This is a genomic window from Candidatus Kinetoplastibacterium blastocrithidii (ex Strigomonas culicis) (assembly GCF_000319245.1).
In the GTDB taxonomy this organism is placed as follows: domain Bacteria; phylum Pseudomonadota; class Gammaproteobacteria; order Burkholderiales; family Burkholderiaceae_B; genus Kinetoplastidibacterium; species Kinetoplastidibacterium blastocrithidiae.
In genome coordinates, this window is the sequence record NC_019814.1 from 288358 (window position 1) to 403700 (window position 115343).

Annotated in this window: 96 protein-coding genes, 14 tRNA genes, 3 rRNA genes and 1 other RNA gene (2 of these 114 only partly in view); 72 read left to right on the top strand and 42 right to left on the bottom strand. The window is 33.7% G+C overall.

Going from position 1 to position 115343, the window contains the following annotated elements; genetic code table 11:
- Together CKBE_RS01435 and rsmA are read left to right on the top strand one after the other, a co-directional pair.
- Positions 1-223 carry the 3' portion of a peptidylprolyl isomerase gene (locus CKBE_RS01435; protein WP_338026481.1) on the top strand. The gene continues 1124 nt to the left of window position 1, outside the view, so 223 of the gene's 1347 nt are visible here — the last part of the coding sequence; the start codon falls outside the window, past its left edge; it ends in the stop codon at positions 221-223.
- 17 nt (positions 224-240) lie between these two features.
- Positions 241-1023, top strand: a complete 783-nt coding sequence (rsmA, locus tag CKBE_RS01440; RefSeq protein WP_015237830.1) for a 16S rRNA (adenine(1518)-N(6)/adenine(1519)-N(6))-dimethyltransferase RsmA — start codon at positions 241-243, stop codon at positions 1021-1023.
- 1 nt (position 1024) lies between these two features.
- On the opposite strand, the gene mgtE is transcribed toward rsmA, so the two are convergent.
- The 3 genes from mgtE to CKBE_RS01455 form a co-directional block, all read right to left on the bottom strand.
- A complete protein-coding gene (gene mgtE, locus CKBE_RS01445) occupies positions 1025-2473 on the bottom strand; it encodes a magnesium transporter (RefSeq protein WP_015237831.1) in 1449 nt (482 codons plus the stop codon).
- A 7-nt stretch (positions 2474-2480) separates the two neighbouring features.
- Entirely contained in the window at positions 2481-2885 is a 405-nt protein-coding gene (locus tag CKBE_RS01450; protein ID WP_015237832.1) for an acyl-CoA thioesterase, read from the bottom strand.
- Between the two features lie 70 nt (positions 2886-2955).
- Positions 2956-3792, bottom strand: coding sequence for an inositol monophosphatase family protein (locus CKBE_RS01455; RefSeq protein WP_015389964.1), 837 nt, complete (start codon positions 3790-3792; stop codon positions 2956-2958).
- Positions 3793-4013: 221 nt separating this feature from the next.
- Between CKBE_RS01455 and CKBE_RS01460 the strand changes: the two genes are divergently transcribed.
- A tRNA-Lys gene (locus tag CKBE_RS01460) sits at positions 4014-4089 on the top strand.
- An 8-nt stretch (positions 4090-4097) separates the two neighbouring features.
- Here the strand turns inward: CKBE_RS01460 and CKBE_RS01465 are convergent.
- The 15 genes from CKBE_RS01465 to CKBE_RS01535 all read right to left on the bottom strand — a co-directional run bounded on the left by CKBE_RS01465 (position 4098) and on the right by CKBE_RS01535 (position 17138).
- The gene (locus tag CKBE_RS01465; RefSeq protein ID WP_015237834.1) at positions 4098-4982 is read right to left on the bottom strand and encodes a DMT family transporter; all 885 of its coding nucleotides are present in this window, start codon (positions 4980-4982) and stop codon (positions 4098-4100) included.
- 40 nt (positions 4983-5022) lie between these two features.
- Positions 5023-5099, bottom strand: a tRNA-Asp gene (locus CKBE_RS01470).
- Between the two features lie 23 nt (positions 5100-5122).
- Positions 5123-5198, bottom strand: a tRNA-Glu gene (locus CKBE_RS01475).
- 13 nt (positions 5199-5211) lie between these two features.
- A tRNA-Ala gene (locus CKBE_RS01480) sits at positions 5212-5287 on the bottom strand.
- Positions 5288-5461: 174 nt separating this feature from the next.
- Positions 5462-6316 carry a CorC family transporter gene (locus CKBE_RS01485; protein ID WP_015389965.1) on the bottom strand — a complete coding sequence of 285 codons (855 nt, stop codon included), beginning with the start codon at positions 6314-6316 and terminating at the stop codon, positions 5462-5464.
- A gap of 91 nt (positions 6317-6407) precedes the next feature.
- Positions 6408-6896, bottom strand: coding sequence for an rRNA maturation RNase YbeY (ybeY, locus tag CKBE_RS01490; protein ID WP_015389966.1), 489 nt, complete (start codon positions 6894-6896; stop codon positions 6408-6410).
- On the bottom strand, positions 6874-7848 hold the full coding sequence (locus CKBE_RS01495) for a PhoH family protein (protein ID WP_015237837.1): 975 nt from the start codon (positions 7846-7848) through the stop codon (positions 6874-6876). Before CKBE_RS01495 ends, ybeY begins: the two co-directional genes overlap by 23 nt.
- 24 nt (positions 7849-7872) lie before the next feature.
- Positions 7873-9240 carry a tRNA (N6-isopentenyl adenosine(37)-C2)-methylthiotransferase MiaB gene (miaB, locus tag CKBE_RS01500; protein ID WP_015237838.1) on the bottom strand — a complete coding sequence of 456 codons (1368 nt, stop codon included), beginning with the start codon at positions 9238-9240 and terminating at the stop codon, positions 7873-7875.
- Between the two features lie 68 nt (positions 9241-9308).
- Positions 9309-10238: a protein translocase subunit SecF gene (gene secF, locus CKBE_RS01505; protein ID WP_015237839.1), complete on the bottom strand. Its 930-nt coding sequence runs from the start codon at positions 10236-10238 to the stop codon at positions 9309-9311.
- Positions 10239-10253: 15 nt separating this feature from the next.
- The gene (gene secD, locus CKBE_RS01510) at positions 10254-12125 is read right to left on the bottom strand and encodes a protein translocase subunit SecD (protein ID WP_015389967.1); all 1872 of its coding nucleotides are present in this window, start codon (positions 12123-12125) and stop codon (positions 10254-10256) included.
- 45 nt (positions 12126-12170) lie between these two features.
- Positions 12171-12524 (bottom strand): preprotein translocase subunit YajC, encoded by a 354-nt coding sequence (gene yajC, locus CKBE_RS01515; RefSeq protein ID WP_015389968.1) that lies wholly within the window; start codon positions 12522-12524, stop codon positions 12171-12173.
- 75 nt (positions 12525-12599) lie between these two features.
- Positions 12600-13739 carry a tRNA guanosine(34) transglycosylase Tgt gene (gene tgt / locus CKBE_RS01520; RefSeq protein ID WP_015237842.1) on the bottom strand — a complete coding sequence of 380 codons (1140 nt, stop codon included), beginning with the start codon at positions 13737-13739 and terminating at the stop codon, positions 12600-12602.
- On the bottom strand, positions 13729-14793 hold the full coding sequence (gene queA, locus CKBE_RS01525) for a tRNA preQ1(34) S-adenosylmethionine ribosyltransferase-isomerase QueA (protein ID WP_015237843.1): 1065 nt from the start codon (positions 14791-14793) through the stop codon (positions 13729-13731). Before queA ends, tgt begins: the two co-directional genes overlap by 11 nt.
- A 107-nt stretch (positions 14794-14900) precedes the next feature.
- Entirely contained in the window at positions 14901-16391 is a 1491-nt protein-coding gene (locus CKBE_RS01530) for a UbiD family decarboxylase (protein ID WP_015389969.1), read from the bottom strand.
- Between the two features lie 21 nt (positions 16392-16412).
- Positions 16413-17138, bottom strand: a complete 726-nt coding sequence (locus tag CKBE_RS01535) for a 16S rRNA (uracil(1498)-N(3))-methyltransferase (RefSeq protein WP_015237845.1) — start codon at positions 17136-17138, stop codon at positions 16413-16415.
- Positions 17139-17317: 179 nt separating this feature from the next.
- Here CKBE_RS01535 and tkt point away from each other — a divergent pair, with 179 nt between their 5' ends.
- The 3 genes from tkt to CKBE_RS01550 all read left to right on the top strand — a co-directional run bounded on the left by tkt (position 17318) and on the right by CKBE_RS01550 (position 21659).
- Positions 17318-19372, top strand: a complete 2055-nt coding sequence (gene tkt, locus CKBE_RS01540) for a transketolase (RefSeq protein WP_015237846.1) — start codon at positions 17318-17320, stop codon at positions 19370-19372.
- Between the two features lie 2 nt (positions 19373-19374).
- Positions 19375-20385, top strand: coding sequence for a type I glyceraldehyde-3-phosphate dehydrogenase (gene gap / locus CKBE_RS01545; RefSeq protein WP_015237847.1), 1011 nt, complete (start codon positions 19375-19377; stop codon positions 20383-20385).
- 80 nt (positions 20386-20465) lie between these two features.
- Positions 20466-21659, top strand: coding sequence for a phosphoglycerate kinase (locus CKBE_RS01550; protein WP_015237848.1), 1194 nt, complete (start codon positions 20466-20468; stop codon positions 21657-21659).
- Position 21660: 1 nt separating this feature from the next.
- Here the strand turns inward: CKBE_RS01550 and CKBE_RS01555 are convergent, their stop codons facing one another.
- Positions 21661-23136: an inorganic phosphate transporter gene (locus CKBE_RS01555; RefSeq protein ID WP_015237849.1), complete on the bottom strand. Its 1476-nt coding sequence runs from the start codon at positions 23134-23136 to the stop codon at positions 21661-21663.
- A 338-nt stretch (positions 23137-23474) separates the two neighbouring features.
- Between CKBE_RS01555 and fba the strand changes: the two genes are divergently transcribed.
- From fba to xerD, 6 genes are read left to right on the top strand one after another with little or no spacing between them, the layout of a single operon-like run.
- A complete protein-coding gene (gene fba, locus CKBE_RS01560) occupies positions 23475-24539 on the top strand; it encodes a class II fructose-bisphosphate aldolase (RefSeq protein WP_015237850.1) in 1065 nt (354 codons plus the stop codon).
- A gap of 22 nt (positions 24540-24561) precedes the next feature.
- Positions 24562-25437 (top strand): phosphoribosylaminoimidazolesuccinocarboxamide synthase, encoded by an 876-nt coding sequence (locus CKBE_RS01565; protein WP_015237851.1) that lies wholly within the window; start codon positions 24562-24564, stop codon positions 25435-25437.
- A 26-nt stretch (positions 25438-25463) separates the two neighbouring features.
- Complete coding sequence (gene purE, locus CKBE_RS01570) at positions 25464-25955, top strand: 5-(carboxyamino)imidazole ribonucleotide mutase (protein ID WP_015389970.1); 492 nt, start codon at positions 25464-25466, stop codon at positions 25953-25955.
- 31 nt (positions 25956-25986) lie between these two features.
- A complete protein-coding gene (locus CKBE_RS01575) occupies positions 25987-27171 on the top strand; it encodes a 5-(carboxyamino)imidazole ribonucleotide synthase (protein ID WP_015237853.1) in 1185 nt (394 codons plus the stop codon).
- Between the two features lie 28 nt (positions 27172-27199).
- Positions 27200-28201, top strand: a complete 1002-nt coding sequence (locus CKBE_RS01580; RefSeq protein ID WP_015237854.1) for an L-threonylcarbamoyladenylate synthase — start codon at positions 27200-27202, stop codon at positions 28199-28201.
- 12 nt (positions 28202-28213) lie between these two features.
- Complete coding sequence (xerD, locus tag CKBE_RS01585; protein WP_015237855.1) at positions 28214-29113, top strand: site-specific tyrosine recombinase XerD; 900 nt, start codon at positions 28214-28216, stop codon at positions 29111-29113.
- Positions 29114-29131: 18 nt separating this feature from the next.
- On the opposite strand, the gene CKBE_RS01590 is transcribed toward xerD, so the two are convergent.
- Positions 29132-29206: transfer RNA gene (locus CKBE_RS01590), tRNA-Arg, on the bottom strand.
- A 66-nt stretch (positions 29207-29272) separates the two neighbouring features.
- Here CKBE_RS01590 and CKBE_RS01595 point away from each other — a divergent pair.
- The 6 genes from CKBE_RS01595 to recR all read left to right on the top strand — a co-directional run bounded on the left by CKBE_RS01595 (position 29273) and on the right by recR (position 38192).
- Positions 29273-31900 carry a PD-(D/E)XK nuclease family protein gene (locus tag CKBE_RS01595; protein WP_015237856.1) on the top strand — a complete coding sequence of 876 codons (2628 nt, stop codon included), beginning with the start codon at positions 29273-29275 and terminating at the stop codon, positions 31898-31900.
- An 11-nt stretch (positions 31901-31911) separates the two neighbouring features.
- Positions 31912-35262 carry a UvrD-helicase domain-containing protein gene (locus CKBE_RS01600; protein WP_015389971.1) on the top strand — a complete coding sequence of 1117 codons (3351 nt, stop codon included), beginning with the start codon at positions 31912-31914 and terminating at the stop codon, positions 35260-35262.
- Between the two features lie 68 nt (positions 35263-35330).
- Positions 35331-35428: signal recognition particle sRNA small type (ffs, locus tag CKBE_RS03920), an RNA gene on the top strand.
- A gap of 78 nt (positions 35429-35506) precedes the next feature.
- Positions 35507-37210: a DNA polymerase III subunit gamma/tau gene (dnaX, locus tag CKBE_RS01605; protein WP_015237858.1), complete on the top strand. Its 1704-nt coding sequence runs from the start codon at positions 35507-35509 to the stop codon at positions 37208-37210.
- A gap of 31 nt (positions 37211-37241) precedes the next feature.
- Positions 37242-37565: a YbaB/EbfC family nucleoid-associated protein gene (locus CKBE_RS01610; RefSeq protein WP_015237859.1), complete on the top strand. Its 324-nt coding sequence runs from the start codon at positions 37242-37244 to the stop codon at positions 37563-37565.
- Positions 37566-37577: 12 nt separating this feature from the next.
- Complete coding sequence (recR, locus tag CKBE_RS01615; RefSeq protein WP_015389972.1) at positions 37578-38192, top strand: recombination mediator RecR; 615 nt, start codon at positions 37578-37580, stop codon at positions 38190-38192.
- Between the two features lie 73 nt (positions 38193-38265).
- On the opposite strand, the gene tal is transcribed toward recR, so the two are convergent.
- The gene (tal, locus tag CKBE_RS01620; RefSeq protein WP_015237861.1) at positions 38266-39219 is read right to left on the bottom strand and encodes a transaldolase; all 954 of its coding nucleotides are present in this window, start codon (positions 39217-39219) and stop codon (positions 38266-38268) included.
- A 141-nt stretch (positions 39220-39360) separates the two neighbouring features.
- On the opposite strand from tal, the gene carA reads away from it, so the two are divergent.
- The 3 genes from carA (at position 39361) to greA (ending at position 44423) form a co-directional block, all read left to right on the top strand.
- Positions 39361-40512: a glutamine-hydrolyzing carbamoyl-phosphate synthase small subunit gene (carA, locus tag CKBE_RS01625; protein ID WP_015237862.1), complete on the top strand. Its 1152-nt coding sequence runs from the start codon at positions 39361-39363 to the stop codon at positions 40510-40512.
- A gap of 10 nt (positions 40513-40522) precedes the next feature.
- Complete coding sequence (carB, locus tag CKBE_RS01630) at positions 40523-43762, top strand: carbamoyl-phosphate synthase large subunit (protein ID WP_015237863.1); 3240 nt, start codon at positions 40523-40525, stop codon at positions 43760-43762.
- A 184-nt stretch (positions 43763-43946) separates the two neighbouring features.
- The gene (gene greA / locus CKBE_RS01635; RefSeq protein WP_015237864.1) at positions 43947-44423 is read left to right on the top strand and encodes a transcription elongation factor GreA; all 477 of its coding nucleotides are present in this window, start codon (positions 43947-43949) and stop codon (positions 44421-44423) included.
- Between the two features lie 76 nt (positions 44424-44499).
- Here greA and CKBE_RS01640 read toward each other — a convergent pair whose 3' ends face one another.
- Positions 44500-44778 (bottom strand): YhbY family RNA-binding protein, encoded by a 279-nt coding sequence (locus CKBE_RS01640; protein ID WP_015389973.1) that lies wholly within the window; start codon positions 44776-44778, stop codon positions 44500-44502.
- Positions 44779-44798: 20 nt separating this feature from the next.
- Between CKBE_RS01640 and CKBE_RS01645 the strand changes: the two genes are divergently transcribed.
- The 9 genes from CKBE_RS01645 to dapA all read left to right on the top strand — a co-directional run bounded on the left by CKBE_RS01645 (position 44799) and on the right by dapA (position 53288).
- Entirely contained in the window at positions 44799-45434 is a 636-nt protein-coding gene (locus CKBE_RS01645) for an RlmE family RNA methyltransferase (RefSeq protein ID WP_015237865.1), read from the top strand.
- A 191-nt stretch (positions 45435-45625) separates the two neighbouring features.
- Complete coding sequence (ftsH, locus tag CKBE_RS01650) at positions 45626-47455, top strand: ATP-dependent zinc metalloprotease FtsH (protein ID WP_148283566.1); 1830 nt, start codon at positions 45626-45628, stop codon at positions 47453-47455.
- Between the two features lie 6 nt (positions 47456-47461).
- Entirely contained in the window at positions 47462-48304 is an 843-nt protein-coding gene (folP, locus tag CKBE_RS01655) for a dihydropteroate synthase (protein ID WP_015389974.1), read from the top strand.
- Positions 48301-49653, top strand: coding sequence for a phosphoglucosamine mutase (gene glmM, locus CKBE_RS01660; RefSeq protein WP_015237868.1), 1353 nt, complete (start codon positions 48301-48303; stop codon positions 49651-49653). The genes folP and glmM overlap by 4 nt, the downstream gene beginning before the upstream one ends.
- Before the next feature lie 94 nt (positions 49654-49747).
- Positions 49748-51793, top strand: a complete 2046-nt coding sequence (gene ppk1 / locus CKBE_RS01665; RefSeq protein ID WP_015389975.1) for a polyphosphate kinase 1 — start codon at positions 49748-49750, stop codon at positions 51791-51793.
- A 67-nt stretch (positions 51794-51860) separates the two neighbouring features.
- Positions 51861-51937: transfer RNA gene (locus CKBE_RS01670), tRNA-Pro, on the top strand.
- A 170-nt stretch (positions 51938-52107) separates the two neighbouring features.
- Positions 52108-52184 (top strand) — tRNA-Arg (locus CKBE_RS01675).
- A 70-nt stretch (positions 52185-52254) separates the two neighbouring features.
- Positions 52255-52330 (top strand) — tRNA-His (locus CKBE_RS01680).
- A 61-nt stretch (positions 52331-52391) separates the two neighbouring features.
- On the top strand, positions 52392-53288 hold the full coding sequence (gene dapA / locus CKBE_RS01685; protein ID WP_015389976.1) for a 4-hydroxy-tetrahydrodipicolinate synthase: 897 nt from the start codon (positions 52392-52394) through the stop codon (positions 53286-53288).
- 47 nt (positions 53289-53335) lie between these two features.
- On the opposite strand, the gene mutS is transcribed toward dapA, so the two are convergent.
- Positions 53336-55972, bottom strand: coding sequence for a DNA mismatch repair protein MutS (gene mutS / locus CKBE_RS01690; RefSeq protein ID WP_015237871.1), 2637 nt, complete (start codon positions 55970-55972; stop codon positions 53336-53338).
- Positions 55973-56218: 246 nt separating this feature from the next.
- Here mutS and CKBE_RS01695 point away from each other — a divergent pair, with 246 nt between their 5' ends.
- The 4 genes from CKBE_RS01695 (at position 56219) to CKBE_RS01710 (ending at position 60393) form a co-directional block, all read left to right on the top strand.
- Positions 56219-56998: a mechanosensitive ion channel family protein gene (locus CKBE_RS01695; RefSeq protein ID WP_015237872.1), complete on the top strand. Its 780-nt coding sequence runs from the start codon at positions 56219-56221 to the stop codon at positions 56996-56998.
- Positions 56999-57137: 139 nt separating this feature from the next.
- Positions 57138-57914 carry an inositol monophosphatase family protein gene (locus CKBE_RS01700; protein WP_041571764.1) on the top strand — a complete coding sequence of 259 codons (777 nt, stop codon included), beginning with the start codon at positions 57138-57140 and terminating at the stop codon, positions 57912-57914.
- Positions 57915-57968: 54 nt separating this feature from the next.
- Positions 57969-59549: a TerC family protein gene (locus tag CKBE_RS01705; RefSeq protein ID WP_148283567.1), complete on the top strand. Its 1581-nt coding sequence runs from the start codon at positions 57969-57971 to the stop codon at positions 59547-59549.
- Between the two features lies 1 nt (position 59550).
- On the top strand, positions 59551-60393 hold the full coding sequence (locus CKBE_RS01710) for an undecaprenyl-diphosphate phosphatase (RefSeq protein WP_015237875.1): 843 nt from the start codon (positions 59551-59553) through the stop codon (positions 60391-60393).
- Here the strand turns inward: CKBE_RS01710 and CKBE_RS01715 are convergent.
- The 3 genes from CKBE_RS01715 to CKBE_RS01725 form a co-directional block, all read right to left on the bottom strand.
- The gene (locus CKBE_RS01715; protein WP_015237876.1) at positions 60390-61163 is read right to left on the bottom strand and encodes a UDP-2,3-diacylglucosamine diphosphatase; all 774 of its coding nucleotides are present in this window, start codon (positions 61161-61163) and stop codon (positions 60390-60392) included. The two genes, CKBE_RS01710 and CKBE_RS01715, sit on opposite strands and share 4 nt — an antisense overlap.
- Positions 61153-61656: a peptidylprolyl isomerase gene (locus CKBE_RS01720; protein ID WP_015237877.1), complete on the bottom strand. Its 504-nt coding sequence runs from the start codon at positions 61654-61656 to the stop codon at positions 61153-61155. The genes CKBE_RS01715 and CKBE_RS01720 overlap by 11 nt, the downstream gene beginning before the upstream one ends.
- A 68-nt stretch (positions 61657-61724) precedes the next feature.
- Positions 61725-62330 (bottom strand): tetratricopeptide repeat protein, encoded by a 606-nt coding sequence (locus CKBE_RS01725; RefSeq protein ID WP_015389978.1) that lies wholly within the window; start codon positions 62328-62330, stop codon positions 61725-61727.
- Between the two features lie 205 nt (positions 62331-62535).
- Here CKBE_RS01725 and cysS point away from each other — a divergent pair, with 205 nt between their 5' ends.
- The 7 genes from cysS (at position 62536) to CKBE_RS01760 (ending at position 68288) form a co-directional block, all read left to right on the top strand.
- Positions 62536-63990 (top strand): cysteine--tRNA ligase, encoded by a 1455-nt coding sequence (gene cysS / locus CKBE_RS01730; protein ID WP_015389979.1) that lies wholly within the window; start codon positions 62536-62538, stop codon positions 63988-63990.
- Between the two features lie 22 nt (positions 63991-64012).
- Entirely contained in the window at positions 64013-64636 is a 624-nt protein-coding gene (locus CKBE_RS01735; RefSeq protein WP_015237880.1) for a DNA-3-methyladenine glycosylase family protein, read from the top strand.
- Between the two features lie 31 nt (positions 64637-64667).
- Positions 64668-65627, top strand: a complete 960-nt coding sequence (locus tag CKBE_RS01740) for an acetyl-CoA carboxylase carboxyltransferase subunit alpha (RefSeq protein ID WP_015237881.1) — start codon at positions 64668-64670, stop codon at positions 65625-65627.
- Between the two features lie 8 nt (positions 65628-65635).
- Positions 65636-66655 carry a tRNA lysidine(34) synthetase TilS gene (gene tilS, locus CKBE_RS01745; protein ID WP_015237882.1) on the top strand — a complete coding sequence of 340 codons (1020 nt, stop codon included), beginning with the start codon at positions 65636-65638 and terminating at the stop codon, positions 66653-66655.
- Positions 66656-66755: 100 nt separating this feature from the next.
- Positions 66756-68003, top strand: a complete 1248-nt coding sequence (locus CKBE_RS01750) for an aspartate kinase (RefSeq protein ID WP_015237883.1) — start codon at positions 66756-66758, stop codon at positions 68001-68003.
- 17 nt (positions 68004-68020) lie between these two features.
- Positions 68021-68112 (top strand) — tRNA-Ser (locus CKBE_RS01755).
- Between the two features lie 98 nt (positions 68113-68210).
- Positions 68211-68288 (top strand) — tRNA-Arg (locus tag CKBE_RS01760).
- Between the two features lie 117 nt (positions 68289-68405).
- On the opposite strand, the gene CKBE_RS01765 is transcribed toward CKBE_RS01760, so the two are convergent.
- The 3 genes from CKBE_RS01765 to earP all read right to left on the bottom strand — a co-directional run bounded on the left by CKBE_RS01765 (position 68406) and on the right by earP (position 70653).
- Positions 68406-68861 (bottom strand): DUF1178 family protein, encoded by a 456-nt coding sequence (locus CKBE_RS01765; RefSeq protein WP_015237884.1) that lies wholly within the window; start codon positions 68859-68861, stop codon positions 68406-68408.
- Positions 68862-68879: 18 nt separating this feature from the next.
- Complete coding sequence (gene efp / locus CKBE_RS01770) at positions 68880-69437, bottom strand: elongation factor P (protein ID WP_015237885.1); 558 nt, start codon at positions 69435-69437, stop codon at positions 68880-68882.
- Between the two features lie 121 nt (positions 69438-69558).
- Complete coding sequence (earP, locus tag CKBE_RS01775; protein ID WP_015237886.1) at positions 69559-70653, bottom strand: elongation factor P maturation arginine rhamnosyltransferase EarP; 1095 nt, start codon at positions 70651-70653, stop codon at positions 69559-69561.
- Positions 70654-71020: 367 nt separating this feature from the next.
- Here earP and CKBE_RS01780 point away from each other — a divergent pair.
- The 5 genes from CKBE_RS01780 (at position 71021) to rrf (ending at position 76238) form a co-directional block, all read left to right on the top strand.
- Positions 71021-72551: ribosomal RNA gene (locus CKBE_RS01780) — 16S ribosomal RNA — on the top strand.
- A 130-nt stretch (positions 72552-72681) separates the two neighbouring features.
- Positions 72682-72758, top strand: a tRNA-Ile gene (locus tag CKBE_RS01785).
- A gap of 31 nt (positions 72759-72789) precedes the next feature.
- Positions 72790-72865, top strand: a tRNA-Ala gene (locus CKBE_RS01790).
- 224 nt (positions 72866-73089) lie between these two features.
- Positions 73090-75973 (top strand): 23S ribosomal RNA (locus tag CKBE_RS01795).
- A 151-nt stretch (positions 75974-76124) separates the two neighbouring features.
- Positions 76125-76238: ribosomal RNA gene (gene rrf / locus CKBE_RS01800) — 5S ribosomal RNA — on the top strand.
- Together the 16S, 23S and 5S rRNA genes with 2 tRNA genes alongside form the textbook arrangement of a ribosomal RNA operon.
- Before the next feature lie 134 nt (positions 76239-76372).
- On the opposite strand, the gene rlmH is transcribed toward rrf, so the two are convergent.
- The 5 genes from rlmH to CKBE_RS01825 all read right to left on the bottom strand — a co-directional run bounded on the left by rlmH (position 76373) and on the right by CKBE_RS01825 (position 80085).
- Entirely contained in the window at positions 76373-76852 is a 480-nt protein-coding gene (rlmH, locus tag CKBE_RS01805; protein ID WP_015237887.1) for a 23S rRNA (pseudouridine(1915)-N(3))-methyltransferase RlmH, read from the bottom strand.
- Positions 76853-76864: 12 nt separating this feature from the next.
- Entirely contained in the window at positions 76865-77182 is a 318-nt protein-coding gene (gene rsfS, locus CKBE_RS01810; protein ID WP_015237888.1) for a ribosome silencing factor, read from the bottom strand.
- A 13-nt stretch (positions 77183-77195) separates the two neighbouring features.
- The gene (gene nadD, locus CKBE_RS01815) at positions 77196-77819 is read right to left on the bottom strand and encodes a nicotinate (nicotinamide) nucleotide adenylyltransferase (RefSeq protein WP_015237889.1); all 624 of its coding nucleotides are present in this window, start codon (positions 77817-77819) and stop codon (positions 77196-77198) included.
- A 203-nt stretch (positions 77820-78022) separates the two neighbouring features.
- Complete coding sequence (gene purD, locus CKBE_RS01820; RefSeq protein ID WP_015237890.1) at positions 78023-79291, bottom strand: phosphoribosylamine--glycine ligase; 1269 nt, start codon at positions 79289-79291, stop codon at positions 78023-78025.
- Between the two features lie 68 nt (positions 79292-79359).
- The gene (locus CKBE_RS01825) at positions 79360-80085 is read right to left on the bottom strand and encodes a YebC/PmpR family DNA-binding transcriptional regulator (protein WP_015237891.1); all 726 of its coding nucleotides are present in this window, start codon (positions 80083-80085) and stop codon (positions 79360-79362) included.
- A gap of 206 nt (positions 80086-80291) precedes the next feature.
- Here CKBE_RS01825 and CKBE_RS01830 point away from each other — a divergent pair.
- From CKBE_RS01830 to CKBE_RS01945, 24 genes are all read left to right on the top strand, one after another.
- Positions 80292-80368, top strand: a tRNA-Met gene (locus CKBE_RS01830).
- A gap of 232 nt (positions 80369-80600) precedes the next feature.
- Complete coding sequence (locus CKBE_RS01835) at positions 80601-81872, top strand: aspartate carbamoyltransferase (protein ID WP_015237892.1); 1272 nt, start codon at positions 80601-80603, stop codon at positions 81870-81872.
- A gap of 80 nt (positions 81873-81952) precedes the next feature.
- The gene (recA, locus tag CKBE_RS01840; protein WP_015237893.1) at positions 81953-83020 is read left to right on the top strand and encodes a recombinase RecA; all 1068 of its coding nucleotides are present in this window, start codon (positions 81953-81955) and stop codon (positions 83018-83020) included.
- A gap of 15 nt (positions 83021-83035) precedes the next feature.
- A complete protein-coding gene (locus tag CKBE_RS01845; RefSeq protein WP_015237894.1) occupies positions 83036-83485 on the top strand; it encodes a regulatory protein RecX in 450 nt (149 codons plus the stop codon).
- A gap of 286 nt (positions 83486-83771) precedes the next feature.
- Positions 83772-84932, top strand: coding sequence for an ADP-forming succinate--CoA ligase subunit beta (gene sucC / locus CKBE_RS01850; RefSeq protein ID WP_015237895.1), 1161 nt, complete (start codon positions 83772-83774; stop codon positions 84930-84932).
- Positions 84933-84952: 20 nt separating this feature from the next.
- On the top strand, positions 84953-85834 hold the full coding sequence (gene sucD, locus CKBE_RS01855; RefSeq protein WP_015237896.1) for a succinate--CoA ligase subunit alpha: 882 nt from the start codon (positions 84953-84955) through the stop codon (positions 85832-85834).
- A gap of 211 nt (positions 85835-86045) precedes the next feature.
- Complete coding sequence (gene hemC, locus CKBE_RS01860) at positions 86046-86960, top strand: hydroxymethylbilane synthase (RefSeq protein ID WP_015237897.1); 915 nt, start codon at positions 86046-86048, stop codon at positions 86958-86960.
- A gap of 42 nt (positions 86961-87002) precedes the next feature.
- Complete coding sequence (locus CKBE_RS01865) at positions 87003-87797, top strand: uroporphyrinogen-III synthase (protein WP_015237898.1); 795 nt, start codon at positions 87003-87005, stop codon at positions 87795-87797.
- A gap of 87 nt (positions 87798-87884) precedes the next feature.
- The gene (locus tag CKBE_RS01870) at positions 87885-88871 is read left to right on the top strand and encodes a uroporphyrinogen-III C-methyltransferase (protein ID WP_015237899.1); all 987 of its coding nucleotides are present in this window, start codon (positions 87885-87887) and stop codon (positions 88869-88871) included.
- Positions 88872-88888: 17 nt separating this feature from the next.
- The gene (locus CKBE_RS01875) at positions 88889-90289 is read left to right on the top strand and encodes a heme biosynthesis HemY N-terminal domain-containing protein (protein ID WP_015237900.1); all 1401 of its coding nucleotides are present in this window, start codon (positions 88889-88891) and stop codon (positions 90287-90289) included.
- Between the two features lie 51 nt (positions 90290-90340).
- Positions 90341-90880, top strand: a complete 540-nt coding sequence (ppa, locus tag CKBE_RS01880; RefSeq protein ID WP_015237901.1) for an inorganic diphosphatase — start codon at positions 90341-90343, stop codon at positions 90878-90880.
- A 68-nt stretch (positions 90881-90948) separates the two neighbouring features.
- The gene (dusA, locus tag CKBE_RS01885; RefSeq protein ID WP_015389985.1) at positions 90949-91944 is read left to right on the top strand and encodes a tRNA dihydrouridine(20/20a) synthase DusA; all 996 of its coding nucleotides are present in this window, start codon (positions 90949-90951) and stop codon (positions 91942-91944) included.
- A 212-nt stretch (positions 91945-92156) separates the two neighbouring features.
- Positions 92157-93215 carry a chorismate synthase gene (gene aroC, locus CKBE_RS01890; RefSeq protein WP_015237903.1) on the top strand — a complete coding sequence of 353 codons (1059 nt, stop codon included), beginning with the start codon at positions 92157-92159 and terminating at the stop codon, positions 93213-93215.
- A 54-nt stretch (positions 93216-93269) separates the two neighbouring features.
- The gene (gene leuC, locus CKBE_RS01895) at positions 93270-94676 is read left to right on the top strand and encodes a 3-isopropylmalate dehydratase large subunit (RefSeq protein ID WP_015237904.1); all 1407 of its coding nucleotides are present in this window, start codon (positions 93270-93272) and stop codon (positions 94674-94676) included.
- A 13-nt stretch (positions 94677-94689) separates the two neighbouring features.
- Complete coding sequence (leuD, locus tag CKBE_RS01900; protein WP_015237905.1) at positions 94690-95328, top strand: 3-isopropylmalate dehydratase small subunit; 639 nt, start codon at positions 94690-94692, stop codon at positions 95326-95328.
- A 37-nt stretch (positions 95329-95365) separates the two neighbouring features.
- On the top strand, positions 95366-96448 hold the full coding sequence (leuB, locus tag CKBE_RS01905) for a 3-isopropylmalate dehydrogenase (protein ID WP_041571832.1): 1083 nt from the start codon (positions 95366-95368) through the stop codon (positions 96446-96448).
- Between the two features lie 82 nt (positions 96449-96530).
- On the top strand, positions 96531-97652 hold the full coding sequence (asd, locus tag CKBE_RS01910; RefSeq protein ID WP_015237907.1) for an aspartate-semialdehyde dehydrogenase: 1122 nt from the start codon (positions 96531-96533) through the stop codon (positions 97650-97652).
- A gap of 104 nt (positions 97653-97756) precedes the next feature.
- Entirely contained in the window at positions 97757-98551 is a 795-nt protein-coding gene (truA, locus tag CKBE_RS01915; RefSeq protein ID WP_015237908.1) for a tRNA pseudouridine(38-40) synthase TruA, read from the top strand.
- Between the two features lie 17 nt (positions 98552-98568).
- Positions 98569-99231, top strand: a complete 663-nt coding sequence (locus tag CKBE_RS01920) for a phosphoribosylanthranilate isomerase (protein ID WP_015389986.1) — start codon at positions 98569-98571, stop codon at positions 99229-99231.
- A 90-nt stretch (positions 99232-99321) separates the two neighbouring features.
- Positions 99322-99398, top strand: a tRNA-Val gene (locus CKBE_RS01925).
- 245 nt (positions 99399-99643) lie between these two features.
- Positions 99644-101575 (top strand): threonine--tRNA ligase, encoded by a 1932-nt coding sequence (gene thrS, locus CKBE_RS01930; protein ID WP_015237910.1) that lies wholly within the window; start codon positions 99644-99646, stop codon positions 101573-101575.
- A 34-nt stretch (positions 101576-101609) separates the two neighbouring features.
- Positions 101610-102146, top strand: a complete 537-nt coding sequence (gene infC, locus CKBE_RS01935; protein WP_015389987.1) for a translation initiation factor IF-3 — start codon at positions 101610-101612, stop codon at positions 102144-102146.
- Positions 102147-102222: 76 nt separating this feature from the next.
- The gene (gene gshB / locus CKBE_RS01940) at positions 102223-103176 is read left to right on the top strand and encodes a glutathione synthase (RefSeq protein ID WP_015237912.1); all 954 of its coding nucleotides are present in this window, start codon (positions 102223-102225) and stop codon (positions 103174-103176) included.
- Between the two features lie 40 nt (positions 103177-103216).
- Positions 103217-103468, top strand: coding sequence for an HPr family phosphocarrier protein (locus tag CKBE_RS01945; protein ID WP_015237913.1), 252 nt, complete (start codon positions 103217-103219; stop codon positions 103466-103468).
- A 36-nt stretch (positions 103469-103504) separates the two neighbouring features.
- Here CKBE_RS01945 and dut read toward each other — a convergent pair whose 3' ends face one another.
- The 5 genes from dut to CKBE_RS01970 are packed head-to-tail and all read right to left on the bottom strand — an operon-like array spanning position 103505 to position 109608.
- Complete coding sequence (dut, locus tag CKBE_RS01950; protein WP_015389988.1) at positions 103505-103981, bottom strand: dUTP diphosphatase; 477 nt, start codon at positions 103979-103981, stop codon at positions 103505-103507.
- A 24-nt stretch (positions 103982-104005) separates the two neighbouring features.
- Positions 104006-105205, bottom strand: coding sequence for a bifunctional phosphopantothenoylcysteine decarboxylase/phosphopantothenate--cysteine ligase CoaBC (gene coaBC / locus CKBE_RS01955; RefSeq protein WP_015237915.1), 1200 nt, complete (start codon positions 105203-105205; stop codon positions 104006-104008).
- A 21-nt stretch (positions 105206-105226) separates the two neighbouring features.
- On the bottom strand, positions 105227-105829 hold the full coding sequence (gene lspA, locus CKBE_RS01960) for a signal peptidase II (protein WP_225968686.1): 603 nt from the start codon (positions 105827-105829) through the stop codon (positions 105227-105229).
- The gene (ileS, locus tag CKBE_RS01965) at positions 105777-108629 is read right to left on the bottom strand and encodes an isoleucine--tRNA ligase (protein ID WP_015237917.1); all 2853 of its coding nucleotides are present in this window, start codon (positions 108627-108629) and stop codon (positions 105777-105779) included. The genes lspA and ileS overlap by 53 nt, the downstream gene beginning before the upstream one ends.
- Positions 108607-109608, bottom strand: a complete 1002-nt coding sequence (locus CKBE_RS01970) for a bifunctional riboflavin kinase/FAD synthetase (RefSeq protein ID WP_015237918.1) — start codon at positions 109606-109608, stop codon at positions 108607-108609. Before CKBE_RS01970 ends, ileS begins: the two co-directional genes overlap by 23 nt.
- Before the next feature lie 27 nt (positions 109609-109635).
- Here CKBE_RS01970 and purN point away from each other — a divergent pair, with 27 nt between their 5' ends.
- Positions 109636-110289, top strand: a complete 654-nt coding sequence (purN, locus tag CKBE_RS01975; protein WP_015237919.1) for a phosphoribosylglycinamide formyltransferase — start codon at positions 109636-109638, stop codon at positions 110287-110289.
- 533 nt (positions 110290-110822) lie between these two features.
- On the top strand, positions 110823-113072 hold the full coding sequence (locus tag CKBE_RS01980; protein WP_015237920.1) for a UvrD-helicase domain-containing protein: 2250 nt from the start codon (positions 110823-110825) through the stop codon (positions 113070-113072).
- Between the two features lie 11 nt (positions 113073-113083).
- Here CKBE_RS01980 and prmB read toward each other — a convergent pair whose 3' ends face one another.
- The 3 genes in view from prmB to dapD are tightly spaced (at most 2 nt apart) and all read right to left on the bottom strand, a layout consistent with a single transcriptional unit that may run on beyond the window.
- A complete protein-coding gene (prmB, locus tag CKBE_RS01985) occupies positions 113084-113980 on the bottom strand; it encodes a 50S ribosomal protein L3 N(5)-glutamine methyltransferase (protein ID WP_015237921.1) in 897 nt (298 codons plus the stop codon).
- Between the two features lie 2 nt (positions 113981-113982).
- Positions 113983-115122, bottom strand: a complete 1140-nt coding sequence (gene dapE, locus CKBE_RS01990; protein ID WP_015237922.1) for a succinyl-diaminopimelate desuccinylase — start codon at positions 115120-115122, stop codon at positions 113983-113985.
- A protein-coding gene (gene dapD, locus CKBE_RS01995; protein WP_015389989.1) for a 2,3,4,5-tetrahydropyridine-2,6-dicarboxylate N-succinyltransferase crosses the window boundary here: on the bottom strand, positions 115122-115343 show its 3' end. It continues 603 nt past the right edge of the window; only the last 222 of its 825 coding nucleotides appear in the window; the start codon falls outside the window, past its right edge — the gene reads right to left on this strand; it ends in the stop codon at positions 115122-115124. The genes dapE and dapD overlap by 1 nt, the downstream gene beginning before the upstream one ends.

A 115343-nucleotide genomic window follows, 5' to 3' on the forward strand; every position in this document is an offset into this window, starting at 1 on the left:
TATTAATAAATTAGATCCAGGTCAGATTAGTGGGGTTATTAAGTCACAATACGGTTATCATTTGGTAAAAGTTAATGATATCAGGAGTAAAGATATATTTGATGAAAATAAGCGTATCAGGGCAAAAGAATATCTTATTGAATTGAATTCACAATATATTTTCGATAATTGGCTAAATAATTTAAAGAAGTGCTCTTTTATAGAGAATAGATTAATGGATTAAAGTAAAAAAGAGTAATAATGAGTTTTAAACCTCGTAAGCGTTTTGGACAGAATTTTCTTATTGATGATAGCATTATAGAAAAAATAATGACGGCCATAGATCCTAAAAGAACTGATTCTATTATAGAGATAGGCCCCGGCTTATCAGCTTTGACGGCTCCTCTTTTAGACAGGGTAGATTGTTTAATTGCTATTGAGATAGACAAGGATTTATCCAGAACTTTAAAGAATAGACATTCTTCTAAAAAATTAATGCTTATAGAGAAGGATGTAATGGATCAAGATTTTAGTATATTCGGCAACAATATTAGAATAGTTGGAAATTTACCTTATAACATATCTAGTCCTTTGCTTTTTCATTTAATGTCTGTTGCTGATATCGTAAGAGACCAGCATTTTATGCTTCAAAAAGAGGTTGTTGATAGGATGATATCTAAACCTTCCAGTAAGAATTACGGCCGTCTTTCAGTTATGCTACAAGAACGTTATAGAATAGAAAAATTATTTGATGTTCCATCAGAATCGTTTAACCCTAAACCTAAAGTTTCTTCTTCTATGGTTAGATTAATCCCATTATCAGATGCTCGTAATAAGCCAAATGATTATTTATTATTTAAGAAAGTAGTTTTAGAAGCTTTCTCTAAACGAAGAAAAACATTGAGAAATTCCTTAAAGGATTTATCAAAGGATATTCCTTGGTGCAAATTAAAAATATCTCCTGAATCTAGAGCCGAAGATATTTCAGTTGAGCAATTCATTAATCTGTCAGATCATTTTTTAAAAAATACGCCAATATTATAGATTACAATAAGAATATTGTAGACAATCCTAAAAAAACTATAAATCCTAGAGAATCAGTAGCAAATGTTAGAAGAACTGAAGACCCTATTGCTGGGTCTTTATTGAAGTGAGTTCTAAGCATTGGAACAATTACTCCAACTAAAGTTCCTATAAGTACATTACATATAATTGCTCCCATGATAACTAATGCTATTAAAACTGAATTTGACATGGACCAAGCAAATATAGCTGCAACTATTCCTCCACTAGTGCCAATAAAAGATGCAAGAATCATTTCTCTTTTAAGCAAAGGAAATAGATCCCTCTCTGTAATATGGTTCGTAGCAAGTGCTCTAATTACCATCGTCATAGTTTGATTTCCAGAGTTGCCTCCAATTCCAGCTACTATAGACATAAGGAAAGCTAGCACCACAAGCTCACTGACTGTATTTTCAAATCTGGATGCTATAAATGAAGAGATAGAAGCTGTAAATAAATTCACTAAAAGCCACGGAGACCTATTCAATATAGCAGTTGTTATTGGAGCAAATATATCTTCTTCTTGTAATCCAGCTCTTGATAAAGCCTGAGCATTTGAATCTTCTTGAATTACATCAACTACATCAGCTATTGTTACCCGTCCGATTAGTCGGCCATAATCATCTATTACTGGAGCAGAAACAAGATCATATCTTTCAAATGCTGCTGCCGCATCAGTATCTGAATCTAAAGGGCTTATAGTTAAGAAATCCCTAGTCATTACATTATAAACATCATCACTAGGATCATTGACTAATATTTTTACTAGAGGAAGAACCCCTTGTAGTTTGTCTTGTCTATCTACTACAAATATTTGATCGGTGTGATCAGGAAGTTCTTGCAATCGTCTAAGGTATCTAAGGACAACTTCAAGTGTTACATCTTCTCTTACCTTGACCATCTCGAAGTCCATTAGAGCCCCGACACTTTCTTCGGGATAGGCCATAGCCTCTAGAAGTCTAGCGCGTTCTTCATCATCTAGCCTTTTTTCTATTTCTGCTATAACTTCTGATGGTAGATCAGTAGATATATAAGCTAGCTCATCGGCATCCATTGTGCTTGTTACAGAAACTAAATCATGCCAGCTCATTGCTTCAATAAGAGATTCTCTAACCCAATTTTCTACTTCTATAAGAACATTAGGTTGTTTATTCTGATCAACTAGAGACCATATAATAAGTCTTCTATCTTTTTGTAAAGATTCTAAAATGAATGCAATATCAGCAGTATGGAGAGAGTTAATTAATGATCCTAGATCGTGAACTATGTTACTTTTGTTTAAATTGGTAGATATGTTTATTTCTAAATCATTTTCATGATGATGTTTTTTAAAATATTCTTGTATTTCTAATAATGAATTTTTAACATCGTCATGATCTAGTCGACGTATTACCAACGATTTTTTTTGAGAGTCATTAATAATTCTTTTCATTTTATTATTATAGAGATGTAAGAGGGCGACTATTTCCTTGTTTGTCTATTGCAACATAGGTCAATTTGGCTTCAACAGCTTTTACGGAGTCATTTTGGAAAGGTCTTTTTTGAGAATAAACATCTATAGATACTGTTATCGATGTATTTCCAGTTCTTACTATTGATGCATACAAGCTTATTAGATCACCTACCAATATAGGATCTTTGAATTGGATAGAGTTAACTGCAATAGTAGCCACTTTCCCAGCAGCTATTTTAGCTGCTAGTATCGAGCCAGCTATATCAATTTGTGACATTATCCATCCACCAAATATATGTCCGTTAATATTTGAGTCTGATGGCATCGGCATTATTCTTAGTACTAGTTCCTTTTCTTTAACTTCTTTATCATGTTTTGTAAGTATTGGCATGGTCTTATTAACTTTATAATGCAATTATTCTTAATACTAATAGTTTTTACGCTAAAAAAATTTAGAATGATTAGTTTAGATTACTTATTTTTGGCTGGATAATGTTGAACAAATCAATATAAATTGATTTGTTCCCGGCCAAAACCCAACCGTTATTAACAGGCCAAGGATTTTTTTCTATTATGTCCTCACATGTTCCACCAGCCTCTCTTAGTATTATTGTGCCAGCAGCAACATCCCATGCTGACAAACCAAATTCCCAATATCCATCATATCTGCCACAAGCAATCCATGCTAGGTCTAGAGCAGCTGATCCCATTCTTCTAATACTTCTAGTATTTTTTAATATGTCCTTCAATATGCCCATTTGTTTTTCATGATGTAAGCAATTATTGTATGGCAATCCAGTAGATATTATAGATTTATTAATATCTTTGGTATCTGAGCATTTTATTGTTCTTCCGTTTAATAATGATCCATGACCAAGTATAGCGCTAAAAGTTTCATTTCTGCATGGGTCATATATCACTCCTATTACTGGGGTATCTTTCTCTAATTTAGTATTGTTGATAAATGTTCCAGCATGAGCTACTAAAGAAATAGATATAGAATAATGGGGTATTCCCCGTATAAAGTTCGTTGATCCATCAAGAGGATCTATATACCATGTCGCTATCTTTCCTATTTTTCCACCGGATTCTTCCGTTATAATACCGTATTCATTGCCATCTATATTCAGTTTATCTATTATTGCAGATTCTGATTCTCGATCAGCTTGTGAGAATAAATCATTACTATTTTTATTATGTATTATCAGCTCCTGAAGGTTTTGAAAATAATATTGCAGGATTTTTGCTCCAGATTTTGCAGCATCCAACGCCATATTTAATATATTACATAAGTTCATATTACTCATGTATAAGGATTTCGAGATTATATCGTTCGACATTTATTAGGTACAGGTTTTGTAATTATGAATATTAAAATTGCTTTATTATATCAGTGTAGCAATAATTACTTAAGATAATATTATTTTTAATCAAGGTATCAATTAAACTATTGCATTATTTATAGCAACAATTTAATTGATAATTACAATAATACTGTAGTATAATTAGAAGTTATTAGGGGGTGTTAGCTCAGCCGGTAGAGCAGTTGACTTTTAATCAATTGGTCGTGGGTTCGATTCCCGCACACCCCACCAAATTCTGTTTATCTATTTAATCTTATAGACATAAGAATCGATGATATTGCCATGAGCATGCCAATGATGTTTTTTCTGCTCAATCGTTCTCTGAATAGAAAGGTTCCAGCAATTGTTCCCAATATAACTACCCCCAAATTCATAATAATAAATACTGTCGATGGCATGTTATATAAACACTTGTGTGCTTTTATATATGAAAATATATTAACCCAGTTAAGAGAACCAATTAGCAGTCCATTTATGATATTATTTTTGCTAAAAATAAATTTCTTATTTATAGATAAAATATAGATTATCATTGCTATACTAGCTATTAAGAATGATAGAAATAAGCAATTTGTTAGGGAATGATTACCACTTATTTTTTTAAACATAATATCAGCCATTCCATATGTAAAACATACTAATATGGGCCATTTAAAATTAGATAAGATTTTTACTCTTTCCTCTTCATATTCTTCTCGTTTATCTAATAAGCATAATATAGAAAATATAGTACTAGCTACATATATGATTTTTATGGCGCATGGCTTGTCATCAAATATAGTAAAAGCTGCTATTATTGGCATTACTACGGATATACGTTGAAATATTTCGCTTTTAGCCACCCCAAAATATTCTATCGATTTTGACATTGATATAAATCCTATTGGTAATAGGCATCCTAACAATAATATGTATATCATATTATTGTTTACAATGGCTAGAAGATTTTCATTGTATGTTTTAAAAAAAAATAAACTAAGAATTGTAGCTATTATGTAGTTTATTAAAACAATTTCACTAAGATCAGATTTTCTATATGTGTTTTTTTTTAGAAATTTTAAGGTTATCGATACTAGTATACTGCAAGTAATGCTTAGAAAAAGGTACAAAAAACCAACAATCATGGTTTTAGATCCCCTAGAAAATCATCTATGATGTGCAATGTGGCGGAGCGGACGGGACTCGAACCCGCGACCCCCGGCGTGACAGGCCGGTATTCTAACCAACTGAACTACCGCTCCAGCTTATTATATACAAATAAAATTGGCGTCCCCTAGGGGATTCGAACCCCTGTACTCACCGTGAAAGGGTGATGTCCTAGGCCTCTAGACGAAGGGGACAAAAATATAAATTTGGTGGAGATAAGCGGGATCGAACCGCTGACCTCTTGCATGCCATGCAAGCGCTCTCCCAGCTGAGCTATACCCCCTCCAGTTCTATTCGTTGTCTAGTTTGTCATTATGCAATAGTTTCATTTTATGTGCAAGCATATTTTTATTTGTGAGTATGTCTACTTTGTTTTTTTGCATTTTAAACACAGATTAATTAACAGCTATAACAATAGTTATATAGTTATATAGTTATACTATAAAAGTTATATAAACTAGAATCTTCTTACCCTTAACAATAGTGCTCTGCGACTATCAGATCTGATTACTTCTATCTGAATATCGTCATAAATAGCACTGTCCCCACACCTAGGTATTCTGTTTATCTGTCCTCCTAACCATCCTCCTACACTATCATACTCATGATCTGGTAATTTTATATTTAGATATTTATTAAGATGATCTATATCGGTTGCAGCCATTACTATCCATTGATTAGGGCCATCTTGGAATATAGAATTTTCTTCTGCATGATCAAATTCATCTTCTATATTACCAACTAATTGTTCTAGAACATCTTCCATCGTAACAAGTCCTGAGATTCCGCCGTGTTCATCTATTATAATAGCTTGATGATTGTGATTAATGCGAAATTCTCTTAATAATATATTAAGTTTTTTTGATTCTGGTATAAAAAAAGCTGGCCTTATTAGCGATCTGATTTCTATATTTTTATCAGATATGCATCTAAGCAGGTCCTTTGCTAGCAGGACCCCTATGACATTATCACGTTCGTTTTCAAAAACAGGAAATCTTGAATGTGTTGTTTCAAGGATTATATTAGTCATATCATTTATTGACATGGATATTTCAAGCATATTAATTTTAGAGCGTGGAATCATAATATCACTTACCGCTCTTTCTGAGATATTTATAGTGCCACGTATTACAGATAAAGCATCTAGGTCTATTAGACCTTTTGTATTTGCATCCTCAAGCAAATTTTTTATTTCCTGTATTTCTTTTGGAGAATTTTTCTGTTTTAAAAACTTAAAGAAATTCTTGGACAAAGACTTTATAGGATCAATGAATTTATATAGAACGCGAGTATAATATGAACTGTCAGACATGACTCTGTGAAACTGGATTGATCGTTGAATGATTATATCTTAAATATTAAGATACCTTTAGATGTATATTTATTATTGTGTCTTAATAGTATTATAAATATGGATTTTTTATATTAAATTTATTCAGTATTTCAATTTCTATTGCTTCCATTCTCATAGCATCTTCTTCATTTAAGTGATCAAACCCTAGTGCATGTAGTACTCCATGTATTGTTATGTGTGCTGCATGATCCTGAAAAGTTTTTTTTTGTTGTTCTGCTTCCATTTTTACTATAGGAGGGCAAATAACAATATCCCCAATTAGACAATCATGTTCTATACCATATTCAAACGTTATAACATTCGTTGCATTGTTCTTTTTTCTGAATGTTTTATTGATTTCTTGGATTTCCTTCTCATTTACCATTCTAATGTTCAATTTTAGTTTACTGCATGTATTATAATGGCAGTGCAAGAAAGATATGTTTATAGATTTTTCTATCCATTTTTTCAGTAATTTTTCATCAATATATATATTCGTAACTTCATATTGAAAATTTAACTTTATATAAGGTTTTTTATTTTTTTGAGCTAAGTTCATAAGCTGTTACAATTTTAGCTATCAGTGGGTGTCTTAATATATCTTTTTTAGTAAATGAATTTATAGATATTTCATTTATTTTATTTAGTATAGATATAGCATGATCTAATCCATTCTCATGTTTTAATGGCAAATCAATTTGCGATGGATCGCCTGTTATAACTGCTTTGCTGCCTAAACCGATCCTAGTTAAGAACATTTTCATCTGTTCAGGGGTCGTGTTTTGAGCTTCATCTAGTATAATGAAAGCATTGTTTAATGTTCTTCCTCTCATATATGCGAGAGGAGCTATTTCGATTATTTGTTTTTCAAATAATTTTTCTACTTGTTCGATTCCAATAAAATTATATAATGCATCGTATAGAGGTCTTAGATATGGATTAATTTTTTGTTCTAAATCTCCAGGCAGAAATCCAAGTTTTTCCCCTGCCTCTACTGCTGGGCGGGTTAATACTAAATGTTCGACAGCATGGCTCTCTAGTGCATTTACAGCACATGCTACAGCTAGAATAGTTTTACCAGTCCCAGCCGGACCTACTCCAAATGTAATGTCCTTTTTTAATATATTGCATAAATATGTGTATTGATTTTTTGTTCTTGGCCTTATTTTTAGTTTATCCAAGTTACAAGTTTCTAAACTATGATCTAAATCATGTTTTTGTAATTCAATATTATTGTTTAATTCTGACATTCCCAAAATAATATCTTGTTTACATATCTCTTTATATTTTGATTGCTCATAAAAGAAACAAATAGCTTTTTCTGCTAAAAGGTTATTAGATCCTATAATTGTAAATTTATTATTAAATCTTATAATTTTTGTATTTATTATATTAGATATTGTTTTAAGATTTATATCTAGTGGGCCGCACATTTTTAATAGTGAGGAGTTACTAGCATTCCCTAAAACTATACTGACATTTTTTTCTACAACGTTTGGTTCTATTTTCATTAATAATAATTAAGTCAATTGAGATTATACTTGTCCTCGTAATGTATTTCTATTTGCCTTTAATATTAATACATTTATCATCTCACCTATAAGATTATTGTTTGATTGAAAATTCACAATTCTATTATTCTCTGTACGACCCATAAATTCTGCAGGATTTTTTTTAGAATGATTTTCAACTAAAATACGTTGTTTAGTTCCTATCATTGATATAGCTATTTCTTGTGCTTGTTTATCAATAAGTCTTTGTAATTCTTGTAGTCTTTCTAATTTTACCTCGTAAGGCACATCATCATTTAGATTTGATGCTGGAGTTCCTGGTCGTCTTGAATATATAAACGAGAATGCTGTATCGAATCCTATTTCCTCGATCAGAGATATTGTTTTTTTAAAATCATCTTCGGTTTCTCCAGGAAATCCAACTATAAAATCAGATGAAACAGATAGACCTGGTCTTGATTCTCTTAGTTTTTTAATTACTGATTTATATTCAATAGCTGTATAGCCTCTTTTCATTGAAGATAGTATACGATCACTACCTGACTGAACAGGAAGATGTACAAATGATACTAATTTTGGTAAATTAGCATATGCAAGGCTAATACGTTTAGTCATTTCTCTAGGATGAGATGTAGTGTATCGTATTCGCTCAATACCTGGTATTTCATGGACATATTCTAGTAGTTTGGCAAAATCAGCCATATCTCCATTGCTAGTTTTTCCAATGTAAGCATTTACATTTTGGCCTAGTAAAGTTACTTCTTTTATCCCATTATTTGATAAGTCAGCAATTTCTATTAGAACATCTTCAAAGGGTCTAGAAACTTCTGTTCCTCTAGTGTAAGGAACTACGCAGAAGCTGCAATATTTACTGCAACCTTCCATTATAGATACAAAAGCTGTTGGGCCTTCAACTTTAGATGGCACCATTGAATCGAATTTTTCTATTTCTGGAAAACTTATGTCAACTTGAGATCTTCCTTCATTTATTTTTTTATTTATAAGATACGGCAATCGATGCAAGGTTTGAGGACCAAAAACTATATCTACAAATGGAGCTCTATTTAAGATCTCAGAGCCTTCCTGACTAGCAACACAACCACCAACTCCAATAATTATATTAGGATTTTCCTGTTTAAGAGATTTTATTCTCCCAAGATCAGAAAATACTTTTTCTTGTGCTTTTTCTCTGACTGAGCATGTATTAAATAATATTAAATCAGCTTCTTCTGGATTGTTTGTTAATAATGTATAACCATGCTCATAAAGCAAGTCTGTCATTTTATTAGAATCATATGTATTCATCTGACAGCCAAAAGTTTTAATATAAATTTTTTTATGTTTACTTATAGATTTTTTATTAGTAAAAACTTTAATGTTTTTTTCTTTCATATTTAGAAATAATTAATTTCGCGTTGATGAATACAATATTTTATTAAATTATCCCATAATTTTTAAATCTAGTAATTTTTTGCTTTACTGTGGAGGTTTTTATTTCCAAATCTCATCCACATGGCAAGTGAGGATGCAACAAATACTGATGAATATATACCAAACCATATTCCTATTGTTAGGGCAATAGAAAAGTAATGTAAAGTTTGTCCGCCGAATATTAGCATAGATAAAACCATAAGTTGTGTGCATCCGTGGGTTATTATAGTTCTAGAAACTGTTTGTGTTATGGACATATTAATTATCTCTACAATATTAATATTATTCCTACTAAGATGGTTTATATTTTCACGTATCCTATCCATTACTATTACGGACTCATTAACTGAATATCCTAGTACAGCTAATATGCCAGCAAGGACACACAGTGAGAATTCCCATTGAAAAAAGGCAAAGAACCCAAGAATTATTACTATATCGTGTAAATTGGCAATTATTCCTGACAATGCTAATTTGTATTCAAATCTTATAGTTAGATATATAACAACACCTATTACTACGGTTATTAGAGCCAATATGCCATCTATTATTAGTTCATTTCCTACCTGAGGGCCTACCGTTTCTATTCTAGTGATTTGTAAAGACGAATCGTAATTCTTAAGATCTAATAATAGATTGTTAGTTCTTTCATTTAATGCAGATTCTTTTGATAATATGGGTAATCTAATCATTATTTCACGTAAAGAATCAAATATTTGTACCTGATAATCGGTATATCCTATTTTACATATAGTCTCACTAATATCGTCAATAGAAATTTTATTTTCTCCTGAAAAGCTCATTTCTATAGTTGTGCCGCCAGTAAATTCTGTAGATAAATTTAATCCTTTGGTAGCAATGAAAAACACAGATACCATAAATGTCATTAGGCTTATTAAGTTAAGTGCTAATGAATATTTCATAAAAGGAATAGTTTTGTTAATTCGAAAAAATTCCATATTATTCCTTAATTATTATTTTTTTGGTTTCCAAACTTCACCTATGGATATTTTCAATAGATCTTTCCTTTTCCCATACCAGAAGTTTACTATAGCTCTGACACATATAACGGATGAAAACATTGATGTCATTATTCCAATACAATGTACTATCGCAAATCCACGCACTGTTCCAGATCCTAGTGTTAATAATGCTAGTCCAACTATCATAGCTGTAAAATTAGAATCTAAGATTGTAGCCCAGGCTCTTTTAAACCCATAATATATTGCTTTTTGCGGATGACTACCGTTTCTAAGTTCTTCTCTTATTCTTTCATTTATTAAAACATTAGAATCTATTGCCATACCTACGGTAAGTGCAATAGCAGCTATACCTGGTAGGTTAATTGTTACTTGCATGAAAGATAAGCAGGCAACTAATAAAATTACATTTATAATTAACCCAATGCTAGAAAACAACCCAAACAATCCATAGTATGTTGTTATAAAACAAACTACTGATATAAATCCATATATTGTGGACTTCAGACCTTTTTCTATATTATTTAGTCCTAAACTTGGTCCTATATTTTTTTCTTCTACTATTTTCATTGGCGCTGCTAGAAGACCAGATCTTAACAATATAGAAATCTCAGCCGCTTCTTCTGAGCTCATTGCTCCTGATATTTGAACTTGGCCTCCTGGGATTTCACTTCTTATAAAAGGCGCAGTTATTATTTCTCCTATTCCGTTTTCGAATAGAATTATTGCCATGCGTTTATTTATATTGTCTCTAGTGACATCTTTAAATATGCGAGCGCCTTTAGAGTCCAAGGTCAAGTTCACAGATGGTTGTCTTGTTTGAGGATCACGACCATAACGCGCATCTTTTATATTAGAACTAGTTAATATAGGCTGTTTATATATAAATGTATTATTACCTTTATGATCTTTAATGTTTTCTATGCCAAAAGGAAGCAAGCCTTTTTTAAAAAGATTCTTGGTCTCATTAGAATCATCAACCATTCTCACTTCTAGTTTCGCTGTTCTTCCTATTAGATCCTTGGCTTTTGATGTGTCTTGTTTCCCAGGGAGCTGTACAATGATGCGTCTATTACCTTGTTGCTGTATTATTGGCTCAGAATCACTTAGTCCAGTTATGCGTTTATTTAATGTAGATATATTTTGAGAAAGAGCATTAGTTTTTAGCGTTTCTAAAAGTTTTTTACTAAAGTAAATGTTTATTATTAATTGATTGCGTATATTTTCTTCTATTACTATGTCATCATCTTGCCACTGTTTTTTTATATTTTTTATTGCCTCACTCTTGTCGTTCAATTGATTTAATTTTATTAATATACCACTTTTATTGCAATCTATCTTTGATGCTATTTTTTTCCTATTAAGAATTGATCTTATTTCAATTGCAGTTTCGTTATATTTTGATTCTATTGCTGCATCAGTATCGACTTCTATTAGAAAATGTACTCCACCACGTAGGTCCAGACCTAGCGACATAGGTTTGGCACCCAAATGATCAAAGATTTTCATAAAATTTGGCGTTACACTAGTCATGCCAACTGTTATGTTATATTTCTTATCTTTATCTATGTTTTTATTCAAAATTCCATCAAGCTTTTCTAAAAGAGAATATTGATCTTCTGATGAAAATAGCTTGATTTTAATGATAGTATCTGTCTCTAAAGATATCGAATAATTTTTTATAGCAGAATCTGCAATTATGTTTTTTATTTTCTCAATAACCATATTGTCGATTTTTCTATGTGTTCGCACCTCAGATATTTGTATACAAGGAACTAGCTCATAAAAATTTGGTGTCATATATATACACCCAATAAGAACCGCAAATATGATAAAAAAGTTTTTCCAGGCAGGATAGCGATTCATAGATTTAGATAATGGCTATAGAAATTAATATTAATATTATAGATGCTATAAGGATTTCATAGTTCCTTTTGGTAAAACTCCAATAATTGCATTTTTCTGAGTTGTTATTTCAATAGGACCTTTGTCTGCAGAATATGAAATATCGATAACAACATAATTTTCGTTTATTTTTTTTATTTTCCCTAATATTCCACCAGAAGTGATAATTTCGTCATTTTCTGATAAATTAGAAATGAGGTTCTTATGCTCTTTTTGTCGTTTTATCTGTGGTTTTATCATTAAGAAATATAAAACAAGGAACATAACTAATATAGGAAGCATGTTTAATATAGGGTTCCCTTCCGATACTGCAGCATTTGCTTGAATCATGACTAAATTCGAGATGCTATTTATATACATTATTTTATTCCTATTAGTTGAGCTTAATTAGTCATTATAATTGTTTTTTATTCTTTATCAATTTTTAATCTATTACTAGATCTTATTACTAGATCTATCATCCAGGAAATTTTTTTTCCATTCGTAAAACTTTTTTTCATGTATTGAGTTTCTGATTTCTTTCATCATGTTTAGATAAAAATGTAAATTATGTATTGTGTTCAACATTGATGAATTTATTTCTTTGGTTATTTGCAAGTGATGCAAGTATGATCTTGTAAAATTACGGCATGTATAGCATGTACATGTTGGATCAAGGTTATTAAGATCATTTTTATATCTTGAGTTTTTTATTTTAATATTTCCATAACGAGTAAATAGACAGCCATTTCGAGCGTTCCTGGTTGGCATAACACAATCAAACATATCAATTCCGTTAGATACTGCATTTACTATATCTTCAGGAGTTCCAACTCCCATTAAATATTTAGGGAAGTGTTCTGGTATCCTCGGGCTTACAAATTCGAGAATTTGATGCAAGTATTCTTTTGGTTCTCCTACAGATAGTCCTCCGATAGCATATCCATTAAATCCAATGTCCAGTAGTCCATTTATAGACTCCTCACGTAAATCCTCATAAATTCCTCCTTGCACTATCCCAAATATAGAGTTTTTATTTTCTTGGCGTTTGAATTCATCTAGAGAGCGTTTGGACCATCTTAGTGATAATTCCATAGAAACACGTGCTTCTTCCCTAGTTATCACATGAGATTCTATTTTATATGGAGTGCACTCATCAAAAATCATTACAACATCAGAATTTAATAGGCTTTGTACTTGTATAGATTTTTCTGGCGTCAGAAATAGTTTTGATCCATTTATAGGAGATGAGAAACTAACTCCTTCCTCTGTTATTTTACATAGTTTTTTTAGACTGAATACCTGGAATCCACCAGAATCAGTTAATATTGGTTTTTCCCATTTTATAAAGTTATGTAACCCTTTATGGGAGTTTATAATTTCTATACCTGGCCTCATCCACAAATGCAGTGTATTGCCCAATATGATTTGTGCTCTGGTTTCCTCTAGGTCTCGTTTTAACATTGCTTTTACGCATCCACTAGTTCCAACAGGCATAAAAATTGGTGTTTTTATTGATCCATGATTTAGATTTAGCAAACCATTCCTTGCTAGGCCATCATTATTTATTACTTTAAAATTTAGATTATTTTTCATTTTGGCACTCAACAAACATTGCATCACCGTAGCTAAAAAATCGATAATTATATTTTACAGCATGATTATATGCTTTTAAAATTCTGTCTCTGCCAGCCAATGCAGAAACTAGAATCAATAGTGTGGATTTTGGAAGATGAAAGTTTGTTATTAATGCATCCACAATTTTAAACTTATATCCTGGTTTTATAAATAAATTTGTTTCGTTACACACTGGATTTATTATGCTTCTATTTTCTGATGAGTAATTATCAGAGTTTAATGCTGCTGATTCTAATGCTCTAGCGCTAGTTGTTCCAACTGCAATTATCCTTTTGCCTTTAAGCCTAGCATCTTTTATAGATTTTATTGTTGATGATGGTATATCATATCTCTCAGTATGCATTCTATGTTCGTTAATGTATTGAGTCCTGATTGGTTGGAATGTTCCAGCCCCTACATGTAAAGTTAAAAATGCCATTTTTATATCACGTGACTTGAGTTTCTTTAGAATTTTTTGATCGAAATGAAGACCGGCTGTTGGTGCTGCAACTGCGCCTGGATTTTTGGCAAATATAGTTTGGTATCTTAATTCATCAGAATTGTCTTTTTGTTTTTTTATATATGGAGGCAAAGGAATATCCCCATATTTTTCAAGCACAATAGCAATATTTTCTGAAAAATTTAATAGAAAAAAATCATTACTTCTTGAAAAAATATCTACTTCAATAATATTTGAAATAAGCACTTTGGTTCCTAATTTTATAGTGCTATTAGATTTAATTTGAGCAAGTGCTATATTTGAATCCAAGATCCTTTCTATTAAAATCTCTATTTTCCCTCCACTAGGTTTTTGAGCCTTTAAACGAGCTTTTATTACTTTTGTGTCGTTAAAAACTAAAAGATCTCCTGGTTCTAGGATTTCTGCTAAATCACAAAAATTCAAGTCATGAATATTTTTTCCTGAATCTATATGTAAGAGTCTACTGTTACTGCGCTCAATTTCTGGATTTTGTGCTATTAGATTCTTTGGTAAAAAATAATTAAAATTAGATATGTTGATTGATTCTGACACGGTATTATTAATGTTGTTTTTATTTATAAGGTTTTATCAAGTATAATAGACAAGATAGCAATGTTGTAGGAAATTAATCTAAAAATTTGTTTTAAAACCTATATTTTTTACAAACCTAAATTATCCCATAAACTGTCAATATTCTTTTTAACAGAATCTGACATTATTATTGGCTTGCCCCATTGCCTTTCAGTTTCTCCAGGGAATTTGTTAGTAGCATCTATGCCCATTTTGCTGCCCAAACCAGATTTAGGAGAAGCAAAATCCAAGTAATCTATGGGAGTGTTTTCCACTAGCAAGGTATCTCTAAGAGGATCTGTTCTGGTGCTTATAGCCCAGACAACTTCTTTCCAGTCTCTAACATTTATATCTTCGTCTACTATTATTATGAATTTTGTGTACATGAATTGACGAAGCATCCCCCATAGGCCAAACATCATTCTTCTAGCATGACCAGCATACTGTTTTTTAATCGATATTATAGCTACCCTATAACTGCATCCTTCAGCTGGCAAATGAAAATCTACAATTTCTGTAAACTGTCTTTTCAGGATAGGGATAAAGATTTCATTCATAGCTAAACCAAGCACAGCTGGCTCATCCATAGGTTTACCAGTATAGGTAGAGTGATATATGGGAGATTCCCTCATAGTAATTCTGTTAACGGTCATTACAGGAAACCATTCTTTTTCATTATAATAGCCTGTATGATCGCCATAAGGGCCCTCTAAGGCCGTTTCATAGCTTGATGATGATGGCATTATGCAGCCCTCTATAATTATTTCAGCCCTTGCTGGCACATATAATTCTGACCCAATAGATTTTGTTATTTCTGTTCTAGAGCCTCTAAGCAAGCCGGCAAACTGATATTCAGAAAGAGTGTCTGGTATTGGAGCAACTGCACCAAGCATCGTTGCTGGGTCTGCGCCAATAGCAACAGCTATGGGAAAAGGTTCATTTTTGTTAAGTTTTACATGTTCTTGAAAATCTAATGCGCCGCCTCTGTGAGGGAGCCAACGCATTATTAATTTGTTTTTTTCTAGTAATTGTTGGCGATATATTCCTATATTTTGACGTTTATTCAATGGTTTTTTTGTTATGACTAAACCCCATGTTAACAAAGGTGCTACATCATCTGGCCAGCATTTTTGAATTGGAATATCAAATAAATTAATATCGTTTTGTTCTATTACGATCTCTTGGCAAGGAGCATTATTTATTATCTTTGGATTCATGTCCCACAAAGCCGCTTTTAGCATAGAGATTTTTGAGAAAGCATCTCGAATACTATTTGGAGCCTCAGGTTCACGCAATGAGGCTAAAATCTCTCCTACATCAGTTAGTGATTTTATAGAGCTGGAGTCTATGCCTAGAGATATTCTATCTACAGTTCCAAATAAATTTGTTAATACAGGCATAGAGGATTTTTTGTCATTATGCAATATATTTTCAAACAACAGAGCAGGTCCTTTCTTGGCAATTACTCTTGATGATATCTCTGTTATTTCTAAGTTAGAGCAAATTTGAGCATTAATCCTTTTCAATAGGTTTTTTTTCTCTAAATGCGTAATGAATTCTCTTAGGTCGCGATACTTCACGTCAGATTTCCAGTTAGTTAATCAGATATTCCAGTGCATCATACTACTGACAGCAGAGATAATTGCAATGCCAGCAGTTTCTGTTCTAAGAATTCTAGCCCCAAAGTTCATAGGATATATATTATTCGAATGAGCTGCTAGGTTTAATTCTTTTTTAGACCATCCTCCTTCAGGACCTATCATGATGGTTAATGATTTTGTGTCTTTGATCTTCTCGATCACATCAAAAATATTATCTTTTGATAGAGGATCGCAAATTATATGAGGATCTTCTTTGGGTCGAGACATATAGCGGCTCATACAAACATGCTCATCAATTTCGGCTAATAAGTTCCTACCGCACTGTTCACTAGCAGCTATTACAACGCGTCTCCAGTGTGACAGGTTTTTATGAGTTATATTGTTATTGCATCTTTGTGTTTGTATTGGGACAATTCGTCTAACTCCAAGTTCTGTAGATTTTTCTATTATGAAATCCATCTTGTTTTTTGATGTTATAGCTTGAACTAAGGTTATATTCCCTAATAGCTCCAATTCTTTTTCTATGTGTTCCCTTATATCAGCAAAGAAGATCTTATTGCTTATAATTAGTCTTGATAAATATTCTCCTCCAAGACCATTAAAAAGTAATATATCATCACCGTGTGCTAGTCTAAGTGCCTTAATATGGCGCATAACTCCATCAGGAAGTTGAATAATTTCGCTTATATGTAGATTTATATCGCAAAAAAAACGTGATAATTGCATGTTATTGATAAATTAATCCTGGTATTATCTTTACTTTGACATACTGTGTTTACATAGATACATTAATTATAAACATAATTATAAATTTGTTTAGGCTAGGTTACTATATTTTACACAGATGGTAAAATTAAAATCACTAGATTATTTATTTTTAAGCGTTGGAGTTAAAGAGTTATCACATGAGTAATATGACGAACACACCTAAATATTTTTTGGCAGATTCTATACGAGTTTTATCTATGGATTCAGTTCAGCAAGCAAATTCAGGACATCCTGGGGCCCCGATGGGAATGGCAGAAATGGCACAGGCACTTTGGAGAAATAATTTGCAGCATAATCCTTCTGATCCTAATTGGATAAATCGAGATCGTTTTGTCTTGTCTAACGGACATGCATCTATGCTCCTGTATTCTTTATTGCATTTGACAGGGTATGATCTCTCTATAGATGATTTAAAGACTTTTCGCCAATTGCATTCAAAAACCCCTGGTCATCCTGAAGTGGGAATTACTCCAGGGGTTGAGACTACTACTGGCCCACTTGGGCAAGGATTAGCTAATGCAGTAGGAATGGCTTTGGCAGAAACTTTGCTAGCTTTAGAGTTTAATAGGCCAGGATTTGATATAATAGATCATAGAACTTATGCAATAGTTGGTGATGGTTGTTTGATGGAAGGCATATCTCATGAGGTTTGTTCTCTAGCAGGAACATTGAAGCTATCTAAGTTAGTCGTATTATACGATGACAATGGTATTTCTATTGATGGTCATGTGAAGAATTGGTTTGGCGATGATACGGCAGCTCGTTTTCGTGGGTATAACTGGAACGTTATCGAAGGAATAGATGGTCATAATGTAGATGCTATTGATGCGGCCATAAAATTAGCTAGATCTCAAAATGACAAGCCTACTTTAATAATTTGTCATACTATTATTGGAAAGGGATCTCCAAATATGGCAGGTACACATAGTGTACACGGCTCTCCGTTAGGTAAGGATGAATTAGCAGCTACACGTGATAACCTGAATTGGAAGCATGATAAGTTCTTTATACCTGAAGAGGTATATGAGGCATGGGATGCTAGGGAGATAGGGGCCAAATTACAATCAACGTGGCAATCTAAGTTTAGTATTTATAGTGATAAGTATCCTGAGTTGTCTAAAGATCTTATTCGCCGAATGAATGGAGACTTGCCTGATGATTTTGATAGTTTTGCAAATAAACTTATTAATATGACGATTGATAAGGCGGAGACACTAGCAACTAGGAAGGCGTCCCAGTTAGCTATTTCCGAGCTGGTATCAGAACTGCCAGAATTATTGGGAGGTTCTGCTGATTTAACTGGTTCAAATTTTACTGATTGGAAAGACTCGGTTTCCGTTCGATCTGATAGCAAAGGAACCAATTTTGGTAGATACATAAATTATGGCGTGCGTGAATTCGGCATGGCCGCTATAATGAACGGAATATCATTACACGGTGGTTATTTGCCATTTGGAGGAACTTTTCTAACTTTCTCTGATTATTCTCGTAATGCTATTAGAATGGCGGCTTTAATGAGACAAAAAGTAATTCATATATTCACTCATGATTCAATAGGATTGGGTGAAGATGGTCCTACGCATCAGTCAATAGAGCATGCAGCTAGCTTACGTCTTATTCCTAATTTGTCTGTATGGAGACCATGTGACACTTTAGAGACAGTAGTTGCTTGGTTATATGGGGTTCGTAGAAATTCTAGTGTAGGAATGAGAGTTAGAGATGGGGGACCAACTGCTTTATTGCTTTCTAGACAGAATTTGCCTTTTATTGATAGAGATAGAGATACTGTTGAATCAATAAGTAAGGGTGGTTACATATTAAAGGAAAACAAGAATGCTGAGGCAGTAATTATAGCAACAGGCTCTGAGATTTCTATTGCTTTGGATGCTCAAAGCAAGTTAAGTGAAGAAGGTATCATGATCAGAGTAGTTTCTATGCCAAGTACAGATGTTTTTGATAAACAGGATATTAGCTGGAAAAACAAGGTTCTTCCTAGTGACTTGCCTCGTATAGCTATAGAAGCAGGTGTTACATCTGGATGGTATAAGTATGTTGGTATAGATGGTATAGTTTTAGGTATTGATCGTTATGGTGAGTCAGCTCCTGCCGGTTGTTTATTTAAATTTTTTGGCTTAACTGTTGATGTTGTTGCTGATGCTGTAAGAAAGATTTTGTTAAATAAAGGGATATAATTATGGCAATAAGAGTTGCAATTAATGGGTATGGTCGTATAGGGCGCAATATTTTGCGGGCTCATTATGAATATGGCAAAAAAAATAATATAGAGATAGTTGCTATAAATGATATGGGTGGTTCAGAGGCAAGTGCGCATCTGACTCGTTTTGATACTGTTCATGGCAAATTTAATGGTTCAGTTTCAGTAGAAAAAGATCACATGGTTGTTAATGGTGATAAAATAAGAATGCTTGCTAATCGCAACCCAGAAGAGTTGCCTTGGAAATCACTTGATATTGATGTTGTATTGGAATGTACTGGGGCCTTTGCATCTAAAGAAAAATCTATGGCTCATATTAGAAGTGGGGCAAAAAAGGTTATCATATCGGCACCTGGTGGAGAAGATGTTGATGCTACAGTAGTGTTTGGAGTCAATGATAATATACTTAGGTCATCACATACAGTTATCTCTAATGCCTCTTGTACAACTAATTGTTTGGTTCCTATTGTTAAACCACTAAATGATGTTGTCGGTATAGAAAATGGTCTTATGACTACTATTCATTCTTATACAAATGATCAAGTTCTTACTGATGTCTCTCACAAGGATTTAAGAAGAGCCAGGTCAGCTACTATGAGCATGATTCCTACTAAAACTGGAGCTGCTGCTGCTGTTGGTTTAGTTCTGCCGGAATTAAAAGGTAAGCTGGATGGTTGTTCTATAAGAGTTCCTACCATTAATGTATCATTAGTAGACTTATCTTTTATTGCTAAAAGAGAAACTTCTGTAAAAGAAATACACGAAATATTAAAGGAAGCATCTGAAAAATCTTTGAAAGGAGTTTTAGATTTTAGCTCAGATTATCTTGTCTCTATTGATTATAATCATAGCCCTGCATCTAGTACCTTTGATTCTACCCTAACCAAGGTGTCAGGTAGACTTGTTAAAGTATTTTCATGGTATGACAATGAGTGGGGTTTTTCTAATCGCATGTTAGATACTACTGCTGCTCTCATGTTGGCTAAGTAGTTAATGCTGTATGTACAATAAACACTTTTATTAATAATGTGTTTATTGTATTTTTGATATTGATATCTATAGAGGTTTCAATGAGTGTTAAGACTTTGAGCGATTTATCTAGATCTGGAAAACTATTTGGCAAGAGAGTTTTTATAAGAGCAGATCTAAATGTTCCGTTTGATAATGCAGGTAATATTGCGGAAGATACACGTATTAGGGCTTCTGTGCCTGGAATCAGACTAGCTTTGGATGGCGGGGCTGCAATAATGGTAACCTCTCATCTAGGACGGCCTAAAGAAGGAGTGTTGAGAGAGTCAGATTCTTTAGCAAAAGTAGCCCAAAGATTATCAGAAATTCTAGGTATGCAAGTAGAGCTTATTAAGGATTGGATCGAGGGTGTTAGTATTGATCCAGGTCAGGTAGTATTATTAGAAAATTGTAGGGTGAATATTGGAGAGAAGAGTAATGACGATTCTTTATCTCGCAAGATGGCTTCTTTGTGTGATGTGTATGTTAATGATGCATTTGGTACAGCACATCGTGCAGAGGCTACTACTTGTGGCATAACCAAATATGCTGCTACTGTATGTGCTGGGCCTTTATTAGAAGCTGAGTTAGCGGTTTTGCATCGTGTCTTTTCTTCTCCAAAGAAACCTTTAGTTGCTATTGTTGGAGGATCTAAGGTTTCTTCAAAATTATCAGTGTTAAAGTTTTTGTCTGATAAGGTCGATTACTTGATAGTCGGTGGTGGTATTGCTAATACTTTTATGTTAGCTGCTGGTTTACCGATTGGTAAATCTTTAGTAGAGTTGGATCAAGTGGAAAATGCACTTTTCATTATTAATAGCATGAAAAGTCGTGGTGCTGCTGTACCTATTCCGGTAGATACTATCTGTGCTAAGTTTTTTGATGTCAGTGCTGAAGCTAATTTAAAGTTATCTAAGGAAGTATTAGAGGATGACATTATAATGGACGTTGGTCCTGAAACATCTAGAATATTTGGGGAAATACTAGATTTGGCCGGAACAATTGTTTGGAATGGTCCAGTCGGAGTTTTTGAATTCGATCAGTTTGCGAATGGAACATCTTTTATTGCAGATACTATAGCCAAATCGAAAGGTTTTTCTGTAGCCGGTGGTGGAGATACTATTGCAGCCATAGCTAAATATGGAATAGAGGATAAAATCGGATATATATCTACTGGAGGCGGAGCATTTCTTGAGTTCTTAGAAGGTAAAACCTTACCTGCTGTAGAAGCTCTACAATTAAGAGCTGATCAATAGATTATTCTAGAATAAAGATGCCTATGGCGAATAGGGATGCAGATAATGATATTGCTGCAGGAAGAGTTAGTACCCATGCTAACAAGATGTGGCGGACAGTATTTTGTTGTAGGCTTACTTTATTAGCTACAACTGTCCCCGCAATTCCGGAAGATAGCACATGTGTTGTTGATACAGGTAGATTAAATAGGTTTGCTATCCCTATAGAGAACACAGCTGTGACTTGGGCTGCTGTTCCTTGGGCATAGGTCATTCCTTGCGTCCCTATTCTCTCCCCTACAGTTGTAACGACTCGTTTCCATCCTATCATGGTTCCAAATCCTAGAGCAGTTGCTACAGCTACTATCACCCATATTGGCGCGTATTCTACAGTGGAAGTGATATCTGTTCTAAGTCTATCTAAATCATATATATTTGGAGTGGTTAGGTTTTGTGTTTTTACAACATTCTTGGCTATGTCATCTAAACAAAGTAAATTTTTTCGAGTATTTATTCTTTGTTTTATCGATAAGTCCTCATATTTTGATATGTTCTTTAATGTGGTCTCTATTGTGTTAATAGTTGCTAGTGTCATTTTTGGGCTGCAACTTAGGTCTTTAGAGAGGTCATTAGATATAATCTGATCACTCATATTTATGTATCCAATTATGTCTTCTTGATTTCTATTATAGAATTCTCGCATATGCACAACAGCATTTCTTGTTCTGTCTATTTGATATGACGTACTTTGTAGATCCAATACATATTGAGCTGGGGATATTCCTATAAGAATAAGCATTACTAGACCAATACCTTTCTGTCCGTCATTTGAGCCATGAACAAAACTAACTCCCATCGCCGAAATTACAAGAACAAGCCTATTCCAGAAAGGAGGGTGTTTTTTCGCCTCTAAAAATCTACGTTGTTTGGGAGTGTAATGCATATTTGATTTTGGCCAGATATTCTTTAATACTAGAAATAACCATCCAGCCAGAATAAATCCTATGATAGGAGAAATTATCATTGAGAGACTGATGTCTATAGCTTTGCTCCAATTTATGCTGTCAACCATTGGCACGTTTGTTAGCCAAGAGTTAGTCAGTCCTACTCCTAAAATCGATCCAATTAGGGTATGTGAGCTTGATGCTGGTATACCAAAGAACCATGTTCCCAGGTTCCATATTATAGCAGCTGATATCATGGAAAATATCATGATTAGTCCACGAGAACTATTGACATTGATAATCAATTCGATAGGTAATAAATGTACTATAGCGTACGCTATACCAACCCCCCCCATAAGCACACCCAAGAAATTAAATATCCCAGAAAAAATTACAGCTATATGTGGAGGCATAGCTTTAGTATATATTACAGTAGCAACTGCGTTAGCAGTGTCATGAAATCCATTTATAAATTCGTAGACAAGGACAAAGGCCAATGCCATGATTAGGCCAAAACAAACCCACACGCTTAAACCAGAAAATATACTTATCATAAAAGTTAATTTTAAATCAAAATAGTAATTTTGTTATTTATAAAAATAAGTCAAAATTCTATAGATCAGATTTTAAAAGAATGCAAAAATGCTTAATTAAAAGTTATTGAGTTAGCATTGGTGTAAGTATGGATCAAAATATTTATTTTTTAAAGTAATAAATAAATATTTTGAAATAATATTATCAAATATGGAGAAAATCAAACCTATTAGTATTTGTTTTTATGTGTGATTTAATAGGTATTATTTATATATAATAGCCTTTATATTTTTATGATTGTGTTGTAAATTCATTTCCGGTTTTGATATCAACAACTTAGTTTTGGGAGAATTATCTCATGTCTTTAGTATCTATGCGTCAATTACTTGATCATGCAGCTGAAAATGATTATGGAATTCCAGCTTTTAATGTTAATAATCTTGAGCAGGTTCAGGCTATAATGGAAGCGGCTGATGAGACTAATAGTCCTGTTATTATGCAAGCATCAGCAGGGGCTCGTAAATATGCAGGAGAAACTTTTTTAAAGCATCTTATACAAGCAGCAGTTGATGCATATCCACATATACCTGTGGTTATGCATCAAGATCATGGACAGTCACCATTAGTTTGTAAGGGTGCTATAGATTTAGGTTTCTCAAGTGTGATGATGGATGGGTCTCTTAATGAAGATGGTAAAACAGTATCTGACTATGAGTATAACCGCTTTGTAACTAAAAAAGTAGTAGATATGGCTCATCAATTTGGAGTTACGGTTGAAGGAGAACTTGGTTGTCTAGGCTCACTAGAAACTCTAGAGGGAGATAAAGAAGATGGTCATGGCGCTGACGGCAAATTGACCCTGGATCAATTATTAACAGATCCAGAGCAAGCAGCTGATTTTGTTCATTATACTCAAATTGATGCTCTTGCAATTGCTATAGGTACTAGTCACGGTGCTTATAAATTTACACGAAAGCCTACCGGTGATATTTTATCTATTAATCGCATTAAAGAAATACATTCTAGATTGCCTAACACTCATCTAGTTATGCATGGTAGCTCAAGTGTGCCACAAGAATTGTTATCAGAGATTCGTGAATTTGGTGGCACTATAAAGGAAACATATGGGGTTCCTGTAGAGGAAATTAAGGAAGCTATAAAGCATGGCGTCAGAAAAATAAATATAGATACAGATATCCGTTTAGCCATGACATCAGCTATACGTAGGTTTTTCCATGAAAAGTCAGACAAGTTTGATCCTAGAGAGTATTTAACAAAAGCAAGAGCTTATGCAAAAAGTATCTGTATATCTCGCTATATAGATTTTGGCTCATCTGGCAATGCTAGTAAAATTAAGCCAATTAGCCTAGATAATATGTCAAAATTATACACTTCAGGAAAACTTGCCCAACAAATTAAGTAATATTTTTATAGGGGTTGCAGTGATGAACGTTTTATATGAGTCAAATATAAGATCACTACCATTGATATCTAGAGGTAAGGTTAGGGATATATATTCTATAGATGAGAGTAAACTCTTGATAGTAACTACGGATAGGTTATCAGCTTTTGATGTGATTCTTAATAATCCTATTCCCGGTAAAGGTATTGTCTTAAACAAGATGACAGAATTCTGGTTAGAGAAATTTGCTAATATTCTGCCTAATCATTCAACTAACATAAAACCGGAGGATGTAGTATCAAAGGATGAATTAGATCAAGTTAAAGACAGGGCTGTTGTAGTAAAAAGATTGAGACCGATTATGGTGGAGGCAGTTGCAAGAGGGTATTTAATTGGATCAGGTTGGCTTGAGTATCAAAAAAGCGGTTCTGTTTGTGGAGTTAAATTACCTAAAGGTTTATTAAAAGCTAGCAAGTTAGATTCTGCGATATTTACCCCCGCTGCTAAAGCTGAGGTTGGTATGCATGATGAGAATGTTGAGTTTGATTATGTAATACAGTTAGTTGGGTCTGAATTAGCTAGACGTATTAGGGATATTACAGTTGATTTGTACAGCAGAGCTTCGCAGTTTGCATTAGAGAAAGGGATAATAATAGCTGATACTAAGTTTGAGTTTGGTATTGATAGTAATGGTGATCTTAATTTGATGGATGAGGTTTTAACTCCAGACTCTTCTCGCTTTTGGCCTATTGATGATTATCATGTTGGGGCAAACCCTCCTTCTTTTGATAAACAATTTATAAGAGATTGGTTAGAATCTCAGGATTGGGACAAAAAGGCTCCTTCTCCTGATTTGCCCATGGAGATAATAAGAAAGACTTCTGATAAATATAATGAGGCCTTAAGCCGTTTGTTATAGTGTCTGTTTGCATTGGGGTTTTAATTATGAATTATAGTTTATCTCCCATGGTTGGAGTTATCATGGGATCGTCAAGTGATTGGAATGTAATGAGTCACGCAGCTTCGATTTTAGAGAGTTTCGAGATTCCTTTTGAGTCCAAGGTTATTTCAGCACATAGAATGCCAAAAGAAATGTTTGACTACGCTAGCGAGGCGCATAATAGAGGTCTTAAAGCTATAATTGCTGGGGCTGGTGGCGCTGCTCATTTGCCTGGAATGATTGCGGCATTGACAGAAGTACCGGTTTTTGGAGTGCCTGTTCCTTCAAAATATTTATCGGGAGAGGATTCTTTATTATCTATAGTTCAAATGCCTAAGGGTATTCCTGTTGCTACATTTGCAATAGGCGAGGCTGGTGCTGTAAATGCAGCACTGCATGTCTTAGCAAACATGGCTTTATTCGATAATGAATTACGTTGTAAACTATTATCTTTTAGAGAATCTCAAACAGATAAAGCACGTAATATGAAATTATAAGTGTATAAATTATAAGTTTTAGGAATCCATAATGATTTCATCAAAGTCTAATTTTTATGTTCCTCCAGGTAATTATCTTGGGTTGTTGGGAGGTGGGCAGTTAGGAAGAATGTTCTGCTACTCGGCGCAGAGTTTAGGTTATAAGGTCATGGTGCTTGATCCAGATCCAGATTGTCCTGCAGGAATGGTTGCTGATCATCATATAGCAGCATCGTATAGCGATCATAATGCATTAGAGATGTTATCTAAATCTTGTAGATCTGTTACCATAGAATTTGAAAACATACCATGTAATAGTTTAGAGATTTTATCAAAAAATTGCGTTGTTACTCCATCGGCATATTCTGTTTCTATAGCTCAAAACAGGATCAAAGAAAAAGAGTTCATTCAGTCTCAGGGTGTAGATGTAGCTCCATATAAATCAATATTTAATGGAGAAGATATCACAGAAAATATTGAGTATTTGTTGCCTGGTATAATAAAAGTATCAAAAACTGGATATGACGGTAAAGGACAAGCAATGGTTTCTTCTTTGGAAGAAGTGAGAGAGGTTTATTATAAATTTGGCGAAGTGCCTTGTGTATTGGAGAGGTGTCTTTCAATAAATTATGAAGCCTCAGTAGTTTTGTCTCGTGATTTTATGGGCAACTCGGTTTTTTTCCCTATAAGTACTAATGTCCATAATAGGGGTATACTTTCAAGTTCTTTGGTAATAAAAAACATTGATTCATCTTGTGAAGGTCATGAAAAGGAACAAATGCTAATCAAAGCAAAGAAGATTGCTGATTCTTTAAATTACCACGGGGTATTATGTGTAGAGTTTTTTGTATTAAATAATAGTGCTATTATTATTAACGAAATTGCTCCTAGACCTCATAATAGCGGTCATTATACAATTGATGCATGTGTTGACAGTCAATTTGATCAGCAGGTCAGAGTTATGGCTGGACTTCCCCTAGGTAGTACAAAATTGCTGACATCTGCTCTTATGCTAAATATATTAGGAGATAGTTGGTTTGATATGGATTCTGGAATTCTTAGGAACCCAGATTGGCTTGATATTTTGTCTTTGCCTGGCGTAAAGTTACATCTTTATGGAAAAAAAGAAGCACGTCCTTTACGTAAGATGGGGCACTTAACAATATTAAGTGACAACATTAACACTTTAGAAGATAAGGCAAAAATCATTGCTGCAAAATTAAACTTGTCTTTTTAGTATTTATTTGAAGTTAGAGAGTTGTTAATTGAGATATTGTAATATTGGAGAGGCGGCTAATAGCTTAGCAAGAGGGGGTGTAGTTGCCTTTCCTACTGAAACAGTTTATGGGCTTGGAGCTGATGCTGATAATTGTCATGCCATTGGTAAGGTATATAATATTAAAAATCGCCCATTAAATCATCCAGTAATTATCCATTTGTTAGATGGTGCGGATATTCCATATTGGGCAGAGTCTATACCTAGGGAGGCCTACCTATTGATTGATAATTTCTGGCCTGGTCCTTTGACGGTTTTACTTAAGAAATCTAAAAATGTCATGAGTTTAGTCAGCGGTGGTCAGGATACAATTGGGTTGAGATGTCCTTCACATACTGTTGCTCAAGATCTTTTAAGGGAGTTTATTAGATTAAAGCCATCTAAATGTGGCGGATTGATAGCGCCATCTGCGAATAAGTTTGGCAAAGTGTCTCCTACGAACTCGAGACATGTTTTTGATGAGTTTTCACAAGAATCTTATTCCGGAATGATGATTTTAGATGGTGGAGAATCTAGTATAGGTATTGAATCAACCATTGTTGATCTATCTAATGTTGTTGATAAGTATGCTAGGCCAATTTTATTGAGACCTGGGCATATTAAAACCTCTCAGATAGAAGAAGTATTGGGACGTGAGGTGTCTTTTGCTACGGAGCATTCCCCAGTTGTGCCTGGCTCATTGAAAGCCCATTATTCTACTAATACTCCATTAGAGATAATTAAAAGAGAGTTAAATTTTGATTGTTTGTCATATGTGAACAAAAGAATTGCAATATTATCTTGTGATGCACCTCCTGCTTTTTTGCCTAAATGTTTTATTTGGTTTGAAATGACATATGATCATGATTTATATGCTAGTAAGCTTTATTCGACATTGAGATATATAGACAGATCTGGTTTTGATAGAATATTCATATGTAATCTGCCAAATAGTTCTGCATGGGATGCAATAAGGGATAGGATTTATAGGGCAGCTGCATCTTTTATCTAATTGTGATTTTTTATGTTTCTGATTTCTAAGAAAGTTATAGATTCTTTTATAGATAATATTTGGCTAGAAGAAGGTCTTTCCAATAATACATTATCTTCGTATAGAAGTGATATAGAGTGTTTTGCTATTTGGATAGAAGGGTTATATAAAAGAAGTATTTTAGATAATATTTCTAATGAATATATCGATAGATGGTTTTCAGAAAATTTTTTTGTTATAAAGTCAACTACATCTAATAGACGTTTGGCTTCATTAAGAAAATTTTATACATGGGCATTACGTGAAAAATTAATAAAAAATAATCCTTGTTTATTAACTAGAACTTCTAAGCAAGATAAAAACGTGCCGAAAACTTTATCTGAGAATCAAGTAGAGGAGCTACTAAAAGCTCCAAATATTGAAACGGATCGTGGTGTACGCGATCGTGCAATGTTAGAAACAATGTATTCTACGGGTTTGCGTGTATCAGAATTAATAAATCTAAAAATTAATAATATTAATTTATCTGATGGAATTGTTCATGTTGTAATGGGCAAAGGAGGTAAGGATAGAATTGTTCCGCTTGGAGAAGAATCTATGTATTGGATAGAAAGGTATACGTCAAGTACTAGATGCAAGTTTCCAGTCTCTAATAAAAACATTTTATTTATTACGAGCAGACTAAAAGCAATGACAAGGCAAGCTTTTTGGCAAATGGTGAAAAAATATTCTGTGTTAGCAAAAATAGATACGCATTTATCACCACATGTTTTAAGGCATGCCTTTGCAACTCATTTATTAAATCATGGTGCTGACTTAAGAGTGGTTCAAATGTTATTAGGTCATTCTAATATCTCTACTACTCAGATTTATACACATATTGCTAACGAAAGACTTAGGCAATTACATTATATACATCACCCTAGATATTAATCTTTAAATAATGAATAATGGCCTCGCCAGGTGGAATTGAACCACCAACTGACCCTTAGGAGGGGTCTATTATATCCATTTAACTACAGCGAGATTATTAGTTTCAGTTTATTATATAAAACAAGCAAATAATTCCAAACAAATTAATTCTAATCAAATATGCAAATAGAAGAGCTAGATCTTTGTAAAATAGACTTAGAGTCGGTTTGCTCTATGATTCCTAGCAAGAGTTTATTATTAACAGCAAATAAACGTCAAGCAAATCAGATAATGAAGTATTTATCTGAGTATTTATGTTTCACTAAAGAAACAAAAGAGGTCATGCAAGTTGTCTCATTAGATGATTGGATGGTTCGTCTTTTTGAATATCTGTCATTTTCTCAAATAGAGCTTCCTTCTTTTTTCCTTAATAAACCTAGTATGCGGATACTTTGGCGCAATATTTTAAAAAAAGACAGTATCAGCAAAAATTATTCAATAGAAAGTAATTCATTGTCAATTTTAGCTTTAGATGCGTACGAGATTATAAATAATTGGATGATTAGATTCCCTAAGGGTTTTAATAGTTTAGAGTGCGATCGGTTTATTCATTGGAATAGATGTTATAAAAAAGAGCTCAATAAGCTAAATGCTATAGATGCTAATGGTATTTACTCTATTATTATAAGAAGCATAGAAAAAAATAGAATTATCCTTCCTGAAAGTATAGTTTTATCTGGTTTTACAGAATATTCTCCAAGGATTAATAAATTATTAAAAAAGATTTTATCTAAAAACACAAAATTGTATCTAATGTCTAATGAGGTTAGCAAATCATCATCTAATAGATACTTAAAATGTAATAACATAATAGAAGAATGGAGATCAGCAGCAATATGGATGGCTGATTCTTTTATAAAAAATCCATCAGGAAGGTATGCTATAGTTTCTGCCCAGATAGATAAGCATGCAGAAATAGCTTATCGTACGCTAGGTCACATATTGCGATATTACAGAAAAGAGTTTTCCATAACTTTTAGTATTTCGTATGAAAAATCTGCAATACAGGTCCCTATAATACATTCTGCTTTTTTGTGGCTGGATATTTTAGTTTGTTTATCAGTCGATAGTAAATGTAATATTAAAAATCTTGGAGAGACTCTTCTGTCAAGCTATTCTTTCATGGGAAATAGATTGTTTGAGCCTTTTTCTATTTTAGAAATAAAACTAAGAGATAAAATTGGGACATGTATTGATATCATAGAGATATCAGAATTATTAAAGGATTGTAATCTAGGTATAGATTTTCTTACTGCTTTATCTATATGGCCAAAAGGAGATAGTCTTCTAATGATCAGCAGATGGATTAAAATAATAAGGAAATCACTTTTCTTTATATGTTTTTCTAGATATGTATTTTCAGATGAGGCTGTAAACAGAGCATTAGAATTATTTGATAGTTTACTAAATGAATTTAACGTATTTTCAGGATTTTTCGGCAATATTTCAGCAGATAGGGTTATAAGTTTATTTAAGAGCTTTGTAGAATTCAATAGATTTTATCAATATGAAAATAGTCATAAGAATATAGAGGTGTTAGATTTGCTGGAGGTAGGATCAAGAAGTTGGGATGCTATTTGGATAATTGGTTTTAATGATGGAGTTTTACCAGGTTTAGTTTATTCAAATCCATTTTTGCCAAAAGATATTGCTCACAAGTTTCCTATTCCGCATTCTAGTCGTGAATATGAATACGATTGGTCTTACTCTATATATAAATCTGTTAATAAATGCGCTAAGGAATTTATTGTTAGTTACTCTAGCAATGAGAATGGAGTGGTTATGGAGCCTTCTCCATTCATTGATGATAGCTATCAAGAGCTTAATATTATGGATTATCGTTCATTAGAGGAAAAAGTTCCTATGGAATATATTAATGACTCAAAAGGACCAAGGTTGCTTCCATCTGAATCTGTTATTAATGGGGCTAATGTATTAGAACTACAGTCCCGCAATCCACTATGGGCTTTTGCTAAGTATAGGTTGGGAATAAAAAGTTTAGAGCCATACTATAAAGACAAGAATACGTTGTATAAAAGAGGTAGGTTTTTGCATAGGGTGCTAGAATTATTTTGGCTTGACGTGCGTTGTTATAGCAAACTAATAGATTTGTCTGATGATGCTATAGAGTCATTATTGCTAAAATATATAGAGGATGCTTTATCTATCAATCTTTATTTTGATCAAGAGTTTATAAGGCAATTAGAGTCAGAAAGAGCTTTAAAATTGTTGATTAATTGGATTAATATAGAAAAAGGTAGATTGCCGTTCTTAGTCAATAATGTGGAAGATAATATTTCGTGGAAATATAAATCCTTGGTATTTAATATGCGTTTAGACAGAATAGACTTATTTAAAGATAAGGCAATAATAATAGATTATAAAACTGGACGTAATATACTTAATATTGACTTAGATTGGGATAATAGGCAAAGACCTATAAACTTACAGCTAGCTCTGTATCACATGGCTTTTTCACAGATAAATAGTGTTGATGTTCTTTCATTAGTAATAGTTTCATTAAGAGCTAATGGCATCTTAATGAGTGGCATTTCTAGTGAAGATTTTGGTTTGCCTGGTATCAGAGTTTGTAGTGACTTTGACAGCAAGATCCGAGATCTTTTCAGTAAAGTATTGATGCTAGCAGATGAGTATGCTGAAGGAGTGTCTACCAACTTTGTAGTTAAAGAAGATGACATAAAATTTTGCGATATTACTCCTTTTTTAAGAATAAACTTTAATAAATAGAAGTGTTTTCTATGCAAAGTTATAGTTATTTAGATGATAGTAGTTTGAGGGATAGGGCATTAAATCCAGGAGAGTCTTTTATTATCCAGGCTCCGGCAGGTTCCGGAAAAACCGAACTTTTGACTAATAGAATCTTGTCTTTACTATCTGTAGTATCAAGACCTGAAGAAATTTTAGCAATTACTTTTACAAAAAAAGCTATACTAGAGATGCGAACTCGAGTTATAAATAAACTAAAACTTGGGTTATGTGATATTCCGCCAAGTGATGTCGTTGATATAATCTCATGGAAACTATCAAGACTCGTGCTAGAAAGAGATTCTTTATTAGGATGGGATCTTTTAAAATATCCAGATAGAATAAATATCAAAACATTTGACTCATTATGTTTTGGCTTAGTATCTAGTTTACCTTTATTGTCGGAAATTTCTAGTATACCAAGTATAGCTAAAGACCCTATAAAATATTATAAGGCAGCAGCATATTCTACGTTAAATTTGGCAGGTGATTACCAATGTGTGCGTTCTCTGCTTTCTCATCTAGATATTGATATAAAATCAGCAATAGATTGCATAGTTTATATGCTAAGTAAACGCGACCAGTGGGCATCTATATTAAAATATGGTTTTAGTAGGGATTTGTTTCAGAAAGAATTGCATTCTGCTATAGAAAAGGATATGACACATTTATTGTCATTAATGCCAGCTAATTGGATGGAGGATTTAAAACAGCCTATAATAATGGCTTCTAGAATCTTATATGATGATAATAAGGATAGCATCCTAGAAAATCTTTTGAATTGGAATGGCTGCTTATCTCCAGGTATAAATAATTTAAAAAAAATAAAAGCATTAGCCTCAATTTTTCTTACCTCTCAGGATACATTGAGAAGCCCTAAAGGATTGAGTAAAAAAAATGGTTTCCCTCCTGGATCTCCCCATAAAAAAAAATTTTCAGAATGGTTAATGACTGTTAAAGATAGTCATGATTGGGTAGTTTATTTAGTAATGTTGCGTTATGCTCCGGATGATATTACAGAAAATCAGTGGAATGTTTTATCTGACCATTTAAATGTATTATTGTTGTCTGTCGCTAATCTCTCGTTGCAGTTTAGGCAACGAGGAGAGATAGACTTCATAGAAATTGCTCAAAGAGCAGTCGCCGTTTTAGGAAATGAAGACAATCCGAGCGATCTGCTTTTAAAAATTGATTATGCTATATCGCATATTTTAGTAGATGAGTTTCAAGATACTAGTCATATACATTTTGAGTTGTTAAAGGTCATTATGTCAGGTTGGCAGAATGATTGTGGTAAATCTGTTTTTATAGTAGGTGATCCTATGCAATCCATATATAGGTTTAGAGGATCTGATGTAGGTTTGTTTTTAAATGTCATAAAATATGGCATTGGTGAAATAAAGCCATTTTTTTTGAAATTAGTGAGTAATTTTCGCTCGCAGTCAAATTTAGTAAAGTGGACTAATGGTGTTTTCAGTAGTTTATTCCCTTATAGCAATGATGAAAATATTGGCGCTATTTCATATAGTCCTTCTGTGTCTGTTAAACCAATAATAGACGGTTCAGCTGTTACTTTCCATCCATTATTTATAAAAAATAAGATTGTAGATAATGAGTTAGAGGAATTATCTTTAAATGTTATTGGCCAGGTTCTAGAGAAATCCTCGTTAAGTAATCTAGAATCAACTGCAATGTTAGTGCAGTCAAGGAATAACTTAGGTAATATGATAAATATCCTATCTAAGAATAAGATACCATTTCGTGCTGTTGAAATAACATCATTATCAGAAAAAACAATAGTGTCTGATTTGATGCAAATAATAAGAGCTATAGTTCATCCTGGAGATAGATTAGCATGGCTTTCAGTATTGCGATCGCCTTTTTGTGGTTTGAAGCTAGAAACTCTTCATATGATATTTGGGTCTGATCATAAAACACCTGTCCCAGTTATTTTAAGGAAAATATTAGATTCTCATTGTTCTACCCCTAATGATCCTAATGGCAACGTAAGATTTTTTTTATCAGGCGAAGATAGTCAAGAATCGCTGTCTACATTAGAGTATAGACGTTTAGTTAATATAGCTCATGTTTTATTGCATAGTAATTACTCAGGCTCGTTCCCATTTTCATCTTGGATTCGATATTTATGGGATCTGCTTGGAGGATCTAGTGTCTATAGCGATCCAGATGCTGATAATGATGCGGAGAGTATCTTTTGTTTAATAGATGAAATTGCTTCTTATGGGAATATTGATATTGATGTTCTTGAAAACGAAATATCTAATTTACTGATCACGTCAGATAATACTAAGATAGGAGAGCCTTTTATAGAAATAATGACTATACACAAAGCCAAGGGCTTGCAGTTTGATAATGTTATTTTGTATGGGATACATAACTCATCTATTAGAAATTTAGAGTCAATTATGAGATTTGAAAGCCATTTCGGAAATGTTTTATTCGCTCCGATGAAATCTAAGGTTAATGATGATCATGATCCTATGATAAAATATATTCGGCATAGAGATAAAGTAAGAGACAGTTACGAGCTAGATAGGTTAATATACGTTGCTGTTACTAGAGCAAAAAAAAAGATACATATAATTTCACCTGTATTAATAAAGGATGATAAAGTTACTGCTCCTAATAAAGATAGTTTATTGAATAGGTTATGGAAACATTTATTAATTCCAGATATTAAATATGGCGCTGTCTATGAAAAAAATAAAAGCAATGATAATATAATTAGTAGAGTTCTATACAATGATATTATTCCTGATAAAAAAATAGTATTTAATTCTACATCAGAGCTTACATCTAGTTATTTTTTTGGTTCTGATTACAATCATAGTTATATTATAAATAGGTTAATACTAGATTGGCTTGCTCAGATAGGTAAAACAGGGATTGATAATTACTCTGAGGGGTTTTATAGGTATTTGCCAATAGTAAAAAAGCAATTGCTTAGAAAAAGTTTTTTTGGTGATAATATAGAAGAATCAGCTATTTTAATAGTGAATCTCATAGAAAATTTTTTAAAAGATGATATGGGGATGTGGATACTATCTCATAAAAAATCTTATAGAGATATAGCTTTTGTTGATGGCGAAGGTCTATTTTTTAGAGCTGATGTTATTTTAGAGCTTGAGAATAGATTGTTGTTAGTCGAGTATAATTTATCAATGGTTAGCAAGAATGAGAGTATAGAGGATTTTGTAAAAAGAATTGTATTTAGTTGTAGGGACAAATTAAGCAATTGTTGTGATGCGATTAGTTTGACCTATGGCAAGCCATCAACTGCTGCAGTATGTTTTCCTTTTTACTGTATTTTGGTATATATTTAACAAATATATTATTGACTTGATAATTAATATCTAGCATATAACACACATACTCTGATAGAATAAAGCAAGGCGAGCTGCCTCACATGAGAATGTGATAACCTGGTCAGATTGGGAACAAAGCAGCCATATTCATGAGTATTTCAGTGTTGAGGATTTGCTCGCCGGGCTTTATTTCTTTCTTATGTCTATAAGAAACTATTAAGTATTAGTTAACGTAAGTGTTTTATTTTAGTTGTTCTATTATATGAATTGTTTGGCCTTAGCTAGAAAATGGCGTCCTAGGAGATTTTGTGATGTTATAGGACAAGAACATGTTGTTCATACTTTAGTTAATTCTTTAGATACAGGACGTTTGCATCATGCATGGTTGTTCTCTGGCACCAGAGGTGTTGGTAAAACAACTATAGCTAGGATATTGGCAAAATCATTAAACTGTGAAAAAGGTGTTAGTTCTAAGCCATGTGGTATTTGTGTTTCCTGTAATGGTATTGATGATGGTAATTCAGTAGACTATTTAGAGATGGATGCTGCATCAAATCGTGGTGTAGAGGATATGTCTGTTTTGCTAGATCAAGTGAACTATTCCCCTGTTTTGGGAAGGTATAAAGTTTACCTCATAGATGAGGTTCATATGCTTACAGGGCATGCATTCAACTCAATGCTTAAAACCTTAGAAGATCCTCCTTATCATGTTAAGTTTATTTTGGCTACAACTGATCCTCAAAAAATACCTGTTACTATACTTTCTCGTTGCATGCATTTCAGTTTAAGATCGATGTCTACAAAAGTAATATCTGATTTGCTAGAGAAAATATTAACTAAGGAATCAGTTCATTATGATAATTCTGCTGTTTCAATAATTTCTAGATTTGCTAGAGGCTCGATGAGGGATGCTCTATCTTTAACAGATCAAGTTGTCTCTTATAGCGGTGGACACATTACAGATAGGGCTTTAATATCTATATTGGGGCTAGTTGATAAAGATCATCTAGTTAGAATATTTAAGTCTGTAATAACTCATGATTCTTCAGAAATAATAAAAATAGCCAATGACATAGAATTTTCAGGTTTATCGTATGAAAATGTTTTATCTGAATTTGCTCTTATGTTATCCCATTTAATAATAATAAAGGAAGTCCCTTCATTAGATGATGATAGTCGTTTTTCTGACATGTCGCAAATTAAAGAAATAGCTAGCAATATTTCTATTGATTTAATATCGCTATTGTACTCGGTAATTTTAAATAGTATTTCTGAATTAGAAAAGTCTCCGGATAGCTACTCTGGGTTTGTAATTATTTTATTTAGATTGATCTCAATTATTAGTAGTTCTGACATAAATATAGATACTTCTGATATATATGAAGATAATGGCCATGATATAAAAAAAGATAGCTATTATCATGAGAATTCGGCTATAGGTAATAGCGTTGATTCACATAGCTCTGATAATTTAAATATGCCAAGCCTTGAAGAGGGTAGCTGCCGCACAAATGATACAGATAAAAAATTATTATTAAAGCCATTTGATAGTGATAGCCTGAATTCTATTAAATTGCTAGAAAGCATATCAATTCACACTTGGGTTGATTTGGTTAATAAATTGCCGTTATCTGGGCTTGCTGGAGAATTGGCTCGTCATAGTGAGTGGATTAATTTTGATGGAAGTTCAGTCTTTATTAGAGTTTCCTCAAAAGCTTTATTTGGACACGTGACACGTACACGACTTAAAACTATATTATGTGAATATTTTGGTATTGTTGTTGATCTGGTTGTTATTTTAGATATCACTGGAGATAAGACAGCACATGCTATTTCTAAGATGGAATATGAGTCTAAAAGATCCAAATTAAAGTTAATTGTTAATAATAATAAGTTTATTAGAAGTGTTATTAGTATTTTTGATGGCATGATTATGGAAGATACTATATGTTCTATAAGTTACTAGTTTCTATAATTCAATAAGGTATTTATTTTTTATGAAGAATCAAATTGCTGGTTTAATGCGTCAAGCGCAGCAAGTGCAGGAAAATATGAAGAAAATACAAGAAACATTGGCAGATATCCAAATAGAAGGATCTTCTGGTGGTGGTCTAGTAAGTGTTATTGTGACTTGTCGTCACGATGTCAAGAGTATCAAAATAGATGAAAGTTTATTATCTGATGATAAGGATATGTTGGAAGATTTAGTTGTTGCTGCTCTCAATGATGCATTAAGGAAAGTAGATGTTGTTTCTAAGGAAAAAGTTTCAAATGCAACATCAGGGTTTCCTCTGCCTGATGGAATGAAATTTCCTTTTTAAATTTATTTTAAAATGGACAAAAATTATCATTTTGAGCCAGAGTTGCTAATTGATTTGATAAACTCATTAAAACGCTTACCTGGTATAGGTGTTAGGTCTGCGCGCAGAATTGCATATTATTTGTTACAGCACGATTTAAAAAGCGCTAGCCGTTTAAGTAGCTCTTTGGCTAAGGCGGTGGAAAATTTGCGCAATTGTAAAGGCTGTAATGGATTTACCGATCATGATTTATGTTACATATGCTCAAATAATCTTCGCGACAATAAATTACTATGTATAGTTGAGAGTCCTACAGATCAGAATTCTTTGGAACTAAGTCATGGATACAAGGGTTTATATTATATTATAATGGGTAGAGTTTCTCCTTTAAACGGTATAGGTCCGAGAGAGTTAAGTTTTCAGCGCATTTTAGACAGAGCAACAGATGGAATTGTTGAAGAGGTAATTATAGCAACAAGCTTTACTGCTGAGGGTGAAACTACTGCTCAATTCTTAGTAAGCATGCTTTCTGAGCATAATATAAAAACTACTAGATTAGCTAGAGGGGTGCCAGCTGGAAGCGAGTTAGAGTATATAGATGCTGGCACAATAGCCTGGGCTCTTGTTGATAGAAGAGAAGTTGTATAAATCTTTATATAGTAACAAAACAAGGCGCCATTGCATTTTAGCATTGCCATGCTTGTTTTGTTATTTAATTTCATTAGACTATTTTTTTTATTATTTGATCTAGTTTCATTGAATCTAAAACGAATAAACGTATTCCTTCTGATAATTTATCGCTAGCCATAGCATCATCATTTAACATGTATCTGAATTCATGTTCTGATAATTCGTTTATATATCTATGCTCTGTGCTTTTAGCTTTTTCTATTGTTAAATTAACTGGGATATGACCTTCTTGTTCGTTTAGTAATTTTAAAAGTTCTGGGCTAATTGTAAGTAGATCACAACCAGATAAAGATGTTATCTGTCCTATGTTTCTGAAACTTGCACCCATGATCTCTGTTTTTATATCATTTGATTTGTAGTAATTATAAATACTAGTGACTGACATTACACCAGGATCATTTTTATTTGATTTTTCTGATTCTTTCCAATTAATATCATTCTTTTTATGCCAATCGTAAATTCTTCCGACAAATGGAGAGATCAAGGTGACGTTAGCCTGTGCGCAAGCTATTGCTTGTGCCATAGAAAACAGTAGAGTCAAATTACAGTGAATTCCTTCTAATTCTAGTATCTTTGCTGCTTGAATCCCCTCCCAGGTTGAAGCGATCTTTATTAAAATTCTCTCCCTCGTTATTCCTGATGATTCATATAGGCTGATTAAGAATCTTGCTTTCTCTATTGTTGCTACTGTATTAAAAGATAGTCGAGCATCAACTTCAGTGGAAACTCTACCTGGTACGATTTTTAGTATTTCTTTTCCAAAAGCAACAGTTATAAGATCAGGTATTATTGATGCATTTCTATTTTTATTTTCTTCTATTGTTTTTTTTAAAATATGTTTATATTCTTCTTTTTGAGCTGCTTTTAATATCAAGGAAGGGTTTGTTGTTGCTTCCTTAGGTTTTAATGATTTTATATTTTCAAAGTCTCCAGAGTCTGCGACTATAATAGTGTTTTTCTGTAATGAATTAAGATAAGTGCTCATAATTTTATCGATAAATAATGGTGTTTATGTAAAAAATATAATAATATAGCGATGTAAAAGTATTTTAAAGCCCTGTACATGTGTTTTTAATGTACAGCAGTAATAGTTTATTGTCGATACTAAAAAATAACAGGACTTATCGTGCTGTCTCAAATTTTTCAAAATACAAAAAAATTATCTCCAGCAGTGTTAGCTCTATCTTGTGGCCAGGTGTTTAAAGGCAGGTCTATAGGAGCTCAGGGCTATGCTGTTGCTGAAATAGTGTTTAATACATCAATGACCGGGTATCAGGAGATTATGACTGATGCTAGTTATAGCGGTCAGATAGTTACTCTTACCTATCCTCATATAGGGAATACTGGTGTTAATGATGAGGATATAGAGTCCAATCATGTCAGTGTTTCAGGGTTAGTTATTCGCAATTGTACCGACCGGATGTCTAATTTTAGAGCTATTCAATCGCTTCCTGAGTATTTAATTAAGAATGGAATAGTGGCTATTTCTGATATTGACACAAGAAGGCTTACTAGAATTATCAGAGAAAATGGTTCTCAAGGTGCCTGTATATTAGTTGGTGAGGATGAAGATCGTGCCTTAGAATTGGCTAGAGGATTTTCTGGAATGTCAGGGAAGGATTTAGCCAAAGATATATCTACAGATATATCTTTGGCTTGGAATGAGGGGTCATGGATCTTAGGCGAAGGTTTTTCCAAAGGGTCCGCCTCAAAGTTTCATGTTGTCGCATATGATTTTGGAATAAAGACTAATATATTACGTTTATTAGTAGATAGAGGATGCCGTGTAACAATAGTTCCAGCAAAAACTTCTGCTATTGATGTCATGAAATTAAATCCTGATGGCGTTTTTCTCTCCAATGGTCCAGGAGACCCTGAGCCTTGTACATATGCCGTTGATGCAGCTAAGTTTTTTATGGAAAAGAAAATTCCGTTATTTGGAATATGCTTAGGTCATCAAATAATGGGATTGGCGGTAGGAGCTAAGACTATTAAAATGAAAACAGGGCATCACGGAGCTAATCACCCTGTTCAGGATTTACAAAGTAAGCGAGTTTTTATAACTAGCCAAAATCATGGTTTTGCAGTTGACCCAACGACGTTGCCTAATAATGCCTATGTTACTCATATATCTTTATTCGATGGTTCATTGCAGGGCTTTGCTATGTTAGATCGTCCAGCTTTTTGTTTTCAGGGGCATCCTGAAGCTAGTCCTGGACCAGTAGATATTGCTATTTTGTTTGATAAGTTTATTAGCCTTATGGGCGCAGGAAAATAAAGGTTGCATAATGCCAAAGCGTACAGACCTAAAAAGTATTCTAATTATCGGGGCAGGTCCTATCATTATAGGTCAGGCTTGTGAGTTTGATTATTCTGGAGCACAAGCTTGTAAGGCTCTTAAATCTGAGGGATACCGTACTATTTTAGTTAATAGTAATCCTGCTACGATAATGACAGATCCAGAGACTGCTGATGTTACTTATATTGAGCCAGTAATTTGGCAAGCAGTTGAAAAAATTATTGAAAAAGAAAAACCAGATGCAATATTGCCAACCATGGGAGGTCAAACTGCATTAAACTGCGCTTTAGATTTAGTTCGTCATGGTGTTTTGGATAAGCATAATGTTCAGCTTATTGGGGCAAACGCTCATGCTATTGAGAAAGCAGAAGATCGTCAAAAATTCAAACAAGCCATGAATGATATAGGTCTTGAATCAGCTAGATCTGGTCTAGCCCATAGTATGGAAGAGGCATGGAGTGTTCAGAAAGATATTGCTGCTTCTAACGACTCTTTTGGTTTTCCTGTTGTCATTCGTCCTAGTTTTACTATGGGAGGATCGGGTGGTGGTATTGCATATAACTCTGATGAGTTTGAGGATATATGCAAACGTGGATTGGAGGCTTCTCCTACTAGTGAATTATTAATTGAGGAATCATTATTAGGCTGGAAAGAGTTTGAAATGGAAGTTATTCGTGATAAAGCGGATAATTGTATAATAGTATGCTCTATAGAGAACTTAGATCCCATGGGAGTACACACAGGAGACTCAATTACTGTGGCTCCCGCACAGACATTAACAGATAAAGAATATCAGATAATGCGTAGTGCTTCTATTGCGGTGTTACGTGAGATAGGTGTTGATACTGGTGGATCTAATGTTCAGTTTGCTGTAAATCCTAATAACGGCAGAATGGTTGTTATTGAAATGAACCCACGTGTTTCTAGATCATCAGCGCTTGCTTCTAAGGCTACTGGCTTCCCTATTGCTAAAGTTGCTGCATTACTTGCTGTTGGATTTACGCTTGATGAATTAAAAAATGATATTACTGGAAAATTAACCCCAGCGTCATTTGAACCGTCTATTGATTATGTTGTAACCAAAGTTCCTCGTTTTGCTTTTGAGAAATTTCCAACAGCTGATTCTCGATTGACAACTCAAATGAAATCTGTTGGTGAGGTTATGGCAATAGGCAGGACATTTCAAGAGTCATTTCAAAAAGCCTTGCGTGGACTAGAAGTTGGTGTTGATGGATTAAATCAGAAGACCATAGATAGGGAAACCTTAGAAGTAGAGCTTGGCGCTCCTGGACCAGAAAGGATATGGTATGTTGGAGATGCTTTTGCTAAAAAATTTACTATTGAGGAAGTTTATGCTCTAACAAAAATAGACGTTTGGTTTTTGTCTCAAATAAAAGAAATAGTTGATATCGAACTAGCTCTTGAGAAAAAAACCTTGTCGGATATTGATTATGATACTCTATTAGAGTTAAAGCGTCATGGTTTCTCAGATGCTCGTTTGGCTTTTTTGCTAGATTCTTCAGAGTTAGAGGTTCGTAAACTACGTCATAGTTTCAATATCAGACCTGTTTATAAACGTGTTGATACTTGCGCTGCGGAATTTCATACAAATACAGCTTATATGTATTCAACATATGAGGAAGAGTGTGAGTCTAATCCTTCTAATAAAAAGAAAATCATCATACTTGGTGGCGGTCCTAATAGGATAGGTCAAGGTATAGAATTTGATTATTGTTGTGTCCACGCTTCTTTGGCTCTTAGAGAACATGGATATGAAACTATCATGGTTAATTGTAATCCAGAAACTGTTTCTACCGATTATGACACATCAGACAGACTATATTTTGAGCCATTGACTCTAGAAGATGTATTGGAGATTGTTTATAAAGAGAAGCCTATAGGTACGATTGTGCAGTATGGTGGGCAAACCCCATTGAAGCTGGCGCGTGCATTGGAGGCAAACGGAGTTCCAATAATAGGTACTAGCCCTGAGAGTATAGATATAGCAGAAGATCGTGAACGTTTCCAAAAATTGTTAGCAAAAATAGGTTTACGCCAACCTTCTAATCGTACAGCTCGTACAGAAGTAGAGGCTTTAGCATTGGCTTCTGAAATCGGTTACCCATTAGTGGTTAGGCCTAGTTATGTGCTTGGTGGTAGAGCTATGGAGATAGTTCATGAACAAAAAGATCTTGAAAGATATATGAGAGAGGCTGTAAAAGTTAGTAATGACTCTCCAGTCTTACTAGATAGTTTTCTTAATAACGCCACTGAGGTTGATGTAGATTGTTTGTCTGATGGAGAAGATGTTTTTGTTGGTGGGGTTATGGAACATATAGAGCAGGCTGGAGTCCATTCTGGTGATTCTGCTTGTAGTATCCCTCCTTATTCACTTTCTTCAGATATAGTTGATGAGATAAAACGTCAGACTAGATTAATTGCTAGGTCTTTAAACGTTAAAGGACTTATGAATACCCAATTTGCAGTTCAAGATGGGGATATCTATGTATTGGAGGTTAATCCTAGGGCTTCTCGTACTATTCCTTATGTATCAAAAGCAACTGGATTGCAATTGGCTAAGGTAGCAGCGTTGGTTATGTCTGGCATAAGCCTATCATCTCAAAATATTTCTGAAGAATCTAAATCGTCTTATTTCTCTGTTAAAGAGGCTGTTTTCCCTTTTTCTAAATTTCCTGGAGTAGATACTATACTTGGCCCAGAAATGAAATCTACCGGTGAGGTTATGGGTATTGGCAAAACTTTTGCTGAGGCTTTTGTTAAAGCTCAGCTTGGTGCTGGTGTTCGTTTGCCTGAAACTGGAACAGTTTTTATTAGCGTAAAGGACCAAGATAAATTATTAGCGATAGATGTAGCAAAAGGATTACAATCATTAGGTTTTCATCTTGTTGCTACCAAGGGGACCGCTGCTAAACTTATGTCTGCAGGAGTTAAGGTAAGGGAGGTAAATAAAGTTAATGAAGGGCGTCCTAACATAGTTGACATGATACGTAATGGTGAAATAGCTTTGGTTGTTAACACAGTGGAAGAAAGGCGTAATGCGATAGTAGATTCTAAAACTATTAGGGTACAGTCATTGGCCAATCATGTAGTATGTTTTACTACTATAGCAGGCGCTAGAGCTGCTGTTGATGGGATGCAATATTTACGTAATGAAGAGGGGTTGAAAGTCTATTCACTGCAGGGCATACATTCTTCTTTATGTAAGTAGATATTTATTAATGGTATTTTCTGATATAGTAGCCGAATTTTTATTTTTCAAGCTTGCAATTATTTTCTAGATTATAGATAATTATGGGCTGCTATGCCCCGACTCATAAAGTCGGGGTTTTGTTTTATAAAAATTTGTAAATTAATAAATAGTTATTTAGTTGTAACAATCTAGGAGAAAAAATATGTCTTCTATTCCCCTAACCGTTAAAGGGGCAGAGCTTTTAACTAAGGAATTGTATCATTTGAAAACTGTAGAGCGCCCTAACATAATAGAGGCTATCTCAGAGGCTCGTTCCCATGGCGACTTGTCAGAAAATGCTGAATATGATGCTGCTCGTGAGAAACAAGGATTCATTGAAAATAGGATATCTAAAATTGAAAATATTTTATTTAATGCTCAGATAATAGATCCGCTATCTGTAGATAATGATGGTCGTATAGTATTCGGAGCTACAGTCAAGCTGGAAGATTTAAACTCAGGAGCCCAGCTTTCTTATCAGATTGTTGGCGATATGGAGGCAGATATAAAATCTGGACTAATATCTATTTCTAGCCCAATGGCAAGGGCTATGATAGGTAAGGAAGAAGGTGATATTATTGAGGTGAAAGCTCCTTCCGGTAATTATGGATATGAGATTATAAATGTATCTTATATTTAATTATGCAGACATGATAAAATCTCTAACCAAGGATGCTTTCTATTGTTTTATATTCTTGGTTAGAGTATGTTTTGTTTTATATGTTTTTTCTGTATAGAACTGCGATCTTTCCTATAATTTTAATTAACGTGCAACTAAGATCGTTGCAAATTTTATAGACTATTTCTTCTCTTTCTTTTTTCTCGTTTTTGTTTATTTTTATTTTTATTAATTCATGTGTGTTTAATGCAACATCAATCTCCTTGTGAACAGGAAAAGTAAAGCCTTTGTGACTAATTATGACAATAGGTTTTAATTTATGGGAGTCGGCTTTTAATTTGTTTTGTTTTTGGTTTCTTGATTCTACGGTATACATATTTAAAATTTTACGAAATAATGTCTAGTTATAAATCTTCAAAAAAATGGATAAATCAACATATAAACGATCCATATGTCAAGTTAGCACAACAAAGGGGCTATCGTTCTAGAGCAGCATTTAAATTGATAGAACTATTAGAGACAGAAAATCTATCTTTCCGTAATGGAGCAAGAGTGATAGATTTAGGATCTTCTCCTGGTAGTTGGTCTCAAGTCATGTATGAACAGTTAAGCAAATCCAATATGGTTTCAAATAGTCGTATAATAGCACTAGACCTTTTGCCAATGGATCCAATCCCAGGTGTAGAGTTTATACAAGGTGATTTTCGCGATCAAGATATTATTGATAAGTTAGAAAAAACATTATCAAATCAGTTAGTTGATATTGTAATTTCTGATATGGCCCCCAACCTATCAGGTATAAGAGAAGTTGATTCTGTGCGTATATGCCATGTCTGTGAGCTTGTCCTTGATTTCGCTGTTAAGCACCTTAAGAGAAGTGGTGTCATCATAATCAAATCTTTTCATGGAAGTGGTTTTTCACAGATCGTTTATCTGTATAAGAAATTCTTTAAAAGAGTTCTAGAATGTAAACCTAAGTCTTCAAGATATAAATCATCAGAGACATTTCTGATAGCGCGTAATTTGAAGTAGACTTATTTTTAAGATTCATGAATTGTGTTTAAATTATAATTTAATGTAATAAAATGTACATATTGTTGGTTTTTTTATCTTTAAAAAGTAGGGCTGATTCTATTTTAGAGTCTAGAATTGGAAATTAATAATTTTTTTGGGCTATATCAGTTTGTATAGTCTTGATGAAAATTGAAGGCGGGAGCTCGGCTTTGGATAGTTCTTTTTCAAAAGTTGCTGTTTGGGTAGGAATTGCCCTAGCGCTTTTTAGCATATTTAAACATTTTGATGGAAATAGTAAATTTCAAGATCATTATACATATACACAATTTATGGATGATGTCAGAGATGGTCATATTAAGAGAGTAGAGGTTCAAGGTGATGTTTTAAGGGTTTTATCTGATAATAATCGTTTTTATTCATTAACATCCCCTGGTGATTTGTGGATGGTTTCTGATTTGCTCAAACATGGTGTTCAGGTTATAGGAAAACCAAGAGAAGAGCCTTCATTTTTAGCTAGTGTTTTTATTTCATGGTTCCCTATGCTTCTTTTAATAGGAGTTTGGGTTTTCTTCATGAGGCAAATGCAAGGTGGAGGACGAGGAGGAGCATTTAGTTTTGGAAAATCAAGAGCCAAGATGTTGGAAGATCCTGAAAACAAGACAACATTTGCAGATGTTGCTGGATGTGATGAAGCCAAAGAGGATGTCCAAGAACTGGTAGATTTTTTAAAGGAGCCATCAAGGTTTCAGAAACTTGGTGGACGTATACCTAGAGGTGTTTTAATGATAGGATCACCGGGAACAGGAAAAACTTTGCTGGCTAGAGCAGTTGCAGGTGAGGCTAATGTTCCTTTCTTTAGTATCTCTGGTTCTGATTTTGTTGAAATGTTTGTTGGAGTTGGCGCTTCTCGTGTAAGGGATATGTTTGATAATGCAAAAAAACATTCGCCATGTATTATTTTTATAGATGAGATTGATGCTGTTGGTCGTCAGCGAGGAGCAGGTGTTGGAGGTGGTAATGACGAGCGTGAACAAACATTAAATCAAATGTTGGTTGAAATGGATGGGTTTGAGGCTGGACAAGGTGTTGTCGTAATAGCCGCCACAAACAGACCAGATATACTTGATCCTGCTTTGTTGCGTCCAGGGCGTTTTGATCGACAGGTTGTAGTTTCCTTGCCTGATATAAAAGGTCGTGAGCAGATACTTAATGTGCATATGCGCAAAGTGCCATTATCAGATAATGTTAGCTCAAATATATTGGCTAGAGGAACTCCTGGCTTTTCTGGAGCGGATCTTGCTAATTTAGTAAATGAGTCGGCTTTATTTGCAGCTAGACGTAATGCTCGTGTTGTTGATATGTCTGATTTTGAGAAAGCTAAAGATAAATTAGTTATGGGGGCTGAGAGGCGTTCAGTAGTTATGCCAGAAGAAGAGAGACGTAATACTGCATATCATGAGTCTGGACATGCTGTTGTAGCAAAAATGTTACCTAAAACGGATCCAGTTCATAAAGTCACAATAGTGCCTCGTGGAATGGCTCTTGGAGTAACTATGCAATTGCCAGAAAAAGATAGATATAGTATGGATAGAGAGAGGCTGTTGAATATGATAGCAGTCCTTTTTGGAGGCAGGATTGCAGAAGAGGTGTTTATGGGTCAGATGACTACTGGAGCTTCCAATGATTTTGAAAGAGCCACTAATATTGCTAGAGATATAGTAACTAGATATGGCATGACAAAAGAACTTGGTCCTATGGTTTATGCTGAAAATGAAAATGAAGTATTCTTAGGTAGGAGTGTTACTAAAACAGTGCATATGTCTGAAGCAACTATGCAAAAAGTTGATTCTGAAATAAGACGAATTATTGACGAGCAATATTCTATTGCTCGTAATATTATAGAATCTAACAAAGATATTATAGAAAATATGGCTGAAAGTTTATTAGAGCATGAGACTATTGATTATAATCAGATAGAAAATATAGTTTCTAGAAATTTTTTAAAAAAAGATATTGATAGAAATATAGTGAGCGAATAATTACTTATGGATAAAAAATTTCAATGTGGTCGATTTGAATTTTCCTTAGATCGACCAATTGTTATGGGAATAATTAATGTGACACCAGATTCATTTTCAGATGGCGGTGATTATTATTCAATTGATTCCGCTATAGAACGTGCACATAATATGATTAATGAAGGGGTGGATATATTAGATATAGGAGGAGAGTCCAGTCGTCCTGGTTCTGACAGGATATCTTCTTCTGAGGAATTAAAGCGATTGCTTCCTGTGATAGAATCATTGAAAGACTGTGGCGTTCCATTATCTATAGATACTTATAAACCAGATATCATGAAGCATGCAATTGATATGAATGTAGATATGATAAATGACATTTGTGGTTTTACTAGAGCAGGAGCTTTGGAGGTTGTGGCGCCATCAAATTGTGGATTATGTGTCATGTACATGAATGGTGACATTAGTAATATGCACGATTGTTTTCCTAAAATGGATGTTGTAGAAGAGTCTAAGATTTTCTTTACAAAACAATTGAACAATTTGTTGACGTGTAGCCCTAGCATTAAGAATAGGGTTGTATTGGATCCTGGTTTAGGTTTTGGTAAAACAATAGAGCAAAATTATTATATGATAAACCATCTTGAAGAATTGAGAGTTTTTTCTTGTCCTTTGATGGTTGGGGTTTCCAGGAAGTCTATGATTGGCAAGATAGTTGATCGGTCAGTAACGGATCGTCTATGTTCTAGTGTTTCTTGTGCCTTAATTTCAGTTATGTATGGAGCAAATATAGTTAGAGTTCATGATGTGGCAGAGACTGTAGATTCTTTAAAAATTCTTAGTGCTATAAAGCAAGGTATTTTTCTATGAAACAATATAGAAAATATTTTGGCACAGATGGAATTCGCGGGATAGTCGGTAGTTGTAATATGAATCATGATTTTGTTTTCAGAGTGGGGTATGCCGCTGGTATTTTTTTCTCTGAAAAGATAAATAAAAACAAAGAATGTTTTGTTGTTACAGGAATGGATACAAGATCTTCTAGTCCTATGATATCTTCAGCTATTAAAGCTGGGCTTCTTGCAGCAGGGGTTAATATATTTGATGTTAGTTTAGATGCTATTCCTACTCCTGCTATAGCATATCTAGTTAAATATTTTAATGCTGATGCTGGTATAGTAGTTAGTGCTTCTCATAATCCTTATAATTATAACGGCATAAAATTCTTTTCTTCTTTAGGGACAAAGTTATCAGAAGAAGATGAATCAAACATAGAATTGTATATAGAAAAGCCGGCTCTTTACGCAAATAGAGAAAAATTTGGAAAGATAAGTCTTATTTCTAATGCAGAGGATCTTTATCTAAAGTTTTGTAAAAGCGCCTTTTTAAATAATGTTGATCTTTATGGATTCAAGATAGTTATAGATTCTGCCAACGGTGCAGCTTATAGGATAGCTCCTTCTCTTTTTAGAGATTTAGGGGCTAAAGTTTTTTCTATGGGATCTGAGCCTGATGGTATTAATATTAATGATAAATCTGGATCTTCTTTTTCTGAATTATTAGTAAAGGAGGTTAGAAGAACCAAATCACATTTAGGAATAGCCTTTGATGGTGATGCTGATCGTGTACAAATGGTTGATCATAATGGCCATGTTTTTAATGGTGATGAGTTGTTATATATGATCATTATAGACAGGATGAGATCATGTAAGGTGGAAGGGGTAGTAGGAACTCACATGACAAATTATGGCTTCGAGTTAGCCATGAGCAGACTGGGGGTTAAATTTGATCGAGCTAATGTTGGCGATAGATCTGTATATGAGAAAATGTGTAGAAGAGGCTGGATATACGGTGGAGAGAGCTCAGGCCACTTGTTATGTTTAGACCGTCATACAACAGGTGACGGTATTATCGCTGCTCTGCAGGTTTTATCGGCCATGGTCAATTGCAGAACAAAAAAACTGTCAGATTTATTGAAAGATGTGTATATGTACCCCCAGATTATTACTAATATCGATTGGGATCTAAGCCAAGATTGGCGTGATTGTAGTAGTTTGGTAGATTCCTATAATAGGGCTAAGGATCTATTAGTTGGTAATGGAAGAGTATTAATTAGAAAATCAGGGACAGAGCCGGTTCTAAGAATAATGGTTGAGGCTAAAAGTATTGATATTGCCAAAGAATGTAGTTGGGATATAGTGTCTAGTATTCATATTTAAAAAAAACATTCGTTTCTATTTTGTTTTTTGTGGTTTGTCGCTTGCCATTTTTTTGGTTAAATATTATAAAAATATTGACTATAATTGTTTGTACATGAATAGAAAACACATTAACGTAACATCTCCATTGCTTGATCGCGAGTTGTCTTTCTTAAGATTCAATGAGCGTGTTCTGTGTCTTGCAGAAGATCAAAAGATTCCTTTGTTAGAGAGACTAAAGTATATATGTATAGTTAGTTTAAACATTGATGAGTTTTTTGAGATACGTGTGTCAGACTTCAAGGATCATTATAGCAGTGTATATTCTAGAAGTTTTCAGAAATTGTATTTGGAAATGTGCTCAATAGTTCAAAGGCGGTATGTTTTGCTTTATAAAATTTTATTGCCTGAACTAGAGTCTATTGATGTAAGAGTTATAGAAATATGCAACTTAAATAAAGAACAATTAGAGTGGGCAAAAGATTTATTTGTAAAAGATATAAAAAAATTTCTTTCTCCTATTTTGTTAAATAATGATTGTCCATTTCCTAGGGTATCAAATAAATGTCTTGTTGTTATAGCCAATCTAGCGGGAATAGATTCATTATCTAATGAGCATAAAGCTTTAATACAAGTGCCCTCAGTTTTGCCGAAATTAATAAAAATACCGAGTCTTTTATCTGATCATAAATATAGCTATGTGTTATTAGATTCTTTATTAATCGAATTTGTTGAAGATTTATTCCCATCATTTAAGTTATGCGAATGTAATCAATTCAGAATTACACGGAATAGCAATTTCCTTTTAAATGATAATGTTGTTGATTTAAGACAATATGTGCAGGGAAGCCTATTAAGGCGTGATTTTGGATCGCCTGTTAGATTGGAAATTGATTCTTATGCCACATCAAAACTAGAATTATTCTTACAGAAAAAATTTTCTATAAGTAGATACGACACTTATAGAATTCAAGGAGTTTTAGATTTATCTGCATTTATCTACATTTATAATAGTGTAGAGCTGCCTTATTTGAAATTTTCGGCATACAAACCATCATTTCCAAAGAATTTTAGTTGCCAAAATCCAACATCATCGACTTTCTTTAGTTATTTAATGTCTACGGATATTCTTTTGCACCATCCTTATCAATCATTTCGACTGGTAATTGATTTCCTAATGGCTGCTGCAATTGATCCAAATGTTATTGCTATAAAACAAACAGTTTATCGCACTGGAGACGATTCAGAGCTCATGAAGATATTATTAATAGCTGCAAAAATGGGCAAAAAAGTAACTGTTGTATTAGAACTAATGGCTCGTTTTGATGAGCAGACAAACATAAACTGGTCTTCAAAACTAGAAAAAGTTGGTGCTCGTGTTATGTATGGGGTTTTGCCATATAAAACCCATGCGAAAATGACACTTATTTTGCGTCATGAGCAAGGTGGTATTAAAAAATATGTACATTTAAGTACTGGTAACTATCATCAATGTACTGCTGACTATTACACTGATTTTGGGTTGCTAACATCAGAGCCGAAGTTATGCGAAGATATAGATGAATTGTTCCTACAGCTAACAGGATCAGGCACATCTAATTCTATGAATGTTCTTCTATACTCCCCTTTCACACTATATGATAACTTGGTATCCATGATAAGGGAAGAGTCAGTATCTGCTCGTAATGGTAAAAAGTCTGTGATTATGGCAAAAATGAATGCTCTCGTAGATCCTAGTATCATTAATGAGTTATATAAGGCTAGCCATTATGGAGTTAAGATTTATTTGATTGTTAGAGGTGTTTGTGCATTAAGGTCTGGAATAGAAAATCTATCTGAAAATATAGTAGTTAGGTCTATAGTTGGTAGATTCTTAGAGCATTCTAGAGCTTTCTATTTTTATTCTAATGGTGAAGAGAAAGTTTATCTATCCTCTGCTGACTGGATGGGGCGTAATTTTTTTAGAAGAATTGAGATTGCTTTCCCAATAAAAAGCAAAGACATAAAGAAGCGAATTATTGAGGAAGCTTTCTTATTGCCTTTAATGGATAATCAGTTTTCTTGGGATAAAAGGGATTATAATTATATTAAAATTAGACCAAACTCAGCCGAAGAAATTTTTAGCGTTCAAAATTCTCTTATTAATAAATATGGGATTTAGCACAAATATAAATTATATACTAACAATAGTTATCATTAATATGATACAATTATAAAAATATGATCTTCGGGGTGTGGCGCAGCCTGGTAGCGCATCTGCTTTGGGAGCAGAGGGTCGTGAGTTCGAATCCCACCGCCCCGACCATTCTTCATGTCTTCATTTTTACTGCAGATCTCTTGATCTGGTGGCTTAAAAGCTTTTTGGCGCAGTTTTATATTAATTTTTATTAAAACAATTAATTAGAATATTTTTTTAGTTACAAATGTCTTTTAGTCGTTGTTTATTATATTTTATATTAATATTACATATTGAATGCGGCAGTAGCTCAGTAGGATAGAGCACGAGCCTTCTAAGCTCGGGGTCGGGGGTTCGAATCCCTCCTGCCGCGCCATTTGCTTATTATTTTTCTTATGTTTCCATAAAAATTAAAATGTGGTAACATCTCTCTTGCATATATAGTGGTGGCTGTAGCTCAGTTGGTAGAGTCCCGGATTGTGATTCCGGTTGTCGTGGGTTCGAGCCCCATCAGCCACCCCACTTTTATTATCATAACGGTAGTATTTATATTTTTCATTAGTAGTATTTCGGAGCTATAGCTATGGCATCTCCTGTGAGTTGTTCTTTTAGGGGCAGTATAGTTGCCCTGGTTACACCAATGTTTCCTGATGGTAGTTTTGATTATCAGGCTTATCGTTCTTTAATTGATTGGCATATCTCTGAAGGAACAAATGCCCTAGTAGTAGTAGGCACTACGGGCGAATCTCCGTCTGTTTCTTTGGAAGAACATGCTGATCTAATACGTGTTGCTGTTGAGCACTCTGATGGACGTATTCCAGTAATAGCTGGAGTTGGTGCTAATTCTACAAGTGAAGCCATATACCTAACAAAGCATGCTAAATCTGTTGGTGCGCATGCTGGTTTATCTGTAGTGCCTTATTATAATAAGCCTTCCCAAGAGGGTATATATCGCCATTTTAAATCTATTTCTGAATCTACAGATTTGCCTATCATTCTATATAATGTTCCAGGACGTACTGTCGCTGATATAAGTAATGATACAGTATTAAGGTTATCTGAAGTTCCTGGTATTGTCGGAATTAAGGATGCTACTGGCGATATTACTAGAGGAGTTCTTCTTATGAAGGATATTCCTCCTGGTTTTCAGGTTTTTAGTGGAGATGATCCGACAGCAGCGGCTCTTATTATGTTAGGAGCAAGCGGTAATATTTCTGTTACAGCTAATATAGCTCCTTGTCTAGTGCGTGATTTATGTGATGCGGCAATATCAGGCAATGTTTTAAAGGTTAGGGAATTAAATTTTAGATTATCTTTGTTAAATAAAGCTTTATTCATAGAGGCTAATCCTATACCGGTAAAATGGGCTCTTAGTAAATTAGGCAAGTCTCAGTTGGGATATAGGTTGCCGTTGGTAGAGATTCATGATAATAATAAAAAGATTGTTATTGAAGCAATGAAAGCCGCTGGTTTAATTTAATTAAATATAGGCCTTTATTTTCATTAAATGGAATAAATGGCCTGTTTTTATTTTTCTAATTTACCCACTATTTTTTTTATCTCATATAATTTATTTATTGCTTCAATAGGAGTTATGCTGTCTACATTAATTGATTTAATAGTTTCACAAACAGTTTCTATGATTTCATCATTGCGTTTTTCTATATTTTTAGCATAACAGGGTTTTACTTTTTGTTTATTGTGTATTTTCTCTATGGTGTTTAGTTTTTCTTTTGCTTCTTTTATAACGCTTATAGGTATTCCTGCTTTTCTCGCTACTTGTATTCCATAACTTTGATTAGCGGGTCCTTGCTTTACTTCGTGCAAGAAAATTATATCATTGTTAGATTCTATGGCGGCTAGGTGTACATTAATAGCATTTATTGATTCATGTGGTATTTGTGTTAATTCAAAGTAATGAGTGGCGAATAAGGTTAGTGATTGATTGAAATTAATAATTCTATCTGCGATAGACCATGCTAAGCACATTCCATCATGCGTTGATGTTCCTCTTCCTATTTCATCAATTAGCACTAAGCTCTTGTTAGTGCTAGCTGATAATATTGTAGCTGTTTCTATCATTTCTACCATAAATGTAGATTTGCCACCTGAAATATCATCTGATGCTCCAATTCTTGTAAAGATCCTATCTATTTTGCCAATTATTGCTTTTTTTGCTGGAACAAAAGAGCCTATTCTTGCTAATAATGTTATTAGTGCCACTTGTCGCATATAGGTAGACTTACCTCCCATATTAGGGCCTGTAATAATCATCATTCTTTTTTTATTGTTTAGGAGACAATCATTAGGGGTAAATATTCTAGTATTAACTTCAACTACAGGGTGTTTGCCTTGATCAATCATTATTTCTGGTTCTTCACTAATAATAGGTGATATCCATTTATGTATATATGAATGTTCTGCCAAGTTTAGTAGAACATCTATTTCAGATAATGATTTAGCACATAAAGATATTTCTTTTATTTTATTTATAAGATACTGTAACACGGTTTCATATAGAAATTTTTCACGAGCTAACGCTTTTTCTTTTGATGAAAGAATTTGTTCTTCCCATTGTTTTAATTCTGGTATTGTAAATCGCTCAGTATTTTTTAGCGTTTGTAGACGTCTGTAGTTACTGGGAACTTTAAATAGTTGACTTTTTGTTATTTCAATATAGAAACCAAATATTTTACTATAAGATATCCTTAAATTACTTACCCCTATATTTTCTTTCTCTTTTTCTTCTAGTGTTTTTATAAAGTTGTTATTATTGTCAGATATGTCTCTTAGTTTATCTAATTCTTTATCGAATCCATATGCTATTACACCGCCATCTTTTATATATATAGGAGGATCCTCAGATATGGATATATCAAGAAATTCTGATATACATGGATCTATTACAATAGACTTATTAAGATTTTCTAGTAGCTTTGATTCTTTTATTAATCTTATATGACTATGTAAATGAGGTAATAGCTTTATGGCGTTCTTCAGATTTGCTATCTCACGTGGTCTAATATATTTCAATGCTATTCTAGATAACATTCTTTCCATATCAGGTAGTTGTTTTAGCTTAGATTTAATTAAATCTAATGTATTTATTCCTGAGTTTTTTTTATGTAATGAGGTCTGTATTAACGCTGATATTGCACTTTGTCGTAATAAAACGCTATCATTATTTTGTGTAGGATTATTTAACCATTGTTTTAGTAATCTGCTGCCCATTTGTGTGCAACATTTATCTAATATTGAAAAAAGTGTCGGGCTGTTTTCTCCATTAATAGTCTTATTTATCTCAAGGTTTTTTCTAGTTGTGGAATCAAGGAATACCAATTGATCATTTCTTTCGACATATATATTTTGTATGTGCGATAGCTCTTTAGATTGAGATCGATTGGCATATCTAATTAATGCTCCTGCAGCTCCTATTCCCAGATGGTCGCTATTTAATCCAAAACTAGAAAGAGACTCTACTTTTAAATGAGCTAATAAGTATCTAGTTGCATTTTCATATTCAAAATGCCATTCTGGTAATGGAGTGTATCTTGTTATAAAATCATAGTTGTTTGTGTGCATGCTGCTACTTTCTGAAAATATTATTTCTGCTGGTGATAGTCTATGCAACTCTGAATTTATATTTTCTTCTGTAGAGTTTGCTACTATTTTGAAGTCGCCATTAGCTAAATTTAAGTATGCTATACCAGTTTTACCATTTCTAGTGGTATTGATTGCAACTAAAGCACGGTCTGATTTTGATGGTAATAGCGTATCTTCTATAATTGTACCTGGTGTAATTACCCTAACTATTTTTCTTTCGACTAAAGTATTTTTGATGCTTGATGAATTCTCATTTATTTGTTCGCTAATTGCTATAGATTCACCATGTTCTAGTAGTCTTGATAAATATTGTTCTAATGAATTTGCTGGTATACCGGCCATTGGTATAGGAATTCCATTTGCTGATCCTCGTCTCGTAAGAGTTAGGTTTAATAAATGAGAAGCTTTTTCTGCATCATCATAAAATAATTCATAGAAGTCACCCAATCTAAATAGTAGCAACATAGATCCCGCTTCCTTCTTTAATGTTAAGTATTGCTTCATTAAAGGAGTAAGACCATCCATAGAATTTGGTGTTTTATAATCTGATAGTATTTCCATATAAAAATTTTTAGGTTTAAAAAATTACTAATTATTCAAAATGTAATATCTACATTAATTAGATTCTTGCTGATATTAAATATATTTTATTAAACAACATAATTATTTTCACTATTATACTTATATATCAATATATAATTCTTTATTAAAACAATTAAAAATTAGTTTTTATGGACTGATATCTAAATTTTTGTTTCTTTGTTGAGATATAATTGAAGCGTTTAGGTATCTAAAATTGGAGATTCCATGATTTTGGTAAAAGATTTTTTAATTAATGTTTCTGTTTCCATCGTTATATTGATCTTTGGATGGTGGCTTTCTTCTATTATCGGACAGTGGTTTTCAAAAGCTATAAAATTTTCACCTCATATTGATGTTACTGTGGTCCCGATATTAAGTTCTTTAGCGATATGGAGCATAAGAGTTTTTACAATAATGACGATTCTAGCTAGATTTGGTCTGGAAACAACAAGCATAATAGCATTGCTTGGTGCGGCAGGTTTAGCTATTGGGTTAGCTTTGCAGGGAACTTTACAAAATATTGCAGCAGGCATCATGTTATTATTGCTTAGACCGGTAAGATCGGGAGAGCTTATATGCCTAAAATCAGGAGAAGAAGGCACTGTTAGTGAGATTGGCCTTTTTTTAACGAGAATGATTCAAAATGATGGTACTAGTTTAACATTACCAAATAGCAATCTGTGGAATTCTACGATTGTAAATTTTAGTAGAAATCCTAATAGACGTATAGATATACCAGTGTTAATTAGTTATAAATCTGACGTAGATTTAGCTATCAATACTATTATAGAGGTTGTTAAATCTAATCCTTTAATTCTTATTGATCCTGCGCCTTTAGTTAAGGTAATAGATTATAAAGAATTTAGTATAGTTATCAATATTAGAGTTTGGTCGGATTCTTCAAAGTATTGGGATTTAAGATGGGGTTTATATCATCAAATATGGACAGCTCTTAGTGCTGCTGGATTTGAGGCTCCGATTATTATAAATAGTATAGCTAGGTAATTGTTGTAGTATAGTGTGTCTTTAATCAATAATTCTGAACACTTATAAGAATTTTTTAACAATAAACTTTGTTTTAGTTTTGGTTTTTTCATGTTGTTTAAATTAGAATTAAATAACAAGTTTTGTATGGTATTTTGTTATGCATCCGATGTTGAATATTGCTGTTAAGGCGGCTAGGCGGTCTGGCACAGTTTTAAACCGTTTTAGTCTAGATTTGGAAAGAGTTAATATATCTCGCCAATCAATAAGAGGGTATGCTGATGAGGCTTATCGAGTAGCAGAAGAATCTGCTATAGATGTAATATCAAGAGCATATCCTGATCATATTATTTCTATGGATGGAAATTTTGTTGATTTAAATGCTCATAAGGGATTTTTATGGATTGTTTGTCCTATAGATGGACTAGTTAATTTTGCTTATGGATTTCCATTTTATGCGGTTTCTATAGTATTAATCCAAAATGGCCGTGTTCTACAATCTGTTGTATACGATCCTGTTCGTAATGAATTGTTTACCTCTAGAAGAGGATCTGGTTCTTTTTTAAACAACCGTCGAATTAGAGTATCTGGGCATATTGTTTTTAGTGATGCTTTGATTGGAGACGGTTTTGATTATATAAATAATAATGATTTTTTATGCAAGAAAAGCACCATAGGTTGTTTATCCACGAGAAAAATAGGATCTGTTACTCTAGGTTTGGCTTACGTAGCTTGTGGTCGTCTAGATGGTTTTTATGGAAATGGGATTGATAGAAACCATTTAGCAGCGGGAAGTATTCTTGTTTCTGAAGCTGGTGGCTTAATAACAGATTTCTATGGTGATCAGAGATGGTTAGAATCTAAAGAAATAATTGCTGCCACTCCTAAAATATTTACTACTTTTAAGAGCAATGTAAATAAGTTTTTAGTTGTATAGTACAAGAATCAATATCTTATACATCATGTCTGATTGTTTTTTTAATTTGTGGAGATATATTTGGTAGACTGGCTACAGGATCCAACTGCATTAGTTGGTTTGTTCACTTTGGTCATTCTTGAGGTTGTCTTAGGGATAGATAATTTAGTTTTTATTGCTATTTTAGTAGATAAGCTCCCTCCTGGACAAAGAGACCATGCTAGAATCATTGGTTTAAGTTTTGCTTTAATAGTTCGCATAGTATTTCTATCATGTATGTCTTGGTTATTGACCTTGACTAATCCTCTGTTTCACTTTAGCGTATTTTCTGGACGTGATTTGATCATGTTAACGGGAGGTATTTTGCTCTTGTTTAAAAGCACGGTGGAACTACATGATCGTATAAATGGTAATGTATCTGAAGTAACCGAAGCTCGCGTATATGCAAGTTTCTGGGTTATAGTAGCTCAAATTGTTGTTCTGGATGCTGTTTTTTCATTAGACTCAGTTATAACTGCTATTAGCATGGTTGATCATTTAGCTATTATGATGATAGCTGCAATTATTGCTACTGGTGTTATGATTTTAGCATCTAAACCATTAACTATATTTTTAAATACGCATCCTAGTGTTGTAGTGCTATGCTTGGGTTTCTTGCTCATAATAGGTTTTTCATTAATATCTGAGAGTTTTGGCTATATAGTGCCAAAAGGGTATTTATATGCTGCAATTGGTTTTTCTATTTCTATAGAAGCCTTGAATAATATTTATCGTAGAAATATGTCAAAAATAGATACTAGAAGACCAATGAGAGAGAGAACTGCCGAAGCTGTCTTACGCATGTTAGGCAAAAGAAATATTGTAGATGAAGATTATACATCAATAAATACTACTTCTTTAAATACTAATGATTTTGGGATAGAAGAGCGGAATATGGTTAGTGGTGTTTTAACCTTGGCCGAGAGATCCATATCATCAATTATGACTCCTAGAATTGATATTTCTTGGATCAATATTAATGAAACATCAGATACTATTAGGGAACAGATAATAAACGAGCCGCATAGTTTTTTTCCTGTCTGTGGAGGGTCTCTTGAAGAGGTTGTTGGAATAGGAAGAGCTAAGGAGATGATTATAAACCTAGCAGATTATAATGGAATGTTAAAGTTAGATAGATTGAGAGAACCTGTTATAGTACATGAATCTACTAGCATTATAAAATTAATGGAAATGTTTAAAAGATCAAGAGTTCAGATAGCTCTTGTTGCTGATGAGTTTGGCGAAATAGAGGGATTAGTAACTCCTATAGATGTCCTTGAGGCAATAGCTGGAGAATTTCCTGATGAGGACGAGTCTCCTACAATTATTGAGGACGGTAGAAATAAATGGGTTATAGATGGCTCTGCTGATTTGCATCATGTAGAGCAAGTTTTAGATATTGATTGCTTGATAGATGATTCAAATGATTACTCGACAATGGCAGGTTACTTATTAGCTAATTTTGGCGCATTGCCAAACATAGGCGATACCTGGGAATATATTGTACGTGATAGCGCATTTAAATTTGAAGTTCTAAAATGTGATAATAGAAGGATATCTTTGGTTAGGGTTACTAAGGTATCAACTGATAATTTAATTTGTATAGAAGAGATATAGATTGATAGTTAATGAAGTTATTAATACGGATCAATTTTTAGTTTTGATTAAGGCTTGTTTCCTAGGAATAGTGGAAGGTTTTACGGAGTTTATTCCAGTTTCTAGCACGGCACATTTAATATTTATTGGCAAGTTAATCAGTTTCGATTCTTGTAATGGTATGGTTTTTGAGGTATTCATACAGGTAGGAGCTATATTTTCAGCGATATTTCTATTCAGATTTTACATTGTTGAGATATTATGTGGTGTTATTAGATTAGATGCTAGATATCTGTTATTTTCAGCAAAAATAATATGCTCAACTCTGCCATCTGTTATTATCGGAGCACTGTTAATAAGACACATAAAAAAACTGTTTCTTTGTCCTAATATAATGGCACTATCTCTTATAATAGGAGGTTTTATAATTATAATTGTTGAATACAGAAAAAATATTAATCATGAAAAAACATTATCCCATTATACAGAGATGTACAACATTTCTATTAAGCAGTCTTTATATATTGGTTTTGCGCAATGTATTGCTATGATACCTGGTGTATCTAGATTTGGGGCTACAGTGATAGGAGGAATGCTGTCTGGACTGAGTAGAAGTATTGCTACAAGATATTCATTTATAATAGCCATTCCAACTATGTTAGGAGCGGCTTTATATGACTTGTGGTCTAATATAGATAATTTATCTTATGTTGATTTTTCAAATATTTTTATTGGTTCTTTATCAGCATTTGTTTCTGCTTTTTTCATAGTAAAATACATAGTAAGATTTGTTGAGACAAATACCTACATTGCTTTTGCATTATATAGAATAGCAGTTGGCTTTGCTGTTTTATTTCTTAACTAGAAACTACAGTAGTCTATTTTGTCATTTTTTACTACGATCCATCCTCCTTTGTCTTTTTCTGTGCTGTCATAATTCCAATCTGGCAATACCCATCTCTCACAAATTCTATTTTTTACGATGTAGGTATGTTTTTTCTTAACGTGCGTATGCCCGTGTATCATTTTTGATGGGCAACATATATTCTCAAAATTTTTTTTTACTTCTGATTCAGTTACATTAGCTATTTCTTCTGATTTCTTCTGATTAGCCATTTTACTGTACTCTCGTATTTTTTTTGCAATAATACTTCTTTCAAATAAATTTTTTTGCAAAAAAAAATTTTTCCAATTGTCGCTACGCACCATTGTTCTATATTTTTGGTATTCTATATCATCTATACACAACTCATCACCGTGACTAATAAGGATTTCCTGATGATCATTTTCTAAAATAGTTTGTGGCTCGGTTATTAAATAAGCTCCAGAAATATTAGAGAAGTTCTCTCCGAGTAAAAAATCCCTGTTTCCGGGCAATATGTATATATTGATATAGCTTGAAGCTATTTTTATTGATTTTAGTATGTTAATAAGCCAGCATGGTTTATTTTTTTCTATTAGATCATCACCTATCCAAGCATCAAAAATATCACCTAATAATATTAGATTGCTTGAGCTTGCCGATGCTATCGCCAGCAATTTTTTAAATGCTTTTGAAGTTTTTAATGTGTGCTCAGATAGATGAAAATCTGAAGCTAACCATGTGTCTCCATATGTTTTTAATCTATGAAACAATTTCGATATTCTCGATTACAACATCATCAACAGGAACATCGTTATAGAAGCCTTTATTTGAGGTTTTAATATTATTTATTTTATCGACAATCTCAGATCCTTCTACAACTTTACCAAATACCGCATATCCCCACCCATTCGAAGTAGGTGATTTATAATTAAGGAATTGATTATCAGCAGTATTTATAAAAAATTGTGAAGTAGCAGAATGAGGATCATTAGTTCTTGCCATAGCTATAGTGTATATATTGTTTTTTAGTCCATTATCAGCTTCATTTTCTATAGAGCTTTCTAAATTTTCTTTGTTAGTCATGCTAGGTAGCAATCCACCGCCTTGTATCATAAATCCTTTTATGACTCGATGAAATATTGTTCCATTATAAAATTTTTTATCTATATATTTTAAGAAATTTTCAACTGTTTTCGGGGCTTTTTCTTTATCAAGAAGAATCACTATAATGCCATAATTTGTTTGTATTTTAGCTCTACACATAATCTATAAAATATTAGTTATTATTTACAATTTTTCTACAAAAACTATAGAGGAATGATTCTAGCATATTATGAATAATTAATATAAGAGTTATCTTTTTTTATTATTAGATTATTGATTATATCTATATTATTTCTTGCAGTTTCATATATTGGACAGCATATTATTGACATATTCATATTATAAATTGCCTCATCTTCCAGCCCTTTTTTTAGACAGATAATCGCTAGGTTGTTCCATGGTTCTGGGATTTCTGGATACAAGAGAGTGATATCCTTGTATAGTTCATATGCTTTATCTTGCTTTCCTAGTTCATTCAATATAATTGCTTCTTTAAGAACTAATTGTAAATCTATATTTGATCTGTAATTATTTCTATTTATTTTATTTTTCTTAACTATTTGTAATGCTTTACCGTATTGTTTATTTTTCATTAGAGAGTCAACTTGTTTTTTTATATCAGATTTTGTTTGTTTGATACAACTATTTGAGTTAGCGTTGATTCTTTTTAAGATTTTATCAATAGATAAGTTGATATTCTTGGTGGGCAAATTATTTATATTGCTTTTGCGATTTATATTTGATTTAGTTGTTTGTTGTGTTGTATAGTAGTCTTCAGCTAATGTGGTTTTAGTTAGAGCTATAAGACAGACTACAAGTATCATAATATTCATATTAATGCTGTTTATTTTGTGTTTCACAAATAATAGTCCTTTAATAGGTATTAATGGTTTTTTGTCTTTGTTTACGTTATTTTGCTATATTGGATATAACCACATGAGCATAAATAATACGACAAATAGATTATAGGTCTTTAACTGTTGTGTAGGATATAGGTCTTGTGATCTTAAATATTAGGATTATTTTTAATATACTACTATGTTACAAATATATAATACGTTAACCAGAACTAAGAGTGATTTTAAGCCGATTAATTATAACGTAGTTAACATGTACGTTTGTGGCATGACTGTTTATGATTATTGCCATTTAGGACATGCTAGAATAATGGTAGTTTTTGATATAGTGCAGCGTTGGTTAAGACATATTGGTTTTGATGTAAAATATGTCCGCAATATCACAGACATAGATGATAAAATCATTAATAAATCATTGATGGAGCATAAAAGCATAAAAGAAATTACTGATTTCTATATATCGGCTATGCACATGGATGAGGATGCTTTAAGTATAGAAGCGCCATATAAGGAGCCTAGGGCTACTGGTTATGTAGATGAAATGGTAAACATCATAAAACTACTTGAAAATAAAGATCTTGCTTATAGGACGCCAGATGGCGATGTAAATTTCTCCACCAAGAGTTTTAGTGGGTATGGAAAGTTATCAGGGATGAATCTGACTGAATTAAGATCTGGAAATCGTATTCCTGTAGCTTCTTCTAAGATAGATCCGCTAGACTTTGTTTTATGGAAAGCTTCTAAACAAGATGATCCAAATGATAGCAGATGGATGTCTTGTTATGGGCCGGGTCGTCCCGGTTGGCATATAGAGTGTTCTGCTATGAGTAGTTCCATCTTAGGTAATCCCATTGATATACATGGAGGGGGCCCTGATCTTGTATTTCCACATCATGAGAATGAAATAGCTCAAACTGAGGGGGCTTTTGGTGGTAATCTTGCTAATTTTTGGATGCATTGTGGGCCTTTAATGGTTGATGATTCCAAGATGTCAAAATCGTTGGGCAATTATTACACTATTCGTCAAGCTATAGGTAAAGAATCCTCACCTAATGATTTTCGATATCAGGTTAATCGTCGAGAAGCGGAAATGTTAAGATTTTTTATAATAAGAAGCCATTATCGTAGTAAACAGAACTATACATTCGAGAATCTTGTAGATGCTCAGAATTCTTTAGATAGGTTGTATTTAGCGCTTTTCAATATTGGTTTAAAAGGAGAGTTTAAAGTTGATTGGAGAGATGATGCTTCAGTTGCTTTTAAATCAACTATGAATGATGACTTCAATACGCCTGAAGCCATGGTAATACTTTTTGATTTAGCATCAAAAGTTAATAAAAATAAATGTATTTACAGTGCAAAACAATTAAAATCTTTGGCGGGAACACTGGGTCTTTTATCTCAAGATCCAGCAGTCTATTTTTCTGAGTCTACTAGATATAAAACATCTATGATTTACAATGATTCATCAGATACCATTTCTAAAGAAGATATAGAGGGTTTGATCTACAAAAGAAGTATTTTCAAGAAAAATAATAATTATATAGAAGCTGACAAGATTAGGACAATGCTAAAGGATCATAATATTGAATTAGAAGACAAGATCGATGGCACTACTAATTGGCGTCGTGTCTAATGTAGAGGATTATTAGATAAAAATGCTATACATAAATTCTACTCAGCCTGATTATTGGGAACAAGCAGTTTCAGACTTAAAAAAAAAGGATAGAATATTAAGTAGGATTATTCCATTATATTCAGAAAAAAGGTTTTTATCTTCTGATTCGCCTTTCATAACACTTGCTCATGCCATAATCAGCCAGCAAATATCCAGCAAATTAGCTGGTGTTGTTTGGGATAGATTTGTAAAGATATTTGGTAGGTTGCCTTCCCCTAGGGATCTTATATTTGCTAAAGGAGGGGAGCTGAATAGCATTGGCATTCCTAAAAGAAAAGTTGAATACTTGCATGACCTTGCTTATCATTTTTATGAGAATAAAGTTAGTACTGAAAAATTGATTAACATGGATGACGAATCAATTATTTCTGAGTTATCTTCTATAAAAGGAATAGGGCGCTGGACTGCAGAAATGTTCCTAATTTTTAATTTGCGTCGACCTGATGTCATGCCTCTAGATGATGTTGGTTTAATTAGAGCTATATCAATACATTATTTTAGTGGTGAGCCAGTTTCTCGCTTTGAGGCCAGAGAAGTTTCAGGGGCATGGCGTCCTTGGCGTACTGTTGCTTCTTGGTATTTATGGCGCAGCATAGAGAAGTAGTATGTATAAAATTATTATCTGAAATTTTAATATGCGAAATACATTCCTAGATTTTGAGCGGCCTATAGCAGAATTAGAAGAAAAAATAGAACAGTTGCGGTATGTTCAGGCGGATTCTGCAACAGATATATCCGAAGAAGTAAAAAAATTAAAAAACAAAAGTCAGCAACTAACTAAAGAAATCTATTCAAGTTTAACACCATGGCAGGTTTCTATGGTTGCAAGGCATCCACAACGTCCTCATACAGTTGATTATATAAATGAGTTATTTAGTGATTTTAATGAGCTTCATGGCGATAGAATGTACTCTGATGACCACTCTATAATAGGAGGGCTAGCAAGATTTAATGAAAGATCTTGTATGGTAATAGGTCATCAGAAGGGTAGAGGCACTAAAGAGAGAGCCATGCGTAATTTTGGAATGCCTAAGCCTGAGGGTTATCGGAAAGCATTGCGCTTAATGAGACTTGCAGAGAAATTCAATATTCCTATCTTTACTTTTGTTGATACTCCGGGAGCTTATCCTGGTGTGGGAGCAGAAGAACGTGGTCAATCTGAAGCAATTGGTAGAAGTTTATATGCAATGTCCGAGATAAAAGTTCCTATAATTACTACTATTATAGGAGAGGGCGGGTCAGGTGGGGCTTTGGCTATTGCTGTTGGTAATATAGTTCTAATGTTACAGTATGCTACATATTCTGTTATTTCCCCTGAAGGTTGTGCTTCTATACTTTGGAGAAATTTGGATAAGGCCCAAGAAGCGGCTGAAGCTTTAGCAATAATAGCTCCGAGGTTAAAAAGTTTAGGGTTAATAGACACAATTGTAAAAGAGCCAATGGGCGGAGCTCATAGAGACTATGCTCTTATGTATCAGTCATTAAGCAGTGCTTTAATGAATGCTACTAAGCAGTTACAAGATTTCAGTCCTGATTATTTTGTTAAGCAAAGGCTTAGTAAAATATTATCATTTGGTTCATTTCAGAGGTTATAACAATAAATATGTATGTTGTTCCTGAACATCTTTATAATTCACTGAGATCTTCTTTGCTTAGTTTAGAGGCCCTTCCAAAAAGAATAGCTGTTGGCTTCAGTGGAGGAATGGATTCAGCTATGCTATCCATAGTAGCAACTAAAGTAACTTATGATTTAAATATATCTCTGTTTCTATTTCATATTAATCATTGCTTGCAAGATGATTCTGATTCTTGGTCTAAAAACGCTTGTAATTTGGCTAGTTTACTAAATACTCCTTTTCATGAAAAAAAAATTCATGTAGATCGTAAAAGCAAGCATGGGTTGGAAGCCTCTGCCAGGGATTCCAGATATAAAGCTTTTGATAGCTTGCTAGATTTTTATGAAATCAAACATCTTTTATTAGCTCACCATAAAGATGATCAAGCAGAGACTGTTCTTCTAAGGTTATTACGTGGTTCTGGTATAAAAGGAATGGGAGCCATGAGACATATTTCGATAAAAAATGGTAAGTCATATATTAGGCCTTGGTTAAATATATCAAAGGAAATGATTAGTTCTGAGATGCGTTTATTTTCAAATCTTAATTCTTGGCATCCTATTAATGATCCAACTAATGTAGACATGTCCACGGCAAGGTCTATTATTAGAGCTTGTTTAGCTCCCCAGCTAGATAAATATTGGCCTAGGTGGAGGGATTCTTTATGTAGAAATGCATACCATATGTCTAGTGCCTCAGATGTATTAGAAAATTTAGCTAAATTGGATTTTGATGATATAAAAACCAATAGCAGTAGCTGCTTTAGCCTTTCAAAATGGCGTTCTATTAATTCGACCTATAGAAAGATACAGGTTTTAAGATATTGGTTTTTAGTAAATAATTTGAACATGCCTACAGAGTCGTTTATTAATAATTTATATAGACAGCTTTCTAATTTGCATGCTTTAGGCTATGATAGATTTATGAAATTAAAGTATGGGGCGTATATTATAGTATGCCGCAAGGGATTAGTGTGGGTAGAGTTATCTAAATTAATTAATTATTAATTAATTTAGTAAAAATATTATTTTTTTAATATTTAGAGACAAAATCAATTTATTATTTTACAATATCCGAATTCATAATATTTTTTATTTAGAGTGTTATATGGCTATATTCGTTCATAAGTACGGTGGGACATCTATGGGTTCTGTGGAGCGCATACAAAATGTGGCTCGTCGTATAGCAAAGTGGCATATGGCTGGTCATAAGATTGTAGTTGTTCCGTCAGCTATGTCTGGTGAGACAAATCGTTTGCTTGGGCTTGCTAGAGATATTTCTCCTTTCCCTGATGCCAGGGAATTGGATATGTTAGCTTCCACAGGAGAGCAAGCTAGTAGTGCTTTATTAGCTATAGCTTTACAAAAAGAAGGAGTTTCAGCTAGAAGTTACTCTGGATGGCAAGTCCCAGTAAATACTGATTCTTCTTATACAAAGGCTAGAATTGAATCTATAGATGGCACTAAAGTTCAGAATGACCTATCGCAAGGCAAGGTTGTTGTTATTACAGGATTTCAAGGGGTTGACCAGGATGGAAACATAACCACCTTAGGTAGAGGTGGTTCTGATACGTCTGCGGTGGCCATAGCGGCTGTTTTGAAGGCACAAGAGTGTTTGATATACACTGATGTAGATGGTGTTTACACAACAGATCCTAGAGTGGTCTCGGAGGCTCGGAGACTTCCTCAAATTTCTTTTGAGGAAATGTTAGAAATGGCATCCCTTGGTTCTAAAGTGCTACAGATAAGATCTGTAGAGTTTGCTGGTAAGTATAGTGTTCCTACCAGGGTTCTTTCTTCATTGACAGACCCTCTTATTTCACTTGAAACAGAAATGAGCTCGGGCACATTAATTAATTTTGAGGAAGATGGAAAAATGGAATCTGCTGTAGTTTCTGGTATTGCTTTTAGTCGTGATGAAGCTAAGATTACCGTATTATCTGTTCCTGACACACCTGGTATTGCTCACTCAATTCTTGGTTCAGTGGCAGCTGCCAATATAGAGGTTGATATGATTCTTCAGAATCAATCTGTTTCTGGAGCCACTGATTTTTCGTTTACTGTAAGTCGCAATGATTTTAAGCATGCTGTTGATGTTTTGAGGGATCAAGTTATCCCTGTCGTTAAAGCAAAAGATTTAGCTGTTGACGAAAAGGTAGCTAAGGTTTCTATAGTGGGTGTTGGTATGCGATCTCATGTGGGCGTGGCTAGTTTAATGTTTAAGACTTTAGCGCAAGAAGGCATAAATATTAAAATGATTAGTACTAGTGAGATAAAGACATCTGTTATCATAGACGATAAGTATATGGAGTTGGCTGTAAGAGCGCTTCATAAGGCATTTGATCTTGATAAGTAGATAAATTGTTAAAAAGTGGAGGCATGCCCGAGTGGCTGAAGGGGCTCCCCTGCTAAGGGAGTGTGTGGCTAAAACTGCATCGTGAGTTCGAATCTCACTGCCTCCGCCAGTTTTTTATTACTATTTAAAGTTTTAGTTATATAGTTTTATTGCAGATATTTTTAAAATAATATAGAATTGTCAACTGTTGATTTTATATTATCAATTGCGCCCGTAGCTCAGTTGGATTAGAGTACTTGGCTACGAACCAAGGGGTCGTGGGTTCAAATCCTGCCGGGCGCGCCAAATCTTGCTTACAACACTTAAAGACTTAAAGCATTTCATGGATTTTTATTTATAGCAATGTGCATAAAGTATTATGGCGTCTGTTCTGTCAATAATTAATTTAATGATATCCTGTTTTTAATGCATCGATGAAGGGTCTTCTAGAAATTCAGGTATGCTTAGCACTTCTATTTCATCATTCTGCAAAGACTGATGCTCTTCCTTTGTAACAGTGCCTTTTATTGCTCGTTTTTCCGCATCGCCATTATTAATCTTCCTAGCTTCTTCTGCAAAATTAGGCCCTACATTCTCTGCTTCTTTCAATATCTTGCGTATTGTTTTTATGATATTTATTTGCGTTTCTAGGATATTAACTTTTCCTGATGATTTATCTATTTTTTTATTATTCGCGTCAGGACTTAATTTTGTATTTACATAAGGCGCTGACACTAGTTTAGTGATTTTATTGGAAGAACAAAACGGACATTCTATCATCTTTCTAGAATGTTGATCATCGAATTCATAATGAGATGAAAACCATCCTTCAAAAGTATGCCCGTATTCACATTGCAAATCAAAAACTTTAACTGTCATATTCTTATAATAATATATTTAATTTACTAAACGTTTATATTCATTAGTTCTAGTGTCAATTTCTATATTGTCATCTATTTTACAAAACAATGGCACATTAATTTCATAACCAGTGCTTATTTTAGCAGGTTTTGTTACTTTCCCAGAAGTGTCTCCTCTAACTGCTGGTTCAGTATATGTGATTTTTCTTACTATTGTATTAGGAAGTTCTATAGATATTGCCTTTCCTTCATAAAATACAACCTCTGCTTGCATGCCATCTTGCAAGTACTTAAGAGAGTCCCCCATGCTTTCTTTTTCTATTTCATGTTGATTAAAGTCCTCGTCCATAAAAACATACATAGGATCGTTAAAATAGGAATAAGTACATTCTTTGCGATCAAGTTGTATTAGATCAAATTTTTCGTCAGCCTTATATACAGATTCACTTACTGATCCTATCAATAGGTTTTTAAATTTCATTCTAACAACAGCAGAATTTCTGCCTGACTTATTATATTCTGTTTTTTGTACAACTAATGGTTCTCCAGAGACCATTACGACATTGCCAATCCTTAGTTCTTGAGCAGTTTTCATTTATATTCAAATCCCTAATTTCATTTCTGTTTTATTTAAATAACTTTGGCATACAGGCATAGAATGCTATAGAAAATGATGTAAGCAACAGCGATAGTATTTCCAATTCAAATTAAAGATACTATCTTTGTTTTTGTTGACTTGTACAAAATTCTACCAGGTTTTTACCAAGTGATTTATTGGATATCTGTTTTTCAGAGATTATTCTAGAATAATCTTTCCATGAATTCCAATTTTCTTTAGACATTGCTTTTTCAATAGCATTTATTAAGCCTTCTTCTCCAAAATTATTCCATGAATACATTACCTTTTTTATTGTAACAGGAAAGCTATTTAAATTTAACCATGATTTTAGTTTATCTATATGAGTATTGTTCTCTTGTTTGTATATGTTCCAAATTAGTGGGTTTCCAGATAATAGGGCCCGCACAAAAGAATCTTCTCCTCGTATGAAATTTATATCCATACAACAGATTAATTTATCGAAGCTATCTTGATCTATAAAAGGGATTAAAACTAATTTTAAATTATTAGTGCTATTAGCATTAATAAACAGGGACTGATCATTCGCTATTAAAACTATTTTCTTATTAAGAAGTTTCATGCTTCTTATAAGATCATTGACTGGAGCATCTGGGTAACAAAACAATAAACAGAAAAGAAATTCTGATCTTTTATGTTTTATTCCAAGACTTTTTAAAAAATCTTCTTGATTATAAATAGATTCTTTTAGAGATTTCTTGTTTTTCAAAAAATCTTGTTCAACAATTAATCCGCCAGTTTTACTTGTAAAACCTGGAAAGAAGAAAGTTTTCTTTAGTCCATTAGATAGATTTGATGATAGGAGATGACAGTCTTCTACCCATTGTTCAGCACTAAGATACTCTATATTAATCCAAATAAATCTTCTTATATCTAGCAGCATTATTTTTTTAAATGCATTTGGGATGTCGCAAGAAAATGTTTCTAGTATAATATCACTCGGAGTAAGTGAATTTTCTAAACTAACATTCCATTTCATTATATTAATATCTTGAACTATTTGACTATTTGCGCTTATGTCTAATGTTTTTTCTATGCAAGAAAAAGCACAAAGATCATCAACTATCAGGCGAATCGACCATTTGTACTCACAAGATAAATGCTTAGCCAGTCTCCAGCAAAAACCTATATCACCATAATTATCTATAATTTTGCAAAAAATATCAGCTTCCATATTTATATAATCTATATTAATCTTTATAAAATGACACATTGGGAACATTAATTAAATACTTATGTTGTTTTTAAATTTTATCTAATCAAAAAATATATTGACATTTTTCTCATTAAGCGCGAGAATTCTTCTTCTGCAACTGACAAACAAATTGTCAGAGCTGAGCTCTTTAACAATAAACAATCGATAATTGTGGGTACTTGATGCTAGTTTTAGTATGTAATATTTTACATTTAGCTAATTAGATAAAAGTACTCAATAATGTACATGGTCTTAGAGTAATACTCTAAGAACCCGTTCATTTTTTGGGTAGCGACGTATTCTAGGTCTAAATCAGACTTAAATTACGTGTAAAAATACAGAGATTAAACTGAAGAGTTTGATCCTGGCTCAGATTGAACGCTAGCGGAATGCTTTACACATGCAAGTCGAACGGCAGCACGGACTTCGGTTTGGTGGCGAGTGGCGGACGGGTGAGTAATATATCGGAACGTGCCCAGTAGTGGGGGATAACTACGCGAAAGCGTAGCTAATACCGCATATTCCCTAAGGGGGAAAGCGGGGGATCTTCGGACCTCGCGCTATTGGATCGGCCGATACCGGATTAGCTAGTTGGTGAGGTAATAGCTCACCAAGGCAACGATCCGTAGCTGGTCTGAGAGGACGACCAGCCACACTGGGACTGAGACACGGCCCAGACTCCTACGGGAGGCAGCAGTGGGGAATTTTGGACAATGGGGGGAACCCTGATCCAGCCATTCCGCGTGTGCGATGAAGGCCTTAGGGTTGTAAAGCACTTTTGGCAGGGAAGAAACAGTGTTGGATAATACCCAGCATGAATGACGGTACCTGCAGAATAAGCACCGGCTAACTACGTGCCAGCAGCCGCGGTAATACGTAGGGTGCAAGCGTTAATCGGAATTACTGGGCGTAAAGAGTGCGCAGGCGGTTCGGAAAGAAGGATGTGAAATCCCAGGGCTTAACCTTGGAACTGCATTTTTAACTACCGAACTAGAGTGTGTCAGAGGGAGGTGGAATTCCGCATGTAGCAGTGAAATGCGTAGATATGCGGAGGAACACCGATGGCGAAGGCAGCCTCCTGGGATAACACTGACGCTCATGCACGAAAGCGTGGGGAGCAAACAGGATTAGATACCCTGGTAGTCCACGCCCTAAACGATGTCAACTAGCTGTTGGGACCTTCGGGTCTTAGTGGCGCAGCTAACGCGTGAAGTTGACCGCCTGGGGAGTACGGTCGCAAGATTAAAACTCAAAGGAATTGACGGGGACCCGCACAAGCGGTGGATGATGTGGATTAATTCGATGCAACGCGAAAAACCTTACCTACCCTTGACATGTCTAGAATCCCGAAGAGATTTGGGAGTGCTTGAAAAAGAACTAGAACACAGGTGCTGCATGGCTGTCGTCAGCTCGTGTCGTGAGATGTTGGGTTAAGTCCCGCAACGAGCGCAACCCTTGTCATTAGTTGCTACGAAAGGGCACTCTAATGAAACTGCCGGTGACAAACCGGAGGAAGGTGGGGATGATGTCAAGTCCTCATGGCCCTTATGGGTAGGGCTTCACACGTCATACAATGGTCGGGACAGAGGGTCGCCAACCCGCGAGGGGGAGCTAATCCCAGAAACCCGATCGTAGTCCGGATCGTAGTCTGCAACTCGACTACGTGAAGTCGGAATCGCTAGTAATCGCAGATCAGCATGCTGCGGTGAATACGTTCTCGGGTCTTGTACACACCGCCCGTCACACCATGGGAGTGGGTTTTACCAGAAGTAGTTAGCCTAACCGAAAGGAGGGCGATTACCACGGTAGGATTCATGACTGGGGTGAAGTCGTAACAAGGTAGCCGTATCGGAAGGTGCGGCTGGATCACCTCCTTTAAGAGCATTGAAACTATGCATTAAGTATCCGCAATTATCGGTTGTTAAAATAGCTGTGATTGTTAGTAAGCGCTGGTTATGACAGATTTTATATTGGTTTTGCATTGTATAGTGCAGTCGGTATAGGTATGGGTCTGTAGCTCAGCTGGTTAGAGCACCGTCTTGATAAGGCGGGGGTCGTTGGTTCAAGTCCAACTAGACCCACCATTAATGTTTGGGCGAAACCTTTCGATACTTTGGGGGTGTAGCTCAGTTGGGAGAGCGCCTGCTTTGCAAGCAGGAGGTCATCGGTTCGATCCCGTTCACCTCCACCACATATAGAGTTTAATTCTCATACATAATGTTTTATGCATGAGAATTGAGCTTTATCAAATAAGCTATTTGTTCTTTAAAAATCTAGAAGAAGCACAACGAAAGATGTTCTATTTATTATTAATAGACATAGGGTTGTGATTGCAAAAAAGTTCCAAGTATAATTGGAATATTCATAAACAGTAAAATATAGTCAATTTATCTTATATAGCCTTTAGTGTTATAGGATCAAGTTACTAAGTGCATATGGTGGATGCCTTGGCGATCACAGGCGAAGAAGGACGTAGTATCCTGCGAAAAGCTGCGGGGAGCTGGAAAACAAGCTGTAATCCGCAGATGTCCGAATGGGGAAACCCACTCCTTTTAAGGAGTATCACTGACTGAATACATAGGTCAGTAGAAGCGAACCGGGTGAACTGAAACATCTCAGTAACTCGAGGAAAAGAAATCAACCGAGATTCCGAAAGTAGTGGCGAGCGAAATTGGATCAGCCTTTACGTTTTAGCATTATTGATAGTTGAAAGAGATGGAAATCTCTGCCATAGTAGGTGATAGCCCTGTAAACGAAATCTTTGATGTAGAACTAAGCGTAAGAGAAGTAGGGCGGGACACGTGAAATCCTGTCTGAATATGGGGGGACCATCCTCCAAGGCTAAATACTCGTGATCGACCGATAGTGAACCAGTACCGTGAGGGAAAGGCGAAAAGAACCCCGGAAGGGGAGTGAAATAGATCCTGAAACCGTATGCATACAAACAGTAGGAGCGGACTTGTTCCGTGACTGCGTACCTTTTGTATAATGGGTCAGCGACTTACATTCAGTGGCAAGCTTAACTAAATAAGGGAGGCGTAGCGAAAGCGAGTCCGAATAGGGCGATATAGTCGCTGGGTGTAGACCCGAAACCAGATGATCTATCCATGGCCAGGTTGAAGGCACGGTAACACGTGCTGGAGGACCGAACCCACTAATGTTGAAAAATTAGGGGATGAGCTGTGGATAGGGGTGAAAGGCTAAACAAATCTGGAAATAGCTGGTTCTCTCCGAAAACTATTTAGGTAGTGCCTCACGTATTACTGTATGGGGTAGAGCACTGTTATAGCTAGGGGGTCATGGCGACTTACCAAACTATGGCAAACTCCGAATACGTACAAGTACAGCGTGGGAGACAGAGCACCGGGTGCTAACGTCCGGACTCGAAAGGGAAACAACCCAGACCGCCAGCTAAGGTCCCGAATTATCGCTAAGTGGGAAACGAAGTGGGAAGGCATAGACAGTCAGGAGGTTGGCTTAGAAGCAGCCATCCTTTAAAGAAAGCGTAATAGCTCACTGATCGAGTCGTCCTGCGCGGAAGATGTAACGGGGCTAAGCGATAAACCGAAGCTGCGGGCGTATGTTTAACATACGCGGTAGGAGAGCGTTCTGTAAGCCTGTGAAGGTGTCTTGTAAAGGATGCTGGAGGTATCAGAAGTGCGAATGCTGACATGAGTAGCGATAAAGGAGGTGAAAAGCCTCCTCGCCGTAAGTCCAAGGTTTCCTGCGCAACGTTCATCGGCGCAGGGTGAGTCGGCCCCTAAGGTGAGGCAGAGATGCGTAACTGATGGGAAACTGGTTAATATTCCAGTACCATTGTACAGTGCGATGGGGGGACGGATTGCAGAAGATCATCAGGGTGTTGGATATCCCTGTTGCTACACTATAGAAGGTAATTAGGAAAATCCGGTTACGTAATTCAAGGGTGTGGCACGAGCAAACATGTTTTGCGAAGTGATTGGAAGCAGTTCCAAGAAAAGCCTCTAAGCTTCAGCTGTACAAGACCGTACCGCAAACCGACACAGGTGGACGGGATGAATATTCTTAGGCGCTTGAGAGAACTCAGGAGAAGGAACTCGGCAAATTGATACCGTAACTTCGGGAGAAGGTATGCCTCATTATTGTGATGAACTTGCGTTCAAAGCATGAAGAGGTCGCAGATAATCGGTGGCTGCGACTGTTTATTAAAAACATAGCACTCTGCAAAGACGAAAGTCGACGTATAGGGTGTGACGCCTGCCCGGTGCCGGAAGGTTAATTGATGGGGTGCAAGCTCTTGATCGAAGCCCCGGTAAACGGCGGCCGTAACTATAACGGTCCTAAGGTAGCGAAATTCCTTGTCGGGTAAGTTCCGACCTGCACGAATGGCGTAACGATGGCCACACTGTCTCCTCCTGAGACTCAGCGAAGTTGAAATGTTTGTGATGATGCAATCTACCCGCGGCTAGACGGAAAGACCCCATGAACCTTTACTGTAGCTTTGCATTGAATTGTGAATAATCTTGTGTAGGATAGGTGGGAGGCTTTGAAGCATGACCGTTAGGTTGTGTGGAGCCATCCTTGAAATACCACCCTGGATTGTTTGCGATTCTAACCTTGATCCGTTATCCGGATTTGGAACAGTGCATGGTGGGCAGTTTGACTGGGGCGGTCTCCTCCTAAAGAGTAACGGAGGAGTTCTAAGGTACGCTAGGCACGGTCGGAAATCGTGCTGTTAGTGCAATGGCATAAGCGTGCTTAACTGTGAGACTGACACGTCGAACAGATGCGAAAGCAGGACATAGTGATCCGGTGGTTCTGAATGGAAGGGCCATCGCTCAACGGATAAAAGGTACTCTGGGGATAACAGGCTGATACCGCCCAAGAGTTCATATCGACGGCGGTGTTTGGCACCTCGATGTCGGCTCATCTCATCCTGGGGCTGTAGTAGGTCCCAAGGGTATGGCTGTTCGCCATTTAAAGAGGTACGTGAGCTGGGTTTAAAACGTCGTGAGACAGTTTGGTCCCTATCTGCCGTGGGCGTTGGATACTTGACAGAGCCTGCTCCTAGTACGAGAGGACCGGAGTGGACGTACCTCTGGTGTACCGGTTGTCATGCCAATGGCATTGCCGGGTAGCTAAGTACGGAAGAGATAACCGCTGAAGGCATCTAAGCGGGAAACTCGTCTGAAGATTAGGTATCCCGGGGACTTAGATCCCCCTAAAGGGTCGTTCAAGACCAGGACGTTGATAGGTCGGGTGTGTAAGTACAGTAATGTATTAAGCTAACCGATACTAATTGCCCGTGAGGCTTGATCCTATAACTCTACAGGTTATTAGAGTTGAAATTGAAATTCTTTTTATTGGATTATAATGATTAATGTTTTGCAATAAAATATGCAACCATCATCTGTTTGTTGAAAAGCTTCTTCTTGGATTATTTGTGATAAAATCACTATGTGCAGGTTTTGCCTGACGACCATAGCAAGGTGGCCCCACTCCTTCCCATCTCGAACAGGACAGTTAAACGCCTTTGCGCCGATGATAGTAGACATCTCGTCTGTGAAAGTAGGTTATCGTCAGGCTTCTAGAAAATTGAATTCCCCTACATATCTTATGTAGGGGAATATCAATACTCAATTATATAATTTGGCAAAGTTAGTTGCTAGACTATGTATCTCTCTCCAAATCTCATTATTCCGTCTTAATACTTCTATTCCTATTCCCTATGATAAGGGTGATTATTTAAAATACTTAATGCCCTATATATTTGTTCTATTAGAATAATACGAACCATATGGTGAGGCAAGGTGAAAGACGATATCTTGATGGTGCTGCTATCGTTCATTTTTTTTATACTGAAATCTAATCCATCAGGACCGCCTATTATAAATGCTATATTACTGCCTCTTAAATGACAATCTTTAAAAAAAATTGCTAACTCTTTAGTGGTTATCTCTTTGCCTTTCTCATCAAGAATTACTGATATATATCCATAGTTTGGTATTGAAGATATAAGTTTCTTAGTTTCTATAGATATTATTCGAGAATTTATTTTTCCTTTTAATCTTGTTTCTGGTTTAAATTCTCTTAATTCTATTTGGCATTGATTTGATATTCTTTTTGAATATTCCTGCCATGCTGACTTAACCCAACTTGGCATATTAGTCCCTATTGCATTAATAATAATTTTCATCATCTATAAACTAAATTATCTATTCCATAATGATTCTAGATCATAAAAATCACGAGATTCTTTTTGCATAATATGCACTACTATGTCTCCGAAATCAACAATAATCCATTCGCTGTTTTCAATTCCTTCTATTTTTATAGATTTATTTAATTTATCTTTTGTTTTATATAGATTATTAGCAATTGCTCTGCCGTGACGATTGGAACTAGAGGTGACTATTATCATCTTATCAAATAGGTCAGTATATGATCTTGTGTCCAATATGAATATATCTTTCGACTTCAAGTCTTCTAGAATCTCAATGATACTTTGTTGTAGTTTATCAGGATACATTATTTTCTCATTTTTATAGGTATAAATTTTTTCTTGTTATGTATTTTTTTACCAATGGATCTAGCATTTCGTTAATAAAATTAATATTTCTATTGGAAATACATTTTCTTATAATAGAAGAAGATACCTTTGTTAAAGGTAGAGGTATTATACTAATACATTTATCTAATTTATACATAGATGAGATTAGTTGATCTGGTAAATTAATCTGGATATCTGGTCTCTGTGCAACAGCTATATTTGCATGCTTGATGATTTCTAGCCATTTCTTCCAGCTGCAAAAGTTATTTATTTGATCAGATCCTAATATAATAGTACATTTATAATGTTTTTGAAGAATTTTTATTGTATCTATTGTATAACTAACTTTATTGTTTTTTATTTCAATATCATTTATTTTTAATAGAGGATCATTGATTGTAGCTAGTTTTAGCATATTTAGCCTATCTATGGGTGCTGCTTGCAGCTTATATTTTTGACATTGGCTAAATACTGGAACTAAATGCACTTCATCTAATTCTAAAGATTTAAGAGCTGTTCTTGCTAAGTTAATATGCGCCACATGTATAGGATCGAAACTTCCTCCAAATATGCCTATTCTTTTTTCATAACCATTCTCTATTTTTAATATATTCATGGCTTATGTTTATCGATAAATGTTTCTAGGTTTTTATAAAATTTTTGTTTTGTTATATATTTTCGAATATATTTTTTATTTGAAACTAAACATAGATTCACTGAGTAATATAGATATAGAAATTTACTCCTATATCTAGTATATAATCTTCAACAAATTAAATATTTTATAAGCAAAAAAAATACTCATTAAGTTTTGTTGAATTATTTAATAGCCCTCCAGCCTATGTCTTTCCTATACTGCATTCCTTCAAAATTTATTTTTGATATTGTATTATATGCTTTTTCTCTTGCCTTTTTCACAGAGTCACCTAAGGCAGTAACACACATTACTCGGCCTCCATTTGTTTTCAGTGTCTCATTAGAAGATATTGTTCCAGCATGAAAGATCATTATATCTTCTTTTTCCGTAGGCAATTGAGTAATTTCATCACCTATTCTTGGTTTTTCAGGATAGTTATAGGCAGCCAAAACAACACCCAAAGCGACTTTTTCGTTCCATTTTATTTCTGCTTTATCAAGGGTCCCATTTATTGCATGTTCCAGAACATCCATGAAGTCGCTATTTATTCTCATCATTATAGGTTGAGTTTCAGGATCTCCCATTCTGCAATTAAACTCAAGGGTTTTTACCCATTTATCTGACCCATTTGCTCCTATCATTATACCGGCATAGAGAAATCCAGTGAAGATATTTCCTTCTTTAGACATTCCTTCTATTGTTGGAATTATCACTTCTTTCATTATCTTGCGATGAAGATCTGGGGTCACCAGACTAGCAGGTGAGTATGCTCCCATACCTCCTGTGTTTGGACCATTGTCTCCATCTTTTAGACGTTTATGATCTTGGCTAGTTGCTAGAGGAAATATATTTCTCCCATCAGACATTACTATGAAAGATGCCTCTTCACCTACTAGATACTCTTCTATAACAACTTTTTTTAAGAGATTTTTATTATCTCCTATCATATCATCTATAGCATTATAGGCTTCCTCTATTGTTTGAGCTATAACAACTCCTTTCCCTGCAGCTAAGCCATCTGCTTTTATTACTATTGGTAATTGTTCTTTCAGCACATATAATTTAGCCATTGATGAATCTGTAAATGTAGAGTATTTTGCTGTTGGAATATTATTACGAACCATAAATTCTTTAGCAAAATCTTTTGAGCTCTCTAATTTTGCGGCGTTTTTTGTGGGCCCAAAAATCTTTAAGTTTTTAGATCTAAAAATGTCAACTATTCCATTGGACAATGGTACTTCTGGACCAACAACTGTCATATAAATGTTTTTTTCACCAGCAAAGTCAGCCAGATCATTTATATCTGTTATTGATATATTTTTTATTTTTTCAGAATGACAAGTTCCTCCGTTACCTGGAGCTATATATACTTGTTTTACACGAGGAGATTGGGAAATTTTCCAGGCTAATGCATGTTCGCGACCGCCGGATCCAACTATTAATATTTTCATTTTAGTGTACTTAAAAATGTGATAAGACTTAGTATTTTGTTAGGCTAACAATAGCTAATTATTTTAAATCAATGATTACCCGTCAATACGGCATTAGTATATACAGATTGAACATCATCTAAATTTTCTAGATCTAATATTAATTTTTGTATTTTTGTATACTTTTCATGATTTAATTTTACCATGATTAATGGTTCAGTAATAATATCACTGCTTTCAAATATTAGTTTAGCATTCTCAAAAGCATGACATAATTTAATATAATGTTCAGATAGGCATGTTACTTCTATCGTTGTTTCATCTATTTTAATAACATCCTCAGCTCCAAATTCTAAAGCTGTATTAAAAATATCTTCTTCCTGATAAGCAGATGAGAATATGAATTTTCCGCAGCTACGAAAAAGAAAAGAAACAGAGCCATCTTGTCCAAGGCTGCCTTCATTTTTTGTGAAAGCGTGTCTAATCTCTGAAGCTGTTTTTATTTTATTATCAGTTAAAGCTTTTACAACAAAGGCAGATCCTTCAATCCCATAACCCTCATAATTGATCTCTTCATATAAATTTGATTCTTTAGAGCTTTTTTGCATTGCTTTATTTATGTTATCTTTTGGTATATTTGCTGCAGATGCTTTGCTAAGAGCAGCTCGAAGACGAAAGTTGTAGTTAGTGTCAGTAACGCCATTTCTTGATGCTACTGTTATTTCTCTAATTATCTTGGTCCAGAGTTTCCCTTTTTTTTCATCTTGACGATTTTTGCGATGCTGTATATTGGCCCATTTACTATGTCCTGCCATAATGTACTCTGGTGAATAATTTTATTGTAAATTATTTATATTTTGATGCTCTTAAAAGGTATATACTTAACAATATATACTAATATAACAAAAGTATATTATCATCTAATATTATAAGGCATTATAGCTATATGTTAGCAAAGTTGAGTTTAATAAAAAATAATTGTTTTTTTTATTAAACTAGTGTATCATTAAAAAATAACTGGCGCGGGGTGGAGCAGTCTGGAAGCTCGTCGGGCTCATAACCCGAAGGTCGTAGGTTCAAATCCTACCCCCGCAACCATTCCGTTATATCTATCTTTTCTCTTTGTAATCTTTAATTTTTCCTAAATCTTCTTGTTGAGACAAATAATCATTCACTGGTAGAATCTAACAATTAATGTTTGATTGGTTTGCTATATTCTCTATTTGGGCCTATGTTATGTATATAATTTCTTTGATTATAGAGATATTTAGCTTTGTTTGTTCTTTTATTTAAATAATTACTTTTATGATATTTATGGAGCTTTTGATAAATGGTTATTTCCCAACAAGAATTCCTATTTTCTGTTATTAAAAGATTGGATATTACTAAAAATATTCTTGCTGCTAAGATAGGAGTTAGTTTGCACACACTAAATTTATGGCTATTGCCAGAAGATTCGGTAGAATTTGTGCCCATGCCAAATGAGATAGAAGAGTTTATTTATAAGCAATTATTATGCAATATAAGCAAAAGTAAAAAATATTCCTTAAGGGATAATATTGCTCTAAATGGTAAAAATCATCTTTTATCAGTGGATCAATTTGACAGAGAGTCATTAGAAAATTTTTTTCGAGTAGCTGATTTGATGAAGCCTATTTCTCGCCGACAAAAAATATCAAGGATTTTAGAGGGGGCAGTCTTAGGTAATTTATTTTTTGAGGCTAGTACTCGTACTAGAGTTAGTTTTGGAACTGCTTTTTGTCGTTTAGGTGGATCTGTTTGTGATACCACTGGTTTTACATTTTCTTCTATGGCCAAAGGAGAATCTATCTATGATACAAGTAGGGTTATTGGTGGTTATGTTGACATAATGGTTGTTCGTCACCCTGAACAGGGATCGGTTGCTGAATTTTCTCGCGCTACAAATATACCAGTAGTTAACGGTGGGGATGGGCCTGGTGAACATCCTAGTCAGGCTTTATTAGATCTCTATACTATACGCACAGAATTTTCTAGATTAGGAAAGAGTATTGATGGGTCTTGTGTAGTGATGATTGGCGATTTGAAATATGGTCGTACTGTCCATTCTTTGCTAAAACTCCTTTCTTTGTACAAAGGGTTAAAAATTTCATTATTTTCTCCACCTGGTCTCGAAATGCCTGATAGTATAATCAACTATGCCTCTGTTAATGGTAATTGTGTTGATATAAAATCCTCATTAGAAGAAGGTTTAGATGGAGTTGATGTTGTTTATGCTACTCGTGTTCAAAAAGAGCGATTTACAAATCCAATGAATGAATATTTTGATAAAAAATTTCAAATAGATCTTTCTAAAATAAATTCTAATTGTAAAAAGGATACTATTGTTATGCATCCTTTACCTCGTGATGGTCGTCCTGGGGCTAATGATCTGAGCATTGATTTAAATAATGACAGTCGCTTGGCAATATTTCGTCAGGCTGATAATGGGATTCCCATAAGAATGGCAATATTTGCCATATTACTAGGGGTGGATCACTTGGTTAATAATTCATTACGCGATGTACAGTGGTCTTTACCTGCTTACATTGGGTCTGACGATTCTCCTTTCTATTGTTTGTAATATTGTTTATCTAGGATTCATAAGTTTATAAATGATTGATATAGTTGTTAAGCAGTTAGTGATTGTTTCCAGGATTAAATATGAGTGAAAAAAACGTTAAGGTTGAGAAATCTGATAGAGAAAAAGCTCTTTCAGCTGCATTATCTCAGATTGAGAAGCAGTTTGGAAAGGGTTCTGTTATGCGTTATGGCGATAATGATATACAGAATGATATACAGGTTGTTTCAACTGGCTCTTTGGGTTTGGATGTGGCTCTTGGCGTTGGAGGTTTGCCAAGAGGTCGTGTGATAGAAATTTATGGTCCAGAATCGTCAGGTAAGACTACTTTAACGCTTCAGATAATTTCAGAAATGCAAAAAATAGGGGGAACATGTGCTTTTATTGATGCAGAACATGCGCTGGATGTTCAGTACGCTTCACGATTAGGTATTGTTTTGCCTGATCTTTTAATATCCCAACCAGATACTGGTGAACAGGCTCTGGAAATAGCAGATGCATTAGTTCGTTCAGGGTCTGTTGATTTAATTGTTATTGATTCGGTTGCAGCATTGGTGCCAAAGGCTGAAATAGAAGGAGATATGGGGGATTCTTTACCTGGGTTACAAGCTCGCTTAATGAGTCAGGCTTTAAGAAAACTTACTGCTACCATAAAAAAAACAAATTGTATGGTGATTTTTATAAATCAAATAAGAATGAAGATAGGGGTTATGTTTGGCAATCCTGAAACCACAACAGGAGGAAATGCATTAAAATTTTATGCATCAGTTCGTCTAGATATAAGGCGTATTGGCTCGATAAAGAAGGGTGATGAAGTTATAGGGAGTGAGACAAGAGTAAAGGTTGTAAAGAACAAGGTTGCTCCACCGTTCAAGCAGGCTGAATTTGACATAATGTACGGATATGGCATATCTCGTGAGGGAGAAATAATTGATTTGGGTGTTTTAACTGGCGTTATTGAAAAATCTGGATCATGGTATAGTTATGCTGGGAATAGAATAGGTCAGGGAAAAGATAATGTTCGTGATCACATGAAAAATAATAAAGATATTGCATTAGAAATTGAGAATAAAATTCGTGATAATTGTATAGCTACGAATCGGCCTGTTCTTTCTTTTGATAGTGCTGTTAATGCGACTGCTTCAGAATAATTTTTTGTGAAAATTATGGCCAATACCTTACTATCATTAGCAGTCAAGTATTTATCTAGAAAGGATTATTCACAAGAATCCTTGCGCAATAAATTAAGTGTTTATTGTGATGACAATTCTGAAATAGATTCTGTTATTGAGCATTTAAAGATAAAAGGACTAATTTCTGATAAGCGTTTTGTAAATAATATTATAGATAAATATTCAATGAATTATGGATATAGTTTTATAATCAAGTTATTAAAAAGCAATGGAATAGACATCGATGTCTTTCTAGAAGAAATTTCTTTTTTAAAAGAGAGTGAGCTTGAACGTGCGCATTCTTTGATAAAAAGAAAATTTTCAAAAGGTGTTTCAGCAGATATTAAAGCTTATGCTAAACATGCTCGTTTTTTGGGTAACAGAGGCTTTGCAAAAGATGCTATATATAAAGTTATAAAATCAATATTTCACAATATTGATTAAATTACTTTTGGATAGTTATCATATTTAATCATTGCTAATATTTTGATCTTCTGAAGAAGATATATTTGCTGTATACTTATCGATGATGATTATGGGCAATTTTAATTTTTAAAATAATGATATATGCGATTGAGTTATCATTATTTTATAAATTGTAAAAAATATTGATTGCTCATAGATTTTGTTACATCATTTATATTATTGTTGTTTATTTTGTAATTTTGTATTTAATCAGGTCAGAGATGAATGTTGGTTTTCTTATTTAACAAGTCATGACAGGTAACACATGAAAATTCACGAATATCAAGGCAAGGAATTGCTTAGGCAATTTAATGTTACTGTTCCACGAGGTATCCCAGCTTTCTCTGTTGAAGAAGCTGTTTTTGCAGCAGAAAAACTTGGTGGTTCAGCTTGGGTTATTAAAGCTCAGATTCACGCTGGTGGTAGGGGTAAAGGTGGAGGTGTAAAATTAGCCAGATCCTTGGATGAGGTTAAAAAAATATCATCAGAAATTCTAGGAATGCAATTAATAACTCATCAAACTAGTGCTGATGGCCAAAAAGTTCGCAGGCTTTTGGTAGAGGAAGGGGCTGATATAAAAAAAGAGTATTACTTTAGTATAGTAACAGATAGGGGTACTCAGAAAAACTGTATTATGGCTTCTAGCGAAGGCGGTATGGATATAGAAGAAGTTGCAGCAAAAAGCCCAGAAAAAATATTAAAAGTATTTGTCGATCCATCAGAGGGACTGACAAATTTAGAGTCAGAGAAACTAGCACGTGGTATTGGTATCCCAGAGTCTTCAATAAAGAAAGCATCATTAGAATTTATAAAGTTATATAAGACATATTGCGATACAGATGCATCTTTAGTTGAAATAAATCCTATGATACTTAGCGGTAATGGAGATATAGTTTGTTTAGATGCTAAATTTAACTTTGATTCTAACTCTTTATTTCGTCATCCTGAAATACTTGAGTATAGAGATTTAGATGAAGAAGATCCTTCTGAAATCGAAGCTAGTAAATTTGATCTTGCATATATTCAGTTAGATGGGAATATAGGTTGTTTGGTAAATGGCGCTGGTCTAGCCATGGCAACCATGGACACAATAAAATTATTTGGCGGTGAGCCTGCAAATTTTCTTGATGTTGGCGGCGGGGCAACCGCATCTAAAGTTACAGAAGCCTTCAAAATCATGTTAAAAAACAAAGGTGTAAAAGCCATACTTGTTAATATTTTTGGTGGCATTATGCGCTGTGATGTTATAGCGGAGGGTGTTATTGAGGCATGTAAGGCAGTGAATCTAAAAGTACCTTTGGTTGTTAGGATGAAGGGTACTAACGAAGAATTAGGCAAGAAAATGTTAGCTGAATCTGGATTGCCTATTATTAGTGCTGATACTATGGCTGAAGCTGCAACTAAAGTTGTTTCTGCTGTTAAATAAAAATTGCCAAGGATTTATAAATGTCGATTTTAATAAACAAGAATACTAAAGTAATCACTCAGGGTATTACAGGTAAGACAGGGCAGTTTCATACTCGTATGTGTCGTGAGTATGCAAACGGCAAGAATGCTTTTGTAGCTGGAGTTAATCCTAAAAAAGCAGGTGAGGATTTTGAGGGAGTTCCAATTTTCTCTTCAGTTAAAGAGGCCAAGTTACAGACAGGCGCAACAGTATCTGTCATATATGTTCCTCCAGCCGGTGCTGCAGCTGCTATATTAGAGGCTGTTGAAGCAAATCTGGAATTGGTTATCTGTATAACTGAAGGAATACCAGTTAAGGATATGTTAGAAGTAAAAAACAAGATGTCCTCTACTAATAGTAAAACTTTACTTTTAGGTCCTAATTGTCCTGGTCTTATTACTCCAGATGAAATTAAAATAGGAATTATGCCTGGACATATACATAGGAAAGGTCGCATCGGTGTAGTTAGTCGTTCTGGCACATTAACATATGAGGCTGTTGCCCAGGTTACAGAGCTTGGTCTTGGTCAATCTAGTGCTGTTGGCATAGGAGGTGATCCTATAAATGGTTTGAAACATATAGATATATTAAGACTTTTTAATGATGATCCAGATACAGATGCTGTAATTATGATTGGAGAAATCGGAGGTCCTGATGAAGTTAATGCAGCTATTTGGGCAAAGGACAATATGAAAAAACCAGTTGTTGGATTTATTGCTGGAGTTACTGCTCCTCCTGGAAAAAGGATGGGGCATGCTGGTGCTTTAATATCTGGTGGAGCTGATACAGCTGCGGCTAAACTAGAAGTAATGGAAGAGTGTGGCATAAGAACTACAAGAGACCCGTCAGAAATGGGTAAATTGCTTAAGTCTGTTCTTTAGTAAAAAAGCCGAGGATTTATTTTATATAACCTCGGCTTTTTAGTGCATATATTGTCGCAGTTGATTTTTTAAGACGTTTTGTTATTGGATTGTTTGGCATGTTAGTAAAATCTGCTGAATATTTTTGGTGACGGTATTAAGAAATTTATTATCGCTTCATAATATTTTTTCTTAAAGATGTTTTTAATAATATTTTTATAACATTAATGAAATGAATAAAAAAATAACTATAGCTACTCGTGCTAGCAAACTTGCTTCAGCACAGGCAGAGCATGTTCGTGATCTTATAAAATCCTTATATCCAGAGATAGTTGTTGATTTTTTAGTTATAGTGACTCAAGGAGATAAAATACTTGATAGATCGCTCGCTAAAGTTGGAGGTAAGGGTCTATTTGTAAAGGAAATTGAATTAGCTTTATTAAATGGCGATGCTGATATGGCTGTTCATTCTATGAAGGATGTGCCGGCTGATATGACCGATTCCTTAGACATATGCTCTATTTTGAAAAGACATGATTCAAGGGATGTTTTTATATCTAATAAATATTCTTCTTTAGATGATTTGCCATTTGATGCAGTTGTGGGCACGTCTAGTTTACGTAGAGAAGCTCAATTAAAGTCTGTATATTCTATTTCTATTAAATGCTTAAGAGGTAATGTGGATTCTAGGCTAAAGAAACTGGACGATGGTGATTATTCTGGTATAGTGCTAGCAGCAGCCGGATTGGAAAGAATTAATTTAGGCCATCGCATATCATCTTATATAGATCCTAGTATTAGCTTGCCAGCCGCTGGTCAGGGAGCAATAGGCATACAAATTAGAGAGGATAGAAGTGATATTAGAAGTTTAGTCTCATCTTTGTCTTGCATCGATACTACTTTTTGTGTTAAAGCAGAGAGAATTGTTATGAAGGTGTTGGGAGGGTCGTGTCAGGTTCCATTAGCTGCTAATGCTTATATAAAAGGTGGGAATATTTTTCTAAAGGCAATGGTTTCTTCTGTAGATGGGAAAAAAGTTATTCGTTCGCAAGGATCTGATAACGTTGATAATTGGCAAATTCTTGGCGAATGTGTGGCTAATGATCTACTGGATAATGGCGCATATGAGATTTTGCATAGTGTTTAGTTAGGCATTTCATTTGTATGATTTTTTGTAATATTGGAATGTATGTTAGCTCAAAAAGTTTTTATTCTAACAAGACCGAATAGTAATAAAATACTATCCGATAGTCTTAACGATGCTGGTTTTGAAACTTTATCTCTTCCTTCTTTAAAAATTAAACCTTTTGATCTAAAGGATGTACCCTTTCCAGGGATTTATGATTTTATTTTTTTTTCAAGTGGCAATGCTGTTAGATGTTATCTAATTCTGTTAAATAAGATTTATGGAACCATAGAATGGCCTTCAAGCACGATAGTTGTTACGGTGGGGGTTGCAACTGCTAATAGTTTTCGTTCCTCTGATTTAATTAATATTGGCTCATTGACAGTATTGAGTCCAAATTCTTCTGCTTTGCAGATTGATTCTGAATCATTGTGGGATGTTTTAAAAAGACAGTGTTTGCATGGCAAAAGATTTCTTTTTGTTAGAGGATCAACAGGTAGAGATTGGCTTATTAACAAAGTTTCTGAGTATTGTGAGGTGGATTTGTGTTCTGTGTATTTTAGAGATAATGTAGAATGGTCTTGTTATGATTCAGGGAGATTAAAAGTCATATCAGAAAGATCTGCTATAACTGTATGGCTTTTCACTAGTATAGAGAGTATTGAGGCAACTATCAGAAATATAGTTCTTTTGAATCTTGAAGATTGGTTTAGTAGTTGTAGATTTATAGTTACACATCAGAGAATTTACAATTTTCTATCTAGTTATTTTATCAAATGTATTGGTTTTAACAAAGTTGTGATAAAAGAGTGTTTGCCTTATGACGAGTCTATTATTATGGCATGTAAGAGTATTTAATTTAGTAAGCTTTCAGATAGATGCTTTATGATTTTAAAAATAGAATTTCTCTATAATTTTTTAAGAATACTGGAAATGTAATTAGCTATGCATTATTTTAAAAAAGTATCATTATTCTTATTTCTCTTCTTTGTTTTTTCTGTTTTATTTTTTTTCCTAAAAAAGCAATTAACTGAGTATATTGAATTTGAAAAATTAGAAAATATCAAGAGAATTAATTCATTGGAAGAAAAGATAATAAGTCATGATAATGATTTATTATACAAAGCTAATAAATTATTTAATGACATAAAACATAAACAAGATTATTTAGTTCATTTATCTAGTTCAACAAAGGATGAATTATTGTTAAGGGAAATAGATAGGTTGTTGTTTATTGCTAACTGCCAATTATCAATCAGCAATAATATTGAAGGAGCTGCGTTTACGCTGGAATCTATTATATTATTTATAAACGAAGTTTCGCCTAATAATTTATTATTTAATAAATTAATGGAGGATATTAGAATAGATTTATTTGCATTGCGCAAATCTCATGCTGTTGATTTTTCAGAAAGCATTGACAAGCTTAACCGTTTATCTGATTTGATAAAGATAGGTTTTATTGATAAAAAAATATCAGATCTTCGAGATGAGGATATTAGAGCTAATTATGAAGATAATCATGGCTCGTATCAAGTTAATTCCTTTCATTTTTGGATGAACAAGTTTTTTGATGTTCTAAATCGAGTCATGAGATCATTGGTAGTTAAATTGTCAAATGTTTTGGAGCTAAGGAAAATTGACAGTTTACCAGATATTAGCCATAAAAATATAAATCTGTTATTATCCCAGCAAATATCCATAGCACAATTTTCTTTAGTTGCAAACCAACCGTCTTTGTTAAAATCTAGCATTAACTGTATTACAGAAACAATAAATACATTTTTTGACCTTAATTCTATTAAAGTTATAGAAGCTTTATCCCTGGCAGGTGATATTAATTCTTTAAACATTGAAAATAAGATTCCTGATATATCTAGAAGCTTAAATAGCATAAAAAAAATATGTTGTTCCAATATAATCAATAATTAAGTATGGATGTTTGATATATGCGTTCTTGGTTTCGTAAACTCATTATAGTGTTTGTTATGTTTTTGCTAAGTTTATCTTTTCCTGGAAATAATAACAATTATGTCACAGTGGTATTAGATTCTTGGCATCTGCGTTTATCATTAATACCAGCCTTTTTTATAGCAATATTTTTAAATCTATTTCTTTATTCTATATTCAGATTGTTCTATTATTTTTTAACTATTTTGCCTAGAATTAATTCGTATAGGAAAAAGAAATTATTTGAATCTAATAGAAGAAGTATTGAGAAAGGATTGTTATTTTTTTTAGAAAATAGATTTTCCGAGGCATTGGATATATTTTTAAGACTAATATATTCTGATATTGGCATACGATCAAAAATTATTATTGTGTTGTGTTCTGCTAAAGCATATTTTTTGTTAGGACAGAATGATAAGTCTATGGAAATGATAAAATATGCAGAAAAGATATCAAACAATAATCCAGAGTTTCTTGAGGATGTATTAACATTAAAGACGTCTATTCTAATCGACATGAAATTGCCAAAAGATGCTGCTGATTGTTTATTAAAGCTTAACAGCATAATAGAGGTTCAATACCCTATTGTTCTTCAGCTATCATTAAAAGTAGAAATTATGTTGGGAAATCATACTAAAGCAATTGATAATGCTAGGTTATTGTTATATGACAATGGTATAGATAAAAATTATTTATATGAGGCAATAAATAATTCTGGATCTGAGCTTTTAAAAGACATGATAAATAAAGGTTTACCATTGAAACAGCAATGGAAAAATTTTACTCATAATGAACGCATGTTGCCTGAAATAGCTTTAGTCTATTCTAGAGCTCTTATTGCTAATGGAAATTATTCTGAATCAGAAAAATTGCTAGAGCTGGTTCTTTCCAAGAAACTTAATAATGATATATTATACGAATACACAAAATGTAAATCAGATCAAGTCTCTCATCGTTTATCAAAAGTTGAATATTGGATAGAAATTTATGGGGATAGTCCAGATTTATTAAATGCACTAGGTATTTTATGTTTGCATTCTCAATTATGGGGGCAAGCGGAGTATTATTTTTCTAAGAGTTTGGATATAAGAGATGATGCTCAAATCCATATGTTGTTTGGTATTATGTACAAATGTCTTAATAGGGAAGAGGATACGATAATCCAACTATTTAAGTCGTTAAAGAGTACTGATAGTTTGTTTATTCCAGAAATAGTTAATAGTTATAGATCATCGTTGGATGGATTAACTAATAATTCAAATAATAAGGAATTTCATGAGTATTCAGATAATATAATAAGTAGTCATGAGCAGTACGTAGATGATCAGTATTTTGATAGTGCCCCCTTGCCTGGATCGTTTTTTGATAATCTAGAGGATTTAAAAACAAATAAAGATTAGTTCTGTGATAAATTAATAGTCAAATTTTTATTTTTTAAGGGTTATGTTTTTATGAGTTTAAATAATGTTGCATCTGGTAATAATATTCCAGAAGAGTTTAATGTGATTATAGAAATATCAATGAATTCAATGCCAGTTAAATATGAGGTTGATAAAGAGACTGGTGCTATTTTTGTAGATCGTTTCATACTAACATCAATGAATTATCCATGTAACTATGGATATATACCTGGAACTTTATCTAAAGATGGAGATCCATCCGATGTGCTTGTGATTACACCATTCCCTGTGCAAGCAGGATCCGTTATTAGATGTAGAGCTATTGGAATGTTGGAGATGGAAGATGAGTCTGGTGTTGATGCAAAAATATTGGCGCTTCCTATAAGTAAGATATACGCTACATACAGCAATATTAGTTCATACATCGATCTTCCAGAAAATGAAATAAGGCGCATACAACATTTTTTTGAGCATTATAAAGATTTGGAGAAAGGGAAATGGGTCAAAGTAAAAGGCTGGAGAGATAATAAAAGTGCGCATGAGGAAATTATGAGTAGTATTAGATTTTATGAAAGTCAAAGAAATCTATAGCTATATAGTAAGTGTTATTTATAATAGGCTACTATGCTCTGAGTTTAAAATCATTATCAGTTATAAGAGTGGAAACTATCAATAGAGATGCTTGGAAATTTTGTGTTGCTCCAATGTTGGGTGTAACTAATAGGCATTGCCGTTTTCTTTATAGGTGTTTAAATTCGCATATTCGTTTGTACACAGAGATGGTAACTACTGCTGCCCTAATGAGAAGCAAGGATATTTTCCATAGATATTTAGACTTTGACGAATCTCAGCATCCTGTTGTTCTTCAGATAGGTGGTAATAATCCTTTTGATTTGGCAAAATCAGCTCGTATCGGGGAGAGTTGCGGTTATGATGAAATTAATATAAATTGTGGTTGCCCATCAAGAAGAGTCGTAAGTGGTTCATTTGGTGCTTGCTTAATGAAAGATGTTGATCTAGTCTCAGATTGTTTGAAGGCTATAATGGATTCTGTTAGTATCCCTGTATCAATAAAGCATCGTATTGGGATAGATAATGTTGACTCTTATCAGTTTGTTAGGGATTTCGTTGGTGAAATCCATAATACTGGTTGTAAAATATTCATAGTTCATGCAAGAAATGCTATTTTAAATGGTCTTTCTCCTAAAAAAAATAGGGATATTCCTATTCTAAAATATGATTATGTATATAACTTAAAAAAAGATTTCCCGGATGCTGTAATCATTTTAAATGGGGGCATATCTGGTATAAGCTCTGTGAAGAATGTAGAAAATTTTGTTGATGGGGTTATGATTGGACGTTATATTATGTCTAACCCACTTTTTTTGTTGGATATAGGATCTATTTTTTATAAAGAAAATAAAGTTAATTATGATAATTTAATAAATAATTTAATTAAATATGCTGATAGGGAAACAAGTAATGGAGTGCCACTTCGTGTTATAGTTAAACCGATGCTCAATTTATTTAAAGGCACTACTGGTGCTGGTTTGTGGCGCAGAATGTTATCAAATACAGTATCTTTATCAAAAAATGATCCAGGGCTAATATCTATGGCATGGGATGCTATAGGTGATAAGACTGTCATTTTGTAGTATTTGCAACAAGTTTTTATTTTTTTGATTTTCGTGCTTAATTTTCTTAATCATAATATTCTGCTAATTTGTTTTATAAATTAATAATTTATTATGCTTTTTATCAAAAGATTAGTATGTGTCTTTAAAATGGCAGTTTATTATGATTATATTTTAATAGTAATTTTAATAGTAATTAAGTGAATAATTTAACACATTTTATGCGATAAGATATGTCTGGTAATTCTTTAGGTAAGTTGTTTTGCGTAACTAATTTTGGTGAGTCTCATGGTCCTGCCATTGGATGTATAGTTGATGGATGTCCACCTGGCATGAAGCTTGATGTTTCTGACATACAGAATGAGTTAGACAGGCGTCGTCCTGGCACATCCCGTCATGTTACTCAAAGGCAAGAAGAAGATAAAGTTGAAATTTTATCAGGAATATATGATGGCCAGACAACTGGGGCTCCTATTGGTTTACTTATAAGAAATACAGATGCTCGTAGTAAAGATTACGCTAATATAGAGGATACTTTTAGACCTGGTCATGCTGATTATACTTATTGGCATAAGTATGGGATTAGGGATCCAAGAGGGGGGGGCCGGTCTTCAGCAAGATTGACAGCTCCTACCGTTGCTGCTGGCGCGATTGCTAAAAAGTGGCTTTCCAAAAATAAAAATATTATTATTCGTGGATATATGAGTCAATTAGGCGCTATAAAAATACCTTTTGTATCTTGGGATGAGATAGACAATCCTTTTTTTTCTCCAAATAAGAGAATAGTTCATGAACTTGAAGCCTATATGGATGATTTACGAAAAAGTGGCAATTCTGTTGGATCTCGTATAGAAATATTAGCGGAGAATCTACCATGTGGTTTAGGTGAGCCTATTTACGATAGGTTAGATTCTGACATAGCCCATATAATGATGGGATTGAATGCTGTAAAAGGAATTTCAATAGGGGCTGGTTTTGATTGTATATCTCAGCTCGGATCAGTTCATGGTGATGAGATCACACCAGATGGTTTTTTAACTAACAATGCTGGTGGCATATTGGGTGGTATTTCAACTGGTCAGGATATTACTGTTTCTTTAGCCATTAAGCCTACTTCTAGCATAAGGGTAGCAAAAAAATCTGTAGACACAAAGAATAATCCTTGTTTAGTGCAAACATTTGGTCGACATGATCCATGTGTTGGTATAAGAGCTGTTCCTATAGGAGAAGCTATGCTGGCGATAGTTCTTATGGATCATGTTTTAAGATACAGAGGCCAGTGTGGTTCATAAATATAGTTTATACTTAATATGATTTTTTATAATTATTGTTTTTAAGAGGTTTTTATGGCAAAAACTCTGTATGATAAGCTTTGGGACGCACATGTTGTTCGAAAAGAGTCAGATGGTACAAGTTTAATTTATATTGATAGACACTTGCTTCATGAAGTAACTAGCCCACAGGCTTTTGAGGGTTTGTACTTATCTAGGAGAAAGCCATGGCGCATAAATGCTAATCTAGCCGTGGCAGATCATAATGTTCCAACAAATAACCGTGATAATGGAATAGATGATCCTATATCTAAACTACAAGTAGATACACTAGATGATAACTGTGAAAAATATGGCATAGTTGAATTCAAGATGAATGATTTGCGACAAGGTATAGTTCATGTTGTAGGACCAGAACAGGGTGCTACTTTGCCTGGGATGACTGTTGTCTGTGGTGATTCTCATACTAGTACGCATGGTGCAATAGGAGCGTTGGCTTTTGGTATTGGAACTTCAGAGGTAGAGCATGTTTTAGCAACTCAAACTTTATTAATGAAGAAAAACAAAAACATGTTAGTAAATGTAGAGGGGAGAATCCCTTCTGGTTGCTCTGCAAAAGATATTATTTTGTATATTATTGGAGTAATAGGTACAGCAGGTGGCACTGGATATGCAATAGAGTTTGCTGGTAAGGCTATTTATGATTTGTCCGTAGAAGGTAGAATGACTATTTGTAATATGGCTATTGAGGCAGGTGCAAGATCAGGTATGGTTGCTGTTGACTCTAAGACAATAAGTTATTTTAAAGGATTGCCATTTTCTCCAAAGGATGAGATGTGGTATAAAGCTGTAGAATATTGGGAAAGTTTACACAGTGATGAGGGGGCTATTTTTGATAGAATTGTTAATATAGATGCTAATAAAATACAGCCTCAAGTAACTTGGGGCACTTCTCCAGAGATGGTTTTGTCTATTAATTCTAGAATTCCTAATCCAATCGAAGAAAAAGATCCTGTAAAAAGAAGTAGTATAGAAAGAGCCTTAGAATACATGGGTCTTTTGCCAGGTACTCCTATAGTTGATATAAAAATAGATAAGGTCTTTATAGGATCTTGCACTAATTCTAGAATAGAGGATCTGCGTGCTGCAGCTTCTGTAATTAATGGAAGAAAGATATCATCTAATATTAAACTGGCTATGGTAGTTCCAGGTTCTGGGTTAGTAAAAAAACAGGCCGAAGAGGAGGGTCTTGATAAGATCTTTATTAGAGCTGGTTTTGAATGGAGAGAGCCTGGTTGTTCTATGTGTTTAGCTATGAATTCTGACAAGTTAAATCCCGGAGAGCGGTGTGCATCTACTTCTAATCGTAATTTTGAGGGTCGTCAGGGTCAAGGTAGTAGAACACATTTAGTAAGCCCTACTATGGCAGCAGCTGCGGCAATTGCTGGTCACTTTGTAGATCATAGAGAACTTGATAACTGAGTATTATTATATCATGCAAGAATTTAGTATACATGAAGGCCTAGTAGCCCCATTAGATAGAGAGAATGTCGATACTGATCTTATTATTCCCAAGCAATTTTTAAAATCTATTAAACGTACAGGTTTTGGTCCAAATTTATTTGATGAGTTAAGATATTTGGATCATGGTGAGCCAGGAATTGATAATAGTACACGTCCTTTAAATAAAGATTTTGTCCTTAATAAGGATAGATATCAAGGAGCTACTATATTGCTTACTAGAAAGAATTTTGGTTGTGGATCAAGTAGAGAGCATGCCCCTTGGGCTCTTACTCAATATGGTTTTAGAGTTATTATAGCTCCATCTTATGCTGACATATTTTTTAATAATAGTTTTAAAAATGGTTTGTTGCCTATAGTATTATCTGAAAATAATGTAGATTTTTTATTTAAATCAGTGAAAAACCAAATTGGTTATAAGATTAAAGTAGACCTAATTAATCAAGTTGTTATAACAGATGATGATAAGCATATGAATTTTGATATAGATCAATTCAGGAAATATTGTTTAGTTAATGGGCTTGATGATATAAGTCTTACATTACAGCATAAAGAAAATATTAGAGAGTTTGAAGATATTCATTTAAGAAAATATCCTTGGTTGAATATTTAAATCTATTTATAAATTAATGTTATTGGCTGGAGATAATATGTCTAATACTATTGCTGTTTTAGCTGGTGATGGAATAGGACCCGAAATTGTTGAGCAAGCAGTCCGTGTCTTATCATCGCTGAATATAGATCTTGAAATGAAAGACGCATTAGTAGGAGGGGCCGCTTTTGATAGATTTGAGCATCCTTTACCGGACTCTACTTTAGAGTTAGCTAAAAATTCTCATGCAGTGCTTTTTGGTGCTGTTGGTGACTGGAAATATGATTATTTGCCTAGAGAATTACGTCCAGAGCAATCAATTTTAGGATTGCGTAAAAAATTAGGTTTATTCGCTAACCTGAGGCCTGCTTTTTTATATAAAGAGTTATCGAACTCATCTACGTTAAAGTCTGATATTGTTTCTGGTTTAGATTTGCTAATAGTTCGCGAATTGACTGGCGATGTGTATTTCGGCACGCCGAGAGGTATTAGGAGTGCAATTGATGGCAATTTTATTGGTGATCGTGAAGGTTTCGATACTATGCGATATGCAGAACCAGAAGTGCGCAGAATAGCTAAGGTAGCTTTTGAATCAGCAATGAAGCGTCGTAAGAAATTATGTAGTGTTGATAAGGCTAATGTTTTGGAGACATCACAATTTTGGAGAGACATAGTTATTGATACTGCTAAAGGTTATCCTAGTGTAGAGTTGAGTCATATGTATATTGATAATGCAGCTATGCAGCTTATAAAGGATCCATGTCAGTTTGATGTAATAGTAACAGGGAATTTATTTGGCGATATATTGTCTGATGAGGCAGCAATGTTGACTGGATCTATAGGCATGTTGCCTTCTGCTTCTTTAAATTCTAATTATCAAGGACTGTATGAGCCAAGTCATGGATCTGCTCCTGATATAGCAGGAAAAGGAATTGCAAATCCTTTAGCAACCATCCTCTCTGCTTCTATGTTATTAAGATATTCACTTAATCTAAAAAATTATTCTGATATGATAGATAAAGCAGTTCAAAATGTTTTATCTAGTGGATTTCGTACTGCTGATATTTATGAAAAAGGAACTACTAAGGTTGGAACATCTGAAATGGGAGATGCTGTTATAAATGCATTAAGGTTACTTTAAAATCTATTAAATTTTAATTAAATTAAATCTTTTAAATATAATTAAGTTCTATTTAAAGCTTATTTTGCGAGAGTGAATAAAAATGATTCAAGCGGTCGGTTTAGTAGGATGGCGTGGAATGGTTGGTTCTGTTTTAATGAAAAGAATGAGAGACGAGGGTGATTTTTCTCTTATAGAGCCAGTTTTCTTTTCTAGTAGCAATGCTGGTGCTAATGCTCCTGAATGGGCAGATGGAGCAGGAAATTTAAAAGATTCTTATGATATTCAGGAATTAAGAAAATTACCAATCATTATCTCTGCTCAGGGTGGAGATTATACAACAGCAGTTCATGGAAAGCTCAGACAAGAAGGTTGGAATGGTATATGGATAGATGCAGCTAGTACTCTTAGGATGAATAATGATGCTGTTATTATCCTTGATCCTGTTAATCGTTCGGTTATAGACTCTGCTTTACAGAAAGGTGTTAAGGATTTTATAGGCGGAAACTGCACTGTAAGTTGTATGTTAATGGGATTAGCTGGATTATTTAATAATGATCTTATCGAGTGGGCTACTTCAATGACTTATCAGGCTGCTTCTGGTGGTGGTGCTCAACATATGCGAGAGTTATTAAATCAATTCGGATTCATAAATTCTTCGGTTTCTAGTTTATTAGATGATCCTGCCTCAGCAATTCTTGAAATCGATAGAAAAGTTTTATGTATCCAGAAGAGTAGTGATTTGCCACAAAAGAATTTTGGTGTTCCACTAGGAGGCAGTTTAATACCGTGGATAGATAAAGACCTTGGTAATGGGATGTCTAGAGAAGAATGGAAAGCTGGCGCGGAAACAAATAAGATTCTTGGCCATAACGATACTAATTCTATAAGCATAGATGGTTTGTGTGTCAGAATAGGCGCCATGAGGTGTCATAGTCAAGCTCTAACCTTAAAACTTAAGAAAGATATTCCTCTAAATGAAATAGAAGATATTATAAGTGCCGGCACTAAGTGGGCTAAAGTTATTCCTAATAATAAGGAAGAAACAATGTCGAAATTAACTCCAATTGCCGTAACAGGAACTTTAGATATTCCTGTAGGAAGATTAAGGAAATTATCTATGGGGTCAAAATATATTAGTGCTTTTACGATTGGTGATCAATTATTATGGGGAGCTGCTGAGCCCTTGAGACGCATGTTGCGTATAGTACTAGGGGAGAATTAGATCTTAATAACGCAGTAAATATATCAGTATTTTGTACTAATATTTTATTGCGTTAATTTTTGAGCTCCATATTTTTTCATTAAAAATTAAAGAGTGTTTTTAGTATGTATAGAATTGCTATGGGCATTTCTTACAATGGTTCTGGCTTCTGTGGATGGCAAACTCAGTCAAATCTTTGTTCAATACAAGATGTTATAGAAAATGCTTTGTATAATTTTTCTGGGTTTAAGAAGATAAAGGTAGTATGTGCTGGTCGTACTGATGCAGGGGTTCATGCAGTTAATCAAGTTATACATTTTGATACAAATTTAGATAGAAAAATGGAATCTTGGGTTAGAGGGGTTAATTCTTTTTTGCCAAATTCTGTTTCTGTTGTATGGTCTCAGCTCGTAGATAATGACTTTCATGCTCGTTTTAGTGCGATATCTAGAACATATTCTTACATTATATATTGTTCTAAAGTGCGTTCAGCTATTTATAATGATTTAGTTGGATGGAGTTTTTATGTTTTAGACATTGATTTAATGAGACGTGCTATTGATTTGTTAGTAGGGGAACATGATTTTAGCAGTTTTAGATCATCTCAGTGTCAGTCAAAAACCCCTATTAGAACTGTTTATAGTGTTAGCCTTAATAACTATGGACCATTTATAGTTTTTACTATAAATGCCAATGCTTTTCTGCAACATATGATTCGTAATATAGTAGGCTCATTAATTTATATTGGACGGAGAAATAGAGATCCTATTTGGATTAAAGAATTACTTTTAGCCAAAGATAGAACAAAAGGATTTTCAACTTTTTCCCCTAATGGTTTATATTTAATGGATATTGAATACCCATCTAATTTTCATATAAATAAAAAAAACAGCAATAATCAAATTTTTTTAAATTTTTGAGATAATTAATAATTATTATGATAAATAATAGAGTGAGAATAAAAATATGTGGATTTACAAAGGAGGATGATATTATCTCTGCCGTTAATTCTGGAGTAGATGCTGTAGGAATGGTTTTCTATGAGAAAAGTAAACGTTTCATCTCTATAGATAGGGCTGTAGCTTTGAAAAAAGAAATACCGGCATTTGTAAATTTGGTAGCTTTATTTGTCAATGCATCTAAAGATAAGGTTAAAGAGGTTCAGGATGCTATTTATCCTGATTACTTGCAGTTTCATGGAGATGAATCTCCAGAAGTATGTGCTAGCTTTAAACAGAAATATATAAAAGCCTTTCGTGTAGGTTCTCCAACACTAAACTCTGGTGATAGTTTATTAAATGAGTGCTTGAATTATATTAATGCAGATGGATGGTTATTTGATAGTTATAGTTGTGGTTATGGTGGAAGTGGCAAGACTTTTAATCATGATCTGTTGAAACATATATGTACTAAATCCATAAATAAAAGACCTATAATACTATCCGGTGGTTTAAGTATAGATAATATAATAGATTCTATAAATTATTTACATCCATGGGCTATTGATATAAGTAGTGGAGTTGAACTGGAGCCTGGTATAAAGTCTATTGTTAAAATCAGAGAGTTAATTAATTTAGTAAATAGTTGTTCTTATAATTAAATAGTTAAGTTATATTGCTATATCCTTGATTATGTTTTATTTGCAGATTTTTGAAATAAGATATAAAATTATAGACTTATGAAGTTATGAAGGCGGTTAGCTCAGACGGTTAGAGCGCTACGTTGACATCGTAGAGGTCGTTGGTTCGATTCCAATACCGCCTACCATTTTATAGGATTAATGCTAGCAATTTCTTTACTATTATAGATGATATATAAGTAGTGTGCTCGATAGAATATTTATAGTGAAATTGTTATCTTGTCTAAATCAATAGCTTAAATTATTTACGTTCTAGTATGTATAATTTATTTGCCATTATAGAGAAATTTATTTTTAATATCCCTCTTTTTCTAAACCTGGCAAAATATACATTTACTAGTATTATTGCTAACTGTTATATAACGGATATTTGATGATAATAATTACCTTTCCAGATGGTGTTCAGATTAGGTATAAGGATCAGGTTACAGTTTCACAGTTGATTACAGATCTTGATTGTGGATCTGAAGAAATAGTAGCTGCTTATATAAGTCTGGAAAGTAAAAAATTAGAAATAGTTGATACTAGCTTTTCTATAAAAAATAATGCTCAAGTTAGATTAATAAGAAAAAATGATAATGAATGGTTAAATATATTAAGACATTCCACAGCACATTTACTTGCTTATGCGGTTAAAGAATTATTTGAAGATGCTAAAATAGCAATAGGACCGGTTATAGAAAACGGTTTTTACTATGATATTGCTTGTAAAAAATCATTTAACGAAGATGATCTTAAGATAATTGAAAAAAGAATGATTGATATTTCTCTAAGAAATGAAAGTATTGTTAGAGAGGAATGGGATAGAAATTTTGCTATAGATTTCTTTAAAAATAAAGGTGAATTTTACAAGGTTGATTTAATATCTAAAATACCTATGGGTGAGGCAATTTCTATATATAGGGAAGGCAACTTTCTAGATTTATGTAGAGGTCCTCATGTGCCTTCAACTGGACACTTAAAGTATTTTAAGTTGTTAAAACTATCGGGTGCGTATTGGCATGGTGATAGTAATAACGAAATGTTACAAAGGATATACGGAACAGCATGGTCTACTAGAGAGGATCTTGATAAATATTTAGAAATGTTAAAGCTTGCAGAAAACAGTGATCACCGAAAAGTAGGTAGAGATCTTGATTTATTTCACTTTCAAGAAGAAGCTCCTGGTTTAGTATTTTGGCATGCTAATGGTTTGTTGGTGTGGCAGCAAATTGAATCTTATATGAGAGATATTTATTCTAAGAATGGATATAAAGAAGTAAGGACTCCTCAGATAATAGATATTTCATTATGGAAGAAAACAGGGCATTGGGATAATTATCGTGAAAATATGTTTACTGTAAGCTCTGAAAATAGGAGTTATGCTCTAAAACCAATGAATTGTCCAGGGCACATACAAATATTCAATTCTAAGTTGCATTCATATAAGGAACTTCCTATTAGGTACGGTGAATTTGGTTGTTGTCATAGAAATGAGTCTTCTGGCTCCTTACATGGATTAATGAGGTTGCGTGGGTTTACGCAAGACGATGGTCATATATTTTGCACAGAAGAACAATTACATGAAGAATGTACTTTATTTACAAAATTGTTGCAAAAAGTATACATGGATTTTGGCTTTACTGATATTACTTACTGTATTGCGACTAGACCTAAGAAAAGAGTAGGTAGTGATTTGATATGGGACAAAGCTGAATCTGCTCTAATGGATAGTCTAAATAGTATTAATTGTGATTTTTCTATTAATGAAGGCGAAGGGGCATTTTATGGCCCAAAAATTGAATATACACTTAGAGATGCTATAGGTAGAAGTTGGCAATGTGGTACGGTTCAGGTTGACTTCTCAATGCCTAATCTTCTCAATGCTGAGTATGTTAATAGTGAAGACTGTCGTCAAAATCCAGTCATGATCCATCGTGCTATACTAGGATCTATGGAGCGTTTTATAGGCATTTTAGTTGAGCATTATGCTGGAGTTATGCCGCTATGGTTAGCGCCAACTCAAGCTATGATATGTTGTATTTCTGAGCAATCTATTGAATATGCTAGGTCAATTTACTCTTTATTGCTTAGTAAAAAATTTAGAGTTGAGATTGATTTGCGTAATGAGAAAATAGGACGTAAAATTCGTGAACATAGTCTAAAGAAAATACCTTATATCATTGTAGTGGGTGAGAACGAAAAAAAAGATTGCAATATTTCAGTTCGGAGTCATGGTTCTATAAATCTTAGGCAGATGAGCTTGGAAAATTTTATAATTCATTTAGATTCGGATATATCTATGAGGCGTGTTGTAGCATCATAGGTCGCAAAATAAATATTTTTTAGGAGTTTTTGATATCGTCACTGAAAAAACTAATCGCATCAATGGTGAAATCCGTATCCCCGAGGTGCGTCTTATAGGAATAAATGGGGAGCAGTTAGGTATTGTAAAGATTTCTGAGGCTTTACGTCTTTCTGAGCAGCATCAGGTTGATCTGGTTGAGATTGCACCAAATGCTGTTCCTTCTGTCTGTCGCTTAATGGATTATGGTAAATTTAAATATAAAGAACAGAAGAGACAGGCTGAGGCAAAAGCTAAACAAAAAGTAATTCAGGTGAAGGAAGTAAAGTTTAGACCTTCTACAGATGAAGGTGATTACAATGTTAAACTTAAAAATCTACGACGTTTCTTGGATGATGGAGATAAAGCTAAGGTAACACTCCGTTTCAGAGGACGTGAAATGGCTCACCAAGAGTTAGGTATGCGAGTATTAGAGAGAATTCGTAAAGATTTATCAGATTCGGCTATAGTGGAATCGATGCCAAGATTAGAGGGAAGACAAATGGTAATGATGCTTGCTCCTAATAAGAAGATGATGCCCAATAAAGATTGATGTTCTTATATTTTAAGAGAATGATCCATATCTTGTGTATGATTTGTATTATTTGTGTTGGCTAAGGTTAGATTTTATGCATGTTTTATTTATTATTGATCCTATAAATTCTTTGAAGGCGTATAAAGATACTTCTGTTTCTATAATGCGTGCTTTGATTGATAGAGGCCATCGTGTCAGTATTGCAATGCAAAATGATGTTTTTATCGATTCTGATAATATAGTTAAGTCGAATGCTAACTCTATTTGCATTGATGATGATTTAAGTAAAAGCACTTGGCATTCTATAACTGATGTTTTTTATAGGTTTCCATTGAGTAATTTTGATGCAGTATTGATGCGCAAAGATCCACCATTCGATTTAGAATATCTTTATACAACACACTTATTGGAAATTTCAGAAAGACAAGGTGCAAAAATTTTTAATAGTCCTGGTTCTATACGTAATCATCCAGAGAAGTTATCTATAATGGAGTTCCCTGAAATAATATCCCCTACATTAGTTACTAGCAATATAGGTTTTTTGAAAAATTTTTATGTGCAGTATAAGGATATTATAATTAAGCCACTTGATGGAATGGGTGGGGTTGGTGTTTTTAGAATAAAAGAAGATGATTCAAATTTAAATGTTATTTTAGAGGTATCTACACATAATGGCATGACTACTGTCATGGCGCAAAAGTATATACCTGATATAGTTGATGGAGATAAAAGGATATTAATTGTTGGAAATAGAATAATTCCATTTTGTTTAGCTAGGCTACCTTTGATGGGTGATCATCGAGGTAATCTTGCAGTGGGTGGGATAGGTAAAGTTCAAAAATTATCTGATAGTGATATTAATATAGCAAACATTGTTTACAATAGATTACATGGGCGTGGTCTTTATATAATTGGTTTAGATATAATAGGCAGATATTTAACTGAGATAAATGTAACGAGTCCTACATGTTTTGTAGAAATTTCAGAGCAAGCTGGTTTTAATATTGCTAATATATTCGTAGAGTTTTTAGAAAAAAAAGTAAATTAGATTTTATATTTAAGTTTATCCATGAATAGTGTATAATATTATGTTATCCAAAAATGTTACTGTTAATAATGAGTACGGATTAAATGCTACTGAGTCTATTAAATTGACTAATATTGCAAGTAGTTTTCAAAGTGATGTTTTTATCTCTAGTAATTCTCGCAGAGTAAATGCAAAAAGCATAATGGGTGTTATGATGCTAGCTGCTTGTAACGGAACAAATATCAAAATAGAGACTAATGGGATAGACTCTGAGGAAGCTATGGATGCTATTGTTGATTTTTTCAATAAATAATAAATGTTAGTTTGGCAAAAAATTAATAATCATTACTCATTTATCAGTCGATCCAAAACCACCTTCTCCCCTAGGATTTTGAAAGGAAAAGTTTTCTACTATCTTGAAATTTGGTCTTATTATTGGGAGAAATATCATTTGAGCAATCCTTTCGCCAGGCGAAATGCAGATGTCTGTTTTCGACTCTACGCTATTTCTGTTCCATACGCTTATCAGTATAGGTCCGGAATAGTCAGCATCAATTACTCCAGCCGTATTTCCCAATACTAGACCTTTTTTATGTCCTAAACCAGACCTTGGTAGTATCATTGCCATCATACTATTATTATTCATATGAATGGATATACCAGATGGTAATAGTTGAGCCATATTTCCAGGCTTTATTTTTATCGGTTTATCTATGCAAGCATATAGATCTATAGCAGCAGCAAGGTCTGTTTGATAAGTTGGAGGCCCCCATAATTTTATTATTCGATCATCTAATATCTTTATTTCTATATCAATTTTAGACATATTTATACTTGTACCTGTCATTAGTTAAAATATTTCCATTCTATTACGAATTTCAAGCATTAGTCTTCTTGCTGCTTCTATTTTGCTCATTTTAGGAATTTTATATGATCCATTTAAATCAAAAAGCACTAATGTTGTCATATCTAATTCAAACGATTCAATAGCCATATTGCCTACTATTAATTGTACTTTTTTATTTAAAAGTTTCATTCTGGCATTTTCATCTAGGTTTTCTGTTTCTGCAGCAAATCCTACACACCAAGGAGCATTATTAATTTTAGCAACTTCTGTTAGAATATCTTTATTAAGAGTAAATGATATATCTGGAAGAGTTTTTGAATCATTATTTTTTTTAATTTTACTATTACTAAAATTTTTTATTTTCCAATCGCATACTGCAGCTACAGATATAAATATGTCAGTTTTATTGACATTGCTCATTACTGCTTTATACATTTCTTCAGCTGTCGTTACTTTAAAGAACTCAATATTGCTAGGAATATTGAGCGATGTTGGCCCGGTAACCATCGTTACTATTCCTCCAGATTCCTTTGCTGCTCTTGCTATAGCATAACCCATCTTACCAGATGATCTATTACTAATGAATCTAACAGGATCAATGGGCTCAATAGTAGGCCCAGCTGTTATAAGTATTTTTTTACCTTCTAATATTTTATCCTTTGATGAGGATATTATTTCTTCTATAATATTATCAGTTGCTGATAGCCGCCCAATGCCAATATCACCGCATGCTTGTTTTCCAGAATCTGGTCCTATAATACTCACATTATCTTTTATTAATTGATTAATATTTCGTTGTGTGCTTACATTATTCCACATTTCTCTATTCATTGCCGGTGCTATAAATAGCGGACATTTTCTAGCTAGACAAATCGATGATAATAAATCATCTGCCATTCCATTAGCTATTTTTGCTATAAAATTTGCAGTTGCTGGTGCAATTAATATCAAGTCATTACAACGACCAATATTTATATGCGTCATGCCGTTATAGAATCTATCTTCATTTTCTTCAGTGAATACTGGTCTGCCAGACAAAGCCTGCATTGTAACAGTAGTAATGAATTTTTGAGCTGATTTTGTCATTACTATGTCTACAATTGCTCCATTATCTATCAGTGCTCTAGTTAATTCGGCTGCTTTGTAGCAAGCTATACTACCAGTTATCCCTAATACTACATGTTTTTTATCAAGATCTAACATTTTATTGATTTTTTAAATGAACTATTTTTTATATATATTTAAGTTTTTTGAGAAAAAATTATTTGCAATAAAAATTAAAAATCCCAGGCTTATCGTGATATCTGCAATATTGAATACTGGCAAGTAAATGTTATTGTAATGAAGTGATATAAAATCTATGACATAACCATGAGTTATTCTATCAAGAACATTACCTAATGTGCCACTAAGTATCAATATGGTAGCAAATCTTAGTCTAATAGATGCAATATTTTCATTTCTATCTAACTTGTATAAAACTATTATCATGAATATCGATGCTATAATTCCTATAGATATTAGTAGATATTTTTGCCATTCTTGGTTTTGATCTGACAGCAGACCAAATGATGCTCCATAGTTATATATAAGTGTTATATTTAAAAATGGTAATACATTCAAATCACTTCCGTAAGATAGGTGTTTGTTATAATATAATTTTGTTACAATATCTGTAAACACTAGGAAAAGTACACTAATAGCATACATTATGCTATTAGTGTACGATAAGTTAGCGAAATACCGACTATTAATCATATTTAATATCCATGATCTATTCAGCCAAGTTCCCAGCACATCTACTGCAGATATCTTGATAACTACCATAATCTCTGACATCTTCAGTATAATGCCAGCAGCGCTCGCATTTTTTGTTACTAGATACCTTCACATCAATTATTATATGATCACTATCATGCTTATAGACAGATACCTTTGAAACAATTAATATAAATTTTAATTCATCTTTTAAGCTATCTAGAATTTCTTTATCAGTTGGATTGGCATATATATGCACTTCAGCTTGTAAAGAAGATCCAAGTTTTCCAGTATTTCGTATTTCTTCTATCTTTTTTTGAGTCAAATCTCGTATTGCTCTAATGCGATCCCATTTTTTGATTAGCATTATATTATCAATGTTATCAAGTCCTAAGTTATGGTGCGTATCAGTGAATATTGTAACATTGTGATTCATTTTTACATTGTGATCTACTGCATTTGTTTCTAGCAAAGCTTTCCAGGCCTCTTCTGATGTAAAAGATAAAACTGGAGATAGCATTTTTATAAGAGTTTGTGTAATTTCTGACAAAGCACTTTGAGCGGATTTTCTTGATAAGCTATTTGGTTTAGTTGTGTATAGTCTATCTTTTAAAATATCTAAATAGAATGCCCCTAGCTCTTCTGAGCAAAAATGTTGCAATTTTGATATTGCTGTATGAAAGTCATATTTTTCATAATGAAAAATCACATCTTTCTGTATTTTATGTGTTACACATAGAAAATATCTATCTATTTCTAATAAATTATCATATTCTATAAATTGCTCGTTTCTATTAAAGTCATTAAGATTTGCGAGAAGGAATCTTATTGTATTGCGAATTCTGCGGTAACTTTCAACGACTCTATTAAGTATTTCATCTGATATGTGCATTTCTCCGGAATAGTCTGTAGTAGCAACCCATAACCTTAGTATTTCTGCGCCTAAAGAATTACATATTTCTTTAGGCGATATTATATTTCCTAATGATTTGCTCATCTTTCGACCATTCTGGTCTACAAAGAACCCATGGGTAAGAACTGATTTATAAGGGGACTTTCCATACAACATACAACCGATTAGCAAAGAAGAATGAAACCATCCTCTATGTTGATCTGATCCCTCTAGATACAAGTCTACAGGCCAGTCAAGTATATTTTTATGAGATCCATCAATATCATTACCTAGACCTCCAATTACAGTAGCATGAGTAGATCCAGAATCAAACCATACGTCTAATGTGTCTTGATTTTTTTTATATAATTCTGATTCATTTTTTTCTATTAGTTCATTTACATTTATTTCTTGCCATTCCTCTATTCCATTTTTTTCTATTCTTAATGCTATTTTCTCTAAAAGTTCAATTGTTCTGGGATGGATGTCTCCTGTTTCTTTATTTATTAGAAAAGCTATAGGAACCCCCCATTTTCTTTGCCTTGATAAGGTCCAGTCTGGCCTATTAGCTATCATGGATTTTAGACGTTCTTTTCCCCATGCTGGATAGAATATTATATTATCAATATTTGATAAGGCTGATTCTCTGACTGTTATATCATTATGTTTAATATCCATTCCAGCAAACCATTGACGGGTTGCCATTAGGATAATTGGTGTTTTATGGCGCCAGCAGTGCATGTAACTATGGGAATAGTCTTCATGCTTTATCAATGCTCCGGTTTGTTTAAGAAAGCCTAGTATGTCTTTACTTGCATCCCAGATTATTTTATCTCCAAAAACTGGTAGATCTTTATTATATTTGCCATCACTATTCACCAAATTAAGTATATCTTCATCTTTAAAGCCATTTTCTTTAAAAACGGCAAAATCTTCTACACCATGTGCTGGTGCGGAATGAACTATTCCTGTGCCATTATCTAATGTTACATAATTAGCAAGATACAATTTAGATTTTCTATTATAAAAATCATGTATCTCTGATAATGGATGTAAGAATTCTAGATTTAGTAATGATTCTCCTTTAGTTGTGGCTATTATTTCATGTTTTTTGATATTTATTTTTTCTAAAAAATAATCGATTCTATCTTTTGCTATTATGATCAAAGGGCCATGGTTTAGTGATGGCGTTATACGCACCAGAGAATATTCTATATCTGGATTTACATTTATAAATTGATTGACTGGTATGGTCCAAGGTGTTGTTGTCCATATTACAATGCCGCCGTTTTCTTGTGCTCCCTTTAAATTAAAAGCTGCAGACAGTGCATTTTTATCGGTAAATTTGAAAGATACAAATATAGAATTATCTACACGATTATTGTATTCAACTTCAGCATCAGACAGAGCTGATCCGCAATCGAAGCACCAATTAACTGGTTTTAGTCCCCTATAGATATATCCTTTTTTTAAAATTTTAGCTAACACCCTAATCTCATTAGCCTCATTTTTAAAGTTCATGGTTAGATAAGGTTTATCCCAGTATCCTATTATGCCAAGACGTTTGAATTCGGATTTTTGTCTTTCAATCTGTTGGCTTGCATATTTACGAGCCTTACTCTGTAGATCTTTAATATTTAGATTTTTACCATGTTTTTTTTCTATCTGAATTTCTATTGGCATGCCATGACAATCCCAACCTGGGATATATTGTGCTCCATATCCAAGCATTAGTTTGCTTTTAATTATTATATCCTTGAGGATCTTATTGATAGCGTGCCCTAGGTGTATATCGCCGTTAGCATAAGGTGGGCCGTCATGTAGAGTGAATTTTAATCTGTTTTTACATGCAGATTCAATAGCCAGATATATTTTACTATCTTCAAATTCTTTTACCCATAAAGGTTCTTTTTGTGCTAAATTCCCGCGCATAGGGAAAGATGTTTCAGGTAGATTAAGTGTTTTTTTGTAGTCCATATTTTAAAAAATAATAACGTGCGTTTTGTACGTCTTTTTCTATCGCTTTGATAAGAGTACTAATATTTGTAAATTTTTCTTCATCTCTAAGTTTCATTATAAGATCAACTTCTATGATTTCACCATATGCATTTACTTTCTCATCTAATAAGTATGTTTCAAGCAACATTTGCCCATTATTTTCTAGTGTTTTCCTAGTTCCTAAAAAGGCGACCCCTGGAAGAGATTTACCTTTCAATCCGTGTACTATTACAGCGTAAACACCAGCACTAACAGCACATTCTTGCTGTATTTTTAAATTCATAGTTGGGAAACCTATTGTCCTTCCTATTTTATTGCCATGTATTACATGCCCGCTTATTGAAAATCTCCTGCCTAATAATTTATTGGCTTTGGTTATATTTCCTTTATTTAATATTGCTCGTATCCTGGAACTAGATATGTTGTAACACTCATTATCTTTTAGCATTTCTACGCTTATAGTCTCAAAACATGAATTTAATCCTGCTTCTCTTAGTGTGTTTATGTCTCCAGATCGGTTATATCCAAATCTAAAATTTTCTCCGACAATTACAAGGCGTACTTTCAATATATTTATAAGGTAGTCTTTAATAAAATTTTCTGCAGATGTTTTTGCAATTTCTGTATTAAATCTGTTTATTATAACTTGGCGAATTCCTTGTTGAGCTAATAGCGATAGTTTATCTCTAAGGCCACATATGCTTCTTTGTTTTTCTCCTGAAAAATATTCTTTTGGATGAGGGTTAAATGTTAGTATTGAGGGTAATAAGTCTCTAGTTTTAGCTTCATTACAGAGATACGTAAGAATTTTTCTATGTCCCAAATGGATTCCATCAAAATTACCTATTGTTATTGCACAGGGCTTAAATTTATCATTAGGTTTAATATGTCTACTTATGTATAATTTTTCTTTCACAGGTAACAACTTTGATTTATAAGAGTCAGATAGATAGTTCATATACTAAACAAAAAGGAAGATTTTATTTTGACAAAATATTCTAATAAAAAATGTCGGTTTGTTATACTTATATCAGGAAGAGGCAGCAATATGCAGGAACTCATTAAGACTTGCAATAGTGATAATTGGCCTGCTGAGATAAGTGCTGTCATCTCTAATAATCCCAAAGCAGCTGGGCTAGATTGGGCTAATAATAATTACATAAATAGCACATATTTAGATAGCAGCAAATATTCTAACAGAGATGACTTTGACAGAGATTTAAGTATAGAGATTGATAAATACTCCCCAGATTACATTTTACTTGCTGGTTTTATGAGGATACTTGGTTGTTCTTTTGTGAGAAAATATTATGGGAAATTAATAAACATACATCCCTCTTTGTTGCCGGCATTTCCTGGTTTAGACACGCATGGTAGGGCTATATCTAGTGGGGTTCGTATTCATGGTTGTACAGTTCATTTTGTATCGCCAGAACTGGATAGTGGTCCGATAATAGCGCAGGGCTACGTTAATGTTTTTTCTAAAGACACTGTTGAAATATTATCAGAGAGAGTTCTTGAAATTGAACACAAAGTTTTTCCTTCGGTTGCGCATTGGTTAACTTTAAATGAAGTTATTTTAGACAAAGATGATAAAGTTAGCATTTTAAATAATCATAATGGCTTATTTTATTTATAAATAATCGTTTGATCAGATCAGTAAAAATTAATTTTTAATGTTGTATAATGGAAACATGTTTTTTATTCAAACAGTAAATATTTATTAACGATTTCTTATAGTTAATTATAAATAACTTTTAGTTCTATCAGTTTTTTATTAAGTACTGTCTTGCAAAAAAACATGTTACCATTATTCTCTGATTGTGTGATTTTTATTTATTTTGTATGCGAAGATAGCATTAAAATATTTTTTTATAATTACTCTTTATAGATCTTTGTGTTTTTATATTTTCATAGCACTTATTATTTTTATTTAATCTATGTAATTTATAAGAATTTAGTAATTATTGTCATTATCAATGATGCATGATTATACAATAATAGTATTGTTCTATTGTCAATCTTGATCTGTACTTAAACTTAAGCATCTAAAAGTTTTAATGTATTTTTATATCATACATAGCATAAGTTCAAATTGGTTTTTTGTTGATTTTAGATACTATTTTCACATTGTGTTATTGAAAATTATTTTCACGTTAGGTTATTGTAAATATGATTCTGGAAGAACTTAATAAAGCGCAAAAAGAGGCAGTAACTTTAGGAGCTTCACATGCCTTGGTTTTGGCTGGTGCTGGTAGTGGAAAAACTAAGGTTTTGGCATCAAGATTATCATGGTTGTTGGATACTAACCAGACTGCTATTTCTAGTATATTGGCTGTGACATTTACAAATAAAGCTGCACGTGAAATGATCTCTCGTGTTTTAAAAATGGTAAATATAGATATACGTGGCTTGTGGATAGGAACTTTTCATGGTCTATGTCACAGAATGCTTAGAATCCATTCTAATGAGATAAATTTGTCTAAAAATTTTCAAATCATAGATATCTCTGATCAGATTTCACTCATAAAGCAGATAATTAAGGGTAATAATATTAATGATTTAAAATATCAACCAAAAGATTTTCAGCGTTTTATAAATTCACAGAAAGAAAATGGAGTTCGATTTATAGATGTGGATATTAACAGAAACCACAATCGTTATTTATTAGATTTTTATAAATTATATGAGGATTATTGTTTTACTCACGACTTAGTAGATTTTTCAGAATTATTGCTAAGATGCTATGAGCTTTTAAAAAATAATGATGATATAAGAAGGCATTATAATGATAAATTTGCCCATATACTGATAGATGAGTTTCAAGATACTAATAAATTGCAATATAAATGGATAAATTTAATTGCTGGAAAACAAACTTCTGTTTTTGCTGTTGGTGATGATGATCAGTCCATATATGCATTTCGTGGTGCCGATATAGATAATATGTCGTCCTTTGAAAAGACTTACGCCAAAGGTTCTGTGATTCGGTTAGAGCAAAACTATAGATCTTTCGGAAATATTTTGGGAGCGGCTAATTCTTTAATAAAGTATAATAAAGGTCGTCTTGGAAAGACTTTATGGACAGAGCAAGGAAAAGGTGATCCTATTAGGGTTGTTGAAAGTTCTAGTGACATAGCTGAGGCTTATTGGTTAGTTGAAGAAATAAGAGGTCTTATTAGGAAAGGAGTAAGTGCCAGCGATATTGCTGTTTTATATAGAAGCAATATGCAATCTAGGGTCATTGAACATGCTTTGTTTTCTAGTAATATACCGTATACTGTTTATGGTGGACTTAGATTCTTCGAGCGTCAGGAAGTTAAGCATGCTTTAGCTTATTTAAGACTTATATTAAATCCAAATGATGATAATGCTTGGCTAAGAGTTGTAAATTTCCCACCACGTGGTATTGGAATACGTACTATAGAGAATCATCTAGAGATAGCAAAATCAAATAATTTAAGCTTAATGGATTCTGCAAAACATGTCTCTGGAAGAGGAGGTGTAAACATATCGTTATTTGCTAGTTTAATAGATGACCTTATTATTAATTCTAATAAACTTACTCTACCAGAATTGATAGAATATACGATAGATCGCAGCGGACTGAGCCTATATTACAAGAGCGATAAAGATCTGTATGATCGTTTAGAGAACCTGAAGGAGCTTATAACTGCAGCTACTGTGTTTTCTATAGAGGAAAAGTATGATAGCACTCCAGCTTGTTCATTTTCTGTAAATGCACAAGTGGAAGAAGAGATTATCACTACTCCATTGATAGCATTTCTTTCGAATGCATCATTAGAGGCTAGTGAAAATATTTCTGTTAATAATAATTCTTCAGTGCAATTAATGACAGTACATGCATCCAAAGGTTTAGAATTTAGAATTGTTTTTATTACAGGAGCTGAAGAAGGATTATTTCCTCACGAAAATAGCATATCTGAGGATTCTGGTTTAGAAGAAGAGCGTCGTTTAATGTATGTTGCAATAACTAGGGCAGAAGAAAGATTATATATCTCTATGGCTAATAGTCGTATGCTAAGGGGGCAAGTTCGTTATCCATCGAGGTCTCGTTTTTTAAATGAAATAGATGCTAATCATATACAATGGTCTAAATCGGGAGGTGTTTATGATAATTACCCAAGCAGATCATTTAAAGATGGCCCTAATATTAGTTATAATAAATCCAGCAAAAACACTCTAATCAATATTGACTGTAATGTTTCTTCTAATAAAGGCTTGATTGTAAATGATAAGCTATTTTTAGTCGGTCAATCTGTTAATCATGGTCGTTTTGGTGAGGGTGTTATAGTAAGATTGATTGGTAGTGGAAATTCAACACAGGCTCAAGTTAATTTTCAAAAACATGGCATGAAAACTCTAGCTCTATCAGTAGCTAAGTTGGATATAAAGGAATAGATATTGTTTATTTATGGGATTTGTGCTTTATTTAGCAACATGATATTATTTTCTGTATTAGATGTAGTAACCCATGTTGGATTAATATTTTGAAAATGCTTCATAAAATTATTATATTCGTTACCTATTTCCAGAACTAGTATCCCATCGCTCTTCAAAAAACTCTTAACTTTTTTAAGTATTCTTTTTATAAGATGCATACCATCATCACCTCCATCTAACGCTATTATTGGCTCATGTAAATATTCTTCAGGCAAGTTATTGAGAGATAGAGTATTAACGTAAGGAGGATTACATATAACAATGTCGTACTGATAGCTTGGTATTTTATCAAATAGGTCGCTATTTATTGTTTTGATCCTATCTTGCAAGTTATAATGTTTAATATTTTTTTCTGCTATTCTTAAAGCATCTACAGATATATCAGTTGCAGTTAACATGGACTGTTGAAATGCAAATGCAGCTAATATTGCAAGACATCCTGATCCAGTACATAAATCTAAAATACTTGTAATTGATTCTGAATCTTTAACCCAGGGATAGAGACAGTTTTGTATCAGTTCTGATATTGGAGATCTTGGTATTATGACATTATTATTTATGTAGAATTTGTATCCTTGCAATAAGGATTCTTTTGTTAAATATGAAGCAGGTATTCTAAGCCTAATTCTTTTGTTAATTAAATACAAGATTTTTCTTATTTCATTTTTTGTAATATTAGAATCTAAGAAGATATCGAGATTGTCAACTGGCAGGCTCAATGAATGTAATATAAGATATATCGCCTCATCATAAGCATTATCACTTCCATGACCAAAAAAAATACCAGACTTATTAAATATAGTTGTTGTGTATCTAATAATATCTCTCAAGGTTCTTAGCTGGTTTATGCAGGAGTAATTGATCATGTTTATATTAAAAGTAATTTCTCTAATGTTGATCTGTATATGTTTTTTAATATGTTAAGCGATGATATTTCTACTCTTTCATTAACTTTATGTATACTATCATTACAAGGTCCGAATTCTATAATTTGTTTACTAACCTTTGTTATAAATCGCCCATCTGAAGTTCCGCCTGATGTAGAGAGCTTGGTTTTTATTTTTGTTTCATCAAATATAGATTCGGTTATAGCATTTATCAGTGATCCATTCTGCGTTATAAAAGGTTCTCCATTCAGTACCCATTCTAGCTTATACTTTAGTTTATATTTATCTAATATTGAGTGAATTATTCTCTTTAGGTTTTCAGGAGTGTTCTCAGTTGAAAAACGGAAATTGAATTTTATTTCCATCTCGCCTGGTATGACATTTGTTGCTCCATTGCCAGAATGAATGTTAGATATCTGAAATGTTGTAGGAGGGAAATGCTCATTGCCTTTATCCCATGTATAGTTAATAATCTCAGACAATGCAGGGGAGAATGAGTGTATTGGATTGAATGCTAGATGTGGATAAGCTACATGTCCTTGAGTTCCCTTGATAATAAGGTTGCCAGATAATGATCCTCTTCTTCCATTCTTGCATACATCTCCAAGTTTTTTCTCTGATGTCGGCTCTCCAACTATACAAAAATCTATCGATATGTCATTTCTTCTGAGATGCTCGCAAACTAAAGATGTGCCATAAATTGCATCGCCTTCTTCATCTGAGGTTATAAGAAGAGCAATAGAACCTGTGTGCTCAGGATATTCTTCTATAAATTCATTCGCTGCTACTAAAAAAGCAGCAATAGATCCTTTCATATCGGAAATTCCACGTCCATAGATATAACCATCTCGTTCAGTTGGTATAAAAGGATCGCTATTCCATTCTTTTATATTGCCGGCAGGAACAACATCAGTATGTCCGGCAAAAACAAATAGTGGATTCTTCTTGCCTTTTATAGCCCACAGGTTAGTTACTCCATTCTTATTTATTGACGTACATTTGAAGCCGATATCTACGAGTATATCAGATATGATCTTCTGACATCCAGCATCATCCGGAGTGATAGATTTTAATGATACTAGATCATTTGCAATGTCAATTACTGAAAGTTTTTTGCTCATTAGGCTCTCAACAAGTCATTTATGCTTGTTTTTGATCTGGTTTTAGCGTCTACCCTTTTTACTATGACAGCACATGCTAGGCTATGAGAGCCATCAGAAGATGGTATTGATCCAGGAACAACAACAGACCCGGAAGGGACTCTTCCATAGATAATTTTACCTGTTTCTCTATCTAAAATTTTTGTGCTCTGAGAAATAAAAACCCCCATTGCTAGAACAGA

Coding starts and splice junctions, on each gene's coding strand:
- hemC (WP_015237897.1), top strand. CDS start 86,046: ATGAATAAAAAAATAACTATAGCTACTCGTGCTAGCAAACTTGCTTCA.
- CKBE_RS01945 (WP_015237913.1), top strand. CDS start 103,217: ATGTTATCCAAAAATGTTACTGTTAATAATGAGTACGGATTAAATGCT.
- ppk1 (WP_015389975.1), top strand. CDS start 49,748: ATGAATAGAAAACACATTAACGTAACATCTCCATTGCTTGATCGCGAG.
- sucC (WP_015237895.1), top strand. CDS start 83,772: ATGAAAATTCACGAATATCAAGGCAAGGAATTGCTTAGGCAATTTAAT.
- greA (WP_015237864.1), top strand. CDS start 43,947: ATGTCTTCTATTCCCCTAACCGTTAAAGGGGCAGAGCTTTTAACTAAG.
- CKBE_RS01595 (WP_015237856.1), top strand. CDS start 29,273: ATGCAAATAGAAGAGCTAGATCTTTGTAAAATAGACTTAGAGTCGGTT.
- CKBE_RS01645 (WP_015237865.1), top strand. CDS start 44,799: ATGTCTAGTTATAAATCTTCAAAAAAATGGATAAATCAACATATAAAC.
- CKBE_RS01450 (WP_015237832.1), bottom strand. CDS start 2,885: ATGCCAATACTTACAAAACATGATAAAGAAGTTAAAGAAAAGGAACTA.
- secD (WP_015389967.1), bottom strand. CDS start 12,125: ATGAATCGCTATCCTGCCTGGAAAAACTTTTTTATCATATTTGCGGTT.
- dnaX (WP_015237858.1), top strand. CDS start 35,507: ATGAATTGTTTGGCCTTAGCTAGAAAATGGCGTCCTAGGAGATTTTGT.
- rlmH (WP_015237887.1), bottom strand. CDS start 76,852: ATGATGAAAATTATTATTAATGCAATAGGGACTAATATGCCAAGTTGG.
- CKBE_RS01765 (WP_015237884.1), bottom strand. CDS start 68,861: ATGACAGTTAAAGTTTTTGATTTGCAATGTGAATACGGGCATACTTTT.
- CKBE_RS01970 (WP_015237918.1), bottom strand. CDS start 109,608: ATGAACTATCTATCTGACTCTTATAAATCAAAGTTGTTACCTGTGAAA.
- leuB (WP_041571832.1), top strand. CDS start 95,366: ATGTCTAATACTATTGCTGTTTTAGCTGGTGATGGAATAGGACCCGAA.
- lspA (WP_225968686.1), bottom strand. CDS start 105,829: ATGGTAGTTATCAAGATATCTGCAGTAGATGTGCTGGGAACTTGGCTG.
- earP (WP_015237886.1), bottom strand. CDS start 70,653: ATGGAAGCTGATATTTTTTGCAAAATTATAGATAATTATGGTGATATA.
- recA (WP_015237893.1), top strand. CDS start 81,953: ATGAGTGAAAAAAACGTTAAGGTTGAGAAATCTGATAGAGAAAAAGCT.
- asd (WP_015237907.1), top strand. CDS start 96,531: ATGATTCAAGCGGTCGGTTTAGTAGGATGGCGTGGAATGGTTGGTTCT.
- glmM (WP_015237868.1), top strand. CDS start 48,301: ATGAAACAATATAGAAAATATTTTGGCACAGATGGAATTCGCGGGATA.
- tkt (WP_015237846.1), top strand. CDS start 17,318: ATGAGTAATATGACGAACACACCTAAATATTTTTTGGCAGATTCTATA.
- ppa (WP_015237901.1), top strand. CDS start 90,341: ATGAGTTTAAATAATGTTGCATCTGGTAATAATATTCCAGAAGAGTTT.
- carB (WP_015237863.1), top strand. CDS start 40,523: ATGCCAAAGCGTACAGACCTAAAAAGTATTCTAATTATCGGGGCAGGT.
- miaB (WP_015237838.1), bottom strand. CDS start 9,240: ATGAAAGAAAAAAACATTAAAGTTTTTACTAATAAAAAATCTATAAGT.
- truA (WP_015237908.1), top strand. CDS start 97,757: ATGTATAGAATTGCTATGGGCATTTCTTACAATGGTTCTGGCTTCTGT.
- CKBE_RS01875 (WP_015237900.1), top strand. CDS start 88,889: ATGCGTTCTTGGTTTCGTAAACTCATTATAGTGTTTGTTATGTTTTTG.
- CKBE_RS01865 (WP_015237898.1), top strand. CDS start 87,003: ATGTTAGCTCAAAAAGTTTTTATTCTAACAAGACCGAATAGTAATAAA.
- folP (WP_015389974.1), top strand. CDS start 47,462: ATGGATAAAAAATTTCAATGTGGTCGATTTGAATTTTCCTTAGATCGA.
- mgtE (WP_015237831.1), bottom strand. CDS start 2,473: ATGAAAAGAATTATTAATGACTCTCAAAAAAAATCGTTGGTAATACGT.
- CKBE_RS01495 (WP_015237837.1), bottom strand. CDS start 7,848: ATGAAAATAGAACCAAACGTTGTAGAAAAAAATGTCAGTATAGTTTTA.
- CKBE_RS01720 (WP_015237877.1), bottom strand. CDS start 61,656: ATGTGTAGAGCTAAAATACAAACAAATTATGGCATTATAGTGATTCTT.
- recR (WP_015389972.1), top strand. CDS start 37,578: ATGGACAAAAATTATCATTTTGAGCCAGAGTTGCTAATTGATTTGATA.
- yajC (WP_015389968.1), bottom strand. CDS start 12,524: ATGTATATAAATAGCATCTCGAATTTAGTCATGATTCAAGCAAATGCT.
- dapA (WP_015389976.1), top strand. CDS start 52,392: ATGGCATCTCCTGTGAGTTGTTCTTTTAGGGGCAGTATAGTTGCCCTG.
- aroC (WP_015237903.1), top strand. CDS start 92,157: ATGTCTGGTAATTCTTTAGGTAAGTTGTTTTGCGTAACTAATTTTGGT.
- dut (WP_015389988.1), bottom strand. CDS start 103,981: ATGTCTAAAATTGATATAGAAATAAAGATATTAGATGATCGAATAATA.
- CKBE_RS01555 (WP_015237849.1), bottom strand. CDS start 23,136: ATGATAAGTATATTTTCTGGTTTAAGCGTGTGGGTTTGTTTTGGCCTA.
- fba (WP_015237850.1), top strand. CDS start 23,475: ATGTCTTTAGTATCTATGCGTCAATTACTTGATCATGCAGCTGAAAAT.
- CKBE_RS01920 (WP_015389986.1), top strand. CDS start 98,569: ATGATAAATAATAGAGTGAGAATAAAAATATGTGGATTTACAAAGGAG.
- ileS (WP_015237917.1), bottom strand. CDS start 108,629: ATGGACTACAAAAAAACACTTAATCTACCTGAAACATCTTTCCCTATG.
- mutS (WP_015237871.1), bottom strand. CDS start 55,972: ATGGAAATACTATCAGATTATAAAACACCAAATTCTATGGATGGTCTT.
- efp (WP_015237885.1), bottom strand. CDS start 69,437: ATGAAAACTGCTCAAGAACTAAGGATTGGCAATGTCGTAATGGTCTCT.
- CKBE_RS01740 (WP_015237881.1), top strand. CDS start 64,668: ATGCGAAATACATTCCTAGATTTTGAGCGGCCTATAGCAGAATTAGAA.
- CKBE_RS01750 (WP_015237883.1), top strand. CDS start 66,756: ATGGCTATATTCGTTCATAAGTACGGTGGGACATCTATGGGTTCTGTG.
- CKBE_RS01610 (WP_015237859.1), top strand. CDS start 37,242: ATGAAGAATCAAATTGCTGGTTTAATGCGTCAAGCGCAGCAAGTGCAG.
- CKBE_RS01575 (WP_015237853.1), top strand. CDS start 25,987: ATGATTTCATCAAAGTCTAATTTTTATGTTCCTCCAGGTAATTATCTT.
- purD (WP_015237890.1), bottom strand. CDS start 79,291: ATGAAAATATTAATAGTTGGATCCGGCGGTCGCGAACATGCATTAGCC.
- leuD (WP_015237905.1), top strand. CDS start 94,690: ATGCAAGAATTTAGTATACATGAAGGCCTAGTAGCCCCATTAGATAGA.
- rsmA (WP_015237830.1), top strand. CDS start 241: ATGAGTTTTAAACCTCGTAAGCGTTTTGGACAGAATTTTCTTATTGAT.
- CKBE_RS01700 (WP_041571764.1), top strand. CDS start 57,138: ATGCATCCGATGTTGAATATTGCTGTTAAGGCGGCTAGGCGGTCTGGC.
- tgt (WP_015237842.1), bottom strand. CDS start 13,739: ATGAAAAATAATCTAAATTTTAAAGTAATAAATAATGATGGCCTAGCA.
- CKBE_RS01725 (WP_015389978.1), bottom strand. CDS start 62,330: ATGAATATTATGATACTTGTAGTCTGTCTTATAGCTCTAACTAAAACC.
- secF (WP_015237839.1), bottom strand. CDS start 10,238: ATGGAATTTTTTCGAATTAACAAAACTATTCCTTTTATGAAATATTCA.
- nadD (WP_015237889.1), bottom strand. CDS start 77,819: ATGAATATATTAAAAATAGAGAATGGTTATGAAAAAAGAATAGGCATA.
- cysS (WP_015389979.1), top strand. CDS start 62,536: ATGTTACAAATATATAATACGTTAACCAGAACTAAGAGTGATTTTAAG.
- CKBE_RS01535 (WP_015237845.1), bottom strand. CDS start 17,138: ATGCAATTATCACGTTTTTTTTGCGATATAAATCTACATATAAGCGAA.
- leuC (WP_015237904.1), top strand. CDS start 93,270: ATGGCAAAAACTCTGTATGATAAGCTTTGGGACGCACATGTTGTTCGA.
- coaBC (WP_015237915.1), bottom strand. CDS start 105,205: ATGTTAGATCTTGATAAAAAACATGTAGTATTAGGGATAACTGGTAGT.
- purE (WP_015389970.1), top strand. CDS start 25,464: ATGAATTATAGTTTATCTCCCATGGTTGGAGTTATCATGGGATCGTCA.
- CKBE_RS01550 (WP_015237848.1), top strand. CDS start 20,466: ATGAGTGTTAAGACTTTGAGCGATTTATCTAGATCTGGAAAACTATTT.
- tilS (WP_015237882.1), top strand. CDS start 65,636: ATGTATGTTGTTCCTGAACATCTTTATAATTCACTGAGATCTTCTTTG.
- CKBE_RS01600 (WP_015389971.1), top strand. CDS start 31,912: ATGCAAAGTTATAGTTATTTAGATGATAGTAGTTTGAGGGATAGGGCA.
- dapE (WP_015237922.1), bottom strand. CDS start 115,122: ATGAGCAAAAAACTTTCAGTAATTGACATTGCAAATGATCTAGTATCA.
- CKBE_RS01695 (WP_015237872.1), top strand. CDS start 56,219: ATGATTTTGGTAAAAGATTTTTTAATTAATGTTTCTGTTTCCATCGTT.
- gap (WP_015237847.1), top strand. CDS start 19,375: ATGGCAATAAGAGTTGCAATTAATGGGTATGGTCGTATAGGGCGCAAT.
- CKBE_RS01735 (WP_015237880.1), top strand. CDS start 64,013: ATGCTATACATAAATTCTACTCAGCCTGATTATTGGGAACAAGCAGTT.
- CKBE_RS01825 (WP_015237891.1), bottom strand. CDS start 80,085: ATGGCAGGACATAGTAAATGGGCCAATATACAGCATCGCAAAAATCGT.
- prmB (WP_015237921.1), bottom strand. CDS start 113,980: ATGATCAATTACTCCTGCATAAACCAGCTAAGAACCTTGAGAGATATT.
- xerD (WP_015237855.1), top strand. CDS start 28,214: ATGTTTCTGATTTCTAAGAAAGTTATAGATTCTTTTATAGATAATATT.
- tal (WP_015237861.1), bottom strand. CDS start 39,219: ATGAGCACTTATCTTAATTCATTACAGAAAAACACTATTATAGTCGCA.
- gshB (WP_015237912.1), top strand. CDS start 102,223: ATGCATGTTTTATTTATTATTGATCCTATAAATTCTTTGAAGGCGTAT.
- CKBE_RS01980 (WP_015237920.1), top strand. CDS start 110,823: ATGATTCTGGAAGAACTTAATAAAGCGCAAAAAGAGGCAGTAACTTTA.
- CKBE_RS01870 (WP_015237899.1), top strand. CDS start 87,885: ATGCATTATTTTAAAAAAGTATCATTATTCTTATTTCTCTTCTTTGTT.
- thrS (WP_015237910.1), top strand. CDS start 99,644: ATGATAATAATTACCTTTCCAGATGGTGTTCAGATTAGGTATAAGGAT.
- sucD (WP_015237896.1), top strand. CDS start 84,953: ATGTCGATTTTAATAAACAAGAATACTAAAGTAATCACTCAGGGTATT.
- rsfS (WP_015237888.1), bottom strand. CDS start 77,182: ATGTATCCTGATAAACTACAACAAAGTATCATTGAGATTCTAGAAGAC.
- CKBE_RS01845 (WP_015237894.1), top strand. CDS start 83,036: ATGGCCAATACCTTACTATCATTAGCAGTCAAGTATTTATCTAGAAAG.
- CKBE_RS01835 (WP_015237892.1), top strand. CDS start 80,601: ATGGTTATTTCCCAACAAGAATTCCTATTTTCTGTTATTAAAAGATTG.
- ybeY (WP_015389966.1), bottom strand. CDS start 6,896: ATGAACTTAGCTCAAAAAAATAAAAAACCTTATATAAAGTTAAATTTT.
- CKBE_RS01640 (WP_015389973.1), bottom strand. CDS start 44,778: ATGTATACCGTAGAATCAAGAAACCAAAAACAAAACAAATTAAAAGCC.
- CKBE_RS01465 (WP_015237834.1), bottom strand. CDS start 4,982: ATGATTGTTGGTTTTTTGTACCTTTTTCTAAGCATTACTTGCAGTATA.
- CKBE_RS01565 (WP_015237851.1), top strand. CDS start 24,562: ATGAACGTTTTATATGAGTCAAATATAAGATCACTACCATTGATATCT.
- CKBE_RS01455 (WP_015389964.1), bottom strand. CDS start 3,792: ATGAACTTATGTAATATATTAAATATGGCGTTGGATGCTGCAAAATCT.
- CKBE_RS01485 (WP_015389965.1), bottom strand. CDS start 6,316: ATGTCTGACAGTTCATATTATACTCGCGTTCTATATAAATTCATTGAT.